General features: G+C 53.0%; 97 protein-coding genes and 1 tRNA gene (2 of these 98 running past the window's edge). 38 read left to right on the plus strand and 60 right to left on the minus strand.

Features of this window, described 5'->3' with window-relative positions; all coding sequences use genetic code 11:
- Nucleotides 1-2,121: the 5' portion of a phosphoenolpyruvate synthase gene (gene ppsA / locus LF929_RS12470; protein WP_226092920.1), read on the minus strand. It extends 258 nt beyond the left edge of the window; 2,121 of the gene's 2,379 nt are visible here — the first part of the coding sequence; its start codon is at nt 2,119-2,121; its stop codon lies off the left edge, out of view.
- Between the two features lie 300 nt (nt 2,122-2,421).
- Here ppsA and LF929_RS12475 point away from each other — a divergent pair, with 300 nt between their 5' ends.
- Nucleotides 2,422-3,243, plus strand: coding sequence for a pyruvate, water dikinase regulatory protein (locus LF929_RS12475; protein WP_038907649.1), 822 nt, complete (start codon nt 2,422-2,424; stop codon nt 3,241-3,243).
- A gap of 163 nt (nt 3,244-3,406) precedes the next feature.
- Nucleotides 3,407-4,474: a 3-deoxy-7-phosphoheptulonate synthase gene (locus LF929_RS12480; RefSeq protein WP_210174309.1), complete on the plus strand. Its 1,068-nt coding sequence runs from the start codon at nt 3,407-3,409 to the stop codon at nt 4,472-4,474.
- A 104-nt stretch (nt 4,475-4,578) separates the two neighbouring features.
- Here LF929_RS12480 and rmf read toward each other — a convergent pair whose 3' ends face one another.
- The 6 genes from rmf to rlmKL all read right to left on the minus strand — a co-directional run bounded on the left by rmf (nt 4,579) and on the right by rlmKL (nt 12,760).
- The gene (rmf, locus tag LF929_RS12485) at nt 4,579-4,746 is read right to left on the minus strand and encodes a ribosome modulation factor (RefSeq protein WP_012884340.1); all 168 of its coding nucleotides are present in this window, start codon (nt 4,744-4,746) and stop codon (nt 4,579-4,581) included.
- 301 nt (nt 4,747-5,047) lie between these two features.
- Complete coding sequence (gene pqiC, locus LF929_RS12490) at nt 5,048-5,602, minus strand: membrane integrity-associated transporter subunit PqiC (RefSeq protein WP_226092921.1); 555 nt, start codon at nt 5,600-5,602, stop codon at nt 5,048-5,050.
- Entirely contained in the window at nt 5,599-7,224 is a 1,626-nt protein-coding gene (gene pqiB, locus LF929_RS12495) for an intermembrane transport protein PqiB (RefSeq protein ID WP_038907645.1), read from the minus strand. The genes pqiC and pqiB overlap by 4 nt, the downstream gene beginning before the upstream one ends.
- A gap of 7 nt (nt 7,225-7,231) precedes the next feature.
- Nucleotides 7,232-8,500, minus strand: coding sequence for a membrane integrity-associated transporter subunit PqiA (gene pqiA, locus LF929_RS12500; RefSeq protein ID WP_226092922.1), 1,269 nt, complete (start codon nt 8,498-8,500; stop codon nt 7,232-7,234).
- Between the two features lie 196 nt (nt 8,501-8,696).
- Entirely contained in the window at nt 8,697-10,631 is a 1,935-nt protein-coding gene (locus LF929_RS12505; RefSeq protein ID WP_038907644.1) for an ABC transporter ATP-binding protein, read from the minus strand.
- 5 nt (nt 10,632-10,636) lie between these two features.
- The gene (gene rlmKL / locus LF929_RS12510) at nt 10,637-12,760 is read right to left on the minus strand and encodes a bifunctional 23S rRNA (guanine(2069)-N(7))-methyltransferase RlmK/23S rRNA (guanine(2445)-N(2))-methyltransferase RlmL (protein ID WP_210174305.1); all 2,124 of its coding nucleotides are present in this window, start codon (nt 12,758-12,760) and stop codon (nt 10,637-10,639) included.
- A gap of 184 nt (nt 12,761-12,944) precedes the next feature.
- Between rlmKL and LF929_RS12515 the strand changes: the two genes are divergently transcribed.
- Entirely contained in the window at nt 12,945-14,048 is a 1,104-nt protein-coding gene (locus LF929_RS12515; RefSeq protein WP_210176366.1) for a YcbX family protein, read from the plus strand.
- A gap of 117 nt (nt 14,049-14,165) precedes the next feature.
- On the opposite strand, the gene LF929_RS12520 is transcribed toward LF929_RS12515, so the two are convergent.
- Both LF929_RS12520 and pyrD read right to left on the minus strand, forming a co-directional pair.
- Nucleotides 14,166-14,720 (minus strand): cell division protein ZapC, encoded by a 555-nt coding sequence (locus LF929_RS12520; RefSeq protein ID WP_038907640.1) that lies wholly within the window; start codon nt 14,718-14,720, stop codon nt 14,166-14,168.
- Between the two features lie 276 nt (nt 14,721-14,996).
- A complete protein-coding gene (gene pyrD / locus LF929_RS12525; RefSeq protein WP_226092923.1) occupies nt 14,997-16,004 on the minus strand; it encodes a quinone-dependent dihydroorotate dehydrogenase in 1,008 nt (335 codons plus the stop codon).
- 259 nt (nt 16,005-16,263) lie between these two features.
- On the opposite strand from pyrD, the gene ssuE reads away from it, so the two are divergent.
- Genes ssuE through ssuB form a run of 5 tightly spaced genes read left to right on the plus strand, consistent with a single transcriptional unit; the run spans nt 16,264 to nt 20,577 of the window.
- On the plus strand, nt 16,264-16,818 hold the full coding sequence (gene ssuE, locus LF929_RS12530; protein WP_023640107.1) for an NADPH-dependent FMN reductase: 555 nt from the start codon (nt 16,264-16,266) through the stop codon (nt 16,816-16,818).
- 31 nt (nt 16,819-16,849) lie between these two features.
- Nucleotides 16,850-17,809, plus strand: a complete 960-nt coding sequence (locus LF929_RS12535; protein WP_226092924.1) for a sulfonate ABC transporter substrate-binding protein — start codon at nt 16,850-16,852, stop codon at nt 17,807-17,809.
- Nucleotides 17,810-17,840: 31 nt separating this feature from the next.
- Complete coding sequence (gene ssuD / locus LF929_RS12540) at nt 17,841-18,989, plus strand: FMNH2-dependent alkanesulfonate monooxygenase (protein WP_226092925.1); 1,149 nt, start codon at nt 17,841-17,843, stop codon at nt 18,987-18,989.
- 11 nt (nt 18,990-19,000) lie between these two features.
- Nucleotides 19,001-19,792 (plus strand): aliphatic sulfonate ABC transporter permease SsuC, encoded by a 792-nt coding sequence (gene ssuC, locus LF929_RS12545; protein WP_210174300.1) that lies wholly within the window; start codon nt 19,001-19,003, stop codon nt 19,790-19,792.
- Nucleotides 19,789-20,577 carry an aliphatic sulfonates ABC transporter ATP-binding protein gene (ssuB, locus tag LF929_RS12550; protein ID WP_226092926.1) on the plus strand — a complete coding sequence of 263 codons (789 nt, stop codon included), beginning with the start codon at nt 19,789-19,791 and terminating at the stop codon, nt 20,575-20,577. The genes ssuC and ssuB overlap by 4 nt, the downstream gene beginning before the upstream one ends.
- A gap of 103 nt (nt 20,578-20,680) precedes the next feature.
- On the opposite strand, the gene pepN is transcribed toward ssuB, so the two are convergent.
- Complete coding sequence (pepN, locus tag LF929_RS12555) at nt 20,681-23,296, minus strand: aminopeptidase N (RefSeq protein WP_226092927.1); 2,616 nt, start codon at nt 23,294-23,296, stop codon at nt 20,681-20,683.
- 660 nt (nt 23,297-23,956) lie between these two features.
- Here pepN and pncB point away from each other — a divergent pair.
- The 6 genes from pncB (at nt 23,957) to LF929_RS12585 (ending at nt 32,773) form a co-directional block, all read left to right on the plus strand.
- Nucleotides 23,957-25,162, plus strand: coding sequence for a nicotinate phosphoribosyltransferase (pncB, locus tag LF929_RS12560; RefSeq protein ID WP_226092928.1), 1,206 nt, complete (start codon nt 23,957-23,959; stop codon nt 25,160-25,162).
- A gap of 186 nt (nt 25,163-25,348) precedes the next feature.
- The gene (gene asnS, locus LF929_RS12565) at nt 25,349-26,749 is read left to right on the plus strand and encodes an asparagine--tRNA ligase (RefSeq protein WP_168365902.1); all 1,401 of its coding nucleotides are present in this window, start codon (nt 25,349-25,351) and stop codon (nt 26,747-26,749) included.
- A gap of 294 nt (nt 26,750-27,043) precedes the next feature.
- On the plus strand, nt 27,044-28,147 hold the full coding sequence (locus LF929_RS12570; protein WP_276514376.1) for a porin: 1,104 nt from the start codon (nt 27,044-27,046) through the stop codon (nt 28,145-28,147).
- A 559-nt stretch (nt 28,148-28,706) separates the two neighbouring features.
- Nucleotides 28,707-29,828: a porin gene (locus tag LF929_RS12575; RefSeq protein WP_276514375.1), complete on the plus strand. Its 1,122-nt coding sequence runs from the start codon at nt 28,707-28,709 to the stop codon at nt 29,826-29,828.
- A gap of 482 nt (nt 29,829-30,310) precedes the next feature.
- Nucleotides 30,311-31,390, plus strand: coding sequence for a porin (locus tag LF929_RS12580; RefSeq protein ID WP_226092929.1), 1,080 nt, complete (start codon nt 30,311-30,313; stop codon nt 31,388-31,390).
- Between the two features lie 192 nt (nt 31,391-31,582).
- Entirely contained in the window at nt 31,583-32,773 is a 1,191-nt protein-coding gene (locus LF929_RS12585) for an amino acid aminotransferase (protein WP_038907623.1), read from the plus strand.
- A gap of 98 nt (nt 32,774-32,871) precedes the next feature.
- On the opposite strand, the gene LF929_RS12590 is transcribed toward LF929_RS12585, so the two are convergent.
- From LF929_RS12590 to btuC, 10 genes are all read right to left on the minus strand, one after another.
- Entirely contained in the window at nt 32,872-33,510 is a 639-nt protein-coding gene (locus tag LF929_RS12590) for an MBL fold metallo-hydrolase (protein ID WP_210174295.1), read from the minus strand.
- Nucleotides 33,511-33,622: 112 nt separating this feature from the next.
- Nucleotides 33,623-34,171 carry a YcbK family protein gene (locus LF929_RS12595; RefSeq protein WP_038903990.1) on the minus strand — a complete coding sequence of 183 codons (549 nt, stop codon included), beginning with the start codon at nt 34,169-34,171 and terminating at the stop codon, nt 33,623-33,625.
- A gap of 199 nt (nt 34,172-34,370) precedes the next feature.
- Nucleotides 34,371-36,074, minus strand: a complete 1,704-nt coding sequence (gene ldtD / locus LF929_RS12600) for a L,D-transpeptidase (protein WP_038907621.1) — start codon at nt 36,072-36,074, stop codon at nt 34,371-34,373.
- Nucleotides 36,075-36,414: 340 nt separating this feature from the next.
- Complete coding sequence (locus LF929_RS12605) at nt 36,415-37,866, minus strand: protein adenylyltransferase SelO (protein WP_038907620.1); 1,452 nt, start codon at nt 37,864-37,866, stop codon at nt 36,415-36,417.
- 250 nt (nt 37,867-38,116) lie between these two features.
- The gene (locus LF929_RS12610; protein ID WP_226092930.1) at nt 38,117-38,851 is read right to left on the minus strand and encodes an EAL domain-containing protein; all 735 of its coding nucleotides are present in this window, start codon (nt 38,849-38,851) and stop codon (nt 38,117-38,119) included.
- Nucleotides 38,852-39,180: 329 nt separating this feature from the next.
- Nucleotides 39,181-40,197, minus strand: a complete 1,017-nt coding sequence (locus LF929_RS12615; RefSeq protein ID WP_226092931.1) for a lipoate--protein ligase A — start codon at nt 40,195-40,197, stop codon at nt 39,181-39,183.
- Nucleotides 40,198-40,241: 44 nt separating this feature from the next.
- Nucleotides 40,242-40,706: an NlpC/P60 family protein gene (locus tag LF929_RS12620; protein WP_038903985.1), complete on the minus strand. Its 465-nt coding sequence runs from the start codon at nt 40,704-40,706 to the stop codon at nt 40,242-40,244.
- 141 nt (nt 40,707-40,847) lie between these two features.
- On the minus strand, nt 40,848-41,618 hold the full coding sequence (btuD, locus tag LF929_RS12625) for a vitamin B12 ABC transporter ATP-binding protein BtuD (RefSeq protein WP_226092932.1): 771 nt from the start codon (nt 41,616-41,618) through the stop codon (nt 40,848-40,850).
- Between the two features lie 2 nt (nt 41,619-41,620).
- Nucleotides 41,621-42,172 carry a glutathione peroxidase gene (locus LF929_RS12630; protein ID WP_038903983.1) on the minus strand — a complete coding sequence of 184 codons (552 nt, stop codon included), beginning with the start codon at nt 42,170-42,172 and terminating at the stop codon, nt 41,621-41,623.
- Between the two features lie 136 nt (nt 42,173-42,308).
- A complete protein-coding gene (btuC, locus tag LF929_RS12635; protein WP_226092933.1) occupies nt 42,309-43,310 on the minus strand; it encodes a vitamin B12 ABC transporter permease BtuC in 1,002 nt (333 codons plus the stop codon).
- Nucleotides 43,311-43,565: 255 nt separating this feature from the next.
- Here btuC and LF929_RS12640 point away from each other — a divergent pair, with 255 nt between their 5' ends.
- Nucleotides 43,566-43,805 (plus strand): hypothetical protein, encoded by a 240-nt coding sequence (locus LF929_RS12640; protein WP_038907616.1) that lies wholly within the window; start codon nt 43,566-43,568, stop codon nt 43,803-43,805.
- Between the two features lie 18 nt (nt 43,806-43,823).
- Here LF929_RS12640 and cobB read toward each other — a convergent pair whose 3' ends face one another.
- From cobB to lolC, 5 genes are all read right to left on the minus strand, one after another.
- Nucleotides 43,824-44,654, minus strand: a complete 831-nt coding sequence (gene cobB / locus LF929_RS12645; protein WP_226092934.1) for a Sir2 family NAD+-dependent deacetylase — start codon at nt 44,652-44,654, stop codon at nt 43,824-43,826.
- A gap of 99 nt (nt 44,655-44,753) precedes the next feature.
- A complete protein-coding gene (gene nagK / locus LF929_RS12650) occupies nt 44,754-45,680 on the minus strand; it encodes an N-acetylglucosamine kinase (protein WP_038903980.1) in 927 nt (308 codons plus the stop codon).
- A 68-nt stretch (nt 45,681-45,748) separates the two neighbouring features.
- Nucleotides 45,749-46,996, minus strand: a complete 1,248-nt coding sequence (gene lolE, locus LF929_RS12655) for a lipoprotein-releasing ABC transporter permease subunit LolE (RefSeq protein ID WP_016940818.1) — start codon at nt 46,994-46,996, stop codon at nt 45,749-45,751.
- A complete protein-coding gene (gene lolD, locus LF929_RS12660) occupies nt 46,993-47,700 on the minus strand; it encodes a lipoprotein-releasing ABC transporter ATP-binding protein LolD (RefSeq protein WP_016940819.1) in 708 nt (235 codons plus the stop codon). Before lolD ends, lolE begins: the two co-directional genes overlap by 4 nt.
- Nucleotides 47,693-48,898 (minus strand): lipoprotein-releasing ABC transporter permease subunit LolC, encoded by a 1,206-nt coding sequence (lolC, locus tag LF929_RS12665; protein WP_038907611.1) that lies wholly within the window; start codon nt 48,896-48,898, stop codon nt 47,693-47,695. Before lolC ends, lolD begins: the two co-directional genes overlap by 8 nt.
- A 128-nt stretch (nt 48,899-49,026) precedes the next feature.
- On the opposite strand from lolC, the gene mfd reads away from it, so the two are divergent.
- The 3 genes from mfd to yegD all read left to right on the plus strand — a co-directional run bounded on the left by mfd (nt 49,027) and on the right by yegD (nt 55,842).
- A complete protein-coding gene (mfd, locus tag LF929_RS12670; RefSeq protein ID WP_226092935.1) occupies nt 49,027-52,479 on the plus strand; it encodes a transcription-repair coupling factor in 3,453 nt (1,150 codons plus the stop codon).
- A 387-nt stretch (nt 52,480-52,866) separates the two neighbouring features.
- Nucleotides 52,867-54,399: an EAL domain-containing protein gene (locus tag LF929_RS12675; protein ID WP_226092936.1), complete on the plus strand. Its 1,533-nt coding sequence runs from the start codon at nt 52,867-52,869 to the stop codon at nt 54,397-54,399.
- Between the two features lie 93 nt (nt 54,400-54,492).
- On the plus strand, nt 54,493-55,842 hold the full coding sequence (gene yegD, locus LF929_RS12680) for a molecular chaperone (protein WP_226092937.1): 1,350 nt from the start codon (nt 54,493-54,495) through the stop codon (nt 55,840-55,842).
- A gap of 41 nt (nt 55,843-55,883) precedes the next feature.
- Here the strand turns inward: yegD and LF929_RS12685 are convergent, their stop codons facing one another.
- The 3 genes from LF929_RS12685 to LF929_RS12695 all read right to left on the minus strand — a co-directional run bounded on the left by LF929_RS12685 (nt 55,884) and on the right by LF929_RS12695 (nt 60,663).
- Nucleotides 55,884-56,699 carry an arylamine N-acetyltransferase gene (locus LF929_RS12685; RefSeq protein ID WP_226092938.1) on the minus strand — a complete coding sequence of 272 codons (816 nt, stop codon included), beginning with the start codon at nt 56,697-56,699 and terminating at the stop codon, nt 55,884-55,886.
- Between the two features lie 241 nt (nt 56,700-56,940).
- Nucleotides 56,941-59,319, minus strand: a complete 2,379-nt coding sequence (locus LF929_RS12690) for a TIM-barrel domain-containing protein (RefSeq protein ID WP_210174287.1) — start codon at nt 59,317-59,319, stop codon at nt 56,941-56,943.
- Between the two features lie 45 nt (nt 59,320-59,364).
- The gene (locus LF929_RS12695; protein WP_016940826.1) at nt 59,365-60,663 is read right to left on the minus strand and encodes an MFS transporter; all 1,299 of its coding nucleotides are present in this window, start codon (nt 60,661-60,663) and stop codon (nt 59,365-59,367) included.
- 300 nt (nt 60,664-60,963) lie between these two features.
- Here LF929_RS12695 and LF929_RS12700 point away from each other — a divergent pair, with 300 nt between their 5' ends.
- Nucleotides 60,964-62,037, plus strand: a complete 1,074-nt coding sequence (locus LF929_RS12700) for a LacI family DNA-binding transcriptional regulator (protein ID WP_210174286.1) — start codon at nt 60,964-60,966, stop codon at nt 62,035-62,037.
- A gap of 79 nt (nt 62,038-62,116) precedes the next feature.
- On the opposite strand, the gene LF929_RS12705 is transcribed toward LF929_RS12700, so the two are convergent.
- The 9 genes from LF929_RS12705 to LF929_RS12745 form a co-directional block, all read right to left on the minus strand.
- Nucleotides 62,117-62,656, minus strand: a complete 540-nt coding sequence (locus tag LF929_RS12705; protein ID WP_019846118.1) for a glycine zipper 2TM domain-containing protein — start codon at nt 62,654-62,656, stop codon at nt 62,117-62,119.
- Nucleotides 62,657-62,998: 342 nt separating this feature from the next.
- The gene (locus LF929_RS12710) at nt 62,999-64,306 is read right to left on the minus strand and encodes an NAD(P)/FAD-dependent oxidoreductase (RefSeq protein WP_038903970.1); all 1,308 of its coding nucleotides are present in this window, start codon (nt 64,304-64,306) and stop codon (nt 62,999-63,001) included.
- Nucleotides 64,307-64,600: 294 nt separating this feature from the next.
- Nucleotides 64,601-65,143, minus strand: coding sequence for an alpha/beta hydrolase YcfP (gene ycfP / locus LF929_RS12715; RefSeq protein ID WP_226092939.1), 543 nt, complete (start codon nt 65,141-65,143; stop codon nt 64,601-64,603).
- 33 nt (nt 65,144-65,176) lie between these two features.
- Nucleotides 65,177-66,202, minus strand: a complete 1,026-nt coding sequence (gene nagZ, locus LF929_RS12720; protein ID WP_226092940.1) for a beta-N-acetylhexosaminidase — start codon at nt 66,200-66,202, stop codon at nt 65,177-65,179.
- A 57-nt stretch (nt 66,203-66,259) separates the two neighbouring features.
- A complete protein-coding gene (locus LF929_RS12725; protein WP_038903968.1) occupies nt 66,260-67,114 on the minus strand; it encodes a phosphotransferase in 855 nt (284 codons plus the stop codon).
- The gene (gene lpoB, locus LF929_RS12730) at nt 67,092-67,685 is read right to left on the minus strand and encodes a penicillin-binding protein activator LpoB (protein WP_038907602.1); all 594 of its coding nucleotides are present in this window, start codon (nt 67,683-67,685) and stop codon (nt 67,092-67,094) included. The genes LF929_RS12725 and lpoB overlap by 23 nt, the downstream gene beginning before the upstream one ends.
- 21 nt (nt 67,686-67,706) lie before the next feature.
- Complete coding sequence (locus LF929_RS12735) at nt 67,707-68,105, minus strand: YcfL family protein (RefSeq protein WP_210176381.1); 399 nt, start codon at nt 68,103-68,105, stop codon at nt 67,707-67,709.
- A 7-nt stretch (nt 68,106-68,112) separates the two neighbouring features.
- Entirely contained in the window at nt 68,113-68,463 is a 351-nt protein-coding gene (gene hinT / locus LF929_RS12740; RefSeq protein ID WP_012884289.1) for a purine nucleoside phosphoramidase, read from the minus strand.
- Nucleotides 68,464-68,577: 114 nt separating this feature from the next.
- Nucleotides 68,578-69,639: a malate/lactate/ureidoglycolate dehydrogenase gene (locus LF929_RS12745; protein WP_226092941.1), complete on the minus strand. Its 1,062-nt coding sequence runs from the start codon at nt 69,637-69,639 to the stop codon at nt 68,578-68,580.
- A 39-nt stretch (nt 69,640-69,678) separates the two neighbouring features.
- Between LF929_RS12745 and LF929_RS12750 the strand changes: the two genes are divergently transcribed.
- Nucleotides 69,679-69,891 (plus strand): hypothetical protein, encoded by a 213-nt coding sequence (locus LF929_RS12750; RefSeq protein ID WP_210176383.1) that lies wholly within the window; start codon nt 69,679-69,681, stop codon nt 69,889-69,891.
- Nucleotides 69,892-69,950: 59 nt separating this feature from the next.
- Here LF929_RS12750 and ptsG read toward each other — a convergent pair whose 3' ends face one another.
- The 14 genes from ptsG to yceD all read right to left on the minus strand — a co-directional run bounded on the left by ptsG (nt 69,951) and on the right by yceD (nt 82,296).
- Nucleotides 69,951-71,384, minus strand: a complete 1,434-nt coding sequence (gene ptsG / locus LF929_RS12755; RefSeq protein ID WP_038903965.1) for a PTS glucose transporter subunit IIBC — start codon at nt 71,382-71,384, stop codon at nt 69,951-69,953.
- 327 nt (nt 71,385-71,711) lie between these two features.
- The gene (locus LF929_RS12760) at nt 71,712-72,506 is read right to left on the minus strand and encodes a metal-dependent hydrolase (protein WP_038903964.1); all 795 of its coding nucleotides are present in this window, start codon (nt 72,504-72,506) and stop codon (nt 71,712-71,714) included.
- A gap of 18 nt (nt 72,507-72,524) precedes the next feature.
- Nucleotides 72,525-73,535 (minus strand): DNA polymerase III subunit delta', encoded by a 1,011-nt coding sequence (holB, locus tag LF929_RS12765; protein WP_210176384.1) that lies wholly within the window; start codon nt 73,533-73,535, stop codon nt 72,525-72,527.
- Between the two features lie 7 nt (nt 73,536-73,542).
- Complete coding sequence (tmk, locus tag LF929_RS12770; protein ID WP_038903961.1) at nt 73,543-74,187, minus strand: dTMP kinase; 645 nt, start codon at nt 74,185-74,187, stop codon at nt 73,543-73,545.
- Nucleotides 74,177-75,211, minus strand: a complete 1,035-nt coding sequence (gene mltG / locus LF929_RS12775; protein WP_210176385.1) for an endolytic transglycosylase MltG — start codon at nt 75,209-75,211, stop codon at nt 74,177-74,179. Before mltG ends, tmk begins: the two co-directional genes overlap by 11 nt.
- A 6-nt stretch (nt 75,212-75,217) precedes the next feature.
- Nucleotides 75,218-76,021, minus strand: a complete 804-nt coding sequence (gene pabC / locus LF929_RS12780) for an aminodeoxychorismate lyase (RefSeq protein ID WP_210174279.1) — start codon at nt 76,019-76,021, stop codon at nt 75,218-75,220.
- A gap of 125 nt (nt 76,022-76,146) precedes the next feature.
- Nucleotides 76,147-77,385, minus strand: a complete 1,239-nt coding sequence (gene fabF / locus LF929_RS12785; RefSeq protein WP_038907597.1) for a beta-ketoacyl-ACP synthase II — start codon at nt 77,383-77,385, stop codon at nt 76,147-76,149.
- An 83-nt stretch (nt 77,386-77,468) separates the two neighbouring features.
- Nucleotides 77,469-77,705 (minus strand): acyl carrier protein, encoded by a 237-nt coding sequence (acpP, locus tag LF929_RS12790; RefSeq protein WP_012765204.1) that lies wholly within the window; start codon nt 77,703-77,705, stop codon nt 77,469-77,471.
- Nucleotides 77,706-77,859: 154 nt separating this feature from the next.
- Nucleotides 77,860-78,594 carry a 3-oxoacyl-ACP reductase FabG gene (gene fabG, locus LF929_RS12795; RefSeq protein WP_038907596.1) on the minus strand — a complete coding sequence of 245 codons (735 nt, stop codon included), beginning with the start codon at nt 78,592-78,594 and terminating at the stop codon, nt 77,860-77,862.
- Between the two features lie 14 nt (nt 78,595-78,608).
- Complete coding sequence (gene fabD / locus LF929_RS12800) at nt 78,609-79,538, minus strand: ACP S-malonyltransferase (RefSeq protein ID WP_210174278.1); 930 nt, start codon at nt 79,536-79,538, stop codon at nt 78,609-78,611.
- A gap of 19 nt (nt 79,539-79,557) precedes the next feature.
- Entirely contained in the window at nt 79,558-80,508 is a 951-nt protein-coding gene (locus LF929_RS12805; protein ID WP_038907594.1) for a beta-ketoacyl-ACP synthase III, read from the minus strand.
- 6 nt (nt 80,509-80,514) lie between these two features.
- Nucleotides 80,515-81,561, minus strand: a complete 1,047-nt coding sequence (gene plsX / locus LF929_RS12810; protein WP_019846099.1) for a phosphate acyltransferase PlsX — start codon at nt 81,559-81,561, stop codon at nt 80,515-80,517.
- A gap of 26 nt (nt 81,562-81,587) precedes the next feature.
- A complete protein-coding gene (gene rpmF, locus LF929_RS12815; protein WP_012769343.1) occupies nt 81,588-81,758 on the minus strand; it encodes a 50S ribosomal protein L32 in 171 nt (56 codons plus the stop codon).
- A 16-nt stretch (nt 81,759-81,774) separates the two neighbouring features.
- Entirely contained in the window at nt 81,775-82,296 is a 522-nt protein-coding gene (gene yceD / locus LF929_RS12820) for a 23S rRNA accumulation protein YceD (RefSeq protein ID WP_210174277.1), read from the minus strand.
- Between the two features lie 160 nt (nt 82,297-82,456).
- Here yceD and LF929_RS12825 point away from each other — a divergent pair, with 160 nt between their 5' ends.
- Nucleotides 82,457-83,041 (plus strand): nucleoside triphosphate pyrophosphatase, encoded by a 585-nt coding sequence (locus LF929_RS12825; protein ID WP_210174276.1) that lies wholly within the window; start codon nt 82,457-82,459, stop codon nt 83,039-83,041.
- A 73-nt stretch (nt 83,042-83,114) separates the two neighbouring features.
- Here LF929_RS12825 and rluC read toward each other — a convergent pair whose 3' ends face one another.
- On the minus strand, nt 83,115-84,077 hold the full coding sequence (gene rluC, locus LF929_RS12830; RefSeq protein WP_016940852.1) for a 23S rRNA pseudouridine(955/2504/2580) synthase RluC: 963 nt from the start codon (nt 84,075-84,077) through the stop codon (nt 83,115-83,117).
- A gap of 579 nt (nt 84,078-84,656) precedes the next feature.
- Here rluC and rne point away from each other — a divergent pair.
- Complete coding sequence (gene rne / locus LF929_RS12835) at nt 84,657-87,908, plus strand: ribonuclease E (RefSeq protein WP_210174275.1); 3,252 nt, start codon at nt 84,657-84,659, stop codon at nt 87,906-87,908.
- Between the two features lie 91 nt (nt 87,909-87,999).
- Here rne and LF929_RS12840 read toward each other — a convergent pair whose 3' ends face one another.
- The gene (locus LF929_RS12840; protein WP_038907591.1) at nt 88,000-88,287 is read right to left on the minus strand and encodes a putative quinol monooxygenase; all 288 of its coding nucleotides are present in this window, start codon (nt 88,285-88,287) and stop codon (nt 88,000-88,002) included.
- Between the two features lie 178 nt (nt 88,288-88,465).
- Between LF929_RS12840 and pyrC the strand changes: the two genes are divergently transcribed.
- The 5 genes from pyrC to LF929_RS12865 all read left to right on the plus strand — a co-directional run bounded on the left by pyrC (nt 88,466) and on the right by LF929_RS12865 (nt 91,974).
- Nucleotides 88,466-89,509 (plus strand): dihydroorotase, encoded by a 1,044-nt coding sequence (gene pyrC, locus LF929_RS12845; protein WP_210174274.1) that lies wholly within the window; start codon nt 88,466-88,468, stop codon nt 89,507-89,509.
- Nucleotides 89,510-89,636: 127 nt separating this feature from the next.
- Entirely contained in the window at nt 89,637-89,879 is a 243-nt protein-coding gene (dinI, locus tag LF929_RS12850; RefSeq protein ID WP_038903950.1) for a DNA damage-inducible protein I, read from the plus strand.
- A 297-nt stretch (nt 89,880-90,176) separates the two neighbouring features.
- Nucleotides 90,177-90,431: a biofilm formation regulator BssS gene (bssS, locus tag LF929_RS12855; RefSeq protein ID WP_038903949.1), complete on the plus strand. Its 255-nt coding sequence runs from the start codon at nt 90,177-90,179 to the stop codon at nt 90,429-90,431.
- A gap of 377 nt (nt 90,432-90,808) precedes the next feature.
- On the plus strand, nt 90,809-91,363 hold the full coding sequence (locus tag LF929_RS12860) for a cytochrome b (RefSeq protein WP_038907588.1): 555 nt from the start codon (nt 90,809-90,811) through the stop codon (nt 91,361-91,363).
- Between the two features lie 32 nt (nt 91,364-91,395).
- On the plus strand, nt 91,396-91,974 hold the full coding sequence (locus tag LF929_RS12865) for a YceI family protein (RefSeq protein WP_038909521.1): 579 nt from the start codon (nt 91,396-91,398) through the stop codon (nt 91,972-91,974).
- A 47-nt stretch (nt 91,975-92,021) separates the two neighbouring features.
- On the opposite strand, the gene LF929_RS12870 is transcribed toward LF929_RS12865, so the two are convergent.
- Nucleotides 92,022-93,092 (minus strand): rhodanese-related sulfurtransferase, encoded by a 1,071-nt coding sequence (locus LF929_RS12870; protein WP_226092942.1) that lies wholly within the window; start codon nt 93,090-93,092, stop codon nt 92,022-92,024.
- A 203-nt stretch (nt 93,093-93,295) separates the two neighbouring features.
- Between LF929_RS12870 and LF929_RS12875 the strand changes: the two genes are divergently transcribed.
- The 3 genes from LF929_RS12875 (at nt 93,296) to mdtG (ending at nt 96,827) form a co-directional block, all read left to right on the plus strand.
- The gene (locus tag LF929_RS12875; RefSeq protein ID WP_038903944.1) at nt 93,296-94,390 is read left to right on the plus strand and encodes an NADH:flavin oxidoreductase/NADH oxidase; all 1,095 of its coding nucleotides are present in this window, start codon (nt 93,296-93,298) and stop codon (nt 94,388-94,390) included.
- A gap of 242 nt (nt 94,391-94,632) precedes the next feature.
- Nucleotides 94,633-95,553, plus strand: coding sequence for a Kdo(2)-lipid IV(A) acyltransferase (locus tag LF929_RS12880; RefSeq protein WP_226092943.1), 921 nt, complete (start codon nt 94,633-94,635; stop codon nt 95,551-95,553).
- 47 nt (nt 95,554-95,600) lie between these two features.
- Nucleotides 95,601-96,827 carry a multidrug efflux MFS transporter MdtG gene (gene mdtG, locus LF929_RS12885; RefSeq protein ID WP_210176392.1) on the plus strand — a complete coding sequence of 409 codons (1,227 nt, stop codon included), beginning with the start codon at nt 95,601-95,603 and terminating at the stop codon, nt 96,825-96,827.
- Nucleotides 96,828-96,925: 98 nt separating this feature from the next.
- On the opposite strand, the gene mdoH is transcribed toward mdtG, so the two are convergent.
- Nucleotides 96,926-99,475 (minus strand): glucans biosynthesis glucosyltransferase MdoH, encoded by a 2,550-nt coding sequence (gene mdoH / locus LF929_RS12890; protein ID WP_210174271.1) that lies wholly within the window; start codon nt 99,473-99,475, stop codon nt 96,926-96,928.
- Nucleotides 99,468-101,036: a glucan biosynthesis protein G gene (locus LF929_RS12895; RefSeq protein WP_038903939.1), complete on the minus strand. Its 1,569-nt coding sequence runs from the start codon at nt 101,034-101,036 to the stop codon at nt 99,468-99,470. Before LF929_RS12895 ends, mdoH begins: the two co-directional genes overlap by 8 nt.
- A gap of 467 nt (nt 101,037-101,503) precedes the next feature.
- Here LF929_RS12895 and LF929_RS12900 point away from each other — a divergent pair, with 467 nt between their 5' ends.
- Nucleotides 101,504-101,890 (plus strand): DUF2946 family protein, encoded by a 387-nt coding sequence (locus LF929_RS12900; RefSeq protein ID WP_368678971.1) that lies wholly within the window; start codon nt 101,504-101,506, stop codon nt 101,888-101,890.
- Nucleotides 101,891-102,105: 215 nt separating this feature from the next.
- Complete coding sequence (locus tag LF929_RS12905) at nt 102,106-103,587, plus strand: PepSY domain-containing protein (protein WP_226092945.1); 1,482 nt, start codon at nt 102,106-102,108, stop codon at nt 103,585-103,587.
- Between the two features lie 150 nt (nt 103,588-103,737).
- On the opposite strand, the gene LF929_RS12910 is transcribed toward LF929_RS12905, so the two are convergent.
- The gene (locus LF929_RS12910) at nt 103,738-105,402 is read right to left on the minus strand and encodes a methyl-accepting chemotaxis protein (protein WP_226092946.1); all 1,665 of its coding nucleotides are present in this window, start codon (nt 105,400-105,402) and stop codon (nt 103,738-103,740) included.
- A gap of 1,206 nt (nt 105,403-106,608) precedes the next feature.
- Complete coding sequence (locus LF929_RS12915) at nt 106,609-106,884, minus strand: hypothetical protein (protein WP_038903936.1); 276 nt, start codon at nt 106,882-106,884, stop codon at nt 106,609-106,611.
- A gap of 866 nt (nt 106,885-107,750) precedes the next feature.
- Here LF929_RS12915 and LF929_RS12920 point away from each other — a divergent pair.
- Nucleotides 107,751-107,936, plus strand: a complete 186-nt coding sequence (locus LF929_RS12920; protein ID WP_080649072.1) for a GhoT/OrtT family toxin — start codon at nt 107,751-107,753, stop codon at nt 107,934-107,936.
- A 225-nt stretch (nt 107,937-108,161) separates the two neighbouring features.
- Here the strand turns inward: LF929_RS12920 and matP are convergent, their stop codons facing one another.
- Nucleotides 108,162-108,635 carry a macrodomain Ter protein MatP gene (matP, locus tag LF929_RS12925; protein WP_038907578.1) on the minus strand — a complete coding sequence of 158 codons (474 nt, stop codon included), beginning with the start codon at nt 108,633-108,635 and terminating at the stop codon, nt 108,162-108,164.
- 208 nt (nt 108,636-108,843) lie between these two features.
- On the opposite strand from matP, the gene LF929_RS12930 reads away from it, so the two are divergent.
- The 5 genes from LF929_RS12930 (at nt 108,844) to LF929_RS12950 (ending at nt 114,757) form a co-directional block, all read left to right on the plus strand.
- Nucleotides 108,844-110,574: a Lon protease family protein gene (locus LF929_RS12930; RefSeq protein WP_038907576.1), complete on the plus strand. Its 1,731-nt coding sequence runs from the start codon at nt 108,844-108,846 to the stop codon at nt 110,572-110,574.
- A 90-nt stretch (nt 110,575-110,664) separates the two neighbouring features.
- Nucleotides 110,665-111,183 (plus strand): bifunctional 3-hydroxydecanoyl-ACP dehydratase/trans-2-decenoyl-ACP isomerase, encoded by a 519-nt coding sequence (fabA, locus tag LF929_RS12935; protein ID WP_016940871.1) that lies wholly within the window; start codon nt 110,665-110,667, stop codon nt 111,181-111,183.
- Between the two features lie 329 nt (nt 111,184-111,512).
- Nucleotides 111,513-112,151, plus strand: coding sequence for an RpiB/LacA/LacB family sugar-phosphate isomerase (locus LF929_RS12940; RefSeq protein ID WP_016940872.1), 639 nt, complete (start codon nt 111,513-111,515; stop codon nt 112,149-112,151).
- 183 nt (nt 112,152-112,334) lie between these two features.
- Nucleotides 112,335-112,424 (plus strand) — tRNA-Ser (locus LF929_RS12945).
- 728 nt (nt 112,425-113,152) lie between these two features.
- Complete coding sequence (locus tag LF929_RS12950) at nt 113,153-114,757, plus strand: methyl-accepting chemotaxis protein (protein WP_038907575.1); 1,605 nt, start codon at nt 113,153-113,155, stop codon at nt 114,755-114,757.
- A gap of 67 nt (nt 114,758-114,824) precedes the next feature.
- Here LF929_RS12950 and phoH read toward each other — a convergent pair whose 3' ends face one another.
- Nucleotides 114,825-115,343 carry the 3' portion of a phosphate starvation-inducible protein PhoH gene (gene phoH / locus LF929_RS12955; protein ID WP_038904909.1) on the minus strand. The gene runs 270 nt beyond the window's last position, so the window shows 519 of its 789 coding nt (coding positions 271-789); its start codon lies off the right edge, out of view; its stop codon occupies nt 114,825-114,827.

Here is a 115,343-nt window from a genome sequence, read left to right on the forward strand (position 1 = left end):
GGTCATGTCGTTTGAGCCGATAGAGAAACCATCAAAATGTTTCAGGAACTCATCCGCCAACAAAGCGTTAGACGGGATTTCACACATCATGATGATTTTCAGGCTATTCTCGCCACGTTTCAGCCCTTGATTCGCCAGCTCCGCCACCACGGCCTCCGCTTGCGCCACGGTGCGTACAAACGGAATCATCACTTCGACATTGGTCAGCCCCATGCCGTTGCGGACCCGTTTCACCGCTTCACATTCCAGCGCAAAGCAGGCGCGGAAATTCGGCGAGACATAACGACCTGCGCCACGGAAGCCCAGCATCGGGTTTTCTTCTTCCGGTTCGTAGCGAGTACCGCCCAGCAGGTTGGCGTACTCATTGGATTTGAAGTCGGACAAACGCACGATCACGCGCTTCGGCCAGAACGCTGACGCCAGTGTCGCGATGCCCTCTTTCAGACGTTCGATGTAGAATTCTACCGGATCGTCATACCCCTGCATCAGGGTACGGATTTCACGCTGCAATTCCGGCATTTGCTGCTCAAACTCCAGCAACGCACGCGGGTGAACCCCAATCATCCGGTTGATGATGAACTCGAGGCGCGCCAACCCAACCCCTTCATTTGGCAGGCAGGCGAAGTCGAATGCCCGGTCCGGGTTACCGACGTTCATCATGATTTTCAGCGGCAGCGACGGCATGGCGTCCACCTGCGAGCTTTTCACGGTGAAGTCCAGCAAATCCTGATAGACATAGCCGGTATCACCTTCAGCACAGGACACGGTGACTTTTTGGCCGTTCTGCAAACGCTCCGTGGCATCGCCGCATCCCACTACCGCAGGAATACCCAATTCACGAGCGATAATCGCCGCATGGCAGGTACGCCCGCCACGGTTGGTGACGATAGCCGCCGCTTTTTTCATGATCGGTTCCCAGTCAGGGTCGGTCATGTCGGTCACCAGCACATCACCCGCATTCACTCGATGCATTTCACTGATGTCATGGACGATTTTCACTTCACCGGCACCGATGCGATGACCGATAGCGCGTCCTTCCACCAACACCTTGCCGCCCGCGGGCAGATGATAACGCTCCATCACCTGACCGTTGGAGCGCACCGTTTCCGGTCGTGCCTGCACGATGTAAAGCTTGCCGGTGTGACCGTCTTTGGCCCACTCGATATCCATGGGGCGGCCATAGTGTTTTTCGATCAACAGAGCCTGATGCGCCAGCGCCTGCACTTCGTCATCACTCAGACAAAACCGGGTACGCTGTGCTTCTTCCACGTCTTCCACCCGCACCTGTTTGCCGTGCTCTTGCGTTGCGGCATACACCATGCGGATTTTCTTCGAGCCCATATTGCGGCGCACAATCGACGGTTTGCCGCTCAGCAGCGTCGGTTTATGCACATAAAACTCATCCGGGTTCACCGCCCCCTGTACCACCATTTCACCCAGCCCCCAGGCAGCGGTAATAAATACCACCTGATCGAAACCCGATTCGGTATCCAGCGTAAACATAACGCCAGAAGCCGCCAGATCCGAACGCACCATGCGCTGTACCCCGGCGGATAACGCCACGCCACGGTGATCATAGCCCTGATGCACGCGATAAGAGATGGCGCGGTCGTTAAACAGTGAGGCAAACACGTGCTTCACCGCCACCATCACGGCGTCTATGCCCTGTACGTTAAGAAAGGTTTCCTGCTGACCCGCGAAGGACGCATCCGGCATGTCTTCCGCCGTTGCCGACGAGCGCACCGCAAAGGATGCTTCCGGTTCGCCATCCGCCAGTTGCTGATAGGCGCTACGGATAGCCTGCTCCAGCTCCGGCTGGAATGGCGTATCAATAATCCACTGACGAATCTGTGCACCGGCTTTAGCCAACTGGCTGACGTCGTCGGCATCGGTGCGATCCAACAGCTCATAGATACGCTGATTGATACCGCTTTGGTTAAGAAAGTCATTAAACGCCTGGGCGGTGGTCGCAAAACCATTCGGAACCGACACCCCAAGTTCCGACAGATTCGTGATCATTTCCCCCAGCGAGGCATTTTTGCCTCCCACCCGCTCAACGTCGTGCATACCAAGCTGGTTATACCACAGGACATTACGCATATCAGGGCCGTTGTTAGACATCGAAAATAATCCTTTTTGCATACAATTAGGGTGTGAAATATTTCGCCGTGAATGAGTTTCGGCTTTATCAGCGTAGCACAGGGTTTTAAAAAGGACGGAAAGGTGAATCGATCAACCAGGTGAAAAAAAAGGAATTCGCGGATTGAGATTGCTAAAAGTCAGAAAAATCCCAATATTGTGAAATAATATCATCGTAATCATGAGGATAATGAAATGCCGTTTCAACAAAAAAATCAGGAAACACCTGATTTTCGGCACAAAAGCCTTATGATAGCCAGCGAGGGCATTTAAGGAGTCAGTATGGAAAGAAGCGTATTTTATGTATCCGACGGCACGGCCATTACCGCAGAAGTGTTAGGCCATGCGGTCATGTCCCAGTTTCCGGTCGCTACCACCAGCTACACCTTGCCGTTTGTCGATAATGAAACCCGGGCTACTGCCGTTCGCGATCAGATTAATAGCTTATACCATCAAAGCGGCGTGCGCCCACTGGTATTCTACTCCATTGTCACGCCCGCTATCCGCGACATCATCGTCGGCAGCGAAGGATTTTGTCAGGATATCGTGCAAGCGCTGGTCGCACCGCTGCAGCAGGAGTTGGGGGTTTCACCAACGCCAGTCGCCAATCGCACCCACGGGTTAACCGCCAACAACCTGATCAAGTATGACGCCCGCATCGCCGCCATCGACTATACGCTGGCGCATGATGATGGCATTTCATTGCGAAATCTCGATCAGGCACAGGTGATTCTGCTGGGGGTTTCCCGTTGCGGCAAGACCCCTACCAGCCTTTATCTGGCGATGCAATTCGGCATTCGCGCCGCCAACTACCCTTTCACCGCCGACGACATGGACAACCTGTTATTACCGGACGCGCTCAAGCCTTATCAGCAAAAACTGTTCGGGTTAACCATTGATGCCGAGCGCCTCACCGCCATTCGTGAAGAACGACGCGGCAACAGCCGGTACGCGTCTCTGCGGCAATGCCGTATGGAGCTGAGCGAAGTGGAATCGCTGTTCCGTCGTCATCAAATTCGCTACATCAACACCACCAACTATTCGGTAGAAGAAATTTCAGCCAGAATTATTGACCTGATGGGCATAAATCGACGTATGTATTAATTGATCTCATCCAGCGGAGTAGAAAATCTCCTGTGATAAACTACGGTCATCGCGGTCAGGCTTTCCTGCAGGCGTATAGGTGGTTTTACAGCCACCTCCCCGCAAGTCAACCAGGCCGACAAGGATCGATACGATAAATTTCACGGACATTTAGAGATTACACATGCAACTAACTGATCAGCGGCGCAGTGAACGACTTGCCAGTCTGATGACGCCCCATGAACTGTTGACCGCGCTTCCGCTCACACCGGATATCGCCGACACCGTCATCGCCTCACGTGCACGCATAGAACGCATTCTTTCCGGGCAAGATCGCCGTTTGCTGGTGATCATTGGCCCATGTTCCATTCACCATATTGATAGCGCCAGAGAGTATGCCCAACGTTTGGCCGCATTACGGACGCGATACCAGCACCGGCTGGAAATCGTCATGCGGACCTACTTCGAAAAACCACGCACCGTGGTGGGCTGGAAAGGGCTGATAGCTGATCCACAACTTAATGGCAGCTTCCTGATCAATGAAGGATTGACGCAGGCGCGCCAGTTGCTGCTGGATATCAACGCGCTTGGGCTGCCAACCGCCACCGAGTTTCTGGATATCGTCACCGGGCAGTACATTGCCGATACCATCAGTTGGGGAGCCATCGGCGCACGCACGACCGAGAGCCAAATCCATCGGGAAATGGCCTCCGCGCTTTCTTGTCCGGTGGGGTTCAAAAACGGTACCGACGGCAACGTCCGTATCGCGGTTGACGCTATCCGTGCCGCTCGCGCCCGTCATATGCTTTTATCGCCTGATGAACACGGCCGCATGACGGTGTATCAGACCCACGGCAACCCATTCGGGCATATTATTCTGCGTGGCGGCAAAGCCCCAAATTACGAAGCGGAGCACATTGCCGCTGCCTGCAACGCGCTGCGGGAATTCTCACTACCAGAACGACTGGTGGTGGATTTCAGCCACGGCAACAGCCAGAAACAGTTCCAGCGGCAACTGACGGTCGCCCAGACGATATGTGACCAGATTCGTGGCGGTAGTAGCGCGAACGATGGTAGCGCGATTGCTGGCGTGATGGCCGAGAGTTTTCTGGTAGAAGGCACCCAGCCGTTACGCCATCCAGACCAGCTCACCTATGGTCAGTCGATTACCGACGCCTGCCTCGGCTGGCAAGATAGCGAACGGCTGTTAAGTATGCTGGCAGATGCGGTAGACAGCCGTTTTGCTCGCTGACGGGATGTCATTCGGCGCACTGTATTACCCAAACCTGAACAAACCTGAAAACGAAAACCTCCGCCGCAGCGGAGGTTGTTCCCTTTTCGATTGACAAGGCGTGATCAGGCCATCACTGCCCTGTCCTCCATGGCTTCTCGCCAGCCTCCCAACCAGTTAGACCGGGCATCGATAGATTGATAAGGACAGAGCTCCTTGGACCGGCCAATGATACCAGCCTGGTAGCCCCGTGAATGCGCCCGTGCCAGACGATCTCTTTTCTGTCTCTTCATGCCTTGTTTCCCTCATTTCGACTCTGGTGGAAAGAAAACAGTGGTCGTTTTTCATGCAACCACACTCTATGAATAGCCATTTGGGAGACGAAGATCAAGGCGCAAAATTCACGCCATTGTCATATTTGTGAACCAGAATGAAGAATTTTCCGTAGAATAAAACCACATTTCGCGCTAACCGGCTGAGACAAAAACAAAACCCCTGAAACCCGATCATGCTCACAAAAACGGGATTCAGAGGTATTTGCTATAACTCAATCTCTCTCGGTATAAGACATCCGAGTTTCACGTCAGATAAGTCTCAATTCCCGGCTAATAGCCGCTGACTAATCTGCTCCGCTACTTGCTGCCAGCCTTTGCCAAGCGCGGCAACCAGTGCGTCATAACCATCTTCGGTTTGTGCCACATCAAGACTAAACGGCTGGGTCACGATACGCTTATTGCTGCGCAGTACCCAATCCCCCTGGATAACCGCTTTACCGTCAAAGCGCCCCTGAAACGCAGTCACATTGATTTGCAAACTGGACGCCGACGCGTCGGCAACACCGTTAGTCACCACATTCCACCCCGGCAGACGGGTGCGTAACGACGATGCCAACACCTGCTGCAGTTGCTGATCCAGCGGGCTGGCCCACAGATTATTGGTGGCAATGGTATAACGCACGGCTGAGGTCTGGAACACGATGCCGTTTCCAGCCAGCGAATCGCTCAGGACAATGGGCGCTACCCACAACTGGCGACTCACCGACAGGCTGGTTGTCCCCTGCGACACAGCAGGCAGTTGATAATAGACTTTCTGCGGGCTGCTACAGGCAGCCAGCAACAACACCAGCCACAACGGCCATTGCTTTATCATGGTTTCGCCTTCTTCGGTTGTGGATCACGGGCACCCGGTGCCTCGAAAATCAGCGCGTTACTCTTGTCATTCAGGGTACGCAGCAGCGGCTGCAACTCACGCAACGTCTGATCAAGGCGTTGCATGTCAACCACCATGCGGTTGTAGGCCGGTGAGCCGGGTTGTACTCCTTGCAGGCTACTGTTCAGCTCGCGCAAGGTGCGTTGCATATCCGCGGGTAACTGCTGCATCGCATCGCTACTGGTCAGCTTATTGAGTGACGCCAGCGTTTTCTGCAACTCACGCAGGGTAGACTGACTCTCTGTCAGGGTTTTCGTCGCCTGTTCCACCATCGGATTGAGTGGCAGGCCATTGATCTTATCCAACACCGACATCAGCTTTTGCTGAATCTGCGTCAGGCCGCCATTCACCGTCGGCAGCACCGGATAACCATCTACTTGCATCAGCGACGTCATCCGGCCTTTCTGTTGCGGGTAAAAATCCAGATCCACATACAACGCACCGGTCAACAGATTGGCGGTTTTCATGGATGCCCGCATCCCCGAGTCGGCGCCTTTGCTTAACTCTCGTTCCAGGTTGATCTGGGCACGTAACCCCGGCTTGAGCCGCCCTGGTTCGATGCGTACCAGGACCGGAATGCGATAATCGCTATCAAAACGCTGCGACATATCTTTAGGGAAGAACGGCACTTCGGTAACGGTCCCCAGGCGGATGCCACGAAACTCGACCGGTGCCCCCGCCTGCAAGCCACGAACCGACTCGTCGAAAAACAGCAAATACTCTTTGTATTCGGTGTAAAGCGAATCCTGAATACTGTTCTGATTATCAAACAATTGGTATTCATCACGCTCATGCGCCGGGCTACCGATGTCCCAACCGGTAGGCACATCAAAACTGACGCCGCCACTGAGCAACGTACTCAGCGAGCCCATCTCCACCCGCATTCCTTGTGCCGACAGATTGAGCGCCACGCCGCTGTCTTTCCAGAAACGGACATTCGAGGTCACCAGTTGGTCATAAGGTGAGGCGACAAACAGTTGATACTGTATTTTTCTGGCGGCGGGATCAAAATGGCTGGTTTCTACCGAGCCCACCCGATAGCCACGAAACAGCACCGGATCGCCCGCGCTCAATTGCCCGGACTGTACACTGTTGAGAATAATACGGATCCCTTTCGCGTCAGGTGACGCCAGCGGTGGCGAATCCAGTAGTTTGAACGAGCGGCTGTCTTCCTTGCTGGAGCCTGGCTGGAGTTGGATGAACGCGCCGGACAGCAACGTTCCCAACCCGGAAACGCCCTCACGGCCTATCTGTGGCTTGACGACCCAAAACGCCGAATCCTTGCTCAGCAGTTTATCCATACCGTCGTTTAACCGTGCCTTGATCTCCACCTGGTGTAAGTCTTCGCTAAGCCTCACCCCTTCCACCACGCCCACGTTCACGCTGCGGCTTTTAATCGCCGTTTTTCCCGGCTCGATACCATCCGCATTACTGGTGGTCAGCGTAATTTCCGGCCCCTGATGACTCACGTGATAAAACAGAATCCAGGCGCCAATCAGCACGGTCACAATCGGCACTATCCATACCGGCGACCAGCGTTTGATAGTCTCTATCTGCGCCATACCTTGATTAGTGTTCGTCAACAGAATGCTCCTCTCCTTGCACGTGATGCCTATCCCACAGCAGGCGGGGATCAAAGGTCATTGCGGCAATCATGGTCAGAATGACCACGGTGGCAAACAACACCGCGCCGATGGCCGGGTAAATGCTCATCAGTCGGCCCATACGCACCATCGCCGACAGTACGGCGATAACAAAAACATCGATCATGGACCAGCGCCCCACAAACTCCACGACCTCATACACCCGGTGCAGACGTTCGGTATCATGACGACGCGCGCCGTGCGCACACCAGCACAACCACCCCATCGCCAGCATTTTAAGCGTGGGTACCATGATACTGGCGACAAAAATCACCAACGCGACCGGCCACGACCCGGAGTCCCACAACAGGATAACCCCGGACATGATGGTCGAGGTAACGTTATGCCCCAGGGCTTCAGTCACCATAATCGGCATCAGGTTGGCAGGGACATACAGCAACACTGACGTGAACAGCAGCGCCAGCGTCCACTGCAAACTATGACGCCGCCGCACATGACCATGGGTATAGCAGCGTGGGCAACGCACGACCCCGGCAGGCAAAATGGCACTGCAACAGTGACAGGAACGCACCCCCTGCGCTTGTCCAACCCGCCCGACTTCCAGCCCGGCTGGCATCAGCGGCGGTGGTGCGACGTCATCCCACAACCAGCGACGATCCAGGCTCTGAAAAGCCAACAGTTGCAACAGACAGAAAACGATATACGGAATAAAACTGGCACCGATGCCAATATCGCCGTATGACATCAGTTTGACGAAGCTGACCAGCACGCCAGCCAGGAAGATTTCCGCCATGCCCCAGCTTTTTAACTGGAACAGCAGCCGGGTAAACAGACGCCGCACCCCATCAGGCAACGGTGCGCGCAGACACAGTAACAGGATCACCGTCATCGAACAGGCGGGAACCAACTGGGCAAACAGCAGAAAAAGCGTCGCCATGCTGGCGTAGTTTTCCGCCACCATCACCCGGGGAATTTCCAGTAAGGTGATTTCACTGCGAATACCGGCCACGCTCATCGAAACGAAAGGAAACAGCATGGACAGCAGCAACATCATCAGTGCGCTAAACGCAAAACTTGCCGGACGCCAGCGCGGCTCGCGCTGACGGCTGGACAACGCGGTTTTACAGCGCGGGCACACCGCCCGCTGCCCATCCTGTAATGTCGGCAGTTCTACCAGCAGATCACAATGCGGACACAGCATATGCCGGTCATAGTGGTGGTGATACACACCCATTCGCCGCCTCCTGTGGCCTGGCTGATAACAACAATCGCTCATACTGCCGCACGGGCATGACCGGGGTGTTGACGCGACGGAGGCGCTCGCCTTAACACTCCGGCTATTGCCGTTAAAAAACATTACCGCTAAAAAAACATTAACTGTTAAAAAACATCCGCGTTAAAAATGACGCACAGCGGCACAACGCCACGCTTTAGCCGTTCTTCTGTGCCTCAAGCGCTTCCCAGCGCTCAAAACAGGTCTCCAGTTGCTGTTCCGCTTGCGCCAACGCCGCCAGCACGGGCTGAGTTTCATCATGCGATCGGGAAAAGAATGCCGGGTCATTCATCTGCTGTTGCAGTGAGGCAATCTCACCCTCAAGCGCTTCAATACGTTGCGGCAACTGTTCCAGTTCACGCTGTTGGTTATAACTGAGCTTGCCGCCGCTACGTTTAGCTGGCTGTGCGGCCGGTGTGCTTTGTGCGCTCTCGCTATCAAGGTCTTCTTTGGTTACCACGCTTTTTACGGGTGCAGCGCTTCGCAACGGTGCGGCGGAGGCGCGCTGGTATTGGGCGTCATAATACCCGCCGACATAGCGGCCAATCAGGCCGTTGCCTTCAAAAATCCAGCACTCGGTGACCGAGTTATCGACGAACTGACGATCGTGGCTGACCAGCAGCACGGTTCCCTGATAACTTTCCAACAGTTCTTCCAGCAATTCCAGCGTTTCCACGTCCAGATCGTTGGTCGGTTCGTCGAGAATCAGCAGGTTGCTGGGTTTGAGGAACAACCGCGCCAGTAACAGACGGTTACGCTCCCCACCTGACAGCGCTTTTACCGGTGTCATGGCGCGTTTCGGGTGGAACAGGAAGTCCTGGAGATAACCCAGTACATGGCGCGGACGGCCGTTGACCATCACTTCCTGTTTGCCTTCGGCGAGGTTATCCATCACCGTTTTTTCCGGGTCTAACTCAGCACGGTGCTGATCGAAATACGCCACTTCCAGCTTGGTACCGCAGTGAATGCGCCCGGATGTCGGTGCCAGTTGACCCAGCATCAGCTTTAACAACGTGGTTTTACCGCAGCCATTCGGCCCGACCAGCGCGATTTTATCGCCGCGTTGTACCTGGGCAGAAAAGCCCGATACCAGTGTTTTCCCGTCAACCTGATACTGTACGTCTTCCAGTTCAAACACTATCTTGCCGGAACGGGCCGCTTCTTCCACCTGCATTCTGGCGTTGCCCATGACTTCACGGCGCTCAGCCCGCTCTTGTCGCATCGCCTTGAGCGCCCGCACCCGACCTTCATTACGGGTACGACGGGCTTTGATGCCCTGACGAATCCACACTTCTTCCTGCGCCAGTTTGCGGTCGAATTCCGCATTCTGCAGTTCTTCCACACGCAGCGCCTCTTCTTTCCCCAGCAAGTATTTGTCGTAATCGCCAGGCCAGGACACCATCTTACCGCGATCCAGATCGACAATACGGGTCGCCATGTTGCGAATAAACGACCGGTCATGGGAAATAAACACAATACTGCCGGAAAATGCTTTGAGGAAACCTTCCAGCCAGTCGATAGTGTCGATATCCAGGTGGTTGGTGGGTTCGTCCAGCAACAAGACCCGCGGCGCGCTGACTAACGCCCGCCCTAACGCGGCTTTACGCAGCCAGCCACCGGACAACGCCGACAACGGCGTATCCGCCGATAACCCCAGTTGCTCCAACACCTCGTTGATACGATCTTCCAGCTTCCACAGCCCTTGGTGATCCAGCACGTCCTGAATCTTCGCCAGTTGATTCAGGTTCTTCTCGCTGGGGTCTTCCCCAACCTGACGCAACGCTACATGGTAGGCTTTCAGGTATTCCGCCTGCGCCGCGACGCCTTCGGCCACGAAATCAAACACCGTGCCGTCGATATCACGCGGCGGATCCTGCTGCAAGCGCGCCACAATCAGGTCTTGCTCGTACACCAGCCGACCGTCATCCAGCGGGATTTCTTTTGCCAGAATTTTCAGCAAGGTGGATTTGCCAGCGCCGTTGCGCCCAACCAGACACACCCGCTCGTTGTCTTCAATATGCAGTTCGGTGTTGTCCAACAGCGGCGCATCGCTGAACGATAGCCAGGCGCCGGATAAACTGATCAATGACATAGTGGTTATTTTTCCTCGCCGGCGTGTTTCAACAGCCAGCAGTTGTGAATCTGACGGTTACGGGCGAAATCCTGCGACTGTGTTTGCGCAGTAATTTCTTTCGCTTCCAGTCCCAGCGTGGCAAGCCCGGCTTTGTCCATCTGGAATCCGCGTTTGTTGTTAGAAAACAGGATGGTACCGCGAGGGCGCAACAGGCGTTTGAGCTGGGTCATCAGCATCAGGTGGTCACGCTGTACATCAAACGATTCGTCCATCCGTTTAGAGTTGGAGAAGGTCGGCGGGTCGATAAAAATCAGGTCAAACTGTTCGTGGGTTTCCCGCATCCATGCCAGGCAGTCGGCGTGGATCAGCCGGTGCTGACGGCCGGTCAGACCGTTAAGACGCAGGTTTTTCTCCGCCCATTCCAGATAAGTGCGCGACATATCCACCGTGGTCGTAGAGCGTGCGCCGCCAAGCCCGGCGTGCACACTGGCGCTGCCAGTGTACGCGAACAGGTTGAGGAAATCCTTGCCGTTACTCATTTCGCCCAGCATACGGCGTGCGATGCGGTGGTCGAGAAACAGCCCGGTGTCCAGATAGTCGGTCAGGTTAACCCACAGTTTGGCGTTGAACTCCGATACCTGCAGGAACTCCCCTTTCTCCGCCAGCTTTTCGTACTGGTTTTTGCCTTTCTGACGCTCGCGGGTTTTCAATATCAGATGACTGGCGGGCAACCCCAGTACGCTCAGAGTGGCATTAATCACATCAAACAGGCGCTGGCGCGCTTTCTGGGCATCAACGCTTTTCGGCGGTGCGTATTCCTGAATCACCACCCGCTCACCGTAACGGTCTACCGCGACGTTATATTCCGGCAGGTCGGCGTCATACAGGCGATAGCATTCAATGCCCTGCTGCTGCGCCCATTTCTCCAGCTTACGCAGATTCTTGCGCAGGCGATTGGCGAAATCCTCGGCAAAGGCGGCCGTAGTTGGCGCACCGTTTTCGTTTGCCGCCAGTTGGTAATTCTTCTGCACGCACTCCAGCGGACCGTTTTTGGCTTTGAACTGGCGATCAGCACGTAGTTGCAGGCAACTGAGCAATTCTGGCGAGGCGCTAAACAGCGACAGTTTCCAGCCGCCGAACTCGCTTTTCATTTTACGACCGAGCAGGTTGTGCAACGCAATCAGCGCCGGTTCGCTCTCCAGACGCTCGCCGTAAGGCGGGTTACTGACCACCGTCCCCGTCGGCCCTTGCGGCAACGGGTTCTTTAACTGTGTAGCGTCATGGGCTTCAAACCGAATCAGGGAACTGACACCAGCACGGCGCGCGTTGCTGCTGGCGATCTCCACCATACGTCGGTCAATATCGGAACCGAAGAAACGGGAAGTGGTGGCCTGCAAACCCGCTCGGGCACGCTCCTGTGCCTCGGAGGTAATGCTTTTCCACAGCGTTGGGTTATGTTTTTGCCAGGCCAGAAAACCCCAATGCTGGCGATGCAAGCCGGGAGCGCGATCGGCCGCCATCATCGCCGCTTCAATCAGCAGCGTACCGGAGCCACACATCGGGTCCACCATCGGCGTACCGGTTTCCCAGCCGGAACGCAGCACAATCGCCGCTGCCAGGTTTTCTTTGAGCGGTGCTTGTCCGGCCATATCGCGGTAGCCGCGCAAATGCAGACTCTCGCCGCTGAGATCCAGCGCGATGCTGGCCTTCTCGCGTTGCAGAAAAACATTAATACGGATATCTGGCTGCTGGCGGGCAACATCCGGGCGCTGGCCGGTTTTACGGCTGAAGCTGTCGACAATCGCGTCTTTCACCTTGAGCGCGCCGTACTGGCTGTTGCGAATCTCATCATTGGTGCCGGTAAAATGCACGGCAAAGGTATGATTGACGTCAAACACCGAACTCCAGTCTATCGCCTGCACCCCAAGATACAGGTCCAGATCGCTATAGACTTTACACTCGTTGAGCGGCAGCAGGATGCGCGATGCCAGTCGGCTCCACATCAGGCTTTGGTACAACAGCCGATCGTCTCCCTGAAAGTGCACCCCGCCCTGCACCACCGTGCAGTGCTGCGCGCCCAGCGCTTCAAGTTCACTTTTTAACAATTCTTCCAGACCACGTGCCGTGCTGGCAAACAGAGAGTTCATATCGCGACGATTACCTTCACTAAAGGACGACCTTGAAAAGAACGCTCTCAACGAAAGAAAACGTCCTCGAAAAAAACGCACCGGAAAGAAAACCGGCATCGATAAAGAAAATTGAGGCGCATTATAGCTAATCCCGGCGGCTTGTCATAAAGTTGCCGCTTTACGTCAGCAAGGAACCCTCACCGTGATTGTGTTAAGTCGGCTTTTTGTTCATCCGGTTAAATCCCTGCGTGGTCTGCAATTGTCACAGGCGATGGCCAGCCCCAGCGGCCTGGCGTTTGACCGTATGTTTATGATCACCGAGCCCGATGGCACCTTCATTACTGCCCGTCAGTTTCCACAACTGGTGCTGTTCACGCCAGCGTTGACGCACGAGGGGGTTTTCCTGTCCGCGCCTGATGGGCAGACCCGGCTGGTACGCTTTGACGATTTCGCCCCTGACACCGCGCCGACAGAAGTCTGGGGTAATCATTTTCAGGCCCGGATCGCCCCCGACGCCGTCAATCACTGGCTGAGCGGTTATCTGCAACGACCGGTACAACTCCGCTGGCAAGGGCCGGCGCTGTCACGCCGTGTCAAACGCCACCCGGATATCCCGCTGGGATTTGCCGACGGCTATCCCTTCCTGCTTGTCAACGACGCATCGTTTAACGATGTACGCAACCGTTGCGGTGCCGGTATCCGTATCGAGCAATTCCGCCCTAATCTGGTGGTCAGTGGTGCAGAGGCGTTCGCTGAAGACAGTTGGCAGACCCTGCGCATCGGCGACGTGATGTTTGATGTGGCAAAACCCTGTAGCCGCTGTGTGCTGACCACAGTGAGTCCGGAACGTGGACGCAAGCATCCGGCAGGCGAGCCGCTGGCGACGCTGCAACAATACCGAACAGCGGAAAACGGCGATGTCGATTTTGGCCTCAATCTTATCGCCCGCAATAGCGGCATCATCCGCGCAGGCGACAGCGTCGAGGTGCTGTCGACTAAACCACCCCGTCCTTATGGCGCGGGTGCCGTCACGGAAAGCCTGACGCCGCCACCCAGTGCAGCCAAACCGGTACACATTACCTATCAGGGGACACGTTTTACCGGCAACAACCAGCAAATTCTATTGGAACAGCTGGAACAGCAAGGAATACGCGTTCCCTATTCATGCCGGGCCGGGTTGTGCGGTTGCTGTCGACTGACACTCAACGACGGTGACGTGTCGCCGCTGAAAGCCAGCGCGCAGGGAGAGGACGGAACCATACTGGCATGCAGTTGCATTCCGGCTGGGGACATTACGTTAACCTGATCAATGACGTTAACCTGATCAATGACGTTAACCTGATCAATGACATTAATCTGATCAATAGCGTTAACCTGAAAGGTTATGCATGGCGCGGGGCGACACGCCTCGCGTCGTCAATATTCAACCGGCAAAGGCGTAACGCGCCGATGTTTCGTCGTTTTCTTCCACCGCTGGACTGAGACGGTCGTGCATGATTTTGATGGCATCGCCCAGTTGCATCGCTTTCCCGCTGAGCATCAATTGCCCTTGCGCCAGCACACACAGGCTGGCTTTATCACCGGCCTCTACCACCATGAAATTCGCCGTTTCCGGGCGCTCATTGAGTTGTACGCTAACCTGATCGCCGGTTTGCACCACTACCTGAGCCTGTGGTTGCGCCACGAAATGCCAGCTTTTCGGCATCATCGGTTTCAGGAAACGATTCGCCACCAGCGCGTTCAATATCAGCTCAGCCCGAGCTTCAGCCGATAACGCCAGTGTCTGGCATTTCTCCTGATAAGTGAAAAACAGTGCGGCATCCTCAACACAGAATACGCTGGGCGTAAACGCATCCGGCGTTAGCATTGAAGAAGAGAAACGGGAACGAAATACCATGCCGTTGGCCAGATCAAGCATCAGGCGCGCCTGATCGGTATCGAAATACCAGCGCCAGCTATCATCAGGGGTTAATTTCATCACATTACCTTTATTTATGCCTTACTGATGCCAAAGTCCCGGAAAACAGGCCAGGATGAATAATCGGCCACCAATCAATAAGCAACCGAAATGAATTAACTACAATCAACTTACCTGTAACTCGAATTATTCTGGGTATAGGCTATCTGTTGTCATCGATAGCGTTAAAAATACCCTATCAGGCACGATGATGCTGTATTTTTGCACAAACGAAGAAAATATAGACCAGCGCGGGGGATAAATAAACCCCCAACGCTATATAACGGGAATGAAAAATCAGATGTGGGTAACAATATCTTTAATCAGGCGCGGTCCACGATAAATAAATCCGCTATAAATCTGAACCAGCGTTGCACCAGCCGCTAATTTTTCTCTGGCAGCGACCACAGAATCAATTCCCCCGACGCCAATAATCGGCAATCGGCCCTGCAATTCCTGTGACAGTCGACGAATGACTTCGGTGCTGCGCAGTTGCAACGGTCGACCACTTAATCCCCCCGTTTGCCCACAATGGTTCAGCCCCTGAATCAATTGTCTGTCGAGCGTGGTATTGGTGGCTATCACACCATCGATATTATGGCGCACCAGACTGTCGGCAATTTGGATCAATTCTTCTTCGGAAAGATCCGGCGCAATTTTTACCGCGACCGGCACATATTTTTGATAATGGGCGTGCAGCTCAGCCTGTTTATCTTTTACAGCCTGTAACAAATCATCCAGCGCATCACCATATTGCAGTGTGCGTAGTCCCGGTGTATTGGGAGAGGAAATGTTGATAGCGATATAACCGGCATGAGAATAGACCTTATCCATGCAGATCAGATAATCCTCTTTTCCCTGCTCTACCGGCGTGTCTTTATTTTTGCCGATATTAATGCCCAACACGCCACCAAAACGCGACTGTTTGACATTTTCCACCAGATTATCGACCCCACGGTTATTGAACCCCATGCGGTTGATAAGCCCTTCGGCCTCCACCACCCGAAACAGGCGTGGCTTGTCATTACCCGGTTGCGGACGCGGTGTCACGGTGCCGACTTCGATAAAGCCGAACCCCATCGCGCCGAGCGCATCAATGCACTCGCCATCTTTATCCAGCCCGGCGGCCAGCCCCAGCGGGTTGCGAAACGACAGCCCCATGCAGGTTACCGGCTTGGTAGGGACTGACTGACGAACCAGCCATTCAAACGGGGTGTGGGTGATACGGCGCAACTGATGCAGGGTAAACTCGTGCGCCTGTTCGGGGTCGAGCTGGAATAACGCTTTACGAATGAGGGGATACATGACTTCTCCTGAATTCCCGGTTATAAACCGGGGGCGTATTATCATCCATCAACGGGCGAAAGGGAATTGACCTGAGCTAAAAAACGCCACAACAACGCAATCGTTTTCCTTTCTTGCTGCTGGATTGGAGTTTTTTTATCCGTTTTTTCACTTTTCATTCCACAATAAATCATTTTCCGACCCTCTCCCTCCTCTGCCAGACTAGCCAAACAGTTATTAAATCGTGACAAATGCTAATTTTTAGTTATAAGGAGTCGCTATGCGCGTTATAACGCTGGCAGGAAGTCCCCGCTACCCTTCCCGGTCAACGGCTTTACTACACCACGCTGGAAAATGGCTGGAGGCCAAAGGCGTCGAGGTGTTGCCGTGGCATCTGCATAATTTCCCACCGGAAGACCTGCTCAATGCCCGTTTCGACAGCCCGGCGTTGCAAACCCTGAACGAACAGCTCGCCAGCGCCGAGGGTGTGCTGGTCGCTACCCCAATTTATAAAGCGTCGTTCTCCGGCGCGCTGAAAACCTTGCTGGACCTGCTGCCAGAGCGGGCACTGGAACATAAAGTGGTATTGCCACTGTCTACCGCCGGTTCCGTCGCTCACATGCTGGCGATGGATTACAGCCTCAAGCCAGTGCTAAACGCGCTGAAAGCCCAGGAAATCCTACAAGGCGTATTTGCCGATGACAGCCAGATAAGTCACTACGATCGCACCCCGCATTTCCACGATGTGCTGGAAACGCGTCTGCAAGAAGCGTTGCACCTTTTCTTTCAGGCATTGATTCGCCGTCAGCCTGAACCACTGCGTCAGAGCGCCTGACTCCGGTTTCATCTATAAGGAAGAATGTCACATGCTATCCTCGATTAAGCACGCCGCCTTGACGCTGCTTTTTACCGCCGCTGTTAGCGTATCCGCTTTCGCCCATGCCGACGACGCCCCCGAACAATTGCGCATCGGCTTTCAGAAAGGTTCGGTCAGTCTGGTGCTGGCTAAAACCCACCAGTTGCTGGAAAAGCAATTCCCGCATACCAAAATTAGCTGGATTGAATTTCCCGCCGGGCCGCAAATGCTTGAAGCGCTAAACATCGGCAGCATTGATGTTGGCAGTACCGGTGATATTCCGCCGCTGTTTGCCCAGGCAGCAGGTGCCGATCTGGTTTATATCGGTGTCGAACCGCCGAAACCCAAAGCCGAGGTGATTCTGGTTCGGGACGACAGCCCCATCAAGACCGTCGCTGACCTGAAAGGCCGCAAAGTAGCATTCCAGAAAGGCTCCAGCTCGCATAACCTGTTGCTGCGTAACCTGCAAAAAGCCGGTCTGGCCTTCACCGATATTACGCCCGCCTATCTGACACCGGCAGACGCCCGTGCTGCTTTCCAGCAAGGCAACGTCGATGCCTGGACTATCTGGGATCCCTACTATTCGGCAGCGCTGTTGCAAGGGGGTGTTCGCGTTCTGGCCGATGGTACTGACCTGAACCTGACCGGGTCGTTCTATCTGGCCTCACGCCATTATGCCGACCAATACGGTCCGTTCCTGCAACAGGTGCTCAACACCCTGACCCAGGCCGATGCCCTGACCATCAGCCAGCGGGCGCAAAGCGTCACGCTACTGGCGAATGCCATGGGGCTACCGGAAGCTGTCATCAGCACCTATTTCGATCACCGGCCTATTACGGTGATTAAGCCGGTGGATGAACACACCTTGCAGGCACAGCAGCACACCGCTGATCTGTTTTACGAAAACCATCTGATCCCCACCCGACTGGATGTCGCCAGCCGCATCTGGCACGCGCCGGTCACCCCCTAATTCTCAGCACGATTGCATGGAGACGATACGAATGAGTCTGAATATTTTCTGGTTTCTGCCTACTCACGGTGACGGCCGCTATTTTGGCCGCGGCGAAAATGCCCGCCCGGTTGATTACAGTTACCTGCAACAGATAGCCCAGGCAGCGGATCGCCTGGGATTCGGCGGCGTGCTGATCCCTACCGGACGCTCCTGTGAAGACTCCTGGCTGGTGGCATCGTCACTGATCCCGATCACCCAGCGTTTGCGTTTTCTGGTGGCGTTACGACCGGGAATTATCTCGCCAACGTTGGCCGCGCGTCAGGCCGCCACGCTGGACAGGCTGTCCAACGGCCGGGCGTTGTTTAATCTGGTGACCGGCGGTGACCCGGAAGAACTGGCCGCTGAAGGCTTGTTCCTTGATCATGAACAGCGCTATGAGGCTTCGGCCGAATTTACCCGCATCTGGCGGCGGGTACTGGAAGGGGAAACCGTCGATTACGACGGCAAGCACATTCAGGTCAAAGGCGCCAAACTGCACTACCCACCGGTACAACAGCCACGCCCGCCGCTGTATTTCGGCGGTTCATCCGATGCGGCGCTGGATCTGGCAGCCGAACAGGTAGAGCTTTACCTCACCTGGGGCGAGCCTCCCGAGCAGGTGAAAGAAAAGATCGAACGTGTGCGGGCCAAAGCCGCGGCACAAGGGCGTAGCGTACGGTTCGGCATCCGCCTGCACGTGATTGTACGTGAAACCAATGAAGAGGCGTGGCAGGCCGCCAATCGGCTGATCTCCCGGCTGGATGACGACACCATCGCCGAAGCGCAGGCATCGCTGAAACGTTTTGACTCCGTGGGCCAGCAACGCATGGTGGCGTTACATGGCGGTCGCCGTGACAAGCTGGAAATCAGCCCCAATTTGTGGGCCGGCATCGGTCTGGTGCGTGGCGGTGCGGGGACGGCGTTGGTCGGCGACCCACAGACGGTGGCGCAGCGCATCCAGGAATATGCCGATTTGGGTATCGATACCTTTGTGTTGTCAGGCTACCCGCATCTGGAAGAGGCCTATCGCGTAGGCGAATTGCTGTTCCCGCATCTGGATGTCGCGGTACCCGAGGTGCCACAACCACAGCCGCTGCGCTCACAGGGTGAAATTGTCGGCAACGAGTTCGTCCCGCTGCTCAAAGCGGCGCAAAGCTAAGGAGCGAGCCGATGCTGAGGATCCTGACACCGATCACCACACGCCTGACGCCCTGGTTGCTGCCGTTACTGCTGGTGGTGCTCTGGCAACTCGCTTCCAGCGCAGGCTGGCTTTCCACCCGCATTCTGCCGTCACCGCAGGCAATCACCCATACCTTCTGGCGACTTATCCGCAGTGGTGAACTGTGGCAGCACCTTAGCATCAGCACCTGGCGTGCGCTAACCGGGTTTGCCATCGGCGGCACGCTGGGGCTGGTGTTGGGGTTTATTACCGGGTTATCCCGCACGGGTGAGCGCCTGCTGGATACATCCATGCAAATGCTGCGCAATGTGCCGCATCTGGCGCTGATCCCGCTGGTGATCCTGTGGTTTGGTATTGATGAGAGCGCCAAGATTTTTCTGGTGGCGCTCGGCACTCTGTTCCCCATTTACCTCAACACCTACCACGGCATCCGCACCATCGACAGCGGCTTGCTGGAAATGGCGCGCAGTTACGGGTTATCGGGCTTTCGGCTGTTTCGCGAAGTAGTACTACCCGGCGCGCTACCGTCGATCATGGTCGGTGTGCGCTTTTCGCTCGGCTTGATGTGGCTGACGCTGATCGTGGCAGAAACGATATCTGCCAGTTCCGGCATCGGTTATCTGGCGATGAACGCGCGCGAGTTCCTGCAAACCGATGTGGTGGTGGTAGCCATTATTCTGTACGCCCTGCTGGGTAAACTGGCGGATATCATCGCCCTGACACTGGAGCGCCTCTGGCTACGCTGGCACCCCAGTTGGCAACAAACGGAGGAACACGCATGACATTCACCCCTACGCCACCCGCACGCCTGAACGTCGGTACGCCACTGTTGATTAGCGGTGTGACCAAACGCTATGGCCAGCGCACCATCTTAAATGACGTGCATCTGCATATTCCGTCCGGTCAGTTCGTGGCGGTAGTCGGTCGCAGCGGCTGCGGTAAAAGTACCCTGCTGCGACTGCTGGCCGGTCTGGAACACGCCAGCCAGGGTGAACTGTTGGCCGGTCGTGCCCCGCTACATCAGGCACGCGATGATATCCGGTTGATGTTTCAGGAAGCCCGCCTGCTGCCATGGAAACGGGTGATCGACAATGTCGGGTTAGGGTTGCGCGGTGACTGGCGTCCTGACGCGCATCAGGCACTGGAGGCTGTCGGATTATCGACACGGGCCGCTGACTGGCCAACGGCACTCTCCGGTGGACAAAAGCAGCGAGTGGCACTGGCGCGGGCGTTAATCCATCATCCCGGCCTGTTATTGCTGGACGAACCACTGGGCGCACTCGACGCGCTGACCCGTATCGAGATGCAAGGGCTGATTGAATCATTGTGGCTACAACAAGGGTTCACCGTGGTGCTGGTGACGCATGACGTCAGTGAGGCGGTAAGCCTTGCCGACCGGGTTATCCTGATAGAAGAGGGTCACGTCGGGCTGGATATCATGGTTGACCTGCCACGCCCACGCCGTCGCGGCTCCGCCCGGCTGGCAGAGCTGGAAGCGCAAGTGCTGGAGCGAATTTTAGCACCTGCTGCTCGCGAGCCCCTCTACCCTTCACAGGCGCACGCCTGACACGTGTATCCACTCAGTGTGTAAAAAAACCACCGTCTGCGAGCAGCGGTGGTTTTTTATTACCGTTATTCTATCAGGCAGATGCCGTCAGGATAGGGCGGTATTACGCTTCCAGCGCTTTAGTTATCTTCTCAAACAGGTCACCGGAGAGGTTTTCCAGCCCTTTGAGGGTTTCCAGCGCCTGACGCATCAGCGCCTGACGCGCGGCATCGTAGCGTTTAAGACGAATCAGCGGTTCAATCAAACGTGACGCCACCTGCGGGTTACGGGTGTTCAGTTCGGTGAGCATCTCGGTCAGGAACTGATAGCCACTGCCGTCTTGGGCGTGGAACGCCGACGGGTTACCCGCACAGAACGATCCTATCAGCGAGCGCAGTCGGTTCGGGTTATTCAGGCTGAAGGAGCGGTGGTTAAGCAAGTCACGAACGCGATGTAGCACGTCACTGGCCGGGCTGCTGGCTTGCAGAACAAACCATTTGTCCATCACCAGGCCATCCTGATGCCAGCGTTCGTCAAACGCCACCAGCAAACCGTCCCGGCACGGCAACTGCGCCGCTACCGAGGCTGCCATCGCCGCCAGCGAATCCGTCATGTTGTCCGCCTGCGCAAACTGCGCCGCCACCAGTTTGTCGGCCTGTTCTCTCTCGGCAAACGCCAGATAGTGCAAGCACAGGTTACGCAGGGCGCGTTTACCCATGTCCTGTTGATCAACACGATAAGAAGGCAGTTTATTGGCGCGATATACCGCCAGCAATTCGTCCGCCATTTCCTGCGCCAGCGTCTGTGTCAGTGACTGACGCACCGCGGCGATAGCTTCCGGGTCGATAACCTCAAACAGTTCCGCCATTTCGTTTTCGCTCGGCAACGACAGAATCTGCGAAGCCAGCATCGGATCCAGACCATCATCGAGCAATACACCACGGAAGGCGTCTACCACATGCATCGGTAACGATAGCGGTTGTTTTTGCTGATGGCGCGCTACATTCAGGCGAATATAGTTCGCCAGCAGGCTCTGGGCGGCATCCCAACGGGAAAAGGCATTGCTGGCATGACGCATCAGGAACGTCAGTTGTTCATCACTCCACGGATAGTTCAGTTTGACCGGCGCGGAGAATTCACGCAGCAACGACGGTACCGGCTGACAAGGAACCTCATCAAACACGAACGTTTGCTCGGCTTCGGTGACGTTGAGTACCGAACCCAGTTTCTGGCCTTTCTGACGCAGCGGAATAACCTTCCCTTCGCTATCGTACAGTTCGATATCCAGCGGGATATGCAGTGGCAGTTTGGCTTGCTTGTCGGCACCAACCGGCGTCATCTGGCTGACATGCAGGTGGTACTGGTGAGTTGCCGCGTCATAGTCGTCACGTACCGTCACGACCGGCGTACCGGACTGACTATACCAGCGACGGAATTGGGACAGATCGACGCTGGAAGCGTCCTCCATCGCCTGTACAAAGTCATCACAGGTTGCCGCGCTGCCGTCATGACGATCAAAATAGAGCCGCATCCCCGCCTGGAATTTCTCTTCGCCCAGCAGCGTGTGCATCATACGAATCACTTCTGACCCTTTTTCATACACCGTCAGGGTATAGAAGTTATTCATTTCGATAACCTGATCCGGGCGGATCGGGTGGGACATCGGGCTGGCATCTTCCGCAAACTGTGCGCCACGCATCACCCGCACGTTATCGATACGGTTAGCCGGGCGGGACCCCACGTCAGAACTGAACTCCTGATCACGGAACACCGTCAGCCCTTCTTTCAGGCTAAGCTGGAACCAGTCGCGGCAGGTCACACGGTTACCGGTCCAGTTGTGGAAATACTCGTGCGCTATCACCGCCTCGATACCGAGGTAGTCCTTGTCGGTGGCGGTTTCGGCTTTGGCCAACACATACTTGGAGTTGAAAATGTTCAACCCTTTGTTTTCCATTGCCCCCATGTTGAAGAAGTCCACTGCCACGATCATATAAATGTCGAGGTCGTATTCCAGCCCAAAACGGGTTTCATCCCACTTCATGGCATTCTTCAGCGAGGTCATCGCCCAGTCAGCCCGATCGAGGTTGCCGCGATCGACAAACAGTTCCAGCGCGACGTCACGGCCGGAACGGGTGACAAAGGTGTCGCGCAGCACATCGAAATCACCGGCAACCAGCGCAAACAGATAGCAGGGTTTCGGGAACGGATCTTGCCATTCCACCCAGTGACGCCCGTTATCCGCTTCGCCCTGCCCAACCCGGTTACCATTGGAAAGCAGGTACGGGTAACGCGCTTTATCGGCAGTGATGCGAGTGGTGAAACGCGCCAGAACATCCGGCCGGTCGAGATAATAGGTAATGTGGCGGAACCCTTCGGCCTCACACTGCGTACACAGCGCATCACCGGACTGATACAACCCTTCCAGCGCACTGTTCGCCGCTGGGTTAATCTCTGTTTCAATCCGCAGGGTGAATTTTTCCGGCGCACCGGCCAGTTCCAGGCCGTCATCCAGTAAACGATATGCCTGCCAGTCTTGCCCATCGACCTGGATACTCAGCAAGGTTAACCCTTCACCATTCAGTTTTAGCGCCGCGCCCTTTTCTCCCTGCAACACGACCTGACTGACGGCCACCACCCGGGTCTTTTGCGGATGCAGATCAAAATCCAGTGCAATGTCGGTAATGGTGTAGTCCGGCGCACGGTAATCGTGCCGGTATTTGACTTGTGGTTGTTGACTCATGACTGATTACCTTAATGACAGCAGTAATAGTGGCGGTAAGACGTGTTCCGGCGGCCCATCCGCGTCCTTGTTCATGAAGCACGTTATTCACGAAGCATGCTATTTACAAAGCCTGTTATCGCTGAAGAACGGTTTTATGCTGCGGGCACACCAGATGTTATCGGATGTCCATCATCCGTAACATTCGCCAGGCGACGACTCCGTCCTTTATATATTCACACAGTAAACAAGGTTAAACAGCGAACCCGGTACAATGTCTCTCTGTGGGCTCTCAGGCCACCACATGATCGTCGGGTTACGCGGTTTATTCCGTTTACTTTATGCGCAGTTCCGTTATTCAACAGGCTGTTACGTCTATTAAAGGGGAGTGACTGACGGAATGCAAACTTTCCTGTCACCCCCTACTGAATGCAGTGACGACAGGATTTTTCGGGTAAAATTGTTTAGTATAAAAAACATTATAATTCAATCACTCATGGTAAACAGGGCGTAAAAACAGCTACTTTTTTGTCACAATCGCACGATTGAATCTCGCCTTCATCCTCCCAATATGATGTGATAAGCCCGATTGAACAGACAGCATGCTCTCGCTGCCGATGACCATGACAGTCACTTGCATTAGCTTGTAAATTGTATTAAACGAGGATGCGGTAACGCATTATGACTTTACACACAGCCCCGATACTAACCTCATTGCTGGATACCGACGCCTACAAACTGCATATGCAGCAGGCAGTGTTCCACCACTACCACGATGTGCATGTGGCGGCGGAATTTCGCTGTCGCGGTGATGAACTGTTAGGTCACTACGCGGATGAGATTCGGGCACAAGTGGAGGCCATGAGCCACTTGTCGTTGCATGACGATGAGTACGCTTACCTCTCCTCGCTGCCATTTTTCAACACCGACTACCTCGACTGGCTGAAGACATTCCGCTTCAACCCGTCGCAGATCCAGGTTCGCAACCATCAAGGTAAACTGGATATTCGTATCACCGGACCGTGGCGCGACGTCATTTTGTGGGAAGTCCCGCTACTGGCCGTCATCAGCGAAGTGGTTCACCGTGCCCGGACACCGGGCGGGCATATCGATGCCGCACTCAACCAGTTGCACCATACGCTGGCGAGTTTCCGCCAGCACAGTGCCGATGTTGATCTTAGCCGCTTTAAGCTGATGGATTTCGGTACCCGTCGCCGTTTCTCTCGTGAAGTTCAGTACCAGATCGTACGCACCCTGAAAGCACAATTTCCTTACCTGATCGGCACCAGCAATTATGACCTGGCGCGTCGCCTGCAACTGACGCCAGTCGGCACCCAGGCGCACGAATGGTTCCAGGCGCATCAGCAAATCAGTCAGACCCTGGCGAATAGCCAGCGGGCGGCACTGGATGCCTGGCTGTTGGAATATCCCGACCAACTCGGCATCGCACTCACCGATTGCATCACCATGGATGCGTTCCTGCGCGACTTTGATCGTTCATTCGCCCGCCGTTATCAGGGATTGCGCCATGACTCTGGCGACCCGATTGAATGGGGTGAAAAAGCCATCGCCCATTACCATGCGCTGGATATCGACCCGATGGAGAAAACGCTGGTGTTTTCCGATAATCTCAATCTGGAAAAAGCACTGCATCTCTATCGCCACTTTGGGCAACGCATCAACGTCGTCTTTGGTATCGGCACCCGTCTGACCTGCGATATTCCGGGGGTGAAACCGCTGAATATCGTCATCAAACTGGTGGAGTGCAACGGCAAACCGGTGGCCAAGCTGTCGGACAGCCCGGGAAAAACCATTTGTCAGGATCAGGCCTTTGTCAGTGCACTGCGTAAAGCCTTTGATCTGCCCCGTGTGAAAAAAGCCTCCTGAGTCGTACACCACCTGTACGACTGACTACTCTTTAAGCCAGTAACACCGGAATCGCATAAAACTTGCCACGTTCCGGTGATTTCTGCTTGTGTCCTGCCCGACGACAAGTAACATAACGAAACGCCCGTATTCGGGTAGTAAACTATTACATTTCACCCATTAAATTTCACCAATAGAGAGAATGTTATGAGCGTAGTGCCTGTAGTCGACGTACTGCAAGGCCGTGTCGCCGTTGACAGTGACGTCACCGTGCGCGGCTGGGTACGTACCCGGAGAGACTCTAAAGCCGGTATTTCCTTTATTGCCGTCTATGACGGTTCCTGCTTTGATTCGCTACAGGCTGTCGTCAATAATAATCTTGCTAATTATCAGAGCGACATCTTGCGCCTGACGACGGGCTGTTCGGTAGAAGTCACCGGCAAGGTGGTGGAATCTCCGGGTGAAGGCCAAAGCTTCGAACTGCAGGCCACGGAACTCAAGGTCGTCGGCTGGGTGGAAGACCCGGATACGTACCCGATGGCGGCTAAGCGCCACAGTATCGAATATCTGCGTGAGGTCGCGCACTTACGCCCGCGCACCAACCTGATCGGTGCCGTCGCCCGTGTGCGTCACACGCTGGCGCAGGCTATCCATCGCTTCTTTCATCAGAACGGTTTCTATTGGGTATCTACGCCTATCATTACCGCTTCCGATACCGAAGGTGCAGGTGAAATGTTCCGGGTTTCCACACTGGACCTGGAAAACCTGCCGCGTGACGATCAGGGAAAAGTCGATTTCAGCGAAGACTTCTTCGGTAAGGAAGCGTTCCTGACCGTATCCGGCCAGCTTAACGGCGAAACCTACGCCTGCGCCCTGTCTAAAATCTATACCTTCGGGCCGACCTTCCGTGCGGAAAATTCCAATACCAGCCGCCACCTGGCAGAGTTTTGGATGATTGAACCGGAAGTCGCTTTCGCGACATTGGATGACGTTGCTGCGCTGGCGGAAAACTTGCTGAAATTTGTGTTCAAGGCCGTACTGGAAGAACGCGCTGACGACATGAAATTCTTCGCGGAACGCGTAGATAAAGATGCCATCAGCCGTCTGGAGCGTTTTGTCACCTCTGATTTCGCCCAGGTGGATTACACCGATGCCATCACGATTCTGGAAAACTGCGGGCAGACGTTCGAGAACCCGGTGTCCTGGGGTATCGATCTCTCCTCTGAGCACGAACGCTATCTGGCAGAGAAACACTTCCAGGCTCCGGTGGTGGTGAAGAACTACCCGAAAGACATCAAAGCCTTTTATATGCGCATGAACAGCGACGGTAAAACCGTGGCGGCGATGGACGTACTGGCACCGGGTATCGGCGAGATTATCGGCGGTTCACAACGTGAAGAGCGTCTGGATCAACTGGATATCCGTCTGGAAGAGATGGGTCTCAGTAAAGAAGACTACTGGTGGTATCGCGATTTACGTCGTTACGGCACCATCCCGCATTCGGGTTTTGGTCTCGGTTTTGAACGTTTGATAGCGTATGTAACCGGTGTACAAAATGTGCGCGATGTCATTCCATTCCCACGTACGCCGCGTAACGCCACGTTCTAAGCAAAAAATAACATAAGAAAAACAGATATATGTAACAAGAAAGAGCACCTGAGACGGTGCTCTTTTTTTTGTTTTAGAGATAGCTCACAAAGTTCCGCAATTTTTACAAATTGAAATACATATTTTCCAATGGTTACGCCATTTGTGAATTTGTATCATTTTAACGGTAGATTAACGCGCGGGCGAATGGAAAACTGCGTGCAGACACAGGAAGACAACTGCATTTGCAATAAAGTTCCGTTAAGTTTTTTTTACTGTGATGCAGATGTCTGAATAACACCAATGAGGGTAATAATGATGAAGCGCAATATTCTTGCAGTGGTAATCCCTGCGCTGTTGGCTGCTGGTGCCGCTAACGCAGCTGAAGTATACAACAAAGACGGCAACAAACTGGACCTGAACGGTAAAATTGACGGTCTGCATTACTTCTCCAAAGACAGCGGCAACAGCGGCGATCAGTCCTATGCACGTCTGGGCTTCACTGGTGAAACCAAGATCAACAGCGATCTGACTGGTTACGGTCGTTTTGAATACCAGTTCAATGCTAACCGCACAGAAGAAAAAGAAACAACAAATGGCATCGCTTCGGGTAAAACCCGTTATGCCTATGCCGGCCTGAAATTTGGTGATTTCGGTTCTATCGATTACGGTCGTAACCGCGCTGTCGGCTATGACGGTATCTCTTACACCGACGTACTGCCGGAATTCGGCGGTGACCAGGGTTATACTGATAACCTGACCGGTCGTAACGCTGGCGTTGCTACTTACCGCAACAAAAACTTCTTCGGCCTGGTTGATGGCTGGGATTTCGCACTGGGTTACCAGAGCGCTCATAGCGACTCTACCAGTGTATCAAAACAAACTGGCGCTGGCTGGGCAATCTCTTCCAGCTATACCGCACCGTTTGGTGTAGGTGTGATCGGTTCCTATACCGAAGCAAATCGTACCCAGACTCAAATGGCTGACGGCCAGGGTAAAAAAGCTGAAGCCTGGGCGACTGGTCTGAAATATGATGCAAACAGCGTCTATGTTGCCGCTACTTATGGCGAATACCATAACCTGAGCTACACCGGAAAAAATACGTTTGTTACCAACCCTGTAACCAATGCAACCCAGCAGGAAGCACTTGATACCACCAAAGTGTTTGAAGCTGTTGCTCAGTATAACTTCGACTTCGGCTTGACCCCATCTGTCGGTTATGTTTCAGCGAAAGCGAAAGATGACAAAAATGCTACTAACGACTACATCACCAAGTACGTTAGCCTGGGCCTGACCTACGCGTTCAACAAAAACTTCTCGACTTATACTGAGTACGATATCAACCTGCTCAAAAGCGATAACGCCTATGGTCTGGGCACCAACGACACCGTTGCTGTCGGTGTGGTTTACCAGTTCTAATCTAGTCGTTATCAGTTAACTGACGCTGTCGTAAACTGACACGCTATAAAATGCCGATCACATTTTGATCGGCATTTTTATTTTCACAAAGTCGCGCATCTCAGTAGTGATATTTTTTTTGATCATCCTGATTAAAATACAACCACGAAATACTAAATCGCAAAAATGATAGCACTGCGCAGCATACGCAGTATTTATGACAAAAAAACACATTCACCATGAAGAAATCATGTCATTTATGCGGTTTTTTTCTTACAAAGAAAAGTCATAACCTTATGATAAAGAAGTGAATAATAAAGAAGATAAGGATAAAAACTGCTTATATCTGAAGAATTAGACAAAATCAGAGTGTGACACATCTCTTATTTTACATTTTGAAACAAATTAAAACATAGTGTTTCATAAACCAGTAATTAGTAGCGTTTATGGAGTGGATAATCATCATTGTGAATGAAACACTGCGTTTGGACACATAGACACCGCCATAATGCAGAAGTTCAGTTCGGATTGTTCTGCAAAAATGAGTGGGCGTGAACCAACACAATGAGGGTTATTTATAATGATGAACCGTAATATTCTGGCAGTGGTAATCCCGGCACTGTTGGCTGCAGGTGCCGCCAACGCAGCAGAAATCTACAATAAAGACGGCAACAAGTTGAACCTGACTGGTAAACTTGACGGCCTGCACTACTTCTCCAAAGACAACACAGGTAGCAACAGTGGTGACCAAAGTTATGCCCGCTTGGGTTTCCTGGGTGAAACCAAAATCAACAGCGATCTGACTGGTTACGGCCGTTTTGAATATCAGTTCAACGCTAGCCGTACTGAAGAGAAAGAAAGCTCGAATAACAGTGCTGCAGGCCAGACTCGTTACGCTTATGCCGGCCTGAAATTTGGTGATTTCGGTTCTATCGATTACGGTCGTAACCGCAACGTGTCTTACGACGGTATCTCTTATACCGACGTACTGCCGGAATGGGGTGGTGACTCTTCTTATACCGATGGTTTCACTGGTCGTAGCGCAGGTGTGGCTAACTACCGCAACAAAAACTTCTTCGGTCTGGTTGACGGCCTGAACTTTGGCCTGAGCTACCAGTCTGCTCACTCTGATTCCAGCAGTATCAGAAAAGACACTGGTGCAGGCTACGCTCTGTCTACTTCCTACACGTCTCCGATTGGTGTCGGTATTATTGGTTCTTACGGTCATGCTAACCGTACAATTACTCAAACCAATGATGGTCACGGTGCTGATGCAGAAATGTGGGCAACTGGCCTGAAATATGATGCTAACAACATCTATGTGGCTGCTACCTATGGTGAATACAGTAATATGACCTACGGTAACAGTTATAAATTTGCTATTAGCGGTGTTTCTCAGCACACTGGCGCTGCATTTGACAAGACCAAAGTATTTGAAGCTGTTGCACAGTACGCGTTTGACTTCGGTCTGAAACCGTCTATCGCCTATGTATCCGCTAAAGCAGAAGATAACACTGCAGGTTCTCAGTTCGCTAATACCAGCGGCTACCTGGACAAGTACGTCAGCTTGGGTCTGACCTACTCCTTCAACAAAAACTTCTCGACTTACACCGAGTATGACATCAACCTGTTGAAAGACGACAATATCTACAAACAAGCAACCAACGACCGCGTTGCTGTAGGTGTGGTTTACCAGTTCTAATCCAGCTTCACTTCTCTGAAGTGATGTTGCGTAAAGCCGGGGATAATGCCCCGGCTTTTTCTTATCAGGTATCCTTTGCTTAGCAAGCGAATTACTTTCTGACTCCTACCCTGTGAAAAATTAAGTGTCCTCCACTCGTGACATTCCACAGTGATACTCACGCCTGTTGATGCACACCACTGACGTCAGTCTTGAAAATCACATCTAAAATTAATAAAACCACCACAAAGCAAAGAACAGGCAACCCCTTGTTTATACTAGGTAAAAAAAGAAATAAAAATGAAATATAATAATTTTATTCGGATAAAAACATAATATTTCACCCCTACCACTCTCGTATCACATTCAGTCTGGTTCCCTCCCTTCGCAGATGTGAGACTGCTGCCGAAAAAAACAAAAAACTAACAATACTCCAGCGGCATCTCTTTGCTGTCCGGCAGAAATGCGGCGGCGCACATTAACGGGTTATGAGGGTAAGAGTGATGAAACATCTGATAGCGATGTCAGCGGTATCGGTATGCTTGTTTTCCGGCGGACTGGCCAGCGCGGCTGAAGTGTATAATAACCAGGGTAATAAACTCGATCTGTATGGCAAGGTGCGAGCAGGTTATTACTTTGGCGATAAGACTAACAGTTTCAAAGGGAATGGTGATTCGACGTATGCACGGTTGGGAATAAAAGGCGAGACGCAGATAAACCAGGATATTACTGGTTACGGCAATTATGAATACCACTTTGATGCCAGTAAAGCGGAAGATACCAACGCGGTAAATGGGAAAACCCGTTATGCGTATGCGGGTTTGAAATTTCGTCAATTCGGCAGTATCGACTACGGCAGGAATAAAGGCATCGCTTACGACGGCTTATCCTATACCGATGTATTACCGGAGTTTGGCGGTGACCAAGGCTATACCGACAGTATTACTGGTCGTACTGCTGGTGTTGCGACCTATCGCAACAAGAATTTCTTTGGCCTGGTCGACGGGTGGGATATCGGTTTGCAGTATCAGTCTGCTCACACGGATTCCAGCAACCCCGCCCTCCAGGTCGGTAATGGTGTGGGCGTATCATCCGCGTATACCTCCCCCAGTGGTCTGGGGGTTATCGCCTCTTACGAAACAGTTAATCGTACAACGGCACAACGCGCAACCAATGAGGGCGACAAGGCCGATGCCTGGGCTGCTGGAATGAAATACGATGCTAACAGCGCCTATCTCGCGGTGATGTATGGCCTATTCCACAACCTGACCTTCATCGGTACGTCCACCACCGCCTTTGCCGATAAAACCAGAATCTTTGAAGCGGTCGCGCAGTATCACTTTGATATGGGACTGACGCCATCTTTAGCTTATATCGCAGCCAGGGCATACGATGAAACCGGCATCGGGCAAGGTACCAGCGGATACATTACCCGCTACGTCAGTTTAGGGGTGAATTACACCTTCAATAAGAACATGGTGATGAATGTCGCTTATCTGCGCAACCTGATTAGCAACACCAATAATCCGTTTGCCAGAAAGACCGATGACACCCTGTTCACCGGTCTGGTATATCAGTTCTGACAACCCGCACGATTCCCGATACACACGATAACGACAGTGTATACGCTGCCTTTGTCATGAGTATCGGGAAAAAATCCCGACTGCCCCATCGCTCTCATTATTTCCGTTTCTTTTGATGCAAACGGTTGGCAAAGCCGAACGCTGGCGTTAACCTGCTATTTCTGTTTATTCTCTGTCATGGATTACTTCGCAATGTTTGAAAAAATCTCTGCCGCACCTGCTGACCCGATTCTGGGGTTGGCCGATTTGTTTCGTGCTGACGAACGCCCCCACAAAATCAACCTGGGGATTGGGGTCTACAAAGACGAAACCGGCAAGACACCTGTACTCACCAGCGTAAAAAAAGCAGAGCAGTTACTGCTGGAAACAGAAACCACCAAAAACTACCTGAGTATTGATGGCATCCCGGAATTCGCCCGCTGCACTCAGGAGCTGTTATTTGGTAAGCAGAGTGACATCATTGCGAATAAACGTGCACGCACCGCACAGACGCCGGGCGGCACCGGTGGTTTACGCGTGGCGGCAGACTTCATTGCCAACCAGACCAGCGCCAGGCGCATTTGGGTGAGTAACCCTAGCTGGCCGAACCACAAAAACGTTTTTGCAGCTGTCGGCCTCGAAGTCTGTGATTACACCTACTACGATGCAGCTAACCACAAGCTGGATTTTGACGGCATGCTGACCAGCCTGAGCGCAGCCCAGGCGGGCGATGTCGTTCTGTTCCATGGCTGCTGCCACAACCCCACTGGTATCGATCCGACGAAAGAACAGTGGGAACAACTGGCTGTACTGGCACAAGAGAAAGGCTGGCTACCGCTGTTTGACTTCGCCTATCAGGGCTTTGCTCGCGGTCTTGAGGAAGATGCCGAAGGCCTGCGTATTTTTGCCGCCAGACATCAAGAGCTGATTGTCGCCAGCTCCTATTCCAAGAACTTTGGCCTCTACAACGAACGTGTCGGCGCTTGCACGATTGTGGCGGCTGATGCCGCTATTGCCGATACGGCATTCAGTCAGGTCAAAGCGTGCATTCGTGCCAACTACTCTAACCCGCCGTCACACGGTGCGGCGGTGGTCGCGACCGTGTTGTCTAACGAATCGCTGCGTAACATCTGGGAACAGGAATTAACGGCAATGCGTGAACGCATCCAGCGCATGCGTCACCTGTTTGTCAGCACATTGCAGGAAAAAGGAGCGAATCAGGACTTCTCCTTTATTATCAACCAGAATGGCATGTTCTCCTTCAGTGGTCTCAATAAAGACCAGGTGCTGCGTCTGCGTAACGAATTCGGTATTTACGCCGTGAACTCAGGCCGTATCAACGTAGCCGGTATGACGCCAGAAAACATGGCTCCGCTGTGCGAAGCCATCGTCGCCGTACTGTAAACAGCCTGCCATCGCCCTTTTGTTAGCTGGGCGCACGCAATGACAAAAAAGCCAGCACACTGCTGGCTTTTCTATTGGTAGGGTAGATAACGCGGTTATTACTCGGTATCACGCACAAATGGATTGGTACGGCGCTCTTCACCAAAGGTAGACATGGGACCATGCCCTGGGATAAACGCGATATCATCCCCCAAAGGGAACAACTTAGTGCGGATAGAGGCTATCAACGCCTGATGGTTCCCCTGAGGGAAATCGCTACGCCCTACGCCGCCTCGAAAAATGACATCCCCCACCTGAGCAAAACGTGCCTGCTTATCGACAAACACCACATGACCTGGCGTATGCCCAGGGCAATGCAACACCGATAATACGGACTCACCCACAGTAACGGTATCACCGTCTTCCAGCCAGCGGGCTGGCGTTAACGCAGAGCAATCACTCAAACCGAACATGCGGCTCTGCGCGGGCAACCCATCAAGCCAGAAAGCGTCTTCACGCTGAGGGCCAACGATAGGTGCCTGAAAGTATTCGGACAACGCGGCGGCCGCTCCGACATGATCCAGATGACCATGCGTCAGCAGAATCTGGGTTACCGTCACTCCGGTCTGCGCCACGACGTGTTTGATTTTGTCTGCTTCGCCACCAGGATCAACAATAGCGGCCTGCAACGTTTTCTCACACCACAGCAGGGTGCAATTTTGGCTGAAGGCCGTAACAGGAATAATTTGGTACTTCATACCGCTCCGTTTCTACTCGACATCCTTATTCAGGGAATAAAACCACCGATATTACCCGGCTGGCACCTGCATTTATGCTATCAGGTACTAATACTACCAGCAGGTACCCATACTACCAGGTACGAACAGCGCCGGTATCGATGTGCACAAAATTGCTCTGCGGGTAGTACCCTACACCACCGGCGCGCATTTTCAGCGCCGCTTTTCGGATATTCGCCAGTTGGACACCTTCAATATGGAAATCCATGGCTTTTCCCTGGGTGTGGTAGCTCTGTTTCGCCACGCCCTTACTGTGCGACCGTAAATCTTCATTGGTGCTGTAAGAACGGTAACCCGAGATCAGCTGTACCGGCTTGGTCGTACCTAACATGACCTGCAGGCGGTATAGCTGATCAAACAGCGCGGGGTCGATAGTTTTCACTTTATTGGCCCGATAATCACGGAAAAAATGATTCAACCGGGATAACTCTGCTTTGTTATAACGCCGACCGTCGAAAAACTCGACCTTAATGCGTTCACCGGTGTTGATATTGTTCAGCGTGAGAATGCGTGGGCGCGAGGTGGAAAGCGAGGCCAGCGCCTGGCCCGGTAACAGCGCCATCCCTAACGCCGCGCCGCCGATCGCCAGCCATTTGCGTCGATGATTATCAATGTATTCCATAAAGATTGCGTACCCTGGGCTAAAAGATGCGAAGCGAAAAACAACAAGCGAAAACGGTGTATAAATGTACCGCTTTGCACCTTAACTGCCAGTGCGTGGCCCGTCAACCCGCTTTACCCAGATGCTGACGCCCACGTTCACCGGCTTTCACTGCGCTACCCCGCCGCCGTCATTCAGGAATTGCCCGAATTACGGATAGTTACTGTAATAATAATCCCACTTTAGACAAAGCCAGTGCGCCGGTTTTCACCGTGTCATCATAATTGTAAATATCTGTGCGGAACTGGGGCTTGCCATCGTCAGCCACCCAGGCGGTGAGATAGTAAAAGTTCACCGGTATCCGCTGACGCACAGCCACGTAAGTCGTGTTTCCCTGCTCCAGGGTTGATGAAATACGGGCATTGTTCCAGCCAGCATCCTGTAATAACAATGCCGCCAGTTCAGACGCCTTGTTAACACGCACACACCCGGAACTCAGCGCCCGAATATCTTTCTGGAATAGCGCATGGTTAGGCGTGTCATGCAAATAGATAGAATCCGTATTGGGCATATTAAATTTATAGCGCCCCAGCGAATTGCTGTCGCCCGGTGCCTGACGCAGACGATAAGGGAAGTTGCTGGCTGACATCATCGGCCAGTCAATCATTGACGGGTCGATAGGCTGGGCGCTTTCGGTCCAGTCCGACAAAACTGTATAACCGTGGCGCTGCAGATACCCTGGGTCCTGAATCACTTTGGGAATGATATCCTGACGCGTCAGCGTGGTAGGGACGTTCCACGGCGGGTTCATCACCACATTACTCAGTGAACTGCTCATCAGCGGCGTCTTGCGTTTAGGCTGGCCGACGATCACTCTGGACGACAATATCTCCGCCCCATGCTGATAATAGATAAGTGAGTAGTTAGGGATATTGACCATAATACCGCTGTTCACATTATCCGGTACCAGCCGTAGCCGCTGGATGTTCAATGCCAGCAGCGTCGCGCGCATCTGCGATGACACATTGAGCCAGTCACGGGTGCGCTTGCCAATGACACCATCGTCCTGCAACCCTTGTGAATGCTGGAAACGTTTTACCGCCTCGACAAGCTCGCCGTCATAACGCAACGGGGATGCATTGCCTGACGAGGCATCATTAAACAGCGGCATCGCCGCACTACTCTTGCTGAGCATGCCAGTGCGCAACAGAATTTCTCTCAGTACCGGTAACTCGTTACTTTCATCACCGGGGCGCAACGAATCTGCCAGCATCAGCTTCGGCCAGGGGCGTTTATCCATCAGCATGTCTTTCAGTGCCACATGCATTTTCGCATACTGAGAATGATGAGGCACCAGTGACGCAATAAACGCGGCCCCATTACCTGACATCATCGCCTGCTGCCATTGTTCAATCATCGTTGTCGAGGGTAGCGCCAGTTTGTAAGGCACACTGCCGTATAGCCAGTTGTTGCCATTTCTCTCTACCCCGGCAACAAATTGCATATACCCCAGCATGGCATCAGACAGCACCACGTCACGGGCAAAACCGTTCAGTTTCGGATCGGTTAACCAGCTCACCCAGGTGGTAAACTGTGGCTGTACACCGGACAGCGCCACCTCCGCCAGTTGTTGCTGGAAGGCTTTAACCGCCTGCGTGTCGCCCCACAGTGGCCGCCGATGCTGGCGCGAATAGAGTGCAGTCAGCTCGTTCAGGTAGTGAGGGGAAATACCAGCGGGCAAGCCTGCCGTGATAGAGGCATCATGTTGGGAGGTGTGATTTGGGCTCGCCACTGACGCCGCCACATTACCGGACACCGTCGGTGACGCCGCCTGAACGGAAAACGCAGTCAATACGCTACCCAACCAAATCGAACCGGCTACTCGCAAAAGCCGTCTTTGCGTATTTCGTTTGACTACCAACATCCATTTATCCCCTGTACTTAAAATGACACGGCTTTTATGACACCGTTTTTTAGCCACTGGCGTTGTTGCTGTCAGCCAGGATGGTTTCACATCCGCGTTATCATCACACCGACTCTCGGTTACCATACACGACGGTCATGCATCAACACCTTGACCACGTCGTTACCTTGACCGCGTCGTTGAACCGGCATCAGGAAAAACAATAGCATTCAGCTTTGGCTTACATTGATTTTACGGCGTGTCATAGGAAATAACGAGTCCCCTGTCCCCGTAATTTCCATCATCATACAGTCAGTTATCGTGTTTTTCTTCACTCGTGTTGCATACCGTCAAAACGCCTCTAGCTGGAGCAGGATATTTCCAAATGCTTGCCCCAGTCTGGCGGTAATGCGGCCAGGTCGGCCTTATCGGGCTGCTCGGCATACGGTTGTTGCAGCGCCTGGTGCAGACGGGCAAGCGCACTGACATCCTCTTTTTCTGCCTGGTCAATCGCCTGTTGGGCCAGATAATTACGCAAAATATAACGCGGATTAGCCTGTTTCATCCGCTGCTGACGCTCGGTATCATCCGCACTTTCCAACATCAGCCGTTGACGATAGGCACTGAACCACCCATCAAATGCCGCCAGGTCGATAAAGACATCGCGCAGCGGGGAGTGGCTGCTGTGCCGTTCCGTTTCCGATAACAGGCGGAAAATATGCGTATAATCCGCCCGCTCCCGCTTCATCAGTTGCAACAAGCCGATCAGCAGATCATTATCCTGCGCCTGCGGCGTATCAAACCCCAGTTTAGCGCGCATCAGCTCACCGAATCGCTGCATCAATGCAGGCTCATACCCCTCCAGCGCCTGTTGCAACCGCTCTACGGGCATCAGCCCTGACAGTGACTGCGCCAGACGATGGAGGTTCCATAACGCCACCGCGGGTTGGTTATCGAAGGCGTAGCGTCCCTGATGATCCGAATGATTACAGATATAATCGGGTTGGTAGTCGTCCATAAACCCGAACGGGCCATAGTCGATAGTCAACCCGAGAATGGACATGTTGTCAGTATTCATCACACCGTGAGCGAACCCAACCGCCTGCCAGTGTGCAATCAGCCTCGCCGTTCGCTCCACCACATCACTGAACCACAGATAATAGCGATCAGCGTCCTGTTGCCACTGTGACCAGTGACAGGCAATGACGTAATCGGCCAACTGGCGGACTTGCTCAGGTTCACGTCGGTAATAGAAATGTTCGAAATGCCCGAAACGGACATGGCTATCCGCCACCCGCAATAGCATCGCCCCGCGCTCTTCCTGCTCACGCCGCACCGGATGATCACTGCTGACGATGGTTAACGCGCGCGTGGTGGGAATACCGAGGTGGTGTAACGCTTCCGATGCCAGAAACTCGCGCACAACAGAACGCAAAACAGCCCGTCCGTCACCCATACGCGAATACGGGGTCAACCCGGCACCTTTGAGATGCCAGTCCTGCGTGCGGCCATCTGCCAGTTGCTGTTGTCCAAGGAGGATGCCACGCCCGTCACCCAGTTGTCCGGCCCAGACACCGAATTGATGGCCGCTGTACACCTGAGCCAACGGAGCCATACCGGGCAATTGCCGCTCGCCACTCCAGATACGCTGATTATCGCCTTCAAACCAGTCGGCAGATAACCCGAGTTCCTGAGCAAGGGGCGCGTTGTGATACAACAACCGCGCGCCATGCAGAGGCGTCGGCGTCAGCTCGGTATAATATCCGGGCAGTTGCTGGTGGTAGTGATTATTGAACGGCAGGTCATGTGGCATAACTTCCCCCTTTTTCATCAGTGTAGAACTGCAACGGGGGAATTAACACGGAGTAACTACAGGGCTATTAGCCGACAGGGACATACCGACAGAAACGTTACATCGAATAGGAACATACAAGCGGGTGCATCATATAACCGGGGCCGACATAGCCATGACAGATGCCACACCGCACTGGGTGCGACATCCCCTATGGCTAGTAAACGACCGGGATAGCAATCAAAGGATAGTCGTAAACCGAGGATAGCGGTCAACCGTAACAGGCTACCGGCATCACTACATTATCCAGTGCATCTGGCGACACAGAAGGCCATAACTGCCCCTGAACGGCGTGAACATTCAGTTCAAGCGCCTTCTCAAAACCCGCGACATTATCCACCCCTTTTGCTACCACCTTTAGCGAGGGGCATTGTTTTCTCATTGCCAGCAACATAGGGTTAATAATAGACACACAAACAGGGCGCGTTAATAATTTATTAGTAAATGCCGTATCCATTTTCACACTGGAAATGACACCATCATAAAAGGGTTTCATATTCATTTTGCCGGAACCAAAGTCATCCAGCCATAAATGGAACGACTGACTTAATTTCATCAGCAAAGGATTATCCCGTCCGGATGATATATCGGGAAAATTTTCATTAATTTCAAGTTGCAGGAAAGGCAGCGCGCGAAATTCTCGTCCCAGTAACGTATCCTCAATCAGAAACTCCGTCAGCGTGTGGTCGATTTTTAGCACCACGGCAACCCGATGATGGATAAACCAAGGTGATTTCTCTTTGAGGATCGCGAGTTGCTCTGTGAGTAACGTCTGCTTTTGGCGGCGATTCAACACCCCCAGTAAAATCTCCTGGGGAACAGAGAACCCGCCTGATTCGTTCTGGAACCGCCCGCTCATCTCCAGTGCCAGTAACTGTGAGTCCAGGTGATAGACAGGAGAAAAGTGGTACTGACTGACATAGTCAACTGCAAGCTGGATACGCATAGTGTTATAGCCAGAGTTAAAAGATGAACCCGCCGTAACGAGCAGTCAGACAAGATGAGCATTGCCTGACCTGATCCTATTCGCTGCTATCACTCCAGAAGCATTAAAGATTATTAACAATAATATTCAAGACGGGTCGATAACATTACGTTTAATCACGAATCCATGCCTCAACACCCGTAAGAAAATATGATAAATAATCCTCGTCCTTTTCACGCGAATACCATTTTGGTTACTGCCAAAACCGATGTTAATTTATCGTTTGATCCTGTCGAAAAACAATCCGCTTTTCACTTTTCAGACAAAGCCCTAATACAGATTTCAAATTATTAACGCACGTTTTCCGATAACCAGACAGTTAGTGCATATATTTCATTGTGTTGTTGCGGATAATCTCCAGCCAATTGTTCACCAACCGCAAGCAGTGCTTCGGGACGGTAAAATACCCCGCTCAACCGGTCGGCTAACGCCTCCAACGGGGTAGGATTCAGGCTATCGGTAAACAGCTGGCACCGAGTGATGACACCTCGCTCCACATCAAAATGCAGTTCTACACCACCCCAGTCAAAACGGGTATCCAGCGTATGACTAAACTCTGGCGCCTGACCAAAATTCCATTCCCAACTGCTTTGATGGGCGAACCGCTCAGCAAACCCGGGGAGATCAGGGAACGCATCCGGCGAGATAATCTCCGGCTGACACTGCGCCTGATAATGGTCGAAAAATGCCTGCATCACGGCGTTGCACACCGTTTCATGGCGAATATCCGGCAATAACTCCACCAGATTCGCCACACGTGAACGTACGGAGGCGATGCCTTTCGCCTGCAATTTCTTTTTATCCGGGTTGAGGTAATCCGCCAGACGCGACAGGTTGGCGTCAAGCAGCAAGGTTCCATGATGGAATCCCCGGTCAATACTTTCCCGATAGGCCGAACCAGAAATTTTTCTGACGCCATCCGCCGTCTCAACCACGAGATCATTACGGCCCGACGCCTGTGCCGCCACGCCCAGCACAGACAGCGCACGCAAGATTATCCCTGTGGAGACACTTTTGTCGTAACCGGGTTTACCTGCCATGAAGGTGAAACAGGTATTGCCCAGGTCATGAAACACCGCCCCGCCGCCGCTACTGCGTCGGGCAAGTTTGATGCCATCCTGCTCCATCCGCCGGGTGTTACACTCTTTCCACGGATTCTGAGCCCGGCCAATCACCACCGTTTCGGCATTTCGCCACAAAAACAGCACTCGCTGCGTCGGCGGCATCTGACGAAAGATGCTCTCTTCCACGGCCAGATTGAACCAAGGGTCCACAGAGTCGGAAATCAACAAACGCAGTGCGGGCATGACGAGGCTCCGAAAACAGCAGGCCACCGTAGGCGGCCGTAACATCAGATGCGGCGGGCCTGCCAGTAGGCCCGTTTCCAGTAAACGTTGTTCAGCGATGAACGCATCACACCGTGACTGGTGGAAGCATGAATAAACTGGTCATGACTGTCGTAGATGCCGACATGCAGCCCGTTTTCGCCGCTGCCTGTACGAAAAAAGACCAGATCACCGGGCAATAAGTCACTGCGGTCAACGCGGGTGCCGATTTCAGTTTGCTCCTCGGTAGAGCGTGGCAACGTGAGACCGAATCGGTCACGGAATGTCAGATAAACAAAACCGGAACAATCAATACCATTGTGATCAAGCCCGCCATAGCGATACGGCGTACCACGCCACTGCGCCAGTTGGGCGTGCAGTTGCGAGCGCACCTCGCTGGTATCACCCAAACGGGTACTCTGCGGAACATGGCTGCTACACCCGGCCAGAAACAATGCCACCACTGTTAGCCAGACTCTCCAGAACCTCATGCCGTTATGCTCACTGTTACCGGGGATGCCCCACAAAAACCGAATTACGACATATTATCATTCACGCGTTGGCGTTAATCGTTCGAGAACAGAGAATTTTTCTGCCTTAACGGTACGTTACGGCGATTATCTCGCCGCTTATCACTCCTGCTGCACCAGCATCCAGTGACGCCCTTCCAGTACATAATCGGTAAAAGCGACGCCAAAAACCGACGATAGCGTTTCTGGCTGCATCACCTCGGCAGCGGTACCCTGAGCGGCCACTTCGCCGTCGGACAACAGCCAGACGCGATCGGCATGGTGCAAGGTGTGGTTCAGATCATGGCCTGACGCCACCACGGTGATACCAGCACGGCATAATTCAGCCAGCAACGCATCCAACGCGACGCGCTGGGCGATATCCAGGCTGGCGACGGGCTCATCGAGCAACAATAGCCGGGCGGAGGAGTTCAATGTCGGCCAGACCTGCAACAACACCGCCGCCAGCCTGACCCGTTGCCATTCACCGCCAGACAAGCGGGTCAGCGGACGGCGCAGTTTATCGGCTAACGACAGCCGCTCAGCCAGCCGCTGCACCACCCTATCCACTTCATCCGCCTCACTTGACGCTGGCTGGTGCAGTTGCAGGTACTGGAATACCGGCATTAACGTCGGCGCGCTGTGGTTTTGGGGCAAATAAGCCCGCACTCTCGCCAGCGCGCGCGCCGACCACACCGCCATTGCCTGTCCCGACAACTGCGTTTCGCCTTCTCCCGGCTGTAGCCCCGCCATCAGTGCCAGCAACGTACTTTTACCGGCCCCATTGGGGCCAATAATATGCACCAGCTCACCGCTATGACAGCCTAGCGTCACCGAGGACAACCGCCCGGTGACACTGACGTGATTAAGGCTCAGCAGGGGTTGATGCGTCACGATTACTGCGCCAGCGCCTGCTCAACAGCTTTGATGATCGCACTGTCGTCCGGCGTCATGTCTGGTGAAAAACGCGCCACGACATCCCCACGGCGGTTAATCAGGAATTTTTCAAAATTCCACAAAATATCACCAGGGTGTGCAGGAGCCTGACCGCGGCTGACACGACGCTCGTAGAACTCACTCCCCTGAGGTCGCAGCGCCTCTGGTTGAGCCTGAATCAATGCCTGATACAAGGGGTGACGACCACTGCCATTGACTTCAATCTTGCCAAACATCGGGAACTCAACGCCAAAAGTCCCTCGACAAAAGGCCTGTATTTCTTCGTTGCTGCCCGGCTCCTGCCCGGCGAATTCATTGGAAGGAAAACCCAGCACGGCGAACCCGCGATCACGATAGGTTTCATACAGATTCTCCAGTGCTTCATATTGCCGGGTCAGCCCACACGCTGAGGCCACATTCACAACCAGCAGCACATTATTACGCCAGTTTTCCAGTGATGTCTGGCGGCCGTCGATGGTTTGCAGGGGAATTGCGTAGATGTCATTGCTCATTGTCTATTCCTGTTGTTGTCTAACCAACCGATTGTTGTCTAACCCACTGATGTCATCGCATCCATGGGTGTTAGTAAACCGCGTGGTGTTAGTAAACCAGTGCTCTGTAGGGGGTCATGGTGAATAACAGGCGAAATCACACCTGATGGCGCAACAACAGCCAGATGAACCAGGGAGCCCCGAGTGTGGCGGTCACCACGCCAACCGGCAGCTCTGCCGTCGCCAGTAACGTCCGCGCCAGCGTATCCGCCAGTATCAACACGACGGCACCCGCCAAACCACACCCGGTTAATAGATAGCGCTGATCCGTCAGCCCACACAAGCGCAAAATATGCGGGATAACCAACCCGACAAACCCGATTACGCCAGCCAACGCCACACTGATGCCGACCAATGCCCCCATCACCAGCACCAGCAGATGACGCCAGTACAATACCGCGACACCCAGTTGCCGGGCAGCCTGCTCACCCAGCGCCAGATGGTTGAGTACCTCGCCACAACGCGCCAGCCAGACTAACAGCGGCAACATCAGTAGCATTAACCCACTGTAACGCCAGTCCACACCGCTAAAACCGCCCATCATCCAGTACATCAACTGGCGCAGATCGAGACTGGTGCTGAAATAGACTGCCCAGGTCATCAATGCACTGCAAATAATGCCCAGTGCAACGCCAATAAGGAGTAAACGCGCATTAGAAACGCCCGCATGGGAAAAACGCAACAGCAGCAATGTCACCAGTAATGCGCCGATGATGGCACACAGACTGAGGCTCCAGACGGGCAATACGCCGTGGCCAAGCAACACCGCGATGACCAGCGCCACACCCGCCCCGTTGGAAACCCCCAGCAGTCCGGGTTCGGCTAATGGATTATCAAACACCGCCTGCATGACCGCACCGCTCATTGCCAGCCCTGCCCCCACCAGCATCACTGCCAGCGTGCGCGGCAAGCGCAGTTGCCAGATGAAAAGCGAGGATTCCGGGTCCAGCCAGTGTGTCGGCGCAATCCAGCGCTCACCGGCACACAGACTCACCGCCACCCCCACGGACAGCAAGAGCCACAACCCCAGCAAACGCTGGCGATCACGCCGCCGCTGCTGATGTTTCAGTTGGGTATAACCTGCTGGGGTTGACTGCATGAGATAGCCTGTCATGAAGAAATCGGATAATGGCACCATAATGCGCATATCCACAGTGATATCAAGCTGATGCAGGGAAATTTCGCCAAAGAATGAAAAGCGGCCCGCAAAGCCCGCTGCCTGCAACCCGGACAGCTCCCCTCTGCGGTATGGTATGAAATGTGATTATCTCATCTAATTTGATTATTTTTCGTTCTAAGAAATCTCAACTACCTTAATAGAGTGACTTTCACCACCCTGTTGCGGAGTAACGTTATGTTGGCATCCTTTCTGCGCATACTGCATCGCGCCCGACGCCAAAACCAGAGTCGGGATAGCGGGCCATCCGACGCCTGCGTCGAGTGCGAATACAGCTTCTATAACCATGAGGCTAACCTGCCGTTCGACCAGCTTGAGGAGTGTCTGCGCGCCCGGCGTGACGCGCTGATGCAGGAGCATCCGCCACAGGCCGAACCCGCGCCGCTCAGCACACGCCCGCGCTGGGCGGCACGGTAAGCGGACTCAGGTTGAGATTCAGCGTTCAGATAACCCGTGGCGCGCAAGCCAGCTCTGGACATACTCCACGACGACCTTGCTGGCAGGGCCATAGATGTGTTCATCGAACTGGCTTTGGATCTCGCTTGGTTCCAAATTCAGTTCCACGGTATGGGCACCGTGCACCCGCGCTTCGTGTACAAACCCCGCCGCCGGATACACATGGCCTGATGTCCCAATGGCAATGAACACATTCGCTTGTGACAACGCATGGTAGATGTGGTCCATGCCCAACGGCATTTCGCCGAACCACACCACATGCGGACGCAGCGGCGCCGGGAACTGGCAGCAATGGCAACGCTCATCGACAGATAGATCGTCTGTCCACTCAAAGACTTGCCCACTGTGGCTGCAACGCACTTTCAGCAATTCACCGTGCATGTGGATGATTCGCTTATTGCCAGCGCGCTCATGCAGGTTGTCAATATTTTGTGTGACCAGAAGAAAATGGTCGCCCAGCGCGGCTTCCAGCTCCGCCAACGCCAGATGCGCAGCATTCGGTGCAATCTCTGGCTGCTGTAGCTGCCGACGACGCATATTGTAGAAATTCTGCACCGTTTGCGGATCGCGATGATACCCTTCCGGGGTAGCGACATCCTCCACCCGATGTTCTTCCCACAACCCATCCGACGCACGGAAGGTGCGAATACCGGACTCAGCAGAAATCCCTGCTCCGGTAAGTACAACAACACGTGGTTTATTCACGTTTTTGACCACCAGATAATCAAGATGAAAAATGCGGGCACACAAACGCTGATGACGCAGACGTTTTCGTTGCCGAAAACGGTGTAATCGTTGACGCGAGTGCATGTCTGCTCCTTAGCCTGTATTACGCGTACCGCTGCCGATTTACAGCGGTCTCGCTTTATGTCCGCTCTGAGAGCGGGGTTATCCATCGCCGCATACACATCAGGACGGCAGCGACGGACTCATCAAGTGTAGCAATGCCGCGCCGCGCACGCCGCCTGCATCGCCATGTCGTGCTTTCTCAATACGCGGGACGCGAGCCACCGGCAACACACTGTCTGGCAATCGCTGCGGCAACTGACGGTAAATTTCATCGAAATTCGACAACCCACCGCCAAACACGACCAGATGCGGGTCAATCAACGTTAGCAGATTTCCCAAACACACCGCCAGCAACGCCAGATAGCGATCGACATGCGCTCGCGCCTGCGGATCGCCTGCGTAGAAGGCGCGGATAATCTCCGGTGCCGATAACATGCGATGGTGAAAATGTGCGTACAACCATTCAAATCCACGCCCGGAAAGGTAATTTTCCACACACCCGGCACGCCCGCAGCCACAAGGCACCCGAGGAATAGACGCGCCAAGAATATCCAGCGCATCGACCGGCAGACGAAAATGCCCCAGTTCCCCGGCGACACCGTTTTTCCCGTCAACGACCCGGCCGTTCACCACCAGACCACCGCCCATGCCGGTGCCGAGAATAATCCCCAGCACCACCGGGTAAGCACGAAATTCGTTGTCCCAGGCCTCTGAGAGTGCAAAGCAATTGGCATCGTTACTGAGCCGAACGTCACGTTGTAGTCGCCGACTGAGATCGGCCCGCAGCGGTCGCCCCATCGCGGCGGGCAGGTTGGCTGCGAACAAGGTACCATCATCCGCATTTTCCATGCCCGGCACACCGACGCCTACGGTTCCCTGACACCCGCTCCGCGCATCGGCCTCACGTGTTAACGCCATCAGGTCATTTAACAAATGCTCATAATCATCACGGGGGGTCGGAATACGTTTTTGCCAGATACGCTGTAGCCCGGCGTCAAATACCGCCAGCTCTATCTTGGTGCCTCCGATGTCAAAGCCGTAGTACATGGATGCTCCCTTCACGTCGCTCGTCGGACAAAAAACAACGCCATTACCTAAGGCAATGGCGTTTCAGATTACTGACCGCTCAATATCCGCGCCGGATCGATACGGCTGGCGCGCCGGGCCGGATACCAACTGGCTATCAGACTCAACACCAGCGAGGTACCCAATACGATAACCACGTCCAGCATGTGCAGCTCGGACGGCAAGAAATCGATGAAATAGATATCTCCGGACAAGAAATGATGACCGGTAAGCGTTTCAAGCCCACGGATAATCGGCGTCAGTTGCAGCGTGACCACAATCCCGACCACGGTACCGACGATGCTGCCGAGCAACCCGGCCAATAGCCCGTACCAGACAAAAATCGCGCGAATAAGGCCATCGCCCGCTCCCAGCGTGCGCAATACTGCGATATCGCTGCTTTTGTCCTTCACCGCCATCACCAGCGTGGAAACGATGTTGAAACAGGCCACCCCAATCACTAACACCATCGCCAGATACATAATGGTACGGATCATTTGAATATCGCGGTACATGTACCCGTAAGTACCGATCCAACTGCGGATATACACAAAGAGATTGGTGGCTTCCCCGGCATCATGCACCACCTTCTGTGCGGCGAATACATCCTGCACTTTGATGGCGATGCCGGTCACACCATCGCCCAGCTCCAGATACTGCTGGGCATCCGCCAGCGGCACCAATGCCAGACTATGATCCAACTGACCGCTCAACTGCAGGATACCGGCAACCTGAAGGCGAATGCGCTTGGGTTGCAACAGCTTCATCTGCGGGTCGCTATTGGGGATCATGACCGTAACCCAATCGCCACTTTTCACACCCAGCGTATCCGCCACGCCTTTACCGATAATCACCTGTTGCGCCCCGGCATGAAAGCGCGACCAGGCGTTATCCTGCACGAAGGTGGGTAACGCACTGAGCTTCAGTTCCTGTTGCGGGTCCACGCCTTTGAACTGAATCGCCTTTAGGCTGGCACCGTTTTCCAACAGACCGGTAAAACTGACGTAAGGTGCGGCAGCGGCAACGCCGGGCACCTGTTCGATTTTCGGCAACAACGGTTGCCAGTGGCGAAACGGCTGCTCACCTGCTTCGATCTCGCCATGCGGTACAACGGCCAGAATACGGTTGTTGAGTTCACGCTCGAAACCGTTCATGGCACTCAGTCCGACTATCAATACTGCGACACCCAGCGCGATGCCAAGGGTGGAAATCACCGAAATCAGCGATACCATACCGCTGCGACGACGCCCGCGACTAAAACGCAACCCAACCAGCAGCGAAAGCGGAGGAAAGGTCATTGCGACGCCCCCATCAGGGTTAGCTCCTGCTGCAACTGTCCATCACGCATTTCCAGTTGTCGGCCGAGACGGCGGGCCAGACTCAGGTCGTGGGTGACCACCAGAAACGCCGTCCCCTGACGTACGTTCAGCTCACCCAGTAACTCAAAAATGGCATCGGTAGTACGCTGATCAAGGTTACCGGTCGGTTCGTCCGCCAGTACCAGTGACGGGTTATTCACCAGCGCGCGGGCAATCGCCACACGCTGGCGCTCACCACCGGACAATTCAGAAGAGCGGTGCTGGCTGCGCTGTGCCAGACCAACTGCCGCCAGCATGGTTTGCGCGCGCTCTTTGGCCTCTTTGGGGGCCACCTTGCCGATAAGCAGCGGCATCGCCACATTTTCCAACGCGGTGAAATCCGGCAGCAGATGATGAAACTGATAGATAAAACCCAGTTCGCGGTTACGCAGCGCTGCTTTCGCCGCCGCTGACAGTTGATTCAACGTGTTACCCTTGAACACCACCTCTCCGGAAGTCGGCGCGTCCAGCCCACCCAGCAAATGCAACAAGGTACTTTTACCGGACCCGGAGCTGCCGACAATCGCCATCATCTCGCCATTCTGCATCTCGAATGACACATCGCGCAGCACATCAGTCGACAGGTTGCCTTCCTGATAGCGTTTACACAGCTGACGGCACTGCAATAAAGGTGAATTACTCATAACGTAAAGCCTCTGCGGGATGGGTGGCGGCCGCGCGCCAGGAAGGATAAAGCGTGGAAAGCAACGCCAGCAGCATGGCGACCAGCGCAATGGCGATCACCTGCAACGGCTGGATTTGTACCGGTAGCGAACCACCGTCAATCAACAGCCCCAGCATCGGTATCAGCGTATTTAACTGGCTGGCCAGCACCATACCCAGTATCGCCCCGACCAGCGCGCCCACCACACCCGCGCCGCCGCCCTGAACCATAAAGACCGCCATGATTTGCCGCCGGGTCAGCCCCTGCGTTTGCAAAATGGCGACCTCGCCCTGTTTCTCCATCACCAGCAAACCCAGTGAGGTAATGATATTGAACGCCGCGACAGCCACGATCAGGCTCAACAGCAGCCCCATCATGTTTTTCTCCATCCTGACCGCCTGGAACAACTCCCCTTTGCGCTCGCGCCAGTCTTTCCATACCGTTCCTGACGGCAATGTCTGCTGACTCAGCGTATCCACCGCCAGAGGTTGATCCAGCCATAACCGCCAGCCGGTGATGTTGCCAAGGGGATAGTGCATCAGACGCGACGCATCCTGCTGGTTCACCAACAGTTGGTAGCCATCCACTTCGCTGTGGGCATAAAACGTGCCGACCACGGTAAACAAACGCTGACTGGGCACCCGCCCCATCGGCGTCAACTGACTGGCACTGGTGACCATCAGGCGCAGTTGATCGCCGGGTTTAACGCCAAGCTGGTTGGCCAGTTGTTCACCGAGAATCACCTGATATTGCCCTGGCTGCAATTGCTGTAATGACGCGCCATGCGTCAGGTAGTTCGCCAACGGCTCTTGTTCATCCGGGTTGACACCCAGCATCACCCCTACCGCCACGCTGCGAGCGCTTTGCAGCACCACATCGCCGGTCGTCAGCGGTGCAATACGCCTGACGCCCGTCAGACCAGAGAGCGACGCGGCAGACAATGTCTGAGGATTCAGGGAGCCTTGCGGCGTCGTGATGAGTGCCTGAGGCATCAGCCCCAGAATGCTGTTTTCCAGTTCCCGCTCAAAGCCGTTCATCACCGACAAGACGGTGACCAGCGCCATCACTCCGAGGGTAATGCCAATGGCGGACAACCAGGAAACAAACCGCCCAAAGCGGTCCGCGGCCCGCCCTCGCATATAGCGCAGGCCGATAAAAAGTGCGACAGGTTGATGCATGAAATCCGTCTGGATGAGGTTGCTAAAGCAAAGTGAACAAGGATAATAAAGGGTAGTACCGCTTTATGGAACCCTAAGCCTCTCTCTTCCCGACTTTTTCTTAGTGGATATCGAGACCTGATAATCGGATGATGCCTGAACAATATCGCTATACCTTGCCTGGCAAAGCGGGCGAACAACGCCTGCTGGGTCAGCTTACCGGCGCCGCCTGCGCCGTCGAATGCGCAGAAATCGTTGAACGCCACACCGGACTGGTGGTGCTGATTACGCCCGACATGCAAAATGCTCTGCGCTTGCGCGACGAAATTCAGCAATTTACCGGCCACCCGGTCATGACGCTGCCGGATTGGGAAACGCTGCCCTACGACAGCTTCTCGCCCCACCAGGAAATTGTCTCCGCCCGTCTGTCTACGCTTTACCAGCTTCCCTCGCTGACACGCGGCGTGTTGATCTTGCCGGTCAATACCCTGATGCAGAAAGTGTGCCCGCACGCGTTCCTGCACGGCCATGCGTTGATGCTGAAAAAAGGCCAGCGCCTGTCTCGTGACCGGCTCCGCGGCCAACTGGAGCAGGCCGGTTATCGTAGCGTCGATCAGGTGATGGAGCATGGCGAATTCGCCACCCGTGGCGCGTTGCTTGACCTGTTCCCGATGGGGAGCGAAGAGCCGTTTCGTATTGATTTCTTCGATGACGAGATAGATAGCCTGCGACTGTTCGACGCCGATACCCAGCGAACGCTGAATGAAGTCGAACAGATTCATTTGTTGCCGGCGCGGGAATTTCCTACTGACAAAAACGCCATTGAGCTATTTCGCAGCCAGTGGCGCGAGCAGTTTGAGGTCAGGCGCGACGCCGAGCATATCTATCAGCAAGTGAGTAAAGGTACCCTGCCCGCCGGGATCGAATACTGGCAGCCGCTGTTTTTCGACCAGCCGCTGCCCGCGTTGTTCAGTTATCTGCCAGCCGGTACGCTGCTGGTCAATACCGGCGATATCCAGCAAGGTGCCGAGCGTTTCTGGCAGGATGTTCAGCAACGTCATGACAGCCGCCACGTCGACCCGATGCGCCCACTGTTGTCGCCGGATGCACTGTGGCTACCGGTTGATGCGCTGTTCGCCGAGCTCAAGCAGTTTCCACGCGTACAGCTTCGCGGCGATACGCTGCCGGACAAAGCCGCCAACCTGAATCTGGGCTACCAGTCGCTGCCGGACCTGGCAGTTCAGCATCAGAATAAATCGCCGTTGGATGCGCTGCGCCGTTTCGTGGAGCAGTTTAACGGGCAGGTGGTGTTTTCGGTGGAGAGCGAAGGCCGCCGGGAAACCTTGCAAGAGTTACTGTCTCGCATAAAGTTATCGCCAACGCCGGTAAAACGCCTTGAACAGCTGGCATCCCCTGGGTGTTACCTGATGATAGGGGCCAGCGAACACGGTTTTATTGACACCCTGCGCCAGCGCGCGCTGATCTGCGAAAGCGACCTGCTGGGTGAGCGCGTCAGTCGTCGACGTCAGGACAGCCGCCGTACCATCAATACCGATACGTTGATTCGCAATCTGGCGGAACTGCGCCCGGGTCAACCGGTGGTGCACCTTGAGCACGGTGTCGGCCGTTACGCCGGGCTAACCACGCTGGAGGCGGGTGGCATCAAGGCGGAATACCTGATTCTGCACTACGCCGGTGAAGACAAACTGTACGTGCCGGTCTCCTCGTTGCACCTGATCAGCCGCTACGCCGGTGGCGCGGAAGAAAGCGCGCCACTGCACAAACTGGGTGGGGACGCCTGGACGCGAGCACGGCAGAAAGCGGCGGAGAAGGTGCGTGACGTGGCCGCCGAACTGCTGGATGTGTATGCCCAGCGCGCGGCTCACACCGGCTTCGAGTTCAAACACGATCGCGAACAGTACCAATTGTTCTGTCAGGGTTTTCCGTTTGATACCACCCCGGATCAGGCGCAGGCCATCAACGCCGTGCTGAGTGACATGTGCCGTCCGCTGGCGATGGACCGGCTGGTGTGCGGTGATGTCGGCTTCGGCAAAACCGAAGTGGCGATGCGCGCCGCGTTCCTGGCAGTGGAAAACCATAAGCAGGTGGCGGTACTGGTGCCGACTACCTTGCTGGCGCAGCAGCACTTCGACAATTTCCGTGACCGTTTCGCCAACTGGCCGGTGCGCATTGAAATGCTGTCGCGCTTTCGCAGCCAGAAAGAGCAGACGCAGGTACTGGAACAAACTCATGAAGGTAAAGTGGATATCCTGATCGGTACCCACAAATTACTGCAAAGCGATGTCCGCTGGCGGGATTTGGGGTTATTGATCGTCGATGAAGAACACCGCTTCGGCGTGCGCCACAAAGAGCGCATTAAAGCGATGCGCGCCAATGTGGATATCCTGACCCTCACCGCCACGCCGATTCCGCGCACCCTGAATATGGCAATGAGCGGCATCCGTGATTTGTCGATCATCGCCACGCCGCCCGCTCGTCGTCTGGCGGTGAAAACCTTTGTGCGTGAGTACGATAATCTGGTGGTGCGTGAGGCGATGCTGCGTGAAATTCTGCGCGGCGGGCAGGTGTATTACCTCTACAACGACGTGGAAAACATCGAAAAAGCCGCCCAGCGACTCAGCGAACTGGTGCCGGAAGCGCGTATCGCCATCGGTCATGGGCAGATGCGCGAACGCGACCTGGAGCGGGTGATGAACGATTTCCATCATCAGCGTTTCAATGTGCTGGTGTGTACCACCATCATTGAAACCGGGATCGACATCCCCAGTGCCAATACCATCATCATTGAGCGCGCTGACCATTTCGGCCTGGCACAGTTGCATCAGTTACGTGGCCGCGTTGGTCGTTCACACCATCAGGCTTACGCTTACCTGCTGACTCCCAATCCTAAAGCGATGAGCAGTGATGCCCACAAGCGGCTGGAGGCTATCGCGTCACTGGAAGATTTGGGGGCCGGTTTTGCCCTTGCCACCCACGACCTGGAAATCCGCGGTGCAGGTGAATTGCTGGGTGAAGACCAGAGCGGCCAGATGGAAAGCGTCGGTTTCTCGCTGTACATGGAGTTGCTGGAAAGCGCAGTAGAATCACTTAAAGCGGGGCGAGAACCGTCGCTCGACGACCTGCTCAGCAGTCAGACCGACGTAGAATTGCGCCTGCCGGCACTGTTACCAGACGACTTCATTCCTGACGTCAATACCCGTTTGTCATTCTATAAACGCATCGCCAGCGCCAAAAACGATAACGAACTGGATGACCTGAAAGCGGAACTGATCGACCGTTTCGGCACCTTGCCGGACGCCGCCCGCCACTTGCTACAGGTCGCGGCATTGCGCCAGCAGGCGCAGGCGCTCGGCATCAAACGCATTGAAGGCAATGACAAAGGCGGGTTCATCGAATTTAGCCAGCACAATCGCGTCGACCCGACGCATCTTATCGGCCTGTTACAACGTGACCCGAAAGTGTATCGACTGGATGGCCCGACCCGGTTGAAATTCATTAACGATCTGGGCGGATACCCGAAACGACTGACGTTTATCACTCAACTGCTGGAGGAGATGGCGCAGCATACGTGCGCTGCCTGATGATGTTGCTATAAACCTAAATCATTCGGGTTGCAGCACAAAACGCATTGCGTGTTGAACCGCGCAATGCGTTGCCCCGTAGGGCGAGGCCCATTGATAGGCTGGGTAAAAAAGCCAGCGCACCGGCAACGTGAAGTATCGCGGGTATAAATGACTTGATGACTTTTCTAAACTAATTGTTGTAGCCCGACTAAAATCAAAGGAATAATCGCCGATATATATCCAGAATATTCAGGTTGCAGGACAACGTGTATTACGTTTTGCGTACACCGCGTTGGCCTACCAGGGCAAGGTCCACGGATGGACGGGTTATCGTGCTGATACGCCTGCAATATTAACGATGATGGATATAGAACAACGATAAGGTCGGATCAAGGGCCACAACCAATGAATAAACTAATCGCTTTTCTGACTTTTTTAGCGATGTTCGCCGTGGGCTTATGGGTAATTTATTATCAGGACTACCGTACTAACCGTCAGGGCGCGTATGACAATGCGCAACGAGCGGTCAGGAATGTTGAAGACATTCTCGATGAGGCTAAAGACGCGGTAGAGGAAAGCAAACCGCTACTGGCCTCCCCCTGCACGCCTGACGTTATCCGGCAATTGAATATGACAGCAGCCCTTGGCAGCCACCTGCGCACGGTCAGCTTGATCAAAAACGACGTGGTGTACTGCTCATCCTTGTATGGCGTGGATAACCGCCCCGCCGCACTGGAGCGTTTCCATATGCGGGAATTGGCACTGCTGGCCGGTAACTCCGTCACACCGGACAGAACCCTGATTATGTACCTCGGTAACACCCCATCCGGCAGTGTGGGGGTAGCCATTCACGGTCAACACCTGACGAGTGTGCTCGATTTGCTGAGTAAACGACGAGACCTTTATTTATCCGTCGGCAATACCTGGATATCCCGCGAGAATAAAGTATCAACACTTACCCCAGACGCTCTACATAATTTTGTTATTACCCCCTCCAGCCACTATCATTTCGCTATTCTGTTTCCAAGTAACGATAAATATTCTATTGCCGATTTCTGGAATCAGGAAAAAATGACTTTTCTGGTGGTGTTTTTTATTGCGCTGGGTTCCAGTTTCCTGGCCTATAAATATTCGACTCGCTTTAACTCGCCTTATGACGGTATTCGACGCGCCATCGAAAATCAGGAAGTGTTGCCCTATTACCAGCCGGTTATTGCGAATGAATCACGGGAAATCTACGGTGTGGAAGTGCTGGCGCGCTGGCACCATCCGAAAAGCGGGTTTATTTCCCCCGATGTTTTCATTCCACTGTGCGAACAAAGTGGGCTGATTATCCCACTGACGCGGACACTCATGAGTAGCGTGGTGCGCGATTTGACACCGCATCTGGACTCGTTGCCAGACAATTTACACATTGCGATTAACATCAGCGCTCAGCACTGCCAGTCCGACGATTTTATTACTGACTGCAAGAATTTCATCACCGCATTCGGCGATAAAAACGTGCATTTGATGATTGAAATTACTGAACGGGAAAAAATCGACATTACACCGGACACCATCGCATTCTTCAAAAAACTCAGTGATGCCGGTGTTTTGATCGCACTGGATGATTTCGGTACCGGTTATTCGAATTTTGACTATCTCAGAAAATTGCACGTCAACGTCATCAAAATCGACCAGTCGTTTGTCAGCATGATCGACGAAAACGATCCGCAATCCAGCACGCTAGTGAACTGTGTTATCGACCTGGCGCGGCAAATGAAACTGATGACGATCGCCGAAGGGGTGGAAACCGAATATCAGGCCGAATTCTTATCCCGTAAGCAGATCAACTTCATGCAGGGGTATTTCTTCGCCAGACCCTTGCCGTTTGATGAACTGGCGCGTACCTGGCTGACTCAAACACAGAGCGTCGATGGCGAGCAGAATCCCTGACAACACACGATTTTTATCCTCCGCGTCTCTTTACAAGCCCCGGAGCAAGCGGTAAATTCCCGCCCCTTCTCTACTGGCATGGGGATGACAATCATGTTTGTCGGCTTTGACTACGGAACAGCCAACTGTTCGCTGGCTGTCATGGAACACGAAACACCACGGTTGTTGCAACTGGAGCAACAAGCGCCTTATTTACAATCTATGTTGTGCGCGCCCAGTCGCGAAGCGGTGAGTGAGTGGCTGTGGCGACATCATCAGGTCGCGGCCGAGGGAGAAAACGCCCGGCAACTGCAACGCGCCATCAGCCACAATCGCGAAGAGGATATTCGTGTCCAACCCGATAGCGTCAGATTCGGGCTGGACGCACTGTCGCACTACATGGATGACCCGCAAGATACCTGGTTTGTTAAATCACCCAAGTCGTTTCTCGGCGCAACCGGACTAAAACCACAGCAGATAGCGCTGTTCGAAGATCTGGTCTGCGCCATGATGCTGCATATTCGTTGTCAGGCCGAGCAACAGCTTGACCAGCCGATTGAACAGGCGGTCATCGGGCGGCCCATCAACTTTCAGGGGATGGGGGGCGAAGAGTCCAACCGCCAGGCTCAGGGTATTCTGGAGCGCGCCGCCGGACGCGCCGGGTTCCGACAGGTGGCGTTTCAGTTTGAGCCGGTGGCAGCTGGTCTTGATTTTGAAGCGACCCTGCAACAGGAAAAACGGGTACTGGTGGTCGACATTGGCGGCGGTACCACCGACTGTTCGATGCTACTGATGGGGCCTACATGGCGTCATCGCCGGGAGCGCGCCGAAAGCCTGCTCGGCCACAGCGGTTGCCGGGTCGGGGGGAACGATCTGGACATTATGCTGGCATTCAGGCAGTTCTGCCCGTTGCTGGGCATGAACGGTAGCACCGAAAAAGGCACAGCGCTGCCGGTCTTGCCATGGTGGAATGCAGTGGCTATCAACGACGTACCGGCACAGGCTGAATTCTACAGTAATGCCAGCGGCAAGCTGCTGCGTGATTTGATTCATGATGCCCGCGAACCTGATCAGGTAGCACGCCTGCTGACCGTATGGCGTCAGCGACTCAGCTATCGGCTGGTTCGGCTGGCAGAAGAACAGAAAATCGCCTTGTCGCAGGCGGACATATCGCAGGCCTGCCTGCCGTTTATCTCGCCCGAACTGGCAACCGACGTCAGCGTAAGCCAGTTGGAAGAGGCGATCGCACAGCCGCTGGAGCACATTAAGCGCCAGCTTATTCAGGCGCAGGAAAGCAGCCAGACGCAGCCGGACGTCATTTACCTGACTGGCGGTAGCGCCCGTTCGCCATTACTACGCGCCGCCATCAGCCACTGCCTGCCCGATGTCCCGATCGAAAGCGGCGATGACTTTGGCTCTGTCACCGCCGGTCTGGCTCGCTGGGCACAGACACTGTTTCGCTAGTTCCGCCAGGTAAAGTAAAACCTTACACTGCCGCTGGCGACTCAGGTCACAGCGGCGCTAAGGCGCTCAAACCAGTGCTGGCTGTCGTAATCGTCCGTCAGCACAATACCGAACTGTTGTTGCAGGCAATCCAGATAGTCACGATGGCTACCGATAATACGCTCGCTCTTCTGGCCGTGCCGGGTGACTATCAAGCGGTTATTCGACAGGGTTAATCGCCCTTGTGCCGTTACGCGGGTGCAAAGCGACTTAGTGGTAAATGGCGATAATGGCGAGGTTTGATGGTAGTGCGCCATCCCGGCATAGTCCGCCAGTTGGTAAGGATGCAGCGTAAACTTGTATTGCGGCTTCCAGTCGTTATCGCCAATCCGCTGCTGCAACTGATAGCCGCCCTCCACCGCCACGACCTGATAACGGGCAAACGCTTCACTCGACACCTCACCCGACAGTGGCACCGGCACACAGAATGAATCCCCAAAACTGATATCGGCAATGACGGACGCTTGCGGCAGCGTCACGTGTAAAAACAGATGATCGAAGGGCTGCCCATAGTGACCGTCATCGTTCCACACCTGACCAGCCAACAGGTGTACCTCAAACCCTAACGCCTGCAGCAGCAAATAAAACCCGTAATTAAGCTCGTAGCAAAACCCGCCACGCCGGTCATCAACGATTTTTCGATAGATAGCAGACGGATTCAGGTGTATCGGTTTTCCGAACACCACATCCAGATTTTCAAATGGAACATGCGTGAGGTGAGCAAGATGAAGGGTACGCAGTTGTAAAGCCGGCTCCGCAGGCAGAGAGCTGACGCCAATGCGCTGCAGATAGCGTTGAACTTCCGAATTATTCAGCATATGTCTTCCCGGTGCCTGAATAAAAGCCTATCCCCTTCCTGCTTCAGGTTGCTGGTATATCGTCCTGCAACGTGAATGATTTGGGGTATACGCTGTAGACATCATTGGCAATGTGCTATCGATAATACCCCTTCGCTGTCTATTGATAAACGGGACTTACTATTCGGCTGACAATAAAGCGATAACGGTCACGACCCTGCCGACAGAGGAGACTGTCGGCAGGATCTAACCTATGCTTCGGTTAGCGCTGGGAAGGCAGTGTGTACTGCGTGGTGCGTTCGCCATTAATGTACAGCGTGCGTTGCTCGTCTGACGGTAACTGCACGGTTAACTGCCGCCACGCCGGTACAAACGCCCCTTCCGGGTGGAAGGTCACGTCAATACGTCCGGCGCTGCAACACAGCTCCCAACGCAGCCACAACGCCTGTCCGTCACGCCAGCGGTGGGTTTCCCCGTCATCTTCAAACAACAGGCCCTGACGTGTGCCATTCCCCATCAGCGGGAAAAGCAGCATAGTGCGTTGGTCGTCGCTATCCGGGCAGACAAAATCGGTACGCGCCGACATCGGTATCATGGCTCCAGCCCGGACCAGCAGTGGTAAACGTTCCAGCGGCGCATCCAGCGTCACCGTTTGTCCTGCGCTGAACCAGTCACCGCGATAAAAGTCGTACCACCCCTCGTGATTATCCGGCAAGTAGACCTGACGCTGACGTTGTCCCGGCTCCACGACGCTGGCAACCAGCAGATCTTTACCGAGCATAAAATCGTCGCTTTCCTCAAAGGTGCGCGGGTCATGCTCATGATCCAGAAACATCGGGCGAAGCATCGGCTCGTCATCCGTATGGGCCTGCCAGAACAAGGTATACAGGTACGGCAACAGTCGATAACGCAACTGAATGGCATCACGGATAATCGGCGTGACCGCCGGGTACATCCAGGGTTCGTTAACCGTGGCGTCGTCATTCCATGAGTGAATGGTAAAGCGCGGATGCATCACACCGTTTTGTACCCAGCGCACAAACAGTTCGGCGTCCGGCTTATTACCGGCAAAGCCACCCACATCATGCCCGACGTTATACAGGCCAGACAGGCTCATACCGACGCCCATGCGGGTGTTATAACGCAGTGTCTGCCAGTTGGTGCGGTTGTCACCACTCCAGGTCTGCACGTAACGCTGCATACCGGCGCTGCCGGAGCGTGAAATCAGGTAAGGACGCAGCTCGGGCGCGAAGCGCTGCTGCGCCTCCATTGACGCACGCATCATCAGCAACGGCATTAACGGGCGAATATGCTTGATGGCAATCGGCTGCCCAAAGCCATGACAGCGCGCCTCGCCATCCCAGACTTCGAATTCGTTGTTATCGTTCCAGGTTGAATCAATCCCTTTTTCCAGCAGTTGCCGGGTGACGTTTTCCTGCCACCAGGCAACGGTGTCGGGGTTGGTAAAATCCAGATGGGAGCCTTCATCGTCCCAGAAACTGGAGCGCTCTGGGTTATCCGATTCTGAATCACGCACAAACAACCCTTTCGCGGCCACTTCCTGATAGCGGGGATGATCCTGCAACAGGCAAGGCTTGATGTTGGCGGCCAGATGCAGCCCCGCATCATGAAACGCCTGGCTCATCTGCTCCGGCTGCGGCACCTTGTCGTAGTTCCAGTTAAACACGTAGCGCTTGTTGCCGATCGAAGTATACCCAGACGAAAGCTGGAAAGAATCGCACGGGATAGCATGCTGGCGGCACAGTTCAATGAACGACAACAGCTGTTGCTGAGCATCGGGTGCATCGGTGTAATGCATGGTAGACCCACTGTAGCCGAGGCTCCATTTAGGGCCAAAGTAGGTTTTACCAGTGAGCCGTACAAAGGCTTTGGTCACATCCAGGATCGCCGGGCCGAGCAGGAAATAGTAATCCAAATCCCCGGCCTCAGCCTGATAGCGACGGTAAGCCAGATGGTAGTTATCAAGCTCGTTACCCAGATCCAACCAGGTGGAACTGAGGTTGTCATAAAACACGCCATAGCTGACACCGGGCTGGTTCACAATGGTGAACGGCAGGTGCTTATACAGCGGATCGGTGCTTTGCGCGTTATAGCCCATCGCATCCAGATTACGGAATTCAAAGCGACGACCGGCGCGGTTGAGATCCCCGGCTTTTTCGCCCAGCCCGTAGCAACGTTCCTCTGGTGTACGGCGCTGGTAGTGCGCCACACCATCACCGTGACGGTTAAGCAGATAAGCGCCGGTTGGTCGGTCAGAAGCCAGCGGTTGCCAGTTCCCCTGCGCATCACAGTATTCCCATGACAACCACAGCGGCTGGTGTACCGTCACCCGCAGTTGCGCGGTGCTTATCTGCAACGCATCACCTTGCCAGGATAAGCTATACCCCGGTAAGGCAAAGCCGTCGCTGCTCTCGCGCACTCGCCCCTGCCACGGAACATCATCCTGCTGCGGCGCGATACTCCAGGTACGGTTCAATCGCAGTTCATCATCCTGCTTAATCAATACCCGCATTAACCCCGGCGCCAGCACATACAACATAAAGCGATGTGCGCCGTCCACCAGCAACTCGACCCGATCCTCGGCCTGATGGTGCAATACCCAGTGTTTCAATGTCTTCATAACATCACTCGTCTATTCGGAAATTCTGTCAATACTGAAACGTTATCAATGTGCGCGCTGACGACGCTCGGCAATGAACGCCACCAAAAACAGTGCGCCAAACAAATCAAAAAAGCCCATCGCCACAAACAGTGGGTTAAAGCCAATCTTGTCGGCGGTCACACCAATCAACAACGAAAACAGGAAACTGGCAATCCAGGCGCTGGCACCACGCATTCCGTTAACGGTCGCCATTTGGCCTTTATCGAACGAATCCACCACCACGGCGCTCAGCATGCAGGAAATGATCTGGTGACCAAACCCACCGATGGAGATCAAAATGATGGCCAGATAAGGGTTTTGAGTCACGCTAACCAATGCGAGCGACAGCATCAGGAATGCGCCGGTCACCGAACTGCCCACCACGGAATTAATCCGTGAACAACCAAACCAGCGCGTGTACAGCTTGGTCAGATAACCACTGGCGATACTGCCAAAGTCAGCGGCCAGAAACGGCAGCCAGGCGAACATGGCGATCTGTTTCAGATCCATACCGCGCTCTTTCGCCAGATACAGCGGTACCCAGAAGCTCAAGACCGCCCAGGCCGGTTCGGCCATAAACGCCGGAATGGCGATACCGTAGAAACGGCGGTTTTTCAGCACCGTTTTCATGGCGGTGAAAAACGGTTGTTTCACCGGTGCCGGTTCGTTGTCCTGACGGATAAATGCCAGCTCGGCTTTACTCAGGTTCGGGTGTTTTTCCGGATCATGGTAAAACAGCCACCACAACACCACCCAAAGCATGGCCAGCACCCCGGCAAAAATGAATGCCCCCTGCCAGCCCAACAGCGAGTGGGCAATCACGATGATCGGCGGAGCCAGCATCGCACCAATGGAAAACCCAACGCCCGCCCAACCGGCAGCCACAGGGCGCTCCTGACGAGGGAACCACTCGCCAATGGTTTTCGCGTTGGCAGGTGTAGCAGCGGCTTCAGCGCCCCCCATCATGAAACGCAAGACTGCGAGTTGAATCCAACTGCCTGCACCGGCATGCAGCAGACACATCAGCGCCCAGATAACCGCGCAAATCATGAAGCCCATCTTTAAGCCGATGACGTCGATAAGCCACCCACACAACGGCTGGAATAGGGTGTAAGCCAATTGGAACGCACCGACAATCCAGGAGTATTGCTCGGTAGTAATGTTTAAAACGGTTTTTAATTCAGGTGCCAGAATACCCAGTGAATTACGGGTGATGTAATTGACGGTGACGCCAAACAGAAATAACGCCAGAACCCACCAGCGTAATTGTTTGAATTTTCGTTTTTCATTCACAGCGGGAGAGGAATTAACGTCGAGACTCATGGTGATCTCCTTACAGCGGATTTCGGTGAATACCTGTCGGCACACACCATCCTGATGTTCTAATATTCAGATTTTTATAAAGTTTTATGTCTTTTAAACCCATTCTTCCGATGGAATATAACCGGAAGAATCGCGACATATTCAGCGTAAGGAAATAAAAAAGCGGGAGATACTCACTTTTTTGCAACTATTTTCATGATAGCGTCATTACCTGCTGTTTTTGGTCATTTTTATGCCTAAAACCGACCATCTTCTGCTTATGAAAATTTTTTCATAAGCCAAATTGAGCAGGATCACAAAATGAAAAAAAACCTCCGGATCCGCGATATTGCCCTGCAAACCGGTTTTTCCGTCAGTACCGTTTCGCGGGTGCTGGCGGGTAAATCCAACACCAGTGAAGAGGCGCGGATGCGCATCCTCACTGCCGCCCGGCAATATGGTGTGATGGATAACCTGGCTACCGGTCGTTTATTACTGAATAGCCTGACCGTGTTCGCTCCAGAGCGGGCGTTTAACAGCCGGGCCGACATCTTTTATCACAAGGTATTGCAAGGGGTGCAGGAGTCGCTGGACCCGCATGATGTCCGTCTGCGTTACTGCGGGCTGGCGGAGAACGACAGCGATGTCTCACTCTTTCTGGAGAAAATGTCCGCGCCGGAAACCGAAGGCGCGATTTTGATCGGTATTGATGACCCGTATATCCACGCGCTGGCGGCAGAATTGAATAAACCGTGCATACTGGTGAACTGCTTTGATCACAAAATGAGGTTATCCGGTGTCTCGCCTGCGCACCAGCTTATTGGCGAATTTGCCGCCAATTACCTGATTGAGCAGGGACACCGCCAGATCCTCACCCTACTCTGCCTGCGGCGTTATACCATGGAGTGGCGGCTGATGGGGATCCGCGAGGCGTATCAACAGCATAATCTACCGTTTAGCGAGGAGCGCCACCTGCTCACCCCCCGCGGTTTCGGCAGCGCAGAAACGGAACAGGCCGTCACTGAGTTTCTGGCTAGCTGCCCACGTGAGCAGTACCCTACCGCGATACTGGCAGGCGGCAACTTCATCGCGGTAGGTGCGATTAATGCGCTGCATAAAGCAAAGTTGCGGGTACCACAAGACATGTCGGTGCTGAGCATGGATGGTGCCAACCTGGCGGCGGTGCATGACATCCCGCTCACCTCGATACTGATTCCATGCGAAGAATTGGGTCGGGAAGCCGTCAGATTATTGCAACTGCAGTTGATGCAACCGGGTCGCGGTCACGGCAATCTGTTGCTGAACGGTACGCTGGCAGTGAGAAGTTCGGTCAAGCGTATTCGGCCAAGTCAGCGCCACTCGCCGGTACAGGACACGGATTTATACGATGCCTGATGAGAGGGTGAAACCAGTAGGATCATAGCTTCAGGCCCGCCACACCGTCAGGGTGTGGCGGGCCTGTCAGTCTGGCGCATCAACTGGATTGGTTGATGACTAACTGACCGTTGCTGTCGAGTGGGATACGGGTACCAGGGTCACGATCCATCCTGATTTTGCCTTCCTGATCGCCAATCTTGTAGGTGACGTCATAACCCAGCACTTTTTGTGACTTGTCATACACCGTTTGGCAGCGTTGCTGCGTAGAGGTAGTGACATCACTGTCCTGCATATTCCCTTGTACCTGGTTGCCAGCATAGCCACCGGCCAGCGCACCGGCGACCGTTGCTACATCGCGTCCGCGTCCGCCACCGATCTGGTGCCCCAGCACGCCACCTGCCACCGCACCCAACAGTGAACCGGCAAGGCGGTTTTCGTCCTGCACCGGCTGACGGTGCGTCACCGTCACATTACGGCATTCCTGACGCGGCGTTTTCACCGTTTCTTTGATGGGTGTAGCTGTCAGCACCTGTGCAAACTGCGGTCTGGATGCGAACACATCCAGACTGGCAACAGCGGCCACGCCCAGCGCTGCCGCCATACCGATACCCACACCCGCTAACATTGACTTGTTCACAGGAAACCTCCTGAATAAATAATCACGCACCGTCCATCTCGCCGTGCCTTATACGGTTTATCACCGCCGGATGGCTGACCCGAAAGCCCCGCTTGCGGGGTGCAGCGTGTGCGCAACGCTGCCTGATGCGATGAAGTCTGCCGAATCCCTGCGGTACTCTCAATCGGATTACTACCTTAAAAGGGAGGGTCAGATAACAAAACTGTCACATTTGAGAGTTTTCTTACCTTAAGTTGGCGTTAGTGCAATATTTTATTCTAGAATAGATGCAGTCTGGCGGGGAATAACAGGTTGCCCACCGGGTAGCGGGCAACCTGAAGGCAAAGCCGAGTGGTGTCAGCCTTAGTGCAATTTGAGGCGCGGGCGGATAACCCGGTTGATGCTACCGACCAGCATCATCAGGCCGGTTTTGAGATAGCCATGCAACGCAATCTGATGCATACGGTAGAGCGAAATGTAAACGAAGCGGGCAATGCGCCCTTCTACCATCACCGAGCCACGCATCAGGTTCCCCATCAGACTACCGACGGTGCTGAATTTGGATAATGACACCAACGAACCGTGGTCTTTATAGACATAGGCTTTCAGTGGCTGATCATTCAGCAAGGCCAGAATGTTGCTGTAGCAACGTGACGCCATTTGATGCGCGGCTTGCGCACGCGGCGGTACCACGCCGCCGCCTGGCTGAGGACAAGATGCACAGTCGCCGATGGCGAAAATCGCCGGATCACGTGTGGTCTGTAGCGTCGGCTCCACCACCAACTGGTTGATGCGGTTGGTTTCCAGACCTGCAATCTCCCTCATGGCATCAGCCGCTTTGATACCCGCCGCCCATACCATCAGGTCAGCGTCAATAAATTCGCCGTCCTTGGTATTCAGACCGCCTTGTTCAGCGCTGGTCACCATGGTTTTGGTCAGTACGCGAACACCGAGTTGGGTCAATTCATGATGCGCCGCCGCAGAAATACGCGGTGGCAGGGCTGGCAGAATACGCTCACCGGCTTCCACCAACGTCACGTTCAGCGCTTGATTGCTAAGGCTGTCAAACCCGTAACTGTGCAGCTGTTTGACCGCATTGTGCAGCTCGGCAGACAGTTCCACGCCGGTGGCACCGCCCCCGACAATCGCGATATTAACCCTCTCTTTTTCGCCCTGAGAGGCGGAGAATTTGAGGAACAGGTTGAGCATTTCGTTGTGAAAACGGCGAGCCTGTTTCGGGTTATCCAGGAAAATGCAGTGATCTTTGACCCCTGGAGTGCCAAAGTCATTAGAGGTACTGCCCAGCGCCACCACCAGAATATCGTAAGGCAGTGAACGAGCCGCGACCAGCAACTCCCCTTGTTCATTGCGGATCTCAGCTAACTGGATAGTACGCTGCTCACGATCAATATCGGTCAGCATACCCAGTTGGAAATTGAAATGATGATTGCGGGCATGCGCCAGATAGCTCAACGCATCCATGTCATCATCCAGCGAACCGGTCGCCACTTCGTGCAGCAGCGGCTTCCACAGGTGGCTGTGATTACGGTCCACCAGTGTGATTTCCGCTTTATTCTTGCGACCGAGCTTGCGCCCCAGGCTGGTCGCCAGTTCCAGTCCGCCGGCACCGCCGCCGACAATCACGATTTTCTTGATTGGCAATGATGTCAAAATGACCCCCTGAAAATTTGTGAACCAATAGTTAATAAAGAGTAAAGAAATAATATCCTTAAATTACATATGGTTATAAATGATTGAATGGGATATTTGTCATGAGAATATCATGTAAGGTCATTTGGTCATACCAAAATTGATTTAAATCAATTTACTTTAGTTACAGATAGTCAGCCTGAAAAATTAGATATTGATAACCAATGGGTTAGCAAAAGAGGTTGGCAGAGGAAAAACAGGCTGCCAGACCCGCACTGAGCGAATCCGGCAACGATAGAAATCGACAGAAAGGGTTCAGCCTAATGATTTAAAGGCTTTGATGCGCTGCAGGTGTGAAGAAATGTCGCGGAACTTATGGCCTTCGATGTCGTTCCAGATGATTTCGTAATACTCGCCCAACAGGCGGGCGCTGCGCTGGTTATCCAGCATGTCGTCATGACGTGATAAGACCACCATACAGCGATCGCGGTTTTTCTCACGGAAATTCTCTACGCATTTGGTGGCGATATCAGCGTACTCTTCCGGGCGATCAATTTTGCCAGCCATATTCTCTTGCGGGAACAAATTAGGGTTGAACATGACCTGACGGATATCGCACAGGAAACCAATGCGTTCAGCCCAAAATCCCCCCAGTCCGACGCCACAAATCAACGGGCGATTATCCTCATTGGATTGCAGCATCTTGTCGATTTCCCTGAGCAGATGCTGCATATCATGACGCGGATGCAGGGTGCTGTAGCTCACCAGTCGGACATCCGGGTCGATGAACTGCAACTGCAGCACTTTCTCATGATTACCCGGACTGCTTGAATCAAAACCGTGCAAATAGATGATCATCTGTGCCTTCCCTCCAGCCTTGTTTAGCGGTGATTAACCGGCGGCTTTATGTGCCTGCCAGCGTTCACTCAATGCCGTCAACTGCGACGTCGCCTGCTTCCAGCGCGATGAATTCAGCAGTTCCCGACGCGTGATCATTCCCCGATGATAGAGCGTCTCCAGCCCCGGTACTTTGACCACCGACAGATTATCCAACACGCTGATGGCTCCCTGGCGCTGATTGCAGACCAAAATCATGTCGCAGCCAGCGTCCAACGCGGCCTGGGCACGCTCAGCGTAGCCGCCCATCACCGCCGCCCCTTCCATCGACAGGTCATCCGAGAAAATAATGCCGCCGAATCCCAATTCCTGACGCAACACCTGTTTCAGCCAGTAGGGCGACCCGCTGGCCGGGCGAGGATCCGCATCACGGTAGATAACATGCGCGGGCATGATGGCGTCCAACTGCTGTCGGGCAATCAACTCCCGAAAGACACGCATATCCCGTTCCCGAATCTGCACCAGCGGACGGTTATCCTGAGGCGTTTCCTTGTGGGAGTCCGCCGTGACCGCACCGTGTCCGGGGAAGTGCTTACCTGTCGCTTTCATACCGGCGGCACGCATACCCGCGATAAAATGCTCTGCGACGGCTAGCAAGGTATCCGGGTCGTCGTGGAAAGCTCGATCGCCTATTGCCGCACTCTGATGTCCCACATCCAGCACCGGCGCAAAGCTGATATCAATGTCCATGGTGATCATTTCCGCCGCCATGACCCAGCCCGCTTCTTGTGCCAGTTGCTGTGCCTGCTCCAATGGATTCAGTGCAGCAAAAGACTGGGCAGCCGGTAATGGGGTAAAGCCGTGACGAAAGCGTTGTACCCGGCCGCCTTCCTGATCGACAGACACCACCAACCGTTCACGCGAGGCACGCCGCATCTGGCGGACTAATTCGGCCAACTGGTCAGCATCGTGAAAATTGCGGCTGAACAGGATAACGCCCCCTACCAGCGGGTGCGCCAGCACCTCACGATCTTCCGCGTCCAGCTCGTAGCCAGCCACATCTAACATTAACGGACCCACAAAAACCTCTTTTTGTTAATTGCCATCAGCCTGATGGCCGCAAAACCGGCCATGACGCTACCCGCCTGCCCGACGCAATGCATCGGCGGTCTGACGGTAGCTCTGCTCACCGGTTTGCCGCCAGCGGACTTCGAACCACATTAAGACCAGGTAATCCGCCCAATATTGCCAGCGCGCCACCTGTTGCCGCAATGACGTCAGTGACAAACCACGCCAGTGACGGCAGTAAGCCTGTAAAAAATCCTGCTGCTGTGTCGCATCCAGCTCACATCCCCGAAACAACAATGCCAGTTCCAGCCCAATGTCGCCGTCTGCCGCATACTCCCAGTCAATCAGCCGCCAGCCCGCCGTGGTACACAGCAGATTGCCGGGATGCACGTCCAGATGCAGCGGTGCCATCAGTAGCGGTGTGGGTAGCGGCCTGTCGATAAGCCTCCGACAGGCGCGCTTCAACTGCGGTGAACGCCTTGCCGGGTCCATATGCAGCCAGTGATGTGCTATCAGGCGTTTCAACGCCAGCGGATAACCGTAACGTGGCTGGTGATGCAAACGCGCTATTAACGCCGCCAGCCTTCCTTCGATGAGCAAGAGCGAAAACTGGCTGGCATCCACCTCCAAGCCTGCCAGCCACTCGACTAACAACCAGCCATCACGCCAGCATGCCGGGCGCGGTGCCAGCGCGTGTCCGCTCAACTGACGCAGCACGCGGAACTCACGCTGGCGGGAAGTTCCTAACTGCCGCCCTTGCGGTGTTTCGCCACGCGCCAGCCATATCCCCGCCGGGGATTGCACACGCCAACTCTGCTGGCTAAGGCCACAGACTGGCTGCAGATGAAAACCGGCGGTGGCTACCGCCGGCAGAGCCTGCTGCAACAGCGCATGCAACGCCTCACTGCTGGCGAACCGAGCCATTACCGGACCAGACTATCTCACCGGTCTGCACCAGCATCAGTTGCATCGACAAATCAGGTGATTTGACATCACCGCTGGCATCAGCGTACAGCACATACTGCGCACCGACATAACGGGCCAGACCCACCGCTTTGCTACGCGATTCGAGGCTATCTTCTTCGGACAAACCTAACGATTGCCGGGCTACACCTAACTGTTCATGCGACACCATCGTAAATTGTCCCGATGCTGCCAACGCGTTGTATAACGCCGTTGTCGCCTGAGCAGACTGTAGCGAACCATTGGTGTTATTTTTAATTTTGTTCACCAACAGAATACTGCCTTTCGCAATACCGTCGGTTTTCACCATCTGCCCGACCAGCGGCGTTACCGCAGCAGACCAATTGAGCACCGGTACCTGAATTTTCGGCGGTGTCGGCAACGGCTGACTTTCTGGTGGCGGCAACGTCGGTTTCACCGGTACAGGTGGCGCGACGGGCTCGATAGTCGCCGGTTGTTCTGTTTGTGGCTCGCGGCTGCTACAGCCTGCAATTACCAGCGCCATCAGCACGATGCCAAGATATTTTTTCATGTCTGTCCTCTCAATCACGCATCAGAGAAAAAGATAAAGCCGCACCTGGCTGGCTGCCGGATTAGTATGCGTGGCCACAAGGGAGATATCCGTATGGGCAGGGATCACCACCGTCTGGTTGATACCCGGCGGCGGTACGTCCAGCCCCTGACGATCATACCAGTAAAATTGATAGTGCAGCGTTACCGGCTGTGTAGACGTATTGCTGACACGAGTCGACGCCTGCTGACCTGCATTGTCACGCGACAACGACGGACTGGAAGCACGAATGCCCGCAGCCAGTACCGCGGCATCCAGCACCAATGTCTGTTTGGAATTAATGTTCAGACTGGTCGTCCTGCTACATCCGACGAGTGACATCCCCAGTAGCAGGGCGACCAAGATGCCCGGTAACACGCTTTCGGGTAATACCTTACGCATGACCGTATCAACCAGCCAGCAGCGGCCCCAGCGGGCGACCGCCCAGCAGATGCATATGAATGTGATACACCTCCTGCCCACCGTGGCGATTGCAGTTAATGATCAAACGATAGCCGTCATCCGCAATGCCTTCCTGATGCGCAATCTTACCCGCAACCGTGATCATTCGACCAAGCGCGGCCTCGTGCTCTGGCGCGGCCTCATTCACCGTGGGGATCAGTACATTCGGTACAATCAAAATATGGGTGGGAGTGCGGGGTGCGATGTCGCGAAAAGCCGTCACCAGTTCGTCCTGATAAACGATATCGGCGGGGATTTCCCGACGAATGATCTTACTGAAAATGGTTTCTTCAGCCATAACACAGTTCCTTTAAAAACAAGCGCTCTTGCGCGAAGCGGCTTGCAGTATGAGTGATAAATCTAATGCTTTTCAACTCTCTTTGTCAGCGTATGCCATGCCTTAAGCAAGGTATTACGCCGCAAAAAATGCCGCTGACATCCCCAACGAGCACCCGGCATCGGTAATTTTCCGCCACTCACCTTCGGAAATGACGATACCATCAGCCAGACGTTGCGCACGCGCCTGACGCTCAGGCTCTCCGGCAATCAGGATCGGCGCAGACGAGTCCGGCACGCGCGACGCACGCACATAAGCCAGCATGGCATCATACTCCTGTTGCAACCATGACATGCCCACCAGCTTCGTCGGGTCAATCAGAATCGTGGTCATGTTGTTCACTATCGCACCTTCGCGCGGGTTACCCGGATGGATAGTGCCGCCGCCGGACAAAATACCCGCCAGTAATTCCGCGGCCAGAATCAGACCGCCGCCTTTGTGGCGCGCGATCGGTAGCAGCGCACCGGTTTGCTCCCCTTCCCACATGACGCGAGGGTCTGCGCTCAGATGACCATCACGGTCTAGCATCACCGGCTCATCAAAGGTTTTCCCCGCCAGCCAGGCTACGCGTGTCTTACCCAGTGCTACCACGCTGGTGGCAAAATCCAGAATAAAATCAGGGTTATTGTCACTGCCCGGGAAGGCGATACAAATGGGGTTAGTGCCAAAGCGTGCGTCACTGCCGCCAAACGGTGCCACCAGCGGTGCAATATCACTCACATTAACGAAATGAATTGAAATCAGGCCAGCCTGCGCCGCCATTTCACCGTACGTCCCGATCCGTCCCAGATGGCAGGTTGACGATAACGTCATCAGGCACACGCCGGTGGTTTTCACCCGCTCAATCGCCGCCTGCATCGCCTCACGGCCGGTTCGTTGCCCAAAACCGCGATCGCCCGCGAACTGCATTACCGCACCGCCATCCTGCACCAACCGGGCTGACGTATTGGGGTGCATGTTACCTGCGGCGATAAAACTGACGTATTCCGGCAACATGCCGACCCCATGACTGTCGTGTCCTTTGAGGTTCGCGCCAACCAGGTGGTGCGCCACACACTCAGCCTCATCATGCTCGCACCCGGCATGACGTAACAGTTCATACGCTATCTGCGTCAAGCGCTCAGCTGAAATCTGCATCCTGTTCCCTCTGAAAAGTGATGTTGTGATACGCCGCTGATGGACAATGTTGTTATTCAACGATGCTGTTATTTCAACAATATCAATATCGTTATTCAGGGCGGCGTTGGTTATCGCGCTGTCGGTGATGATAATGCCAACGGTTACATGACACGCGGCAGCGTCAATCATCCTACTGCTGAATATCCTGCGAGGGGAAACGATTCTGTTCAGTCGGGTGGGAATTTAAAGGCACAATATCAGTGGCAATAAAAAAGGGGCCGCAGCCCCTTTCGTCAACTCCCTGTTGTCCGTCAATGATGACGGATCTTTCAGTGATTGCGGATGTAATCATCCATATCGGTTTTCAGGTTATCAGACTTGGTACCGAAGATAGCCTGTACACCGGAGCCGGCTACCACCACACCTGCCGCACCCAGTTTCTTCAACTCAGCCTGGTCAACCTTAGACACATCACCCACGCTGACACGCAGACGGGTAATACACGCATCCAGGTTGGTGATGTTTTCTTTACCACCGAATGCTGATACCAGCGACGCGGCCATTTCAGAACCGCCCTGAGCAGACTGCTCGGATGCAGAATCTTCACGACCTGGGGTTTTCAGGTCCAGCTTGGCGATCAGTACGCGGAATATGGTGTAGTACACCACGGCGTAGCACAGACCCACAATCGGGAACAGCCACAGTTTGCTGCCGTTGCCACTCAGTACGATGAAGTCGATCAGACCGTGAGAGAAGCTGGTGCCATCACGCATACCGAGCAGAATACAAATCGGGAACGCCAGACCAGCCAGAATAGCGTGGATGACGTACAGGATCGGCGCTACGAAGATGAAGGAAAACTCGATAGGTTCGGTAATCCCGGTCAGGAACGCAGTCAGCGCAGCGGAAATCATGATACCGCCCACTTTGGCGCGATTTTCCGGTTTCGCCGAATGCCAGATAGCCAGTGCAGCAGCAGGCAGACCATACATTTTGAACAGGAAGCCGCCTGACAGTTTGCCCGCCGTCGGGTCACCCGCCATATAACGCGGAATGTCGCCGTGGAATACCTGACCTGCCGCGTTAGTGAATTCACCAACCTGCATCTGGAACGGCACGTTCCAGATATGGTGCAGACCAAACGGCACCAGGCTACGTTCAACGATACCGTAGATACCGAATGCCAGCACCGGGTTCTGGTAAGCAGCCCATTTAGAAAATGCCTGAATCGCACTCCCCACCGGAGGCCAAATGAACGACAGCACCACACCGGTGATGATGGCGGTCAAACCAGAAATGATCGGCACAAAACGTTTACCGGCAAAGAAGCCCAGGTACTCAGGCAAGCGAATGCGGTAAAAACGATTGAACATATAAGCGGCAATCGCACCAGCAATAATCCCGCCCAACACGCCGGTATCGGCCATGTGGTTAGCGGCGATATCAGCCGGTGACATGTGTAGCACCAGCGGTGCTACCACTGCCATGGTTTTCACCATGATGCCGTAAGCAACTACCGACGCCAGCGCCGATACACCGTCATTGTTGGTGAAGCCCAGTGCCACACCGATGGCAAAAATCAGCGGCATATTAGCAAAAACAGAGTCGCCTGCCTGCGCCATCACGCTGGAAACAACCGTCGGCAACCAGCTAAAGTTGGCTGACCCGACGCCCAGCAAAATACCGGCGATAGGCAGCACAGACACTGGCAGCATCAGCGATTTACCTACTTTTTGCAGGTTTGCAAATGCATTCTTGAACATAATAGAGAGTGCTCCTGAGTAATAGTGCTTCTATTTCTGATAGTTTCTGACAGTTCACCTGAAGGTGGGGAGGTCATCCTTCACGCGGTCGGGATGTGATATGCATCCTCATTAATTTTTACGCAGAGTAAAATAAATGTTGCATCAAATGTTTGATAGCAGTCACGTTTCAACTCATGGAAAACCCACGTTACTATCAGAAGTCTTATAGTTTGTGATCTAACGCCAAAAATTAGCCCTACCACCGCGCAGTAAACACGACAAGTGGCAGGGATTATTAGCGATTAATTACGAAGCCAAAAAAAACTCGCGTATTCTCAACCAGGATCACGCCACGGTCAACCGTGCAGGATCAATATGGAATAGGCGGGCGAAGTTTTCGGTGGTGGAGGATGCCAGCTTTTCGAGACTGACATTTTTGAGAACAGCCAGATATTCCGCGACATCACGCACATACGCGGGCTGATTTTCCTTGCCGCGATAGGGAACCGGTGCCAGCCACGGAGAGTCGGTTTCAATCAATAGCCTGTCTAACGGCACATAGCGCGCGACATCTCGCAGTGCCTCGGCATTACGGAAGGTCACAATCCCGGAAAAAGAAATGTAGAACCCGAGATCCAGCAGTTGCTCCGCTGTTTCCTTATCCTCGGTAAAACAGTGTAGTACACCGCCGCATTCATCGGCTTTTTCTTCGCGCAGGATAGCCAGCGTATCTTCACGCGCTGAGCGGGTATGCACGATAACGGGTTTATTCAATTCCCGGCCAATGCGAATGTGTTCACGAAACGACGCCTGCTGCGAAGAGACGGTATCTTGCTGATAATAGTAATCCAGCCCGGTTTCACCTAATGCCACCACCGACGGCAACGCCGCCAGTGTACGCAGTTCAGCGAAATCATACGGTGTTTCCTGGCTGAGTGGGTGTACCCCGCAGGAAAACGCCACATCGTCACGCTCACCAATCAACTCGGTCATTGAGCGAAACCCGGGTAAGGTGGTGGCTACCGCCAGAAAAAAGCCCACATCACGCTCACGTGCCTTGTTCAATACATCAGACACATCGTGGTGCAGGGACTGATAATCCAAACCATCAAGATGGCAGTGAGAATCAACTAACAACATAATCAGGACTTCCGGTATTCAGGAAAAAGGTGACGGAATCGGCAACGTAGGAGACGACAATACCGACTCCCACGTCAACAACAGTTCCGTTAGTAACAATTCGCGGTTAACACCAGTCACCGACACCAGTTGGTGGCGGCACTGCAACCAACACCGCAGACTGGCATGCAAGCGGGCATCGCCACACTGTGATGCCAGTTGCGCCACTAATGGTGCCCGATCCTGGTTGGTTCGCAGGCTAGCCGCCTGATAGTGCCATTTCAGCGCATCCAGAAATACGGTGCTAACCCAGTGAATGCGGCGTTCAGCGTCATCATGATTCAATACAGGCAACAGCGTTAGCGCGTCGCCTGATTGCAGACTGAGACCTAACTGCTGGCAAACCGCCTGGCGTGCTTTCCAGATGTCGGGTTGCAGCAGCGACTCTGCGGCCAGTGGCGCCCCTGCCGACAACCGCAATGCGGTCTGTGATGCCATCTCATCAGCGACCCCGCGCGTACGCAGCCACTGCATTGCTTGCGCCTGCGCCGGTGCATCCAGGTATAAATGCAAACAGCGACTGCGCAACGTCGCCAGCAACTGTCCCGGCGCACGGCACCCCAACAGGAAATAGGTCTGTGATGGCGGTTCTTCCAATGTTTTCAGCAACGCATTAGCCGCCGCTTCGGTCAGGCTTTCCGCCAGTGGTAGCCAAACGACCTTGGCCCCCCCCTGCCGCGAACGCTGGTACACCTGCTCCAGTGCATCACGCACCGCGTCAACCCCCAGACTGTGCTTCCCCTTTTCGGGGCTGAGGGTGTGCCAGTCAGGGTGGGTCCCCGCGTTCATCAACTCACAGGAATGGCAACGGCCACAGCTTTTGGCCCCCTCCGGCCGCTGACACAGCAGCCACCGGCTGAAGGCATACGCCAACGACGCCTCGCCCATCCCTTCGATAGCCTGCAACAACACCGCATGATGGCCGCGTTTTGCCTGATGCGACGCCAGTAACTGTCGGTAAGGTGCGTTCAGCCAGGGATACCACTCCATCAGCGATTCACTCCCCTCGCCCGGTCAGCCGCTGCAACCAGTCACGGAGTACCCGGCGAATATCCGCGTTGACCTCTTCCAGCCCGCGAGACGCGTCAACCGTCACAATACTGTTGTCGGCCGCCGCCAATTGCTGATAACGGGCACGGGTTCGTTCGAAAAACGCCAGCGACTCTTGCTCGATACGATCCAGTTCACCACGCTGGCGGGCGCGTTTTAGCCCCAGATCAGGTGGAATATCGAGATAAAGCGTCAAATCAGGACGAAAATTGCCTAACACCGTGTCTCGTAATGACGCCATCAACTGCGGGTCCATTCCCCGCCCACCGCCCTGGTAAGCCTGAGACGAGAGGTCGTGTCGGTCGCCAACCACCCAGGCACCGCGCGCCAGCGCCGGGCGGATCACGTTCTCCACCAGTTGCACGCGAGCGGCATACAACATCAGCAATTCTGCTTTATCCGTGAGTTTCTCTTCTGCCACACCCTGTTTGATAAGCGTACGCAACTTTTCCGCTAATGGCGTACCGCCGGGTTCACGGGTAAATACGATATCGTCGATACCAAACTCGCGCAGTGTTTCCACCACCACGGCATGAGCGCTGGTCTTCCCCGCCCCTTCGAGCCCCTCAATCACAATAAATTTACTGTTCATTCTTTTCCTTTCCGGCGGCTGCAGCCTGCGCGGAACGATACGCCTGCACGGCGCGATTATGATCGTTTAGATTCGAGGTAAACGTATGCCCACCTTTACCATCGGCCACAAAATAGAGATAACTGGTTTTGGCCGGATGCGCGGCCGCTTCAAGTGATGCCTTGCCCGGCATGGCGATGGGGGTTGGCGGCAGCCCACTAATCACATAGGTATTGTACGGAGTGGCCGCTTCAAGCGCACTGCGGGTAATCACGCCGTTATAGCTCTCCCCCATGCCGTAGATTACCGTCGGGTCAGTCTGCAAACGCATCCCCACACGCAGGCGGTTGATAAACACCGACGCCACCAGTGGCCGCTCCTCGTTAATCGCGGTCTCTTTTTCAATCAATGACGCCATCACCAGCAGTTCTTCCGGCGACTTATACGGCAGCCCCTCATCCCGAGCAGTCCAGACGTCATTAAGTATTTTGGTCATCCGCTGATGTGCCCGTTGCAGAATCGACTTATCACTCATCCCGGCGGTATGAAGGTAAGTATCCGGGTAAAACCACCCTTCAGGGTTCGGTTTATCTTTCAGACCTATCGCTTCAGCAATCTCTTGCGGGGTTTTATCCTCCAGCGTGTGCCGCAGATACGAGGCCGATTTCAGTGTTTCCAGCCACTCTTTCAGACGCGACCCTTCCACAAATCGCACCGAAAACTGTGCCTCTTTGCCACTGGCTAACAGCACCAGCATATCGCGCACGGTCATGGCAGGCGTCAGACGATAGGTTCCGGCTTTAAACGTGGCAAGCTCCGGTTCTAACTGCAGTAACCAGGGGAACCAGTGACTATCATCAATAATATGCTGTTCTGTCAGTAATGCTTGTAAGCCTTCACGATTCGTGCCGGCAGGGAGAGTGAAAATGGTTTCCTGTTTGATGATAAGCGGTGAGGCAGCGAAGTGTTGTATTTGCCGCCACCCGCTCCAGACAACCACCGCCAACAGAACAATAATCCCAAGACCCCACGTCGTTCTCTTCATAACCCATCATGACTCACAGTTAGGGCTCAGAAAGTCGTATAACTCTCGTGAGCGATAACGCCAGATATGCGCCTGATTCACGGGTATCACCGGCATCAGCGCATTGCACACCAGCACTTCATCGGCATCCGCCAACGTTTCCAACGGTTCCGACACCACATGGAGTTCAAACGCGGAGGACTGCAACAGCGCCATAATATGTCGCCGTGCCACACCGTCAACACCGCAAAGCGAGAGTTCTGGCGTAAATACCCGCGATCCCTTACGCCAGAATAAATTAGCGGCACAGCATTCCACCAGCGCCCCGGAGGTGTCAAGCACCAGCGCCTCATCGGCACCAGAGCGTTCAAGATGCGTGCGAATCAGTACCTGCTCCAGTCGGTTCAAGTGCTTGATACCCGCCAGCCACGCATTTTGCGCCAGCGGCACCGGACTGAGCGCCAGCCGAATGCCATCCTGACGCCAGTTGACGTAATGCTGTGGGTAGGGAGCCTGCATCACGATACGAACCGGCTGGTTACACCCAGCGGGGCTGTAACCACGACCACCATGACCCCGGCTGATGATAGCTTTCACGACGCCATCCGCTCGGCCCGCCGCCGCCTGTTGCATCTCATCGCGCAAGCGCGGCCAGTCGACCTCAGGCAACAGCAATGTTTCCGCCGCCTGCCGAAGCCGCTGGATATGCCGCTCCAGCCATACTACCTGCCCCGCCACAACCCTGGCGGTAGTAAAACAACCATCGCCAAATTGAACACTGCGATCCGATACCGGCAGTTGCTGTTCCGCCTTTCCGTCAACCCACCACATAGTCGCCTCCCCGGCCAGAGTGCAAGCCTGTCAATCGCCGGGGTGTCCGGCAAGCGGCAATACTCCTATTTTTGCACAGACGAAAAAAAACCCGGCAGAACCGGGCTCTTTATTAAAGCATTACATCAGACTTTTCGGAACACCACAGAACCGTTGGTGCCGCCGAAACCAAAGGAGTTACACAAGGTGTATTCCATGTTGGCGACCTGACGCGCTTCATGCGCCACAAAATCCAGATCACAACCATCATCAGGATTATCCAGGTTGATGGTCGGTGGAACAGCATTATCACGCAGCGCCATGATACAGAAGATTGACTCGACCGCACCCGCCGCGCCCAACAGATGACCGATCATCGACTTGGTCGAACTGACCATCACACGGGTATCTGCACCAAAAACGGATTTCACTGCCTGCGTTTCGGCCTTGTCACCCGCCGGGGTAGACGTGCCGTGTGCATTGATGTAACCCACTTTATCGGTGGTAATGCCTGCATCACGCAACGCGTTTTCCATCGCCAGCGCGGCTCCGGCACCGCTTTCCGGCGGAGACGTCATGTGATAGGCATCGCTGCTCATACCAAAACCGACGATTTCGGCGTAAATTTTCGCGCCGCGCTTTTTGGCATGTTCATACTCTTCCAGCACCAGGATACCGGCACCGTCGCCCAGCACGAAGCCATCACGATCTTTATCCCACGGACGGCTCGCTGCTTGTGGATTCTCGTTACGGGTCGACAATGCTCGTGCAGCACCAAATCCGCCTACGCCCAACGGTGTACTGGCTTTTTCAGCCCCGCCGGCCAACATAACATCGGCATCGTTATACGCGATAATACGTGCAGCGTGGCCGATGTTATGCACACCAGAAGTACATGCGGTGGCAATCGAAATGGTAGGTCCACGCAGACCGAACATGATGCTCAGGTGTCCTGCGACCATGTTCACAATGGTAGACGGCACAAAGAACGGACTGATTTTACGCGGGCCACCATGCACCAGCGCGCCATGGTTTTCCTCGATCAGCCCCAGCCCACCAATACCCGACCCGATAGCAGCTCCGATACGACTCGCATTAGCTTCCGTTACCTCGAGGCCTGAGTCCTGCATGGCCTGAATGCCTGCTGCAATTCCGTATTGAATAAAGGCATCCATCTTGCGCGCTTCTTTGCGCGAGATGAAGTCTTCACTGTTAAAGTCCTTTACTAAGCCAGCAAAACGCGTTGCATAGGCACTAGTATCGAAATGATCAATCAGGCTGATACCACTCTGACCGGCAAGCAGAGCATTCCAGGTTGACGCTACTGTATTGCCGACAGGAGATAACATGCCCAGACCAGTCACAACTACTCGACGCTTAGACACGCTGATCCTCCAGGGAGGGAAAAAATGATACTGAGGTAGAAGAAAAAACTTAGGCGGTCGAACGACCGCCTAGATATGTTCGATTACTGCTGATTAGCTTGAATGAAATCGATGGCTGCCTGAACAGTCGTGATTTTTTCAGCTTCTTCGTCTGGAATCTCGGTATCGAATTCTTCTTCCAATGCCATTACCAGTTCAACAGTGTCAAGAGAATCAGCGCCCAGGTCATCAACGAAAGAGGCATTGTTCACGACTTCTTCCGGCTTAACACCCAGCTGTTCAACGATGATTTTCTTAACGCGTTCTTCGATAGTGCTCATACTCTTAAATTTCCTATCAAAACTCGCTTTCGCGATGGTTTTCGTAGTGTATAAAATGTTGAAAAAGATGCAACAAAATCAATACTGGTCGAACCAAGATTTTGTGCTTTTTGCATTTTTCGCTGTAAATTAACGCAAATTACGGTGCTACTTATCAGATCATATACATGCCACCATTGACATGCAATGTTTCACCGGTAATGTAGCCCGCCTCATCAGAGGCTAAAAACGCCACAGCACTGGCGATTTCTTTTGGATCACCCAGACGGCTGGCAGGAACTCCCGCCAAAATGCCCGCCCGTTGTTCCTCTGTCAATGCCCGGGTCATATCAGTTTCAATGAAGCCTGGCGCGACGACGTTAACAGTAATACCGCGAGACGCCACCTCCCTCGCCAACGACTTACTGAAACCGACCAACCCTGCTTTGGCAGCAGCATAGTTGGCCTGCCCCGGGTTACCGCTAGAACCAATCACGGAACCAATAGCAATGATGCGGCCAAAACGTTTTTTCATCATGGCACGCAACACCGCTTTCGACATACGAAAAACCGAGCTCAGGTTGGTATCCAGCACTTCCTGCCAGGCATCGTCTTTCATGCGCATCATCAGATCATCGCGCGTGATACCGGCATTGTTGACCAGAATATCAATATCGCCGAACGCTTCTTTGATGCTGGCCAAAACGCTTTCAATCGAGGCGCTATCCGTAACGTTTAACGCGTAGCCTTTGCCTTTCGGCCCCAGCCATTCGCTGATATCCGCCGCCCCTTTCTCACTGGTGGCGGTACCGATCACGGTGGCACCACGGGCAGCCAGCATCTCGGCAATAGCACGACCAATGCCTCGACTCGCGCCCGTCACCAGGGCAATTTTTCCTTCAAAATTCATTATCTTCACCGTTTTTACTGTTCAAGCGCTGCTGATAAGGAAGCAGGATCATTAACCGCCGTCGCCGTGAGGCTGTCGACGATTCGTTTGGTCAGCCCGGTCAATACTTTACCAGGACCAATTTCCACCAGGGTTGACACGCCCTGAGCGGCTATATATTCGACGCACTCCGTCCAGCGGACCGGATTGTGCAGTTGACGCACCAGTGCGCTGCGGATAGCTTGCGGTGCAGATTCCGCACGCACATCCACATTATTTACCACCGGAATCTGCGGTGCATTAAACGTCACCGCCTCCAGCGCTTGCGCCAGTTTATGGGCTGCGGGTTCCATCAGTGCACAATGTGAAGGTACGCTGACCGGCAACGGTAAAGCACGTTTCGCACCGGCGGCTTTACAGGCAGCACCCGCACGTTCAACCGCTTCTTTATTACCGGCGATAACAACCTGCCCTGGCGAATTGAAGTTCACCGGCGAAACGACCTGGCCTTGCGCCGCCTCGGCACAGGCAGTGGCAATCGCGTCATTATCAAGACCGATGATCGCGGACATTGCGCCCGTTCCTTCCGGAACCGCTTCCTGCATCAGTTTACCGCGCAGTTCAACCAGGCTAACGGCCTGTTTGAAATCCAGCACCCCAGCGCATACCAGCGCGGAGTATTCGCCCAGGCTATGACCAGCCATCAATGTCGGCTGTGCACCACCCTGTTGCTGCCAGACACGCCAAAGTGCTACTGATGCTGTCAGCAACGCTGGCTGGGTCTGCCAGGTTTTATTCAGTTCTTCTGCCGGCCCTTGTTGGGAAAGCTGCCACAGGTCATATCCCAATACCGAGGAAGCCTCGTCAAACGTTTCTTTGATAAGCGGAAACTGTTCAGCCAACTCTGCCAGCATCCCCACAGACTGGGAGCCCTGGCCGGGAAATACCATTGCAAATTTCGTCATAATAATAGGTCCTGATTAATCAAAAACGGATCAGCGCTGAACCCCAGGTGAAACCACCACCGAATGCTTCTAAGAGAATCAACTGACCGCGCTGGATACGACCATCGCGAACCGCTTCATCAAGCGCTGAAGGCACGGAAGCCGCGGACGTGTTGCCATGGCGATCGAGCGTGACCACCACTTTATCCATGCCCATACCTAATTTTTTGGCAGTAGCGCTTATAATGCGCAGGTTTGCCTGATGGGGAACCAGCCAGTCGATTTTGCTCTTATCAAGGCCAGAGACATCCAGCGTTTCTTCAACAATATGGGCCAGTTCCGTTACAGCGACTTTAAATACTTCGTTACCCGCCATCGTCAGATAAGCCGGCTCAGGCGCTTGCCGATCGGTATAAGGCAAGGTCAGAAGCTCACCATAACGACCGTCAGCATGCAGATGTGTGGACAGAATGCCTGCTTCTTGCGAGCGTCCCAGCACTACCGCGCCCGCCGCATCGCCGAAGAGAATCAGCGTACCGCGATCAGCCGGATCAAGCGTTCTGGACAACGCATCAGACCCGATGACCAATGCATAGTCCACCGCACCACTTTTGACATACTGATCAGCGACGCTTAACGCATAGGTAAACCCTGCACAGGCGGCAGCGAGATCAAAAGCGATCGTATCTTTAATTCCCAGCATGTGCTGGATTTGGCAGGCCGAGCTGGGGAACGCATGGCTGGACGACGTCGTCGCTACGATAAGCAAACCGACCTGACTCTGGTCGATACCCGCCATATCCAGTGCGTTCTGTGCCGCACGATACCCCATTGAGGCGACGCTTTCATCAGGCGCAGCAATGCGGCGTTCACGGATACCGGTACGTGTAACGATCCATTCGTCTGACGTATCCACCATTTTTTCTAAATCAGCATTCGTCCTGATTTGTTCGGGCAAATAACTTCCCGTTCCGAGAATCTTTGTATACATGTACGCTCAGTCACTCTTGGGTAATACAGCCTTTAGTCGCGACGCAATCCGCTCCGGGAGTTGCCGCTGCACCGTCTGCATGGCCTGTTCGATCGCTACGGCAAACGCATTCTGGTTCGCAGCGCCGTGGCTCTTTATGACAGTTCCACGTAATCCTAACAGACATGCACCGTTATAGTGGTCAGGGTTCAGGTGTCCAAAACGCCTGGCCAGACGCCTTTTCAAAAAACGCCCTAAAAATTTCAACCACCACGGCTGTGCTTGCCGACCTTCTCCCTCACCAGACGTTCCCTTCAGGAGAGACAGAAACATTCGCACGACACCTTCCATAGTTTTCAACGTGACGTTACCTACAAAGCCGTCACAGACCATCACATCCGTTTTGCCGGTCAGTAATTCGTTGCCTTCCAGATAACCAATATAGTTAATCGAAGGCATAGCTTTCAGTTGCGCTGCAGCGTCACGGATACTGGCAAGCCCTTTGCTCTCTTCTTCACCGATATTCAGCAGCGCGACGCGCGGATTCTTCAATCCAAGCACTTCTTCCGCCATGACCGACCCCATCACGGCAAACTGCACCAGCATCGTGCTGTCGCAGTCAACATTCGCTCCCAAATCCAATACGACGCTCTTCCCGTGCTGCTGATGAGGCAACATCGTCATCAATGCCGGGCGATCAATCCCCTCAATCGGTTTGATCAGTAACGTCGCCAATCCCATCAGCGCGCCAGTATTCCCTGCACTAACGCAGGCTTGCGCACGCCCTTCCCGGATCAGCTCCAGAGCGATGCGCATAGAAGTCCCCCGACTGGCTCGAATAGCCTGGGATGGACGCGCATCACCAGCGATCACCGATTCGGCTGGTACAATTTCCAGACGGGAAGATAAAGGGGAATCGACGTTGGCAAGTAATGGAGTAAGCGCAGAAGGATCGCCGACCAACAGTAAATGGAGGTCTGGATTAGAATCCAGTGCCTGCAATGCAGCAGGCACTGTAACGCAGGGACCGAAGTCCCCGCCCATTGCATCTAACGCCAAGGTTAGGCGCGTCAAAGTGTTTCCTTGCGAAATCGCAAGAATTACTTAGCAACAACCTTGCGACCGCGGTAGTAACCATCCGCAGTGACGTGGTGACGCAGATGAGTTTCGCCGGAAACTTTATCTACGGATACAGCGGAAGTGGTCAGCGCATCGTGAGCACGACGCATACCACGCTTGGAACGGCTAGGTTTATTCTGTTGTACGGCCATGGACCTTACTCCTTAATTACTTACGCTTTAAACTGGCTAATACGGCAAATGGATTCGGTTTTTCCGCCTCAGCGGGCAACTGACCAAACACCATATCCGCTTCGGACACTTCACAGTGTTCAGAATCATGCACCGGCGCAATGGGTAAAGAGAGGATAAGTTCATCTTCAACCATCGCCAGCAAATCAACCTCACCGAACTCATTGACTTCGATAGGTTCATAAGCCTCCGGCAAGGCTTCGGCCTGTTCATCACTGATGAACGGGCTAAAACAGAACGTGGTGTGGACCTGATGTTCGAAAGTCTTGCCGCAGCGCTGACACAGCAACGTCACCGTTACATCAGCCTGTCCATCAATCACCGCCAGCCGCTGGCTGTCAATGTTGAATGACAGCGTCGCATTCACATCACTGTCCACACTAACCACTGATTCGGCAACACGCATCACCTGTTCAGCCGTATAGACACCAACATAATCTAAACGTTTTTGAGCAGTGCGAACCGCATCAAGGGTTAAGGGTAATTTTACCTTTTGCATAGGGCGCGCATATTAACGTCGTAACGACGGAGAGTCAAAGAAAAAGGTGGCGATGTCAGTGCTTTCACCCAAATTTACTTTCGCACACCTCAATTCGCTTCCAGAGCGACAAGCAGTTTAAAATGCATTCCCTGATTACGCTATGACCTGGTTGAAATTTATGTCCCGGATTGTACTCGCCTCTACATCCATTTATCGCAAGGCCCTGCTTGAAAAACTGGGGTTGGCGTTTATCTGCGCCGCACCTGATTACGATGAAACACCGGATACCGGAGAAAGCGCCACCGAACTGGTTCGCCGACTGGCTATCGGCAAAGCAAAATCGCTCGCAGAACGCTACCCAGACAGCCTGATTATTGGCAGCGATCAGGTGTGTGTGGTGGGCAACACGATTACCGGAAAACCGCACACGCCGGAAAACGCGATACGCCAGTTACAGCAAGCCAGTGGACAGTGCATTACCTTTTATACCGGATTGGCATTATTCAACAGCGCAACGGCGCATCTGCAATCAGTCGTTGAGCCGTTTGACGTGTACTTTCGTGCACTCAGTACACGCGAGATTGAACGCTACGTTGATATTGAGCAGCCGCTTGACTGTGCTGGCAGCTTTAAAAGCGAAGGACTTGGCATTACTTTGTTTGACCGGTTATCAGGGCGCGACCCCAATACGCTTGTCGGCTTACCGCTCATTACGTTACTGGAGTTATTGCGCGTGGAAGGGGTTAATCCGTTATTGCAATGATGAGGGAGTGATCTGGAGGCAGAGCGCGCACGCGCCCTGCCATGTCGGCAACGCGTGCGCAGTAACGCACGTGTTATTTCTGACTTTGCCGTTGTCGCAAAACCTGCAGACAGTGACGCAAGCCCGCATCGAGCGGAGCCTCAATGCGTAACGTTTCACCGGTATGGGGATGTTCGAAACGCAATGCTTGTGCATGGAGAAACAGACGTTTTAGTCCGGTACCTACCAGTTGAGCGTCGAAATCACGATCACCGTAGCGATCATCAAACGCAATCGGATGACCGGCATGCTGAGTATGTACGCGAATCTGGTGGGTTCTGCCGGTTATCGGGCTGGCTCGTACCAGTGTGGCGCAATCGAATCGCTCTTCCACCTTAAACAACGTTTCCGATGGTTTACCTTCACTATTAACGCGCACGATGCGCTCGCCGCTTTGCAGCACATTCTTCAGCAACGGTGCCTGCACAGATTTACAATGTGACTGCCATTGCCCACGAACCAGTGCCAGATAATCCTTCTGCATGCCTTTAGCACGCAGTTGCTCATGCAGTGAACGCAACGCCGAACGCTTCTTGGCCACCAGCAACACCCCGGACGTATCGCGATCCAGACGATGTACCAGTTCCAGAAAGCGTGCTTCAGGACGCAGTGCTCTCAGCCCCTCGATCACCCCAAAGCTCAGCCCGCTGCCACCATGCACCGCTGTCCCTGACGGTTTATTCAGCAACAACAAGTAGTCATCCTCATAAAGGATGCAGTTTGCCAACGCGGAGACTTTATCAAGGCTGGCGGAAACTGCTGCCTCTTCGCGCTCTGACTGGCGCACCGGAGGAATGCGAATTTCATCACCATCCAGTAATTTGTATTCTGGCTTCACGCGCTTTTTATTTACCCGCACTTCGCCTTTACGCAAGATGCGATAAATCATGCTCTTCGGTACGCCTTTAAGTTGCGTACGCAAAAAATTGTCGATCCGCTGGCCTGCTTCTTCGGCGGAGATCGTCAGAAATTGTACGGTTGGATTCTCTGTTTTCATGGAAGCGGATTCTAAAGAGCACACACCGATAGCGCCACATCTTTTTCTATGGTTAACTGTCAGTCTGGCTTATGAAGATATTGTTACTGTCTATGGCCCGACTGGTTTCGGCATCAACAGGTATCAGTTTGGTTAAAAACAGCACAATAAACTTTATATTGACAGGCAAAGTCACCTTGCTATCGACGTGTCAGCAATGGAATAATGCTTTGGCTTTCCGTGCTGATTTCCGGTAAAACAAGGGAAATTGCGGAATTATTATATTTGTCTGATTACTCATAAACGCAGCAATGGCGTAAGACGTATTGAATAATCAGGCAGTTAGCGAGCTGTGGTTTGCAGCTTGGCCGGCATATGGAATCAGATCTGGCAACCTATTTTCAGAAGCTGTTCCCGCAGTAAACGTGCTGTATTCCATCAGGAAATACAGGCTACCGAAACATGCGCCTCTATGCAGGCGACAACCGTGAGGTTGACGCCCCTGCGATAAGACACGAGGCCATCGGTCCCCTCCGGTCATGCACCGCGTTCATCCGCAGCTCTATCAATAATGCAAGTAAAAATAACGAGTTAAGTACGATGAAAAGAATGTTGATTAACGCAACTCAGCAGGAAGAGTTGCGTGTTGCCTTGGTTGATGGTCAGCGGCTCTACGATCTGGATATTGAAAGCCCTGGACACGAGCAGAAAAAGGCAAACATTTACAAAGGCAAAATCACCCGCATTGAACCCAGCCTTGAAGCCGCTTTTGTTGATTATGGCGCAGAGCGACATGGCTTCCTTCCCCTCAAAGAAATCGCACGCGAATACTTCCCCAGCAATTACAACTCTCACGGTCGGCCGAATATCAAAGACGTGCTCCGTGAAGGCCAGGAAGTTATCGTTCAGGTGGACAAAGAAGAGCGCGGCAACAAAGGTGCTGCCTTAACGACGTTCATCAGTCTGGCCGGCAGCTATCTGGTGCTGATGCCAAATAACCCCCGCGCTGGCGGCATTTCCCGCCGTATTGAGGGGGATGACCGTACCGAATTGAAAGAAGCGCTTGGCTCACTGGAACTGCCGGATGGTATGGGCCTTATCGTCCGTACTGCCGGGGTGGGTAAATCCGCCGACGCATTACAGTGGGACCTGGCGTTTCGTCTGAAACACTGGGAGGCTATCAAAAAAGCAGCAGAAGGCCGCTCAGCCCCATTCCTGATTCATCAGGAAAGCAATGTGATTGTCCGCGCGTTTCGTGATTACCTGCGCCCGGATATCGGCGAAATCCTGATCGATAACCCCAAAATTCTGGAATTGGCCAAAGAGCATATCGCTGCGCTGGGCCGCCCGGATTTCAGCAGTAAAATAAAGCTGTATACTGGTGAAATTCCGCTGTTCAGCCATTATCAGATTGAGTCGCAAATTGAGTCCGCCTTCCAGCGTGAAGTGCGTCTGCCATCTGGCGGCTCTATCGTCATCGATACCACCGAAGCGTTGACCGCTATCGATATCAACTCCGCCCGGGCAACACGCGGCGGCGATATTGAAGAAACTGCGTTTAACACCAACCTGGAAGCCGCCGATGAAATTGCCCGCCAGTTACGTTTGCGTGACCTGGGTGGTTTGATCGTTATCGACTTCATCGACATGACGCCAGTTCGCCATCAACGCGAAGTGGAAAACCGCCTGCGTGAAGCCGTCCGCCAGGACCGTGCCCGTATTCAGATTGGCCGCATTTCCCGCTTTGGTTTGCTGGAGATGTCTCGTCAGCGTCTGAGCCCTTCACTGGGTGAATCCAGCCATCATGTCTGCCCTCGCTGTAATGGTACCGGCACGATTCGTGACAACGAATCGCTGTCGCTGTCTATCCTGCGATTGATTGAAGAAGAGGCGCTGAAAGAAAACACCAAAGAGGTGCATGCGATTGTACCGGTGCCTATCGCGTCTTATCTGCTCAACGAAAAACGTGAAGCCGTCAACGCGATTGAAAAACGTCAGGGCGGTGTACGCGCCATTATCGTCCCGCATGACGGTATGGAAACGCCGCACTACGCCGTACTGCGTATCCGTAAAGGTGAGGAAAAACAGACCCTAAGCTATATGTTACCTCAGTTGCTGGAAGCTGAAGCCCAGCAGGCAACGGAAGAACAGGTTTCTGAGCGCCGGGCTCCGGAGCAACCGGCTCTGGCCTCCTTCACCATGACGGACATTTCACCAGAGGAAGCCCAACCCGCTCCCGTCACCCCGACCCCGAGCGTGGAAAAACAGGCCGCTTCCGAGCGCGGGTTGTTTGGTCGATTTATTGGTGCGCTGAAAGGGATGTTCTCCTCTTCTGACGCCGTTAAAGATAAACCGGCTGAAGCAGCGAAAACCGAGTCTGATGAGCAGGAGCAGAAGCAGGATCGTCGGAACAATCGCCGTCAGTCCGGTCGACGTGATCGTCCCCGTGATAATCGCGAACCGCGTGAGCGCGATGAGCAGCGCCGTAACAAACGTTCACAGCAACAAAATGCCGACGTCGATACTACCGCAGTAGCAGAGACATCAGTGCAGGATAAGGCGGTACGTGATGAACAACGCCGCGAACAACGCGCTGAACGCCAACGTCGCCGTCAGGAAGAAAAACGCCAGGCGCAGAATGACGTTAAAGAGCTGAATACGGCTGCCGTTGAAGCAGAAGACACCGTTGCTGCCGAACAGGAAAAACCGGTACAGGTGATGCCGCGTCGTCAACGTCGTCAGTTGCCCCAAAAAGTAAGGGTGGAAGATGGTAGCGCTGCTGGAGAGCAGACGGTAGAGAATGTTGACGCGTTACCTGTGGCGGTATCCTACGTGCAGGAATCAACGGTAGAAAAAGCGCCGGAATCAGCCACCTCGGCCACCGACATTACCAATACGGAAAACGAGGTAGCAACCGAAAGTAACCGTGAAAACGGCCTGCCACGTCGTTCTCGCCGCTCACCTCGCCATCTGCGCGTCAGTGGTCAGCGTCGTCGTCGTTACCGCGATGAGCGTTACCCTGCACAGTCGCCGATGCCGCTGGCACAAGCGTCGGCCTCACCGGAAATGGCTTCAGGTAAAGTCTGGGTTCGTTATCCGGTTGCGCAGCCACAGCAACCAGAACGTGTAGAAGATCTGAACACGCCGGCCGATGAGCAACTGTCTGCCGCACCCGCGCTGGCAACTGCCCTGACCGCGTTACCCGATGTCACGACACCGGATATCACTACACCGAACGTCACAACTGCTCTGGATTCAGCGCCTGCCAGCACCCCAGTCGAGGAGAATCCGACCGCGGTGCCGGTCCTCGCATCAGCGCAGCAGGATGAAGCCTTAGCTGCACCAGCTACTCAAACCGTCGAAAGCACTGTACAGCAGGCAGCTACAGCGCCTCTGGAAGTAGAAGAGCCGACACCGCAAGTTGAGGAGCCGGCTGCGCCTGTTGTAGAGCACGTTGAAGTCGTAGAGCACATTGAAGTCGAGCACGTTGAAGAAACACCAACTGCCGTCGTTGCCGATAACGCCACGACAGCCAGCGGTGATGAATCCGTGGATGCTCAACCTGCCGAACCAGCGCCGGTGATTCATGCTGCCGTAGACGTGATACCAGCCCCTATCGCTCAGGAACCAGTGTCTGCTTCTGCACCCGTTGATACCACCGTGACGGCTCAGCCTCACCAGCATTACGCCACGGCACCGATGACACGTGCACCCGCACCGACTTATATTCCGGATGCGCCGCGTGTCAGCAACTGGCAACGCCCAGCGTTTGAGTTCACAGGCAAAGGCTCTGCTGGCGGTCACTCTGCCGTTAATCAGGCCAGTGCCCCGGCAACTCGTCCTGTGGAATAAAGAGTCTTGTGGACTCAATAAGAGAAAAAAGCACCTTGCTAACGCAGGTGCTTATTCTGATTCGATGCCCGTCTGTATGACGGGCATTTTTTTACGCTACTGGCTGCAATAATTTAATATCCATGCGCTCTACCTTGCCCTCCAGCTGAGCGACAAGCGCCTGAAAATGTGCGGTCAGCTCATGTTCACTGATGGCCTGCTGACTCTTCCAGCGCTCAAAAAATACGAACGAGCCGCTTTTGTTCAACTCTTCATGCAATTCATACTGCAAATTACCCTCTTCCTGACGGCTCGGTGCAACGACCTGGCGAACCGCAGCGGCAACCTCATTGATAAATTCCGGCTTGGCCTGAACACTGGCAACGATACGAATTTCCATCACAATACTCCATTGATATAGCAACAGATTGAATATTCACCCATAAAACGCCAATAACAAGCTAATTTCAACCTTTTCACAACGAACGGATGCATTCGCTGCGCTTTCCGCTTATGCTTATTCCCCGCCGTATTTCCCCCTGCTTCAGGGGCGTTATTTACTGATCGCGGAGCGTTTCATGACCCCTTTGCCGACTATTCTGAAGATTCGTCGCCCTGACGACTGGCACCTTCATCTGCGTGATGACGAGATGCTCAAAGCCGTGCTGCCTTACACCAGCAGCCTGTTCGCCCGAGCTATCGTCATGCCGAATCTGACACCACCTATTACCAGTGTGGCCCAGGCAGAGGCGTACCGGCAACGGATCCTGTCTGCCGTACCGGCTGGCGACACCTTCCAGCCGCTGATGACCTGTTATCTGACAGAATCACTGGATAAAAACGAAATTATCTCCGGCTACCAGCAAGGCGTTTTTACTGCCGCCAAACTGTACCCAGCCCATGCCACCACGAACTCCAGCCATGGTGTCTCAGATATCAAAACCATCTACCCAATACTGGAGTCGATGCAGAAACTGGGCATGCCGCTGTTGGTTCATGGTGAAGTCACCGACCCACAAGTCGATATTTTCGATCGCGAAGCTCGCTTTATCGAGCAAGTCATGGAGCCGCTGCGCAAGCAATTCCCAGAACTAAAGGTGGTATTTGAGCATATCACCACCCGCGAAGCCGCCCAGTATGTGCAAGCGGCCGATCGCTTCGTCGCCGCGACTATTACCCCGCAGCATCTGATGTTTAACCGTAACCATATGCTAGTCGGTGGTATTCGCCCACACTTGTACTGCCTGCCTATCCTAAAACGTAACATTCACCAGCAGGCCTTACGCGAAGCCGTTGCCTCAGGTAGTGAGAAATTTTTCCTTGGCACAGACTCTGCACCCCACGCGAAACACCGTAAAGAGTCATCCTGTGGCTGTGCCGGTGTTTTCAACGCCCAGGCTTCATTAAGCGCTTACGCCACAGTCTTTGAAGAGCTGAACGCCCTGGATAAACTGGAAGCATTCTGTTCACTGAATGGCCCACGTTTTTATGGATTGCCGGTCAATGAAGAGACGCTGGAATTACGCCGCCAGCCGGTGCAATTCCCCGAAGAAATCGTGACAGGTGAAGAATGCATTATTCCATTCCTCGCCGGACAGAGCCTCAACTGGTCTGTCGCCTGATAGTGGTTGACGCGCGGCCATGTAATAAAGGACGCGCGATCTACATTTTGTCTATGTTGTTATTTTTTATCCATGTTGTTGCCTTTTCTTTTTTACTGTATAAAATTACAGTAAAAAGGAGGCAACCATGCGTATTGAACTGACTATTGCAAAAACCACCCTACTGCCTACTGGCGCACTTGAGGCATTAACCCATGAGTTGAGCCATCGGGTGCATGACATTTACCCAGATACCCCAGTGAGCATTCGTTATGCCGCCTCGAATAACCTGAGCGTTTTGGGCGGCAGTAAAGACGACAGAGAGAGAATATCGGAAATCCTGCAGGAGACTTGGGAAAGCGCTGACGACTGGTTTGTTCAAAGCGAGTAATCTCCTTTTTCTATCCGCACAGGTTACCCAATGGTCAGACATCTCGTCTGACCTTTTCGTTTCTTCGGTAAGATGTCGTACTACCTCGCCGTCTTACATTAACGCACTGTACTATTTTTGTTCAAATCACAGCGCTCATTTTGCTGGATAATTAATCGAAACATCCACTTGAGTTTTTTTTACATTTAATTTCCATAAATGAATCCGACAGAGATATACTGATATTGCTCAGCTACAAGAGCCGTCTTAAACCTCGTTTAGTCACTCACGGTAGTAACTAGTCAATAAGGGGTATTTATGGACAGAAAAAATGAGATCATTCAAACGCACCCGCTTGTGGGTTGGGATATCAGTACCGTTGACAGTTATGACGCGATGATGATCCGTCTGCATTACCTCGCTACGGCGGACCAGGCGCCGGACGAAGCCCAGGTTGATCGCACATTATGGTTGACCACCGATGTGGCAAAACAGCTCATCTTTATCCTGGAGGCTGGCATTGCCAAAATTGAATCCAAAGACTGCCAACTGACCGACTACCTTAAGCATTAACGCTTTTTATATTTAGCCTCATTCACCATTATTATTCACCATCCGGACACCGCTCCCTGAGCGGTGTCCTACCGTTATTACCCCAACCACAATGATTCATATTTTGATTTCTTCTTTAAAAGAATAATTGAAATAAAAAAATCAAAAAATAGACAAACCACTTTAAGATAAATCCGCTTTATTTATTAAAAAATAAATCAAAAAGAAAAATAACAAACCCAACTAAAACAAAACATTCGAATAAAAATTCCAACACACACTCAAAACTACTGAAATACAATTTAACCGATTTGGATATGACATTTTTATATTGATTTTACGATTCCGTATAGTTATGTTCCTGTAACAGTTGTCAGTAAATGATAAGGACTTCAATAATGGTTTGGCGTAATACATCAACCCGATATGGATATATCAGTGTACTCCTGCACTGGGCCAGCGCCATAACAGTGTATGGTATGTTTGCCTTAGGACTGTGGATGGTCACACTGGGATATTACAACCCCTGGTATCACAATGCGCCGGAAATACACAAGGGAATAGGCATACTGCTGTTTCTTACCCTGCTTTTTCGCGTTATATGGCGCTGGCTTTCTCCACCGCCCCCGGCGTTGTCAAGTTATTCAACATTAACCCGCATCGGCGCTACAGCAGCGCATGTTTTCCTGTATTTGTTGTTATTTAGCATTCTTATTAGTGGCTATCTGATTTCCACGGCTGAAGGCCAGGCCATTTCTGTTTTTGGCTGGTTCTCCGTGCCTGCAACGTTAAGTGGCATTCAAAACCAGGCGGATAGCGCCGGGAAGATTCATTTATATCTGGCCTGGTCAGTTGTCATTTTATCGGTTTTACATGCACTGGCGGCACTAAAACATCATTTTATTGATCGTGATGTAACGTTAAAACGCATGTCAGGTCGACATGTTGATTAATTTATTTGGGAATTTAAGGAAAAATACCAATGCTGAAAAAAACGCTTCTGCTGGGTGTCACCCTGGCGTCTCTGTTCTCCTGGACCAGCTCGGCCTCTGCTGCCGATTATCAAATTGATAAGAAAGAGCAACATGCGTTTATTCAATTTCGGATTCAACATCTGGGATATAGCTGGATTTACGGTTCATTCAAAGACTTCGACGGGACATTTACGTTCGACGAAAATAACCCTGCAGCAGATAAAGTGAATGTTACTGTTAATACCAACAGTGTGGATACCAATCAGGCAGAACGCGACAAACACATTCGTAGTGCTGAATTGTTAAATGCCGACAAATACCCTCAGTCAACATTTACCTCGACCAGCGTTCAGAAAGACGGGGATATATTAAAAATCACCGGTAATTTAACATTACACGGTGTCACCAAACCCTTAACGCTGGACGCCAAACTGATGGGCAAGGGTGACGACCCCTGGGGCGGGTATCGTGCTGGTTTTGAGGCGAAAGGTAAACTGGCGCTAAAAGACTTCAATATCACAACCGATCTCGGCCCAGCGTCTCAGGAAGTAGAATTGATTATCTCTATCGAAGGTGTTCGTCAGAAATAATCGCTGACGCAGGGCTCTTACGAGCCCTGCGCTTATTTTCAATCTGATTATTTGTCTTTTCTGGGTTCTTTTTCCGGTGCTGGAATCCCCAATGTGGTGTTCAGCAACCCCTTCGATTTGTTAAAAATCTTCATGCTGATTTCACGATTCTTGCGGCGCAGACGTTGCTCTTCAAGCGGCAGTTGTGTTTCTTCCTGACACGCGCTGCTACAGCAACCCGCATATTTTTCTGCGCATGTCGGGCATTGAATGAACAACAAATGGCATCCCTGATTTTTGCAATTGACGTGGGTATCACAAGGCTCCCCACATTGATGGCAATGCGCAATCACATCATCGGATACCCGCTCACCCATCCGTTCGTCAAACACGAAATTCTTACCGATAAATTTCAGCGGCAGCCCGCGGGATTTAGCCTGACGGACATACTCAATAATACCGCCCTCAACATGGTAAACATTCCTGAAACCATGATGAAGCATATAGGCACTGGCTTTTTCGCAGCGAATCCCGCCAGTGCAATACATCACAATATTCTTGTCACGTACGTTTGCCAGCATATCGACGGCCATCGGCAATTGCTCACGAAATGTATCGGAAGGCACTTCGAGCGCGTTTTCAAAATGACCAACCTCATATTCGTAATGATTACGCATATCCACGAACAAGGTGTCGGGGTCATCGGCCATCCGGTTAACCTCTTCCGCTTTGAGATACTGCCCTACCCGTGTTGGGTCGAAACTGGCATCGTCAATCCCATCGGCCACAATGCGATCCCGCACTTTCATCCGTAATACCCAAAATGACTTGCCGTCATCTTCCAGTGCAATATTCAAACGAACGCCGTTGAGTGCCGGATGCGCGCTATACAACGCGGTACGGAAATCCTCAAATCGACTGGCGGGGACGCTTATCTGCGCATTGATCCCCTCACGGGCGATATAAACGCGGCCGAAGACCCGAGCCTTATCAAACGCGATATACAGTGCGTCACGAAAGGCTTGTGGTTCATCCAGTTGAAAATATTTGTAAAAGGACACTGTCGTTCGCGGCTCGGTTTCAGCGAGCATACGCGCTTTCAGTTCCTCATTGGAAACACGGTTATGTAACACTGGCATGGTGTACTGTCCTGTTTTTATTGAGGTGAATGGCGTTAAGATGATATGAACGCGATGTTGCGTAACCAATAAATTTCCGTCGCATCATACAGGAGGGATAGCATGCTGTCAGTGAACGACGGGGATATCGGAATGTGAAATCAGGATTTCAGCCACACTCTGGCATGGTGTGCTGAATCTCTCTCAGATAAGGGGTTATTTTCATGAGCAAGCTGTTCAGTCCATTGGCACTGGGAAACCTGACGCTACCAAACCGTATTATCATCGCCCCCATGTGTCAGTACTCCGCAAAAGACGGCAAAGCCACAGAGTGGCACATGATGCACCTGGGCACGTTGTCGCATTCCGGCGCGGGCTTACTGATTCTTGAAGCCACCGCCGTGGCGCCGGAAGGACGCATCTCACCACATGATCTCGGCCTATGGGATGACGATACCGAGCGTGCTTTAGCCCCCGTCATCCGGGGAATCCGTCAGCACTCCACTATCCCGTTGGGTATTCAACTCGGCCATGCCGGCCGAAAGGCATCAACCGACGCCCCTTGGGCTAACCGGGCCTTCCTGTCTCCCACACAAGGTGGCTGGCAAACCGTCGCGCCCTCGGCATTGCCTTATGCCCCTGATGACACCGTGCCGGTCGCCATGAGCCATGATCAAATCAAAAACCTGATTGATGCCTTCGCCGCTTCAGCCAAACGGGCAGACCGACTGGGATTCGATTTGATAGAAATCCATGCGGCACACGGTTATCTGTTGCACCAGTTTCTCTCGCCTCTCTCCAACCAGCGTGACGACGAATACGGTGGTTCACTGACCAATCGGATGCGGTTACTGCGTGAGGTTTATATGGCGGTACGAGAGGTGTTTCCACCGCATAAAGCAGTCGGTGTTCGCATTTCCGCCACGGATGCCGTTGAAGGTGGCTGGGATTTGGCACAATCCATTGAACTTGGTCACGTATTGCGCCAACTGGGATGCGACTATATTCATGTTTCCAGCGGTGGGCTATCGCCATTGCAGCACATCCAGCCCGCGCCCAACTATCAGGTGCCTTTCGCACAAAAAATTCGCCAGGAAACGGGGCTGGTAACGATTGCCGTCGGCTTAATTACGGAGCCAGAGCAGGCGGAAGCTATTCTTGCAACCGAAGAAGCGGACGCGGTGGCCCTTGCCCGAGCCATGCTGTTTAACCCTCGCTGGCCATGGCATGCCGCGATCCGACTGAAAGAAAACGTCACCGTTCCTCCGCAGTTCTGGCGCTGTGAACCTCACTACGCCAAAGGTTTGTTCACCTCCTGACCGCCATATCCCCGCCGTCACCGTGCGGGGATCACAGGCATGATGCCGATCCCACCCTAATGTCATCAAACGTTAAAATCCGTATTTCACAGATGCTATGATAAATACCGTGTTGAATTTGCGGATAAAAAACACACGTGTGTTTTCTTCTTAAGAATGTCGCCTTTGGCTGCTCGGTTGGAAAACGCAAAGAACTCCATTAACCGTCGGCGTGTTATTCGCCGTTTTTTAATACTAACGCTATGACTCAAATCCCCGCCTTCAATCGCTCGCTGCTACACCCACGCTACTGGCCGACCTGGACAGGCATCGCGCTACTCTATCTGGTGGTCCTGTTACCTTATCCTCTCATCTATCGCATCGGTACGGGGTTGGGAAGACTGTCAATGCGTATACTGAAACGCCGCGTCGCGATCGCACATCGTAATTTGCAACTTTGCTTCCCGGATATGCCAACTGAGGAGCGAAAGGCGCTGGTTAAGAAAAATTTTGAATCCGTCGGGATGGGCGTCATGGAGACGGGGATGGCCTGGTTCTGGCCAGACTGGCGAGTGGAGCGCTGGTTTACGGTAACCGGACTAGAACACATGCAGCCACTGCGAGAACAACAACGCGGTGTGTTACTGATTGGTCTGCATTTCCTTACGCTGGAATTAGGGGCTCGCATCTTTGGTATACAAAACGCCGGTATCGGTGTTTATCGGCCTAACGACAACAAATTGATCGACTGGCTGCAAACATGGGGAAGAATGCGTTCTAACAAATCCATGCTGGACCGAAAAGACGTTAAGGGCATGATCCGTGCGCTGAAACAAGGCGAGATTATCTGGTACGCCCCTGATCACGACTATGGTCCACGCAGCAGCGTATTTGTTCCTTTTTTTGCTGTTAAAAACGCCGCAACGACGGTCGGTAGTTATATGCTAGCCCGTGCAGCAAAACCCGTTATTGTGCCATTCGTCCCCCGTCGTTTGCCGGATGGAAAAGGCTATGAGCTGCTCATTCGCCCAGCCCAACTGGATATCCCATTGGAGAATGAGACAACCACCGCAGCCTGGATGAATAAGCTGATTGAAGAAAACATCCTGCTGGCACCGGACCAGTACATGTGGTTGCATCGCCGTTTTAAAACACGCCCTGACGGGGAACCTTCGCTCTATTAAGCGCTTTTTGAATCATGTGCTGGCATACGGCCAGCCAGGGAAACACTATGGATGATACCGCTCCGATTGACTGGAAACGCAACCTCTACATTGCCTGGTTGGGATGTTTCTTTACCGGGGCGGCCTTCAGCCTGGTCATGCCTTTTCTTTCACTTTACGTCGAACAACTGGGCATACAGGGTCATGAGGCGCTCAATCTCTGGTCAGGTGTAGTGTTCAGCATCACGTTTCTATTTTCTGCGATCGCTTCGCCTTTCTGGGGACGCCTTGCCGACCGCAAAGGGCGAAAACTGATGCTACTACGCTCCGCCCTGGGGATGGCGATAGTGATGGCGTTAATGGGCCTGGTGCAGAATATCTGGCAGTTTCTGTTACTCAGAGCCGCATTAGGCGTTTTGGGCGGATTTGTGCCGAATGCCAATGCCCTGATCGCCACACAAGTGCCTCGTAATCGCAGTGGCTGGGCACTGGGAACCTTGTCTACCGGCGCGGTTGGTGGCGCACTGCTTGGCCCGCTACTCGGCGGCTATCTGGCCGATACCTTCGGTTTGCGTCCCGTTTTTTTCATTACCGCCGTAGTGTTGTTTATCTGCTTTCTGGTTACGCTCTTTTTCATTCGCGAGCGCATTGAGCCTGTCAGGAAAAAAGACATGCTTAGCGGGCGTCAGGTCATGGTTTCTCTGAAAAATCCCCATCTGGTAATGAGTTTGTTCGTTACTACGCTTATCATTCAGGTGGCAACCGGCTCCGTTGCACCGATATTGACCCTGTATGTACGCGAGCTGGCAGGCCAAACCGACAATCTGGCGTTTATCAGTGGTGTGATTGCGGCTATTCCCGGTGTCTCAGCACTCCTGAGCGCCCCCCGGTTGGGAAAACTTGGCGACAAAATTGGCCCGGAGCGGATTCTGGTTGCCATGCTGATACTGTCAGTATTACTACTGATCCCCATGGCATTCGTGCAATCACCCTGGCAACTGGCAGCATTACGTTTCCTGCTAGGTGCGGCTGACGGCGCGTTACTGCCCGCCGTGCAAACGTTGCTTATCTATCACTCTTCTCATCAGGTTGCCGGGCGAATATTCAGCTATAACCAGTCATTCCGCGATGTCGGTAACGTGACGGGGCCGCTGTTAGGTGCCAGCGTTTCCGCAAGTTTTGGGTTCAGGGCCGTATTTCTGGTAACAGCCAGCGTTGTGATGATCAATGCGTTCTACTCATGGCTCTCGTTGCGCCGGAAATCCAACCGGGAAGCGTTATCCGAAGCAGAATAGTGCTGCCAGGAATAGCTGCCTGGTATCGCGTGTGGACATGCGATAGGCATAAAAAAAGCAACGGACTAGCCGTTGCTTTTTCACTGACTTATGCGGGTTTATTCGCTTTTAATCACCGGTGCAGCAAGCGTCTGGTAATGGTTTCGCCAGTTGCTGTACGCATCAGACTGACTCCAGACTCGATGATGCAATCGAGCCAATGTCACCGGATCGCTAATCAATGCCAGACGCAAATTACCATCAACCTCATGAGGGTTACGATGCAGTGCGTCATTCACGCGCTGTTCACGCATATCCTCAATCGGCTTACTCAGGCAATGACGTGCTGTTGCCATAGCACTGGCCAGCGCATTGACGGACGGATCAAACACCGCATGCATAAAGCCATGTTCCAGCTTGCGCTCACGATTACGACGGAAGTATTCGTCGGTCGCCACCAGCTCTCGCGGAGGAGTAGATTCTTCCGGAATAAGTAGCAACTTGCCACGCTTACAAGCCAAACCGAGGCTGGCTCGACTGGACAATACAGAGACCAGCGGTGAGAGGATCAGTGAGAACACGATTGGTCCGAGCCACCACAGGAAGCGCAAATCCAGCCATGCCATGCCGCCAGCCCATACCAGCCCCAGCAATAACTGAGAACCATGACGGGTGAAGGCTTCGCTCCAGGGCGTTGCGTCATCATCACGCTGTGGCGATTTCCATTGTACTGACCACCCCAGAAATGCGCTGACCACGAATACGGTATGGAACAACATACGCACCGGCGCCAGTAAGACAGAAAACAGCATTTCAATCAGCAGTGAAGAACACAGCCTTATCGAACCGCCGTACGCCTTAGCACCCTTGGCACAAACCAGAATGACACTCAGCAGCTTGGGCAGGAACAGCAACACCAGTGTTGTCGAGAACAAGGCGATCGCCAGTTCCGGACGCCACTGCGGCCACACCGGGAACAACTGGCGGGGCTGCAGGAAATACTGCGGCTCCATCAGCGTATGTACCACCTGCAATGCCGTAGACAGCGCCAGGAACATGAACCACAACGGCGCGGACAGGTAAGACATCACCCCCGTCAAAAATACCGCCCGATGTACCGGGTGCATGCCTTTGACCAGAAACAGGCGGAAGTTCATCAGGTTACCGTGACACCAGCGACGATCACGTTTCAACTCGTCCAGTAGGTTAGGCGGTAGCTCTTCATAACTGCCCGGTAAATCATACGCGATCCAGACGCCCCACCCGGCACGACGCATCAACGCGGCTTCGACAAAGTCATGTGACAGGATCGAACCGGCAAAAGAGCCTTCGCCCGGCAACGGCGCCAGCGCACAATGCTCGATGAAGGGTTTCACACGGATGATGGCGTTATGCCCCCAATAATGGGATTCACCTAACTGCCAGAAATGCAGACCGGCAGTGAACAGTGGCCCATACACACGGGTAGCAAACTGCTGGCAGCGGGCATACAGTGTATCCATACCCGATGCACGCGGTGCGGACTGGATAATCCCAGCGTTTGGATTGGCTTCCATCAACCGAACCAGTGATGTTAAGCACTCGCCGCTCATCACACTGTCGGCATCCAGCACCACCATATAGCTGTACTGGCTACCCCAGCGACGGCAGAAGTCATCGATGTTGCCACTCTTACGCTTCACACGGCGACGACGGCGACGATAGAAGATACGACCCGCACCGTCGACTTCCCGGCATAAATCCATCCACGCTTTTTGTTCCGCGATGCAAATATCCGGATCATTACTGTCACTGAGGACATAAATATCAAAATGATCCAGATCACCGGTAGCCGCCACCGACTCATAGGTCGCCCGCAACCCTGCGAAAACGCGTTCTACGTCCTCATTGCAGATAGGCATAATCAATGCCGTGCGATGTGCCGGATTTAACGGTTCATTCCCGGTGACTGTCGACGAGATACTGTATTTATCCTTACCGATGAGCAACTGCAGGAAACCCATCAGCGCCGTCCAGAAACCGGCGGAGACCCAGCAGAACAGAATCGCAAACAGGATCAATATTCCGCTTTGCAGCACGTAAGGCAGCAATTGCATGACAGTGCGCCAGACATCCTGATGGATCATCGCAAACGGATCGATCAAGGCCCATCCCTGATAAGGAAGAATGGTCTTCATATACCAGGTAGCAATCGCTGTCTGGAACAGAGTGAGCACCAACAGGATATAACGACGCAGCGTCCCCACCTTACGCCAGCGGTTTTCCGCTTCGTTTTCCTCTGCCGTCTTGTATTGATGACGAGGAGGTTTGGTGCGTCCTTTGAAAGTATCCCACCAGCGCACCATTGGGTTCGTCTGCCAGGCATCAGGGAACATAGAAGCACGGGTAATACGCGGCATAGCCTGTAATGCGGTGCGACCTTCACGGTCTTTGCCCAGTTGCTTACCGCCATTGAGCCCGTCCTCCCACGCCATTTCCAGACGGCGCGGTACAGAAACCAGCGGAATATCGTCCGGCGACTGCATATTGACGACAGAACCATCAGACAGTGACTGATGTAAGGAAGACAGCTCCTGAGACGAAGACAGCGTCTCGCGAAGGGCCTCTGCCTGCCCGGCAGGCAGAGGCAATTTCTCGATATACTCGAGGGAAGTCGTTGATTTATTCATTAGCAGGCAGCTGATAGCTCCAGGTTTCAGTCAATGTGGTATCACCATTGACCAACGCTGCTCGCATTTCCGTCGGCTGCTTGTTGTCCTTCACTTTCAGACGCAGTGTCAGACGCCAGCCATGCGTTACCGGATTATAGCGAACACTGTTTTCCACAATTTCGCCGTTGTCGCCAATACTGGCTTGCGATGCGACCGGCGTATTCGGATCCAGATCCTTCATCTTGCCGCCGACAAAATCAACCAGGAATGCGATGGTGCCATCTGGCTGACGAATCAGGTTAGACTGTTTCACGTCACCCGTCGAACGCATGGTCTGCATGACATAAGCCTGTTCCGGAGAATGCAGTGCTTCTTCATCCCGTGTGAAATGCAGGCGGTACTTCATTTCCAACGGCTTGCCTTTCTCTGGCAGATTTTCCGGTGTCCAGAAAGCGACAATATTGTCATTGGTTTCATCCGCAGTCGGAATTTCTACCAATTCAACTTTGCCTTTACCCCAGTCGCCTTTGGTTTCAACCCAGCCGCTTGGGCGCAGGTCATAACGGTCGTCCAGGTCTTCATAACCGGAGAAGTTACGGCCGCGTTGCAGCAGACCAAAGCCTTTCGGGTTTTCAATGGTATAGGTGCTGACCGACAAATGTTTGGGATTATTCAGCGGACGCCAGATCCACTCACCATTACCGGCATGGATCGACAGACCGTCGGAATCATGCAGCGCCGGACGGTAGTTCAGCGTCGGCGACGGCTGGTTTGGCCCAAACAGGAACATACTGGTCAACGGCGCTATGCCCAATTTACCCACTTTATCACGCAGATAGACTTTGGCTTCCACGTCCATCATGCTGTCACTGCCTGGATAAAGCACAAACCGGTAAGCACCAACAGAACGCGGAGAATCCAGCAATGCATAGATCACCAGATGTTTGTCTTCCGGTTTCGGATGCTCAATCCAGAATTCGCGAAAACGTGGGAACTCTTCACCGGAAGGCAATGCCGTGTCGATAGCCAACCCACGGGCAGACAACCCATACACCTGCCCTTTACCAACGATACGGAAATAACTCGCCCCCAGCATGCTGAGGATTTCATCGTTCTTATCCGCTTTATTAATTGGGTAAAGTACCTTGAAGCCAGCAAAGCCCAGATCTTTCACGGTCGCCGGGTCATGGTTGACCGAGCCAAAATCGAAGTAATCCGTAGAGTATTTGATTTCGTTGACTTCAGTGGCAGTCACTTCGTTGATTTTGACCGGAATGTCAAAATACATACCTTGATGGTAGAACTGCAGTTTGAAAGGCGTTGGGTCTGAATTCCAGTAGGATTTGTCCTGGTTGAAGCGAATCTGCTGATAATCAGCAAATTTCATGTCACGAAACTGGGCAGGAAGATTGCTCTTTGGTGCTTCATAGCCCTTTTCAGCCAGCTTTTCCGCCTTTTGCGCCACATCATCAATGGAAAAAGCCCAGGCGTGCAATGATGTCAAAGACAACATGACCGCCGCTGAAACCCAGCGAAGATTAGCAACACGCTGCTTAACCCTAAATTTATTAACCAGCACATCTCCCCCTGTATGTGTGCCTAAATCAACTAAAACCCATATTAATGGATAAGTTAGCTTTCCGACAACTTGAGAAAAGAATGGTTCATCATAATAGGTCACCGTTTAGACAACATCGACCCACTTCAGTGATAAACCACGTCCTCAAGATGAAAAACCATAACGGATATAACACCAGAAATGCCTAGGAATCATCCGTTGAGAAACGAGGGTAAATTTTCCTCTCACATGACGGCAGTAGCAAGAAACTTCTGGCCCCAACAGGCATTAAACGGCGATTTATGGAAAACAGAGCGCAATTTTTTCACCGAACGGGATCAAAAAAGAACATTTTCTTAACCCTTATCAACTGATCGGGTACAGTGTCGCCCATTCTGCCTTTTTCTGAGCATCGCATGTAACGCATGTCCCTGTTTGAACTGAGACAACGACGCCTCCCTGCCTGGCTTGGGATATTGGCCCTTGTCATGATCTTTTTGGCTCCGCCCATTTCGCAATCGCTGCGAAATAGCCATCACGTTCAAACCCCCTCTCCCGCTTCACTGTCAGCCATGGCCCCCATGTCGGGTCATCATGAACATCACAGTATGCATACGTCCGCAGCGTATCCTGCTCATTCGCCCATTACCCCGATGTCACACGGGGAGATGGGGATGGAGGATCATGCTGCATGTGGTTACTGTGTCCTGTTGTCGCATTTACCGCTGCTGGCGTTATCAGGCACACTCCAGCCTGCCCATGCTGTCTGGTTATCCCGCTGGCAGAAACCTTGTCCTCTATGTTCATCGCCTCATCTTCTACGTTTTCTGCCGCCTTTAGCTCGCGCCCCACCTTTATCAATTGCTCGTTTATAAAACAATGTGTTTATAAAACAATCTGTTTATAAAACAATCTGTTTATAAAACATGGTGTCCATAAACATAGTGTTCATCAAGCGTGGTGTCACGTCGCACGCTTACGGCTGATTTCATCAATGAGACGATGATTTCAGTGCCGGTGAACAACAATGCCCGCCAACAAGCCTGGAAATATCCGCTGTCGGCGGCAGGGTTACGCTATTGGAGAGGTTATGTCCGAGTCAAAAACAGTCACCACCTGCATCCATCAGGAAGAAACACTCACGGATGTGTCGCCCGTGCAAAACGCGAGCCACGACAATCTGGTTCGGTCTCAACGTATCGCGATGCAGGCATTATTGATGCGTTTGCATTTTTATATTGGGCTATTTGTTGGCCCGTTCATCTTTATTGCGGCCCTGACGGGCACGCTCTATGTGCTAACACCCCAGATTGAAACAAAGCTCTATTCCCAGCAGTTGTTTACCGATACCAGCGGAACGCCACAGTTGCTGTCGCACCAAATTGACGCGGCAGCGCATGCGCTGGGTGATAAGGCGCAATACGCCCGGCTGACCGCCGTTCGACCCGCACCTAGTGCCGGGCAGACGACGCGGGTGATGTATTCCCTGCCAGAACTCGGCCCATCAGAAAGTTTTGCGGTCTTCGTGGATCCGGTATCCCTTGATATCCGTGGCGCACTGACCGTCTATGGCACCAGTGGTATTTTGCCGTTTCGCACCGCGCTGGATTATCTGCATCGCAACCTGTTGCTGGGTGATATTGGTCGCCATTACAGCGAACTGGCTGCCTCCTGGCTATGGATTGCGGCACTGGGAGGGGGTTATATCTGGCTCTCGACCCGCAAAGTACAGCCTCGTTCGCGTCGTCGTTCCACCAGCGAGCGCCCAAGCCCCGTCAGGCAACGTCAGGGATTACGCCGCAATCATGCGTCCCTCGGCCTGCTGTTGCTGCTTGGATTGCTTTTCTTTTCAGCAACCGGTCTGACCTGGTCACGCTGGGCAGGTGACAATGTTGCCCAGCTTCGCGCTGTACTCGGCTGGCAAACCCCGTCGGTGAATACCCATCTGGATACGGTGCCGAACACGCCAGCGTCACCACATGCAGAACATCACATGATGTCTATGCCTGCGATGCTCTCCCCTGTCACACCGCAGATCTTCGATAACGTGCTGGCCGCCGCCAGAGACGCGGGTATTGATGCCGGGAAAATAGAGATTCGCCCATCACTCAAACCTCAGCGTGCCTGGACTGTCAGCGAAATTGATCGGTCATGGCCAACACAGGTTGATTCGGTTGCCGTTGACCCAACAACGTTCCACGTCATAGATAAAGTCCGCTTTGCCGACTATCCACTGGCCGCCAAACTGACTCGCTGGGGCATTGACGCTCATATGGGCGTACTATTCGGCCTGCCCAACCAGTTGTTGCTCGCTGCTTTTGGACTCGGGCTTTGCTGCCTGATTGTCTGGGGATATCGCATGTGGTGGATACGACGTCCAGCATATGCCTCCGCCCGCAACCCGGCACAGACCTTAACCACCGCGTTCTTGCAATTGGCTGTACCTCTGCGGCTGCTGGTGTTAATCATTTCAGGTGTGCTGATGGTTAGCCTGCCCGTCATGGGGGTCAGTTTGGTGCTATTTCTAGTCGTCGACATCTGGCGATGGTCACGACACCAGCTCATTGGGTAATTTTTCAGCCTGATGAGATAGCAGGGATAAGCTAATACAGATAAGCAACCACCACGATATTCTATGGTGATGCTCGCGTCTGAATATAAAAAACCGCAGCGACATGCTGTCAGGCTGCGGTTTTTATTTGCATCAGCAATGAATCGTTGATCAGAAGGTTACCCATTCCGGCGTATCAGACACGTTCGCGTTTTTTGTGCCCGGTAATCCGGTCAGCGCCACCCCTTTTCCTGCTGATTCGCGCCGCAACGTTCCTTTCCCTGAACCAGAATGGTTCAGCTTGAATACACTGACGGTCTTCGCCAGCGTTTGCGCCTGTTCCTGTAGCGATAACGCCGCCGCTGCGGATTCTTCTACCAGGGCAGCATTCTGCTGCGTCGTCGTATCGATCTGGCCGATCGCCAGGTTTATCTGATTAATGCCTTCACTTTGCTCCAGACTGGCCCTCGCGATTTCCGTGATCACGCTATCGGCGTTGTGCGCATTATCAATCACCGCCCCCATCGTGTGCTCCGTGTTTTCTACCAGTAACATGCCGTCCTGCACTTTATGCACCGAGTTATCAATCAACTCTTTAATTTCCTTGGCTGAATTCGCACTGCGTTGTGCCAGAGCACGAACTTCGCTGGCTACTACTGCGAACCCTCGCCCTTGCTCACCGGCCCGGGCTGCTTCCACGGCGGCATTCAGCGCCAGAATATTGGTCTGGAACGCAATACTGTCGATGACCCCAATAATTTCAGCCATACGCTGAGACGCATCACGTATTTCACGCATCTCCCGGGTGACGTCCACCATCATTTCACCACTCTGACGCACAATGTCGGAAGCCTGTCCCGCCAGTGACGCCGCGTGTTCCGTATTGGCCGCCGTATTTTTGATAGTCGCGGTCAGTTGTTCAATCGACGCGGCGGTTTCCTCCAGCGAACTGGCCTGTTCCTCAGTTCGGGCAGACAAATCCTGATTACCTGATGCAATCTGCGAGGCAGCGGAAGAAATGGTTTCCGCGCCCTCACGGACCTGACTGACGATATTGCACAAACTGTCATTCATCCCATACAGTGCGTGCAATAACTTCCCGGTTTCATCTTGTGTGCACACCGAAGGTTCAGACGTCAAATCTCCTTTGGCCACTTTCTCTGCCAGAATGAGCGCCTCCTGCAATGGCCGTGTCACACTACGGGTAATTCCCCAGGCGATCAGCCCACCAGCCACAATGCTGATGATAAAAACCATCAACAACATCATACGAATTTCGTTATAACTCTTTTGCACCATATCTTGTGCGCCAATCATTTGGCTATCCTGATAATTGATGAATTCGGCGACTTTGCTTTTATATTTTTGCTGTAACGACTGAGAGACACCCATCAATTCCGTCATGGCTTCACGCTTGTTCCCACGACCTGCCAGGTCCATCAACTTATTTGCTGACAAGCTATACTCGCTGCGAATCTGCTGGATATCTTTAAGCAAACCAATAGAGTGGGCATCTTTAACGTCTTTATTCAACGCCATCAGTAAAGTCGTAATTTCCGCTGAGTGCGCTTTAATCTCTTCATTCTGCTTTTGAATATCTGCCACGGAATCTGACATTAAAATAAACTGCTGTCCCAGCAACGCATTGTTCAGCTCATCAACTAACTTATTTCCTTTAGCTGTCAACGGATAAAGATCGGAGACGGTATAATCCATTTTTTGGTTAAAATCGCTCAATTTGCTTAATGCCACAGCACCTGAAATCAATAACATAACAATAAGAAATGAAAATCCGATTGCCAATCTGTAGCCTATTTTTAAATTAGAAAAATTCATTGTGAGCCCCTTTAATAAAATCCTTTCGTTTACAATCCAATAAAAAGATCGGTAAATAATCTATATTTACCAGGTACCATACCTTGATAGGTTCATTCTTTTGGCTTTATGAATCATGGGTCATCCCCTATACACGCCATACTTCAAGCTTGAACCTTGCCCTAAAGGGCTAACGCGTTGCATGCAAGCGCGTTGTCCTGAAACTCGAATTATCTGGGGTAGAGAAAGGAGGCAAAATAAGATAACAACACTGATCTCTTACCTGCGCACCATGTGACAACAGCTGTGTGATGCCATGCGCATTGAGGAAATGCACATAAGGGAAAGTCGAGTCTTACATTGTTCCGGTTAGTACAATGAATACGTTTACCGTATATTTTATATCTGGAAATCACATTATCCTCCATGATTATCATTTCCTGCGATGTACCCATCGCTAAAGCAACCATGCATGGTTTAGTTTTGAGTCTGGAGCATGACACGGTTATATCTATAAGATATTGATTGCAATAATCGGATTCGGCGTCCTGCCATCCTCATTATCAGCGTCATCTCTGTAATGAAATCACACCGATGATGGATTGTTTCATATTATAAAAAGAATAGTAAGTGTATTGTTGTTACTGACAGAAAAATCTTACAAAATTTTCTATATCATTACGCGATAAATAATGTGACTGTCTATTTAAGCAATATTTTTTGAGTAATATTTTTGATCCGAAAATACTTATCATTGGAACACACAACGATCTACGATAGTGCAGGAAAATACTCGGTTTTTTTTTGGAAAGATAGCGCGATGTTTATTTTTTCAGGTAAACACCTGGCAAAACGACTCCCTGCGTTATTCACATACACCCGATACGGTACGCCCATCTTCACCGCTCACACCTATTAGCGCTGGAGTATTAGTACTGGAGTTGGTCGACGACCGATGTCAGATCATACCGAGCAATACACCCGACATCCTGAACTAACAGTAGTCGGTGAGAACTTAATCGATGAGAACTGAGTAGTTCGAGTCAGGTAAACGTTCCTTCGAGCTGGCCCCTTTTTACGACGGCGCTGCTGCTATCGTGCATACTGGGATAAGACGCGTGCATCAACTCTATTGATGAGGCAGGGAGAGCAGTGGCTCAAACTAAAGGGAGAAAAACAAGATAAATGCTGTACCACTTAAGGCTGATACAGCATACAAGGCGAGGATTATTTCTTCCTGGAGGTTCCTTTGCCTTTGAGCAACTGGCGAAGCTTTTTGATTTCCTTCGCTGTCAGCGGTTGCTCGACGAGCTCTTCCGTGTTCTGGCTATCAACGATCTCTGCCTCATCAGTGTCATGGGCATGATCTTCGATATCAAAACTTCTCAGCAAACGGGCACTGACCTCAGCGCTGATAGAAACCTCGTTTTCCAACGCGGCAGCTTTAATCTTTTCTTTCAGCTCTGATGGTATTTTCAGTGACAGACTGGATATCTCACTCATTTCATTACCTTTCTGGCAGGATAAAGTCTCAAACTATGCCAGTCCTTTGACAAAGTCCATACTGAAACAAAAAATTAATATAATTGTCATATAAATAACAAAAAAATATAAAAAATACGTGTTCTTGATGTGATATAGATCTCAGTTTTATTCTTTTTAACCCATCCCTTGTTTAAGCGTGTTCTGACTATTCCGCGTGAGTAGCGATTTTTATCACAACCACTCATTGCGTTTTATACTTTGCCTGAAAATAAATAATTATCTATACCCCAAATAATTCGAGTTGCAGGACAAAACGCACTGCGTTTTGAACAACGCCACGCGTTGGCCCTTTAGGGCAAGGCTAATTAGAGCCTTGTAACGCGGCAAGTGAGTGACAAATTCGTTGGGAACGAATTTGACCAGCCAACGGCTGGCCTCTGGTGAGCGACAGGATGTCTCTCATTTCATCCCGATGAGCTTACTCAGGTAAGTGATTCGGGTGAATGAACGCAGCCAACACACCTGCAACTTGAAGTATGACGGGTATAAAAAAGGGATAAATACAGCTCAGACTATTCTGGATTTGTATTCTTTGACATATCTGGCAAAAATAAATCGCGACCTTGTGTAATATTATTACAAAGTGAATTTTACGGCTGAGTGCCCAACAGCGGCAGCTATTCCATGCTGTTAACATTTTTCCGGCATTCAGGCACGCATAGTGAGAGTCTGTCACAACAGTGGCGATGGCCACTTATGTGGTCGTGCTGCAAGGTTCTCCCGCCAGTATGTCCATGCAGGCATCACTCAGGTAGGTTAATCGATTGATCGTAAAATTTTAACGGCATAGAATACGCGCCCCCTGCAACCATAAGGAAGTAAATGTGTCACACCATCACCTGTGGGAAATGATCAGAACCCTCTATTTCCTGGGCCTTGCGGCCTCGATGATATTTACTTTTTTTATGAGCAAAGATAATTCGTTAATCATGCGTTTTTTAGCCGCCATATTAATTGGTGTTACCTGGCCATTAAGTTTTCCGGTCGTCATCGTTTTTTCATTTTTTTAATTATTGTACTCAGAATAATTTAAGTCTCAGGGCAATCAGTTAGCATGTTGAAATGTGTTGGCGTGCTGAACTGTCAGGTGCTGTCGGGGATGAGATCTGAAATCTGTGATGGAACTCACTGCATTAATCGGGAAGGGATAACGTATTAACACCACTTAACGAGTAAACCCCTCTTATTAATCGACGAACTCAACTGGCGAAATAGCGCGTTATCACCGACGAGTTTCAGTCCGAAACGTCATTTTCCGGTGGTTGATTCAGCATGGCCTGGAGGTCTTGTCTGAGCAGCGACATCTGGCTGGCGTACTTTTCTTTATGCTCGGCATCTTCGAGCAATTGCACAATGGTCTCTGACAGGGTAATACCGCGACGCTGCGCCAGCGCCGCCAGGCGTTGCCACACCAGATAATCCAGATCGATAGATTTTTTACGGGTGTGCTGGTGTTCCGCGTTGAAATGCCGTTTACGCCGGGCACGGATCGTCTGCTTCATGCGATTCTCCAGCGTCGGATTCATGCACTGCGCAATCCACTCCAGCACCAATACCGGCTGACTTTCCATTTTCAGCAGTCGGTTGACGGCGTCATCGGCTGCGCTTTGCTCAATAAAGCGCGTTATCGGCTCACCCTCGCGATGTTTTTTAACCAGGTACTTCCACTTCCAGCCGCACTCAAGATTTTTTAGTTGTTGATATTTCATACATTATTCTTTAGTGACCGTGTAACGTGCCTGAACTTGCCCCCATTGTTGCCCGATATTCCCACTCCAGGCAATCCCTGTCTGGTTATTTTTCGCCCAGAACGGCCCCTGAATGCTCTCTTGTTAACCTCTCCCAACTCAGCACGTATGCAGCCTTGAGAATTCTTGTATAATTACGGTTTTCCTTTAAACGATTACAGCAGATACTTTGACCAATAACCGACTCGAATGGCAGCAACTGCTGCCCGATCATACGCCATATCAGACGTTATTCTCCCAGGCAGCCCAACTCGCCCCCGCTGAATTCTCTGCGGTACAGCCTCGGCTTGCCGATGCACTGACGATTTTTTGCCATCCCCGCTCGCCATCGCAGTTTATGTTGCTGAAGGCGCAGGAAAATAATGCCTATCTGGCCTTGATCGCCAACGCCATCGCGCAGTTACCTGCGCGGCAACCAGAAGCGTTATCTGGCTATCGTTATCATATTGATGGACGGCAGATCAGCATTCAGCCAGCCCAGTATCAGGATGACAATTTTGCGGCTACGTTGCGTTGCGGCTACCAGGAATGGATCGAACCGGAACAGCTATTTGGCTGTGTGCGGATATACAAAGACGATATTACTCTGCAGCCCGGTCTGCTCCATCGCGTCAACGGCGGCACGCTGATCCTGTCCGCCCGGACATTGCTGGCGCAGCCGTTGATGTGGTTGCGGCTTAAGCAAATCATCATTGATGGTCAATATCACTGGTTGTCTCCCGATGAGCGACGACCGTTACCGGTAGAGATCCCGCCGATGCCAGTCGACCTGCGTCTGGTTGTACTCGGCGATCGTGACAGTCTGGGCGATATCCATGATATGGAGCCAGAACTGGGCGAGCTGGCGATCTATGGTGAATTTGAGTCGCACCTGCAATTAATCGAACCGGAAGATATGGTGCACTGGTGTTCTTACATCAACGCGTTATGTCTGGAAAATCAATTGCCGTTGCTGGCCGCTGATGCCTGGCCAGAGCTGTTCTCACTGGCTGTGCGCTATAGTGGTGATCAAGGTAATGTGCCGTTATGCCCGCAATGGCTGACGCACCAGCTCAAGCACGCGGCGCTCTATACGCGCCAGGAAGAGATCACCGGACAAGCGTTTATTGATGCCGTCACGGCACGCCGTTGGCGCGAGGGGTATCTGTCTGAGCGCATGCAGGATGAAATTGAACTGGGTCAGGTTCTGATCGAAACCGAAGGCGACATGATTGGCCAAGTCAATGGCCTGTCAGTGCTGGAATATCCTGGTTACCCGCTGATGTTTGGTGAACCCACCCGTATCAGTTGCGTGGTCCATCCTGGCGATGGCGAACTCACCGATGTCGAGCGTAAGGCCGAATTGGGTGGCAACCTGCATGCTAAGGGTATGATGATCATGCAGGCGTTTCTGATTTCCGAGCTGGAACTCGAGCAACAACTGCCATTCTCTGCCTCGATTGTGTTTGAACAATCCTATGGCGAGGTCGATGGTGACAGCGCATCACTGGCTGAACTTAGCGCGCTGGTGAGTGCGTTGTCGCAGTGTCCTATCAATCAGCAACTGGCGGTGACCGGTTCCGTCGACCAGTTTGGGCATGTACAGCCCATTGGCGGCGTTAACGAAAAAATTGAAGGATTCTTCGAGGTATGCCAGCGTCGCGGCCTGACAGGTAAGCAAGGGGTGATAATCCCATCGACCAATCAACGTCATTTATGCCTGCAGCCAGACGTCATTGACGCCGTACGCAAAGAGCAGTTCCATATCTATGTCGTGGATTCGGTCGCCGAAGCACTGACGCTCTTGACGCAGGTGCCTTACGACGATGAACATCAACCCAGCCTGCTGGCAGCGATCCGTGAACGAATCGTGCAGTTGGCACCACCGGAGCGGCGTCGCTTTCCGTGGTTTTTCCGTTAAAGAAACTGGTTGGGCCAGAAGCAACAGACTTGCTCAGCGTACATCTGTACGCTAACCTGCCTGCTCCACAAAAACAGGGCTTATAGAAACATGGTAGACAAACGCGATTCCTATTCAAAAGAAGATCTTTTCGCCAGCGGACGCGGTGAACTGTTTGGGCCACAGGGGCCACAACTGCCAGCCGGCAACATGCTGATGATGGATCGTGTCATCTCTATGACCGAAGACGGTGGTCTGCACGGAAAAGGCTATGTGGAAGCAGAACTGGATATCAATCCTGATCTGTGGTTCTTCGGTTGCCACTTCATCGGTGACCCGGTGATGCCAGGCTGTCTGGGTCTGGATGCAATGTGGCAGTTGGTTGGTTTCTATCTCGGTTGGCTGGGCGGCGAAGGTAAAGGTCGTGCGCTGGGCGTAGGCGAAGTGAAGTTCACCGGGCAAGTGCTGCCGGATGCTAAAAAAGTGACATATCGCATCCATTTCAAGCGCGTTATCAACCGTAAGCTCATCATGGGCATCGCCGACGGCGAAGTGTTGGTTGATGGTCGCCTGATCTACACCGCAACTGATCTGAAAGTCGGTCTGTTCAAAGATACCAGCACATTCTAATTCCGCGTCGCTTATCGATAGCGATGAGATGAATAGAAAAAACGCGGCGATAACGCCGCGTTTTGCTATTGATATTTCTGTTATACCTGACACCTCCCCGCTTACCATGTGCTGTTAGCACATTAAATACGCCGTCCGGCAACCCAGCCCATTCGTACAACACATCACAGCAGCATCGGTCATCACGAGATGGTCGAGCAGGTCACGTTTTTGCGATCAATTCCGGTTTCTGGTGGTTTGCGGTTTCTGACGAGCAAGGTATACTGGGTCAATTGAAATGAAATAGTGTTTTAAAAAATGTAGTTGTCCGCACACTTAAAGGAACGAACATGAAAATTGCACTGATTAACGAGAACAGCCAGGCTGCAAAAAACGCGATTATCGCGACTGCTCTGTCCAAAGCCGTTGAACCGATGGGTCACACCGTATACAACTACGGTCAATATGCTGTTGAAGACGCTGCACAGCTGACCTACATCCAGAACGGTATTCTGGCTGCCATCCTGCTGAACTCCGGTGCCGCTGATTTCGTGGTCACAGGTTGTGGTACGGGTCAGGGGGCAATGCTGGCCTGTAACTCTTTCCCGGGTGTAATCTGTGGTCTGGTTGTTGACCCGTCTGACGCTTACCTGTTCTCTCAGATCAATAACGGTAATGCCGTTTCTCTGCCTTACGCTAAAGGCTTTGGCTGGGGTGCTGAACTGAATCTGGAAAACCTGTTCACTCAGCTGTTCAAAGAAGAAGGTGGCCGTGGTTACCCGAGCGATCGCGTTGCACCGCAGCAGCGTAACAAGAAAATTCTGGATGCAGTAAAAGCAGTGACCTACAACGATCTGATCACCATTCTGAAAGGTCTGGATCAGGATCTGGTTAAAGGCGCTATCGCTGGTCCGAAATTCCAGGAATATTTCTTCGCCAACAGCACCAATGCGGAGCTGACCAGCTTCATCAAATCCCTGCTGAACTAATTCAGTCAGCTGGTGTTATCCCGACCACTGCATGCGCGGTGGTCTTTTTTTATCGGTAATTCGGCGCACGTCTGTTCAGGTCGAACAACTGTTAGCCAGACGTTTTAAAAGCCTGAAATACTGCTTGACCATAACTGGGTGACTCCCTATAGTAGCGCCCCGTTGCCCTTGAGGTAACAATCCGGTGAGGTGTCCGAGTGGCTGAAGGAGCACGCCTGGAAAGTGTGTATACGTGAAAACGTATCGAGGGTTCGAATCCCTCCCTCACCGCCAGATTAAAAACAAAAACCCCAGACGAAAGTCTGGGGTTTTTATTTTTAACCGGTGATGGGACGGATGAGAACTCCCGACAGGGTTCGACAAAACGGCCTGCCGTTTTGGACCGCCGCAGGCGGCCCGCAGGGCGAGCGCAACGCGCGAGTCAATCCCGACCGGACATTTCACTCCCGCCTTTCTTTTCAGACGAAAGTCTGGGGTTTTTATTTTTAACCGGTGACGGGATGGACGAGAATCCCCGACAGGGTTCGACAAAACGGCCTGCCGTTTTGGACCACCGCAGGCGGCCCGCAGGGCGAGCGCCACGCGCGAGTCAATCCCGACCGGACCATTTCCCCTCCCAGACAGTTAAACGCAATACATCGTCACCTGATAAATGAGAGAAATACCAGTACTTATGATAAAAACGCGTTTTCTCTTTTGTCGGAGTAACATTAACGCTTATTTCATATAACGATCCACACCATGTACCTGCCTTACTTACGTCTTTCTCGTAAAACGAGGAGATACCTTGTGAATTAAACAGACAAAACATTGATGTAAAACAACAAAGTTAAAACGCTCATTAGTCACTCTGGTTATACTTAACCAGTGAATAAAAATACAAAGTGGTTTTTTACTTTCATTAATGTTCACTTAATCTAAATAAAATAAATTTATTTCCGAAAGAATATTGAACCTTTGTATTTTTATCATCGTGTATTTCCTTGGCGGAGTATTCCAACATGACTATCGTAAAAAAACTAGCTATCGTAATCAGCATCTTCGCCCTTGCACTGATTAGCGTAGGTGGCTTTGGACTTCAATCACTTAGCCAGTCAAAAGACCGACTGGAATATGTGATGGTGAATACCTTACCCAGCCTCGACAATCTCGTGAGATCGAATAACACATTAAATGATGCTCGCAGTGCGTTGGCACTCATCTTTCTGACCCGAGAAGAACAACAACGTAATACCTTAAAACGTGCACTCGATGAGTCACTCGCCAAAGTTGAAAAACTGAATGCCATTTACAAAAAGGATCTGATTTCAGATCCCAAAGATTTACAGATGGCGAATGATAATCTGCAATACCTGAATGATTTCCGTGCCGCTAGAGATAAGCTTTTTCAGCAAGCACAAACCGACACGCAGGCAGCAGAAAAAGCGTTCTCCTCTCAGGGCTATGTCACTCTGGCCCAGGAAAAACTGGTGAAAGGGTTTCAGGACCAGTATGACTATAATGTCACGCTGGCTGGTGGACTGCAGGAGCAAAACAACACCAGTTTCAAAGAAGCGTTTTTTGGGCTGATTGGCTTGATTGTAGTGGCGTTACTCGTTGCTGGCACCTTCTCCACGGTGATCATCAGTTACGTGCGTAACAGCCTGAATGCCTTACGCCAGACACTGATTACCGTCAGCGAAAACCTGGACCTGACCTTGCATGCCGATGCCAGCAAAAATGACGAAATTGGCCAGACATCAAGCGCGTTCAATAATCTGATTCAACGTTTTGCGATGGTATTGTCCGACGTTCGTTCTGCCAGCGAGAGTGTATCAACGGCATCCGGTGAGATTGCGGCCGCCAATGAAGACCTTTCTGCTCGCACAGAAGAGCAAGCCTCTTCTCTGGCACAGACCGCTGCCAGCATGCATGAGATTTCATCCACGATCGAAAGTAACGTCGACAATACAGCACAAGCCAATAAGTTAGGCCAGCAGGCAAGCGTTGCGGTTCAGCACGGTGACGAAGCCGTGGAACGTATGGTGCGTGCCATGGAAGATATCGCCAATGGCTCTGCCAAAGTTGCCGATATCACTAACCTGATTGAAGGCATCGCGTTCCAGACCAATATTCTGGCGCTGAATGCCGCGGTAGAAGCCGCTCGGGCGGGTGAGCACGGCCGGGGCTTTGCGGTGGTTGCTGGTGAAGTTCGCACACTATCACAACGCTCTTCGTCCGCCGCCAAAGAGATCAAGAACCTGATCGACAGTGCCATTTCCGCGGTGAAACACGGTGCGGTGCAAGCCGATGAAGTCCGAGATGCTATCAGCAACGTGAAAGGTGTGATTCAAAACGTGTCTAACCTGGTCAACGAAGTATCACTGGCCTCCGAAGAACAGAGCCGCGGTATCTCCCAGATTAATACCGCCATTAACCAGATGGAGGCCGTCACACAGCAGAATGCCGCCATGGTGGAACAAGCCTCCTCAGCCGCAGACTCACTGAACGAACAGGCAACCAAATTGCGTCAGTCGGTCGAGGTTTTCAAACTCGAGGCGGGCTCTCACTTTACTGACTCACACACCATGAGTGGTGCCAGCCATCTGCGTCTGAGCCACCACTAAGTCGTCAGGTATAGCGATAAAAAAGGGTTGCGAAAGCAACCCTTTTTACCTGGATGTTAACCCGGTATCAGGAATAGGCCACCAGCGTGCGCTGACACAACTCCGAACGCACACAATCCTCTTTACCAAAGGTCACGATGCTGACCATGCTGTCTTCCGTAAACCGCTCCAGTGCATCCCGCAGACCGGATTTTACACCAGCAGGCAAGTCACACTGGGTAATATCGCCATTAACAATCACCGTCACATTCTCACCCAGGCGCGTCAGGAACATCTTCATCTGACTGACGGTAACGTTCTGGGCCTCATCCAGGATCACCACAGCATTTTCGAACGTCCGCCCACGCATGTAAGCAAACGGCGAAATTTCCACTTTAGCGATTTCTGGTCGCAGACAATACTGCAAGAAAGAAGAGCCAAGTCGACGTTGCAACACGTCATAGACAGGGCGAAAATACGGTGCGAACTTCTCTGCAATGTCGCCCGGCAGGAAGCCAAGATCTTCTTCTGCCTGCAAGACCGGCCGTGTCACGATAATACGTTCAACCTCTTTATGAAGCAGTGCTTCAGCCGCTTTGGCCGCACT

The sequence above is a fragment of the Dickeya oryzae genome (assembly GCF_020406815.2).
In the GTDB taxonomy this organism is placed as follows: Bacteria; Pseudomonadota; Gammaproteobacteria; order Enterobacterales; family Enterobacteriaceae; genus Dickeya; species Dickeya oryzae.

What these genes read in the sequence shown, in the direction of transcription:
- LF929_RS12475 (WP_038907649.1), top strand. Translation starts at nt 2,422, where the DNA reads ATGGAAAGAAGCGTATTTTATGTATCCGACGGCACGGCCATTACCGCA.
- LF929_RS12480 (WP_210174309.1), top strand. Translation starts at nt 3,407, where the DNA reads ATGCAACTAACTGATCAGCGGCGCAGTGAACGACTTGCCAGTCTGATG.
- rmf (WP_012884340.1), bottom strand. Translation starts at nt 4,746, where the DNA reads ATGAAGAGACAGAAAAGAGATCGTCTGGCACGGGCGCATTCACGGGGC.
- pqiC (WP_226092921.1), bottom strand. Translation starts at nt 5,602, where the DNA reads ATGATAAAGCAATGGCCGTTGTGGCTGGTGTTGTTGCTGGCTGCCTGT.
- pqiB (WP_038907645.1), bottom strand. Translation starts at nt 7,224, where the DNA reads ATGGCGCAGATAGAGACTATCAAACGCTGGTCGCCGGTATGGATAGTG.
- pqiA (WP_226092922.1), bottom strand. Translation starts at nt 8,500, where the DNA reads ATGGGTGTGTATCACCACCACTATGACCGGCATATGCTGTGTCCGCAT.
- LF929_RS12505 (WP_038907644.1), bottom strand. Translation starts at nt 10,631, where the DNA reads ATGTCATTGATCAGTTTATCCGGCGCCTGGCTATCGTTCAGCGATGCG.
- rlmKL (WP_210174305.1), bottom strand. Translation starts at nt 12,760, where the DNA reads ATGAACTCTCTGTTTGCCAGCACGGCACGTGGTCTGGAAGAATTGTTA.
- LF929_RS12520 (WP_038907640.1), bottom strand. Translation starts at nt 14,720, where the DNA reads ATGAAATTAACCCCTGATGATAGCTGGCGCTGGTATTTCGATACCGAT.
- pyrD (WP_226092923.1), bottom strand. Translation starts at nt 16,004, where the DNA reads ATGTATCCCCTCATTCGTAAAGCGTTATTCCAGCTCGACCCCGAACAG.
- ssuE (WP_023640107.1), top strand. Translation starts at nt 16,264, where the DNA reads ATGCGCGTTATAACGCTGGCAGGAAGTCCCCGCTACCCTTCCCGGTCA.
- LF929_RS12535 (WP_226092924.1), top strand. Translation starts at nt 16,850, where the DNA reads ATGCTATCCTCGATTAAGCACGCCGCCTTGACGCTGCTTTTTACCGCC.
- ssuD (WP_226092925.1), top strand. Translation starts at nt 17,841, where the DNA reads ATGAGTCTGAATATTTTCTGGTTTCTGCCTACTCACGGTGACGGCCGC.
- ssuC (WP_210174300.1), top strand. Translation starts at nt 19,001, where the DNA reads ATGCTGAGGATCCTGACACCGATCACCACACGCCTGACGCCCTGGTTG.
- ssuB (WP_226092926.1), top strand. Translation starts at nt 19,789, where the DNA reads ATGACATTCACCCCTACGCCACCCGCACGCCTGAACGTCGGTACGCCA.
- pepN (WP_226092927.1), bottom strand. Translation starts at nt 23,296, where the DNA reads ATGAGTCAACAACCACAAGTCAAATACCGGCACGATTACCGTGCGCCG.
- pncB (WP_226092928.1), top strand. Translation starts at nt 23,957, where the DNA reads ATGACTTTACACACAGCCCCGATACTAACCTCATTGCTGGATACCGAC.
- asnS (WP_168365902.1), top strand. Translation starts at nt 25,349, where the DNA reads ATGAGCGTAGTGCCTGTAGTCGACGTACTGCAAGGCCGTGTCGCCGTT.
- LF929_RS12570 (WP_276514376.1), top strand. Translation starts at nt 27,044, where the DNA reads ATGATGAAGCGCAATATTCTTGCAGTGGTAATCCCTGCGCTGTTGGCT.
- LF929_RS12575 (WP_276514375.1), top strand. Translation starts at nt 28,707, where the DNA reads ATGATGAACCGTAATATTCTGGCAGTGGTAATCCCGGCACTGTTGGCT.
- LF929_RS12580 (WP_226092929.1), top strand. Translation starts at nt 30,311, where the DNA reads ATGAAACATCTGATAGCGATGTCAGCGGTATCGGTATGCTTGTTTTCC.
- LF929_RS12585 (WP_038907623.1), top strand. Translation starts at nt 31,583, where the DNA reads ATGTTTGAAAAAATCTCTGCCGCACCTGCTGACCCGATTCTGGGGTTG.
- LF929_RS12590 (WP_210174295.1), bottom strand. Translation starts at nt 33,510, where the DNA reads ATGAAGTACCAAATTATTCCTGTTACGGCCTTCAGCCAAAATTGCACC.
- LF929_RS12595 (WP_038903990.1), bottom strand. Translation starts at nt 34,171, where the DNA reads ATGGAATACATTGATAATCATCGACGCAAATGGCTGGCGATCGGCGGC.
- ldtD (WP_038907621.1), bottom strand. Translation starts at nt 36,074, where the DNA reads ATGTTGGTAGTCAAACGAAATACGCAAAGACGGCTTTTGCGAGTAGCC.
- LF929_RS12605 (WP_038907620.1), bottom strand. Translation starts at nt 37,866, where the DNA reads ATGCCACATGACCTGCCGTTCAATAATCACTACCACCAGCAACTGCCC.
- LF929_RS12610 (WP_226092930.1), bottom strand. Translation starts at nt 38,851, where the DNA reads ATGCGTATCCAGCTTGCAGTTGACTATGTCAGTCAGTACCACTTTTCT.
- LF929_RS12615 (WP_226092931.1), bottom strand. Translation starts at nt 40,197, where the DNA reads ATGCCCGCACTGCGTTTGTTGATTTCCGACTCTGTGGACCCTTGGTTC.
- LF929_RS12620 (WP_038903985.1), bottom strand. Translation starts at nt 40,706, where the DNA reads ATGAGGTTCTGGAGAGTCTGGCTAACAGTGGTGGCATTGTTTCTGGCC.
- LF929_RS12630 (WP_038903983.1), bottom strand. Translation starts at nt 42,172, where the DNA reads ATGAGCAATGACATCTACGCAATTCCCCTGCAAACCATCGACGGCCGC.
- btuC (WP_226092933.1), bottom strand. Translation starts at nt 43,310, where the DNA reads ATGCAGTCAACCCCAGCAGGTTATACCCAACTGAAACATCAGCAGCGG.
- LF929_RS12640 (WP_038907616.1), top strand. Translation starts at nt 43,566, where the DNA reads ATGTTGGCATCCTTTCTGCGCATACTGCATCGCGCCCGACGCCAAAAC.
- cobB (WP_226092934.1), bottom strand. Translation starts at nt 44,654, where the DNA reads ATGCACTCGCGTCAACGATTACACCGTTTTCGGCAACGAAAACGTCTG.
- nagK (WP_038903980.1), bottom strand. Translation starts at nt 45,680, where the DNA reads ATGTACTACGGCTTTGACATCGGAGGCACCAAGATAGAGCTGGCGGTA.
- lolE (WP_016940818.1), bottom strand. Translation starts at nt 46,996, where the DNA reads ATGACCTTTCCTCCGCTTTCGCTGCTGGTTGGGTTGCGTTTTAGTCGC.
- lolD (WP_016940819.1), bottom strand. Translation starts at nt 47,700, where the DNA reads ATGAGTAATTCACCTTTATTGCAGTGCCGTCAGCTGTGTAAACGCTAT.
- lolC (WP_038907611.1), bottom strand. Translation starts at nt 48,898, where the DNA reads ATGCATCAACCTGTCGCACTTTTTATCGGCCTGCGCTATATGCGAGGG.
- mfd (WP_226092935.1), top strand. Translation starts at nt 49,027, where the DNA reads ATGATGCCTGAACAATATCGCTATACCTTGCCTGGCAAAGCGGGCGAA.
- LF929_RS12675 (WP_226092936.1), top strand. Translation starts at nt 52,867, where the DNA reads ATGAATAAACTAATCGCTTTTCTGACTTTTTTAGCGATGTTCGCCGTG.
- yegD (WP_226092937.1), top strand. Translation starts at nt 54,493, where the DNA reads ATGTTTGTCGGCTTTGACTACGGAACAGCCAACTGTTCGCTGGCTGTC.
- LF929_RS12685 (WP_226092938.1), bottom strand. Translation starts at nt 56,699, where the DNA reads ATGCTGAATAATTCGGAAGTTCAACGCTATCTGCAGCGCATTGGCGTC.
- LF929_RS12690 (WP_210174287.1), bottom strand. Translation starts at nt 59,319, where the DNA reads ATGAAGACATTGAAACACTGGGTATTGCACCATCAGGCCGAGGATCGG.
- LF929_RS12695 (WP_016940826.1), bottom strand. Translation starts at nt 60,663, where the DNA reads ATGAGTCTCGACGTTAATTCCTCTCCCGCTGTGAATGAAAAACGAAAA.
- LF929_RS12700 (WP_210174286.1), top strand. Translation starts at nt 60,964, where the DNA reads ATGAAAAAAAACCTCCGGATCCGCGATATTGCCCTGCAAACCGGTTTT.
- ycfP (WP_226092939.1), bottom strand. Translation starts at nt 65,143, where the DNA reads ATGATCATCTATTTGCACGGTTTTGATTCAAGCAGTCCGGGTAATCAT.
- LF929_RS12725 (WP_038903968.1), bottom strand. Translation starts at nt 67,114, where the DNA reads ATGGCTCGGTTCGCCAGCAGTGAGGCGTTGCATGCGCTGTTGCAGCAG.
- lpoB (WP_038907602.1), bottom strand. Translation starts at nt 67,685, where the DNA reads ATGAAAAAATATCTTGGCATCGTGCTGATGGCGCTGGTAATTGCAGGC.
- LF929_RS12735 (WP_210176381.1), bottom strand. Translation starts at nt 68,105, where the DNA reads ATGCGTAAGGTATTACCCGAAAGCGTGTTACCGGGCATCTTGGTCGCC.
- hinT (WP_012884289.1), bottom strand. Translation starts at nt 68,463, where the DNA reads ATGGCTGAAGAAACCATTTTCAGTAAGATCATTCGTCGGGAAATCCCC.
- LF929_RS12745 (WP_226092941.1), bottom strand. Translation starts at nt 69,639, where the DNA reads ATGCAGATTTCAGCTGAGCGCTTGACGCAGATAGCGTATGAACTGTTA.
- LF929_RS12750 (WP_210176383.1), top strand. Translation starts at nt 69,679, where the DNA reads ATGGACAATGTTGTTATTCAACGATGCTGTTATTTCAACAATATCAAT.
- ptsG (WP_038903965.1), bottom strand. Translation starts at nt 71,384, where the DNA reads ATGTTCAAGAATGCATTTGCAAACCTGCAAAAAGTAGGTAAATCGCTG.
- LF929_RS12760 (WP_038903964.1), bottom strand. Translation starts at nt 72,506, where the DNA reads ATGTTGTTAGTTGATTCTCACTGCCATCTTGATGGTTTGGATTATCAG.
- holB (WP_210176384.1), bottom strand. Translation starts at nt 73,535, where the DNA reads ATGGAGTGGTATCCCTGGCTGAACGCACCTTACCGACAGTTACTGGCG.
- tmk (WP_038903961.1), bottom strand. Translation starts at nt 74,187, where the DNA reads ATGAACAGTAAATTTATTGTGATTGAGGGGCTCGAAGGGGCGGGGAAG.
- mltG (WP_210176385.1), bottom strand. Translation starts at nt 75,211, where the DNA reads ATGAAGAGAACGACGTGGGGTCTTGGGATTATTGTTCTGTTGGCGGTG.
- pabC (WP_210174279.1), bottom strand. Translation starts at nt 76,021, where the DNA reads ATGTGGTGGGTTGACGGAAAGGCGGAACAGCAACTGCCGGTATCGGAT.
- acpP (WP_012765204.1), bottom strand. Translation starts at nt 77,705, where the DNA reads ATGAGCACTATCGAAGAACGCGTTAAGAAAATCATCGTTGAACAGCTG.
- fabG (WP_038907596.1), bottom strand. Translation starts at nt 78,594, where the DNA reads ATGAATTTTGAAGGAAAAATTGCCCTGGTGACGGGCGCGAGTCGAGGC.
- fabD (WP_210174278.1), bottom strand. Translation starts at nt 79,538, where the DNA reads ATGACGAAATTTGCAATGGTATTTCCCGGCCAGGGCTCCCAGTCTGTG.
- LF929_RS12805 (WP_038907594.1), bottom strand. Translation starts at nt 80,508, where the DNA reads ATGTATACAAAGATTCTCGGAACGGGAAGTTATTTGCCCGAACAAATC.
- rpmF (WP_012769343.1), bottom strand. Translation starts at nt 81,758, where the DNA reads ATGGCCGTACAACAGAATAAACCTAGCCGTTCCAAGCGTGGTATGCGT.
- yceD (WP_210174277.1), bottom strand. Translation starts at nt 82,296, where the DNA reads ATGCAAAAGGTAAAATTACCCTTAACCCTTGATGCGGTTCGCACTGCT.
- LF929_RS12825 (WP_210174276.1), top strand. Translation starts at nt 82,457, where the DNA reads ATGTCCCGGATTGTACTCGCCTCTACATCCATTTATCGCAAGGCCCTG.
- rluC (WP_016940852.1), bottom strand. Translation starts at nt 84,077, where the DNA reads ATGAAAACAGAGAATCCAACCGTACAATTTCTGACGATCTCCGCCGAA.
- rne (WP_210174275.1), top strand. Translation starts at nt 84,657, where the DNA reads ATGAAAAGAATGTTGATTAACGCAACTCAGCAGGAAGAGTTGCGTGTT.
- LF929_RS12840 (WP_038907591.1), bottom strand. Translation starts at nt 88,287, where the DNA reads ATGGAAATTCGTATCGTTGCCAGTGTTCAGGCCAAGCCGGAATTTATC.
- pyrC (WP_210174274.1), top strand. Translation starts at nt 88,466, where the DNA reads ATGACCCCTTTGCCGACTATTCTGAAGATTCGTCGCCCTGACGACTGG.
- dinI (WP_038903950.1), top strand. Translation starts at nt 89,637, where the DNA reads ATGCGTATTGAACTGACTATTGCAAAAACCACCCTACTGCCTACTGGC.
- bssS (WP_038903949.1), top strand. Translation starts at nt 90,177, where the DNA reads ATGGACAGAAAAAATGAGATCATTCAAACGCACCCGCTTGTGGGTTGG.
- LF929_RS12860 (WP_038907588.1), top strand. Translation starts at nt 90,809, where the DNA reads ATGGTTTGGCGTAATACATCAACCCGATATGGATATATCAGTGTACTC.
- LF929_RS12870 (WP_226092942.1), bottom strand. Translation starts at nt 93,092, where the DNA reads ATGCCAGTGTTACATAACCGTGTTTCCAATGAGGAACTGAAAGCGCGT.
- LF929_RS12875 (WP_038903944.1), top strand. Translation starts at nt 93,296, where the DNA reads ATGAGCAAGCTGTTCAGTCCATTGGCACTGGGAAACCTGACGCTACCA.
- LF929_RS12880 (WP_226092943.1), top strand. Translation starts at nt 94,633, where the DNA reads ATGACTCAAATCCCCGCCTTCAATCGCTCGCTGCTACACCCACGCTAC.
- mdtG (WP_210176392.1), top strand. Translation starts at nt 95,601, where the DNA reads ATGGATGATACCGCTCCGATTGACTGGAAACGCAACCTCTACATTGCC.
- mdoH (WP_210174271.1), bottom strand. Translation starts at nt 99,475, where the DNA reads ATGAATAAATCAACGACTTCCCTCGAGTATATCGAGAAATTGCCTCTG.
- LF929_RS12900 (WP_368678971.1), top strand. Translation starts at nt 101,504, where the DNA reads ATGATCTTTTTGGCTCCGCCCATTTCGCAATCGCTGCGAAATAGCCAT.
- LF929_RS12905 (WP_226092945.1), top strand. Translation starts at nt 102,106, where the DNA reads ATGTCCGAGTCAAAAACAGTCACCACCTGCATCCATCAGGAAGAAACA.
- LF929_RS12910 (WP_226092946.1), bottom strand. Translation starts at nt 105,402, where the DNA reads ATGAATTTTTCTAATTTAAAAATAGGCTACAGATTGGCAATCGGATTT.
- LF929_RS12915 (WP_038903936.1), bottom strand. Translation starts at nt 106,884, where the DNA reads ATGAGTGAGATATCCAGTCTGTCACTGAAAATACCATCAGAGCTGAAA.
- matP (WP_038907578.1), bottom strand. Translation starts at nt 108,635, where the DNA reads ATGAAATATCAACAACTAAAAAATCTTGAGTGCGGCTGGAAGTGGAAG.
- fabA (WP_016940871.1), top strand. Translation starts at nt 110,665, where the DNA reads ATGGTAGACAAACGCGATTCCTATTCAAAAGAAGATCTTTTCGCCAGC.
- LF929_RS12940 (WP_016940872.1), top strand. Translation starts at nt 111,513, where the DNA reads ATGAAAATTGCACTGATTAACGAGAACAGCCAGGCTGCAAAAAACGCG.
- LF929_RS12950 (WP_038907575.1), top strand. Translation starts at nt 113,153, where the DNA reads ATGACTATCGTAAAAAAACTAGCTATCGTAATCAGCATCTTCGCCCTT.